The following is a 112,219-nucleotide window of genomic DNA, read 5'->3' as shown; positions in this document are numbered from 1 at the left end:
AATGGCCTCTACTTCGACCCGGCGAAGCTCCATGTTCTCGATCACAAGGGCAAGTACCTGAAGGTGCGCGGGCCATTGAACATCGCGCGGCCGGTGCAGGGCTGGCCGGTCATCGTGCAGGCCGGCGCCTCGGATGCCGGCCGCCAGCTCGCGGCAGAGACGGCAGAGATGGTGTTCGCCGCCGGCGGCCCGATCGACGGCGCCCGCGCCTTCTATGCCGACGTGAAGGGCCGCGCGGCGAAGATCGGCCGCAATCCCGATCACATCAAGATCCTGCCCGGTGCCTTCGTGGTGGTGGGCGATTCGCTCGACGAGGCGCAGGAGAAGCGCGCGCGGCTCGACAGTCTGGTGAACTACGACAGCTCGATCGCCGCCGTGTCGATGGCGCTGGGCGTCGATGCCCGCCAGTTCGATCCCGACAAGCCGCTGCCCGACAATATTCCGGAGACCGAGGCCAGCAAGAGCGGCCGCGACCGCGTGATCGAGCTGGGCAAGCGCGAGAACCTGACCGTGCGCCAGATCGCCGGCCGCCTGGGCGGCTATGGCGGGCTGGGCATGCTGGGCACGCCGGCGATGATCGCCGACCAGATGGAGGAGTGGCTGATGACGGAAGCCTGCGACGGCTTCAATGTCATGTTCCCCTACCTGCCGGGCGGGCTCGACGATTTCGTCGACAAGGTCGTGCCCGAGCTGCAGCGCCGCGGCCTCTTCCGCACCGAGTATGAAGGCACGACCCTGCGCGAGAATCTCGGCCTGCCGCGGCCCGAGAACCGTTTTTTCGCGGCAACGGCCAAGGCGGCGGAGTAAGCTCCGCGCCCATGAGCTTCGAGATCGCGGTCGGCAGCGCCGACGACGTGCAGCGCATGGCCTCGTGGGCCAACGATGAAGGCTGGAACCCCGGCAATACGGATGCCGACGCCTTCTTCGCCGCGGACCCCGGCGCATTCCTGATCGGCCGCCTCCACGGCGAGCCGCAGGCCTGTATCTCCGTGGTGAAATACGGCACGGGCTTCGGCTTCCTGGGCTTCTACATCGCCCGGCCGGCGGTGCGCGGGAAGGGCTATGGCATCCAGGTCTGGCGCGCCGGCATGGAACGGCTCGCGGGGCGCAATGTCGGTCTCGACGGCGTCGTGGCGCAGCAGGGCAATTACAAGAAATCGGGCTTTCGGCTCGCCTGGAACAACATCCGCCATGAAGGCGCGCCGCCGTCTGCCAAGCCACCGGCCGGCGTCACGCTCGTCGATGCGCGCAGCATCGGTTACGACCGGCTGGCCGCCTACGATCGCCGCTTCTTTCCCGAGGCGCGGGATGCTTTCCTGGCGACGTGGATCTCATTGCCCGAGCGTGCCGCGCTCGTCGCCCTGCGGGACGGCGAGATCGTGGGCTTTGGCGTGATGCGCGCCTGTGCGGCGGCCTCGCGCGTCGGTCCGCTCTATGGCGCCACGCCGGAGATCGCCTCGGCGCTGGTGGGCGCGCTCGCAACGACGCTGGGCGCGACCGCCGTCGCGATCGACGTGCCCGACCGCAACAAGCCGGCGGTGAAGCTGGCCGAACAGATCGGCCTCAAGCCCTCGTTCGAGACCGCGCGCATGTACACGGGCGCGGATCCCGACGTCGACTATGCCGGCCTGTTCGGCGTGACCAGCCTGGAACTCGGCTGATTCCTTGGAGCGCGCAACTCCAGTTGCGCTCATGTCTTGCTGATCGACAAAGCATGAGCGCCACTGGAGTGGCGCGCTCCGTTGTATTCGTCGCGTCCTGGATCACTGCGCCTTCTTGATGTTCCAGAAGACCGGCGCCGGCGAGGACAGGCTGCCGGTGACGGTCTTGCGGATCGCCATCGGGATGTTGAACTGGCCGAGCTGGGCCATGGTCGGATACTCCGATTCGCGCACCTGCACGGCCGTCGCCAGTTCCTTGCGCTTGGCGGGATCGGTCGTCTTGGCGAAGGCGTCGCGCAACTCTTCGATCCTGGCGTCGCACGGCCAGCCGATCGCGGCCTTGTCGCAGGCGGCGCCGACGAACGCGGAGACGATGGGATTGAGCAGGTCGGCGGAGACCCAGGAGGTCATGAAGCCGCTCCAGCCGCCGGCGTTCAGCGGCTCCTTGCGCGAGCGGCGCGACAGCACGGTCTGCCAATCCATCGCCTGCATGTCGACGACGAAGCCGCCGCGCTCCAGCAGCGATTTCGCGATCGGCGTCAGGCGGCCGGTGTTGGTGTCGGTCGCGAACAGCAGCACGACCGGCGTGCCGTCATAGCCTTCCTGCTTCAGGATCTCCTTCGACTTGGCGAAGTTCGATTCGAGCTTGTCCTCGAAGCCCGCATCGGTGGCGTAGGGCGTGCCGCAGATGAAGAGCGCCTTGCACTCCTTGAAGTATTTCGGGTCGTTGATGGCGGCCAGCAGGAAATCTTTCTGGTTCAGCGCATAGAGCGCGGCCTGCCGGATCTTCGCATTGTCGAACGGCTTGTGCAGCACGTTGAAGCGCAGGCTGTACTGGCTGCCCAGCGGGTTGAGATCCTTGACCTCGATGTTCTTGTCCTTCTCGATCAGCGGCAGCATCTCGATCAGCGGCTGTTCGAGGATGTCGATCTCGCCGGTCATCAACGCGTTGGCGGCGGTCTGCGGATCGGGGATGTTCACCCATTCGACCCGGTCGACGTAGACGGTCTTGCCGCCCGACAGCGCCGACGGCGGCTCGGCGCGCGGCTTGTAGTCCTTGAACTTGTCGTAGATCGCCTTTTCGCCCGGCCGCCACAGGTCGGCGCGGAACACGAACGGGCCGGAGCCGATGAACTCCTTGATCTGGGTGTTGCCCGGCGTCTCGGCGATGCGCCTGGGCATGATGAACGGCACGTTGGAACTGGGCTTGCCCAGCGATTCGATGACGAGGCCGTAGGGTTCGGTGAGGGTGAGCGTGAAGGTCTTGTCGTCGACCGCGGTCATGCCCTTGGTGAAGGTCATGAGTTTCTGGCCCATCGCGTCGCGCGAGGCCCAGCGCTTGATCGAGGCGATGCAGTCCTCGGCCGTCACCGGGGCGCCGTCATGGAACTTGAGCCCGTCGCGCAGGGTGAAGGTGTAGGTGAGCTTGTCGTCGCTCACCTTCCAGCCTTCCAGCATCTGCGGCTTGACGTCGAGCTTGTCGTCGACCGCCAGCAGCGTGTCGTAGACCATGTAGCCGTGATTGCGGACGATGTAGGCGGTGGTCCAGATCGGGTCGACGATCTTGACGTCCGAATGCATGACGACCTTCAGCGTCTGTGCCTCGGCCGTGAGAGAGAACAGCGCCGTCGTTGCCGCAGCGAGTGCTGCCCATTTCATCTTCCGCATGACCTGCCTCCTTGTTCTCTCGTTTGACCGATTCTATCGTCCCGTTGCGGTGCCTATGCAACAGGCATGCCTTTGCAGGAGCGGAATTCATGTCGATGCGGCCCGATTCGATCCGAAACGTTTCCTGGGCCGTGGTCCGGGATGGCAGCGAGCGACGCCACATTTATCGCCGCGAGGTCGACCTGCATCTGAAGGAGGGGCGCATCGTCGAGATCACCCCGGCCGGCGCGCGCCCGACCGGACCGGGCGAGACGGTGATCGATGGACGCGGAATGCTGGCGCTGCCGGGCCTGATCAACATCCATTCCCATCCCTCGACCGAGCCCGGCTATCGCGGCGTGCGCGAGGACCATGGCGTGCCCGAACAGCAGATGACCGGCCTGATGGAGCGGCTGCAGGCCTTTCGGCTGGGCGACGACGGCCGCCAGGGCGCGGCGACCATGGCCTATTCCGAGATGCTGCGCGCCGGCACCACGACTGCCTGCGACGTCACCGTGCCGTTCGACGGCTGGCTGGAGACGATGGCGCAGAGCGGCATGCGCTTCTACGCGGCGCCGACCTTCGCTTCGGCGCGCTGGGGCATGGCGGCGCCGCAGACCGTGACCTGGAAATGGGACGAGGCCGCCGGTCTCGCCCAGTTCGAGAAGGCCAAGCGGGTGATGGACGACGCCGAGTCGCACAATTCAGGTCGCCTGGGCGCCGTCGTCTTCCCGGCGCAGATCGACACGGTGACGCCCGAGCTGTTCGCCGCGGGACGCAAGCATGCCGACGACACGGGCCGCCGCTTCTCGACCCATGTCGGCCAGTCGGTCGTCGAGGTGCGCGAGATGATCCGCCGCCACAACGTGACGCCCATCCAGTGGGCCGCGCAGAACGGACTGATGAAGTCCGACACGATCATGGCGCACTGCATCCTGCTCGACGACCATCCGCAGATTAACTGGCACACGCGCAAGGACCTCGACCTGATCGCCGAGGCGGGCGCGTCGGTGGCGCACTGTCCGCAACCCTTCGCGCGCTACGGCCTCGCCATGGATCATGTCGGCCGCTATCGCGCGCGCGGCGTGAATGTCGGTCTCGGCACCGACTGCGCGCCGCACAATCTGATCGAGGAGATGCGGCTGGCCATCGTCGCCGGCCGCCTGATGAGCGAGGACATCCGCAGCCTCGACACGGCCGGCGCCTTCGAGGCCGCGACCTTCGGCGGCGCGGCAGCGCTCGGCCGCGACGATATCGGTGCGCTGGCACCGGGCATGAGGGCCGACATCGTGCTGGTCGACCTCAACCATCCGCTGATGCAGCCGGCACGCGACCCGCTGCGCTCCTTCGTCTTCCACGCCGCCGACCGCGCGGTGGAGACGGTGCTGGTCGATGGCGAGATCGTGCTGAAAGATGGCGACCCCGTGCATCTCGATCCGAAGGCCGCCATGGAACGCCTGGCCGAAGCGCAGGCCCGCATGCTGCGCGATTCGGTCAAGCTCGACTACGCCAACCGCCCGGGCGACGAGATCTCGCCGCTGTCGCTGCCGATTGCGTAATCCTCCATCGAGCTCCTCTCCCCCGATAGGGGGAGAGGTTGGGTGAGGGGGCGACGCACTCCCTGTAACCCCCTCACCTAGCCTCTCCCCCTATCGGGGGAGAGGAACATGAAGGCAATGAGGTCTACCCGTCGTTGCTTTCGTCCGGCGCGTCGGGCGTCAGCGCCTGGGCGACGGCGTCGTCGACCTTCTCGAGCCAGATGAACTCGAGCGTGTTGCGGACCTCCTCGGGGATGTCGTCGTAGTCGCGCTTGTTGCGCGCCGGCAGCATCACGCGGGTGATGCCCGCCGCCGCCGCGGCCACGACCTTCTCCTTGATGCCGCCGACCGGCAGGACAAGCCCGCGCAGGCTGATCTCGCCCGTCATCGCCGTGTCGCTGCGGATGGTGCGGCCCGTCATCAGCGACGCCAGCGCCATGAACATCGCCACACCGGCGCTCGGCCCGTCCTTGGGCGTGGCGCCGGCCGGTACGTGGACATGGATGTCGTTCTTCTCGAACAGAACGGCATCGAGACCGATCGACTTGGCCTTGTTCTTGAGCACGCTCAACGCCGCCTGCGCACTCTCCTTCATCACGTCGCCGAGCTGGCCGGTGAGGATCAGCCGTCCGTTGCCGGGCGAGCGCGTGGCCTCGATGAACAGGATGTCGCCGCCCACCGGCGTCCAGGCGAGGCCGGTGGCCACGCCGGGAACGCTGGTGCGCATCGCCACGTCGTTCTCGAAGCGGACCGGCCCCAGCAGCTCCTCGATGTCGGCCTTGCCGATCTGCACCCGGGTGGCCGAGCCTTCGGCCACCTGCACCGCGACATGGCGCAGGGCGCGGCCGATCTCGCGCTCCAGCCAGCGCACGCCGGCCTCGCGCGTATAGCCGCCGATGATCAGCTCCAGCGCCTCGTCGTCGATGCCGGCCTGTTCGGCCGTGAGGCCGTTGGCTTCGAGCTGGCGGCGCACGAGATAGCGCTTGGCGATCTGCAGCTTCTCGCCCGCCGTGTAGCCGCTGAGCTGGATGATCTCCATGCGGTCGCGCAGCGGGCCGGGGATCGTGTCCAGCATGTTGGCGGTCGCGATGAAGACGACGCGGCTGAGGTCGAACGGCACGTCGAGATAGTTGTCGCGGAACGTGCCGTTCTGCTCGGGGTCGAGCACTTCGAGCATCGCCGCCGACGGGTCGCCGTGCACGCCGCTGCCCATCTTGTCGATTTCGTCGAGCATCATCACGCAGTCGCGCGAGCCCGCCTTGCGGATCGCCTGGATGATCGTGCCCGGCAGCGCGCCGATATAGGTGCGCCGATGGCCGCGGATCTCGGCCTCGTCATGGACGCCGCCCAGGCTCACGCGCGCGAACTTGCGACCCATCGCCTTGGCGATCGACTGGCCGAGCGAGGTCTTGCCGACGCCGGGCGGTCCGGCGAAGCACAGGATCGGCGCCTTGCCTTCGGGCGCCAGCTTGCGCACGGCGAGATACTCGACGATGCGCTTCTTGATCTTCTCCAGGCCGAAATGATCGGCGTCGAGCACCTTGCGCGCCTCGGCGATGTCGATCGGCTGCGTCTCGGGCAGCGCCCAGGGCAGCTCGACCAGCGTGTCGAGATAGGTGCGGATCATGCCGTGCTCGGCCGACGCCTCGGGCGTGCGCTGCAGGCGGCGCAGTTCCTTGCGCGCGGCGGTCTCGGCCTCCGGCGGCATCCTGGCCTCGGTGATCGCCTTGTCGAGATCGGCGATCGCCTGCTTGTTGGAATCGTCCTCGCCCAGCTCGCGCTGGATGGCGGCCATCTGCTCGCGCAGCACCATCTCGCGCTGGCGGGCGTCGAGCGAGTTCTTGGTCTTGCTGCCGATCTCGCTGCTGATGCGCAGCACTTCGAGTCGCTTCGACAGCAGCTGGGTCACCTTGTCGAGGCGCGGCACGAGGTCGAGCGCCTCCAGGATCTCCTGCTTCTCGGCGGGCTTGGAATCGAGATAGGAAGCGGCGAGGTCGGCGAGCGCGCCGGCCGACGTGGTGTTCTCGACCGTCTGCCGCAGCTCCTGCGGGACCTGCGGCAGCAGTTCCAGCGTGTCGCGGATCTGCTGCTTCAGCACGAGGAAGCGCGCTTCGATCTCCGGTCCGCTCGTGGTCGGCTCGACCTGGTGCAGGCCGCGCGCCAGCAGGAACGGGTATCCCTCGACGAAGTCGGTGATGCGGAAGCGCTGCACGCCCTGGCAGACGATGTGATGATTGCCGTCGGGCGTCGTCACATAGCGCAGGATGTTCACGACCGTGCCGACCGGATGGAGATCGGCCGGCACCAGCTCTTCCTTCGTGGGGTCGCGCTGCAGCACCAGCAGGATCTGGCGCTGCTCGCGCACGGCCTGCTGGATGGCGGCGACCGACGAAGGCCGGCCGACGCTCACCGGGAACACCATCTCGGGGAACAGGACGAGGTCGCGCACCGGCACGACGATCAGCGCGTCGGACGGCAGGGGCTTCGTCTCGGGCTTGGTTTCGGCTTTCGCGCTCACGGGCTGCATCACGTCATCCTGCGGGCTCATGGCTGCCTCCGCACAGTCGCCTTGGCCAGGGTCACGACGAGGCAACCGTTCGCCTCGAAGCGCCGCACCTCGCCATACACACCGGGTGGCAGCGCCACCCGCCGCTCGAAGCGGCCCTGCGGCAGCTCCATGCGATGAATCTTGGCCGTGCGCAGCTCGGCCGGAACCGTGCGCTCGCCGGAAAGCACGAGCGTGCCGTTCTCGATGACGGCCTCGACCTGCTGCACGTCGACGCCCGGCAGCGCCGCCAGGATCAGCACCTCACGCTCGGTCTCCAGCACGTCGACCGGCGGCTCCCAGTTGGCGCGCAGGCGGCCCGCCGTCTGGGGCCGGAATACCTGGCCATGCAGTCGTTCGGCCTGCGCCAGCATCTGCAGCGCTTCCGACCACATCCAGTCTCTGGGATCGCCTCTTTTCATGAACCCGGGCCTCCAATACCCGCCCCAATGTGGGAATTGAGATCGGCGGCGGCAACTACCGTATCCGGCCGGGCACCAGGGCGAGCCAGAGCGAGATCACGGTCGAGCCGATGGCGACCGCCTGCAGCAGCGAAAGCGGCTCGTGCAGGATCAGGATGCCGCTCACGATCGCCACGATGGGAATGGCGATCGAGGAGAGCGCCGCCACCTGCGCCGGCAGGAGCTTCACGAGCGTGAACCAGACCATGGTGCCCAGCGCCATCGGGATGGCGCCGGTATAGATCGTGGCGATCAGGACCTTGGTGGACGGCCAGTGCGTCGGCAGCCCGTCGAAGATCAGCGCGCCCAGCGCGATCGGCGGCAGGGTGATCACGATCTGCCAGAAGGTGAGCGACGGGCCCATGCCCGACCAGTCCGTCCGCTTCACCACGAAGGTGCCGACCGCCCAGCAGAATCCGGCCAGCAGGCCCCAGAACAGGCCGAGCGGGGCGGTGGCGTAGCTCTGGAAGTTGGGGATCATCAGGGCCGCGACCGCGGCGGCACCGATTGCGAGGGCAGCCAGCAGGCGGCCCGTCAGCTTCTGGCCGAACACCAGGAAGCCCAGCAGCGCCACCCAGAGCGGCATCGTATAGGCCAGCACCGAGGCATGACCCGAGGGGACGTAGAGCACGGCCAGCGAGGTCGCGATGTTCCAGATGCCGATGTTCATCGCCGAGGCGAGAATGAGCGCCGGCCACTTGCCGCGCGGAACGGCGAAGTTCTCGCGACGGACCAAAAGGATCGCCGTCAGCACGAGGGCGCCCGTCGACAGGACCATGGTGCGGAACGTCAGCACCGGCAGCTCGTCGAGCGCGATCCGGAACAGCGGCCAGTTGGTCCCCCAGACGAGGGTGAGGGCGCCGAGCAGCGCCAGCACCTTGGGCGAAACGCGTGTCATCGACAGGGGACGATCAGGCCTGCGGCTCTTCCGGCGCCTGCAGGATGCAGCCCTCGATGCGCCAGCTGCCGTCGGCCTGCTGCGACATCGGATAGAGGGCGGTGACCGGCCGCCCGTCGGGACCGACCAGGTGGACCTTCTGCGTCGGCATCCCCTGCAGGGTGACGATCTCGCCGAACTCGACGGCGCGCGGCCGGTAGACCGGGCGGTAGCCCTGCCGCACCATGTCCATGAAAGTGTCGGGGGAGCCGAACATCCCCTGGATGCTGGGCGAGGCATAGCCGAAGGCCGCCGGACCGTCGTCGCGGCGGAAGGCCTCGATCTGGCGCTCGATCACGTCGCGAATGGCGCTCCGGTCGGGCTCGGAAACCGGCGCCTGCGCCTGCGCCGGCAGAGCCAGGGCGAAGATCGCGCCGAGAAGGGCGAGGAAACGCAGGACCATCGCGGCAGTCTACGCCCGCGACGGTGGTGGCGCGACAGAAGGGTGCGCGCCCGGGATGTGAAATTCGCGCCATCCGGCCGCCGGGCGCGCCCGATGGCCATTTGGGGCCCGGAATCGGCTCCGAAGCGGCGCCCGGTCGCAGTCGCAAAAGTCGTGCGACTCGGCTTGCATCGCCGGGGCAGTTTCACTAGGGTGCGCCCCTCTTCGCCGGACCTCTCGGGGATCGGCCGTGCGCCCGTAGCTCAACTGGATAGAGCATCTGACTACGAATCAGAAGGCTGGAGGTTCGACTCCTTCCGGGCGCGCCATTTCTCCTCAATGACTTAGCAGCCGAAGTCCCCCTCGCCGGGGAGCGTTAGTCGCTCCATGGCCGCAGGATGGGTGTCATGCACGCCTGTAGTTGCGGAGCTTGTGGCTCCGTTTGATGAGTTCCTCTGCTACTGACCTGTGGAAGCTCTTGCAGCTGCGTTCGAGCATAGAGCCAAGCGATCAAGGCGCCCCCCCCAAGGCGGAGGCAGTTGTTAACATTGTGAGAGCGAACCGTGGCGCGCGCCTTTAGGTCGGCCACAAACTCCTTCAACTCCGCCTCGGTGTAGTAGTCGCGAAGTCTTAGTGGCGGAGCCTCTTGGTCGGCCTGCTTCTGGGTGCTTACCGCCGACCATGATTGATTTGATCCTTATTCTACCACGGACTCTTGCTGCAACGGTCGTCACTCTGACTGACTCTCAACGTGCCGGTTGATGTCTCGGCACGTCTTGCAGTTGCGTTGATCGTTCATTGCTATCCAATTAGTCTAGCGCGATGGCGCTACCCAAAGGACACGAGACGCCTGAAGTGAGGGCGCTGCAAGATATCGTTGAAGCGGCACATGAGACGGAACTGATGCAACAGTGGCCGCTTGTGACGGCGGCTGACTATGCCCTGTTCGGTCAGTACATCGTGCTCTTCAGCTACATCGACTTGAACCTTCGGTGCATCATTGAAGCTGCTGCTGCAACGGGTATCGTAAAGGAGGCGAAGTCGAAGGCGAGTGACCTGAGCATCGAGAAGGTGGAAAGCGCTATCCAAGCGCTCCCTGGCTTCCCCAAAGAGAACAAGCGGGGCATCGCGCGCATTGCGACCATGAGAACCATGCGGAATCTCTTGGCCCACTTCGCAGTGAGGCGATTCCCTAAACACGATGCCTACTGCTTTCTTACCAAGAGTGCTGAGGATTTTCGGCGAGCCCTGAAGGCAGAGTCGGAGCCGAACGTTCTGATGACGGCAGTGATCCAGAAAAAGTCGCTGGACGCGGCTCTAAGCGAAGTGGTCGGCTTGGAAAAATGGATCTCGTATGCCGCCGCTGAAATGGTCAAGGCGTATGCCAAAGGCGTCAACATTGCGGACCTGAAATAGGCCGAATATCGACCTCAATGCGCGGTCGCTGCTTGTCGTGCGCACGGTGGAGATGGCGAGCGCTGATCTGGCTGTCGTCCTGGATCGGCTCGCCTTCCCACTGCGCTTCCGCATTGCGCCGGTATTGCTCCTTCAGTGCTTTGCCCTCTGGCGTCATGTAGGTGCTGGGAAGGCCGCTACGGCGCGAGTCACGGTAGATGTGTTCGGTGCTCGGTTCGCCTGATAGGACAGTCACCTATCCTGCAATGGCAACACGGTGCGCCTTCTGCGCTCTGAACACGCGCTCTACGAATGCCGGGCGGGCACGTCCATAGACCCGCTCCAAAGCGCGGGAAATGATCGAGACGTTGAGCTTTTCTGCGATCAAACCCTCTCGCTCATGCGTAATAGCCCTATTGAGCTTCCCGTTCCTAGACGCGACGAACAGTACACGTGGCGACAGCGGCAGCACCATCGCGAACTCTTTGTGTGTCGGGTTCTCCATATACCAAAGCGGCCGGTCGCACGTCAGAAGCTCGTTGTTGGATGCCGGGACAGAGTGGGCAGACCACTCCATTCCCATAACCTCTTTTAGCCGATCCTCGTTCGTGAGGTGCCTCAGCATCATGTCGAGGCCAAAGTTCTCTACCAGGCCGGGGCGGCGCTTCTCAGTAAACTCCAACAGCGACATGGTGGGCCGGTGCCCCAAGATGCGCTCAACCTCCGCGGGGTTCTCGTTCAGCTTCTCCTTGAGCGTCCGGGTCGCGTCGTCTTTGACTAGGCGCACGATGTCAGGCGTCCGCAGGTTGGCGGCCATAAGGAACATCGCCCAGGCCAAGCGCTCGTCTACTGAGAAATCGAACTTCTCCAGATTGATAAGGCGGCGGTAGATCAATGCGGCTTCGGTGTCGAGCTTCTGAAAGAATGCTTCTACGTTGTGGCGCTCCTCGACCGGCACCTTGTCCCGCGCATACAGGTTCGTCTCGTAGGCGGTGTACTTGGGCGTCACTCGGCTCTGAATGATCCGCTGGGGAAGCCACTGGAAGTAGGGTACCCGTCCATCGCTCTCAGCCCACTGCTTGAGATAGAAAACAGGCACATAGTGGTGGTCTTGGTCTATCAAGTACGCCGCCGTGAAACGCACGAACCTCGCTCCGGGCGGGGCGTGCGAAGTGGATGCACTGCCGGCCTTCAGGCTGACTACCCTATCGTACCACGAAAGGAAAATGCCCCGTTTTCACGAGGGCTTGGCCAGGGTGTCCGGCCAGTTGAGCGGTAGATCGGGCTCCTGGTGAGCGCAACTCCGGGCCTGGCTGACGTACATGAGCATGAACACTGCCAGACCGCTGGTGCGGCACGCGACAAGTTCGCGTGAGCAACGAGTAGTAGGCCGGGCAAGCCGTTGATGCGTCCGAGTCCTGCTGCACAAACGAAATAAACGAAATAAACGCAACAAACGAAGCGGAGGTCGCACCTCCTGAAGCGGGGTGTCCTGGCACTCGATATTGTGCGCTTCCCGATCCGCGCCTCAGGATCTGGTTGATTTCGTGGGGCGTGCCTCCGCTGACGGGAGGGTTTTCGGGGCTTCCGGCGCGGTCGCGTTTCCCGGGCGGTTCGTCTCCTTACGGGCGCGCCATTTCTCCCTTGTCCGGTGGCTGAGGCGGGATACGTTCGAGCGCGCGCCGGCGGAGAGGGCGCTGATCGATGCAACAAACCTTCGTCAATCTGATGCGCGGCGATCCCGCGCCCCGGTTCACGGCCGCGACGGCGAGCAATCCACGCTACATCTTCGACACGGTGGCGGGGCGCTACGTCGTGCTGTGCTTCTTCGTGTCGGGCGGCACGCCGGGCGGCGCCGCGGCGCTGACGGCGGTGGCGGCCAACCGGCGCCGGTTCGACGACGAGCGGCTGTGCTTTTTCGGCGTGACCGTCGATCCGAGCGACAAGGAGAGCGGCCGCGTTCAGCAGAGCCTGCCGGGCGTGCGTCACTTCTGGGATTTCGACGGCAGCGTCTGTCGCCTCTATGGCGCGGTGCCGCGCGAAGCCGGGCCCGAGGGGCAAGTCGGTGCGCGGCAGTTCTGGGTCGTGCTCGATCCGACCTTGCGCGTGCTCGCGGTCATTCCCTTCAAGCCGGGCGGGGCGGAGCACGCCGAGCTGTTCGCCTGTCTCGACGCGCTGCCGCCCGCGCACCTGCACGCCGGCCAGCCCCTGCAGGCGCCGGTGCTGGTCCTGCCCAACGTCTTCGAGCCCGACTTCTGCCGCAGCCTGATCGACCTGCACGAGGCGGATGGCGGCCGCGACACCGGCTTCATGAACGACGTCGCCGGCAAGACCGTCGAGCTGAAGGATCCCGCCCGCAAGCGTCGGCGCGACTTCATCGTCGAGGACGAGAGCGTCATCCTCGCGGTGCAGCGGCGCATCCGGCGACGGATCGTGCCGGAGATCGCCCGCCTGTACTTCTTCGAGGCCACGCGCATCGAGCGCTATCTCGTCGGTTGCTACACGGCGGAGGAGGGCGGCCACTTCGCGGCCCATCGCGACAACACGACCCGGGGCACGGCGCACCGGCGCTTCGCGGTGTCGATCAACCTCAACGACGATTTCGACGGTGGCGAGGTGAGCTTCCCCGAATACGGGCCGCGCGGTTTCAAGCCGCCGGTGGGCGGTGCCGTCGTCTTCTCCTGCTCGCTGATGCATGCGGTCTCGGCTGTGTCGCGCGGCCGGCGCTACGCCTTCCTGCCGTTCCTCTACGACGAGGCCGCGGCGAAGCTCCGGGTGGCCAACAACCAGTTCCTCGATCCCTCGGTCGGCGCGTACAAAGGGGCCTGACCTCAGAGACCTGTTGGGGACCGTGTCGAAATTCCTGCGCTATGTCGGCCTCCTGGGCCTCCTCGTCCTGGCCGGCGTCGCGGCCTGGCTGTTCGGCCGGGACGAGCTGGCCGTCTCCGGGCCGCGAACCGACTATTTCCTCTACCTCGCGGCGCTGTTCGCGCTCGTCCTCGTCCTCGCGCGCTGGCCGCGTCTGTCGGCCACGCTGCTGGTGCTGGCCTGTGTCGAATTCGGCTGGGGTCTCGGCTCCTGGGCGCTGGCGCCGCCGGGCTCGCCGTCGCTGCTGCCGCCGGCCCGTGCCGAGCCGGCGCGCTTCCAGTGGCATCCGCTCTTGCAGGCGGTGCCGGCGCCGGGCCTCGCCTTCACCAGCGCGACCGGGCTCGCCATCCGGCACTCGTCCCAGGGCACGCGCGGCCGCGATCCCGATCCGGCGCGCCTGGCGGCGAGCGGCGTCGTGGCCACCTTCGGCGGCTCGGCGACCTACGATATCGGCAATGGCGAGGGCGACACCTGGCCCGAGCGGCTGGACGCGGCGCTGCGCGACGACGGGCTGGTCGTCGTCAATCATGGCGTGCCGGGCTACACGACGGCCGAGCATGTGCTGCAGACGGCCTTCTATCCCGACAAGTTCGGCAAGGCGCCACGCTGCGCGGTCTACTTCGTGGGCTGGAACGATCTGCGCAATTCGCACATTCCCAAGCTCGATGCCGGCTATGCCGACTTCCACATGCCCAGCCAGGTCGATTCGCTGAAGGTGCGCCGCGTCGGAGGCTCCAACGTCACGATCTCACCGTTGCTCACCGTGCTGACGCGTCTCGTCTCCGCCGAAGTCGACACGGTGCGTTACGCCAAGGATCCCTATGCGCTGCCGCCGGTCGCCGGTCCCGATGCGGCGGCCGCCACGATCTTCGAGCGCAACCTCCGCTCGATCTCGGCTCTCAACCGGGCGCGCGGCACGCCGACGATCTGGGTCGGGCAGGTCGTCAATCCCGATCGCCTGCAGAGCGAGAGCCTGTACGGCTGGCTGCCGCGCGTGCGCGACCGCGATCTGCCGCGGCTGCTGAAGGAATCCAACGCCCTGCTTCAGCGGACGGCCAAGGCGCTGGGCGACACCTACGTCGTGCTGCCGGACGATGCGTTCGGCCCGGCCGACTTCGTGGACCAGGGACATTTCTCGGCGGCCGGCGCCCGCCGCTTCGCGGCGCTGCTGGCGCCCGCCGTGCGCGAGGCTTGCCGCTAGGCGCTCGGGATTCTACTCCTGTCGCATGGCTTCTCCGTCCCGCGTCATCCTCATCACCGGTGCCTCCTCGGGCATCGGCGCCGCCACCGCCCGCGCCCTGGCCGCGCCCGATACGGCGATCGCCCTGCATGCGCGGCGCAACCGCGCCGGTCTCGAACGGGTGGCAGGTTTCGCGGCCGGTGCGGGCGCGCAGACGCTGATCCTCGAGGGCGACCTCGCCCAGTCCGGCACGGCGGCGCGTCTGGTCGACGAAACCGTCCAGGCGTTCGGTCACCTCGACATCATCGTCAGCAATGCCGGCTTCGCCAACCGCACGCCGGTCGGCGAACTCGATCGCGTGGCCTGGGATGCCAGCCAGAATGCGATGACCGCCGCCTTCTTCGAATTGGCGACCGCCGCCAAGCCGTGGCTCGTCAAGGCCGGCGCGGCGGGACGGTTGGTCGGCGTCTCCTCCTTCGTGGCGCATGCCTTCGCCCGCGGCCTCATCACCTTTCCGGCGTCGGCCGCGGCCAAGGCGGGCATGGAGGCTTTCTCGAAGGCCTTTGCGGTCGATATCGCGGGCTCGGGCGCGACGGTGAACTGCGTGGCGCCGGGCTTCATCGAGAAGGACCCGGATGCCCATGTCGCCGTGCCGCGCGCCGGGATGGAGACCGTGGCGCAATCGATTCCGATGCGCCGCTACGGCAAGCCGGCGGAGGTGGCGGCCCTGATCGCCTTCCTGTGCTCTCCCGCCGCGAGCTACATCACCGGCCAGACGGTCCACGTGAACGGCGGCGTCACGCTGTAGGCCGAGCGCAGCTCGGCCTGATAGCGTCAGGACATCGCTGAGCGATGTCCGGGAGCGTCGAAGACAGAACGGCCACGCACGACCCCTCGGTCGGCGTAAGACGCCGCTGCCTCCCCATTTGGATGCGGAGGAAAGATCTACCCGATCGAGCGCACCAGGCGGATGATGTCGATGCCCCTGGTGTCGATGCCGAACCAGTCGAGGTAGAGCGGCACCTGGTGGTCGAGCATGTGGCGGCCGTGATGGATGCGCCGCCCGTGGGTGCGCGCGCGCCGGAGCAATGGCGTCTCGACCGGGCTCATGATCACGTCGGCCACGACGACGTCCGCATCGAGCGTCATCGGATCGAAGGCCTGCGGATCGTCGGGGCGCAGGCCGAGCGCGGTCGCGTTGATCGCGATGTGGATGCCCTTGGGCGGCATGTCGACTTCCGCGACCGGCACCTCGGGATAGTGGCTGAGCAACCGGTCGATCGCCTTGCCGGCGCGTGCTTCCTGGAGTTCGGTGACCAGCAGGCGGCCGACGCCGGCTTCGCACAGCGCGGCGGCGATGGCGCCGCCGGCACCACCGAGGCCCACCAGCCAGACGCTGGCGCCCTTCACGCGATGGCCCTGCGCTTCCAGTCCGCGCACGAAGCCCAGCCCGTCGACATTGTCGCCGGACAGCACCCCGTCGGGGTCCCGCCGCACCAGATTGACGCTGCCGGCCGCCAGCGCGCGCGGCGTGGCGCGGCCCATCAGCTCGAGCATGGCGGTCTTGTGCGGGATGGTGACGGTGAAGCCGCCCAGGTTGCGCATCCGGGCCAGCGCCTCGAGCATCAGCGGCAGCAGGTCGGGGCCGCCTTCGAAGGGCAACCAGACGGCGTTGACGCCGGTGGCGGCGAAGACCTGGGGCATCACGCCGGTCATGCGCAGCTGGCGGATGGGATCGCCGATCGTGCCGTAGAGGCGCGTGGCGCCGTTGACCTGGAACAGGCCGTTGAAGAGGGTCGGGTCTGTCGGGTTCATGGGCCCCCAAAAGAAAACGGCGGAGCCTGCGCTCCGCCGTCGATCTTGGTCGCGCAGAATGCCCGACGCTAGAGATTCTTCAGCACGTACTCGGCCGAGGAAACCTCGAAGGCACCCGGCTTCTCGACGAACAGGTGCTTGATGACGCCGTCCTCGACGACCATCGCGTAGCGCTGGCTGCGCGTGCCGAGGCCGAACTTCGAGCCGTCCATGGTGAGGCCCATCGCCTGGGTGAACTCGCCGTTGCCGTCGCCCAGCATCATCACCTTGTCTTCGGCCTTCTGGTCCTTGCCCCAGGCGCCCATCACGAACGCGTCGTTGACCGAGATGCAGGCGATCGTGTCGACGCCCTTGGCCTTCAGCTTGTCGAACTCCGTGACGAAGCCCGGGACATGCTTGGCCGAGCAGGTCGGGGTGAACGCGCCCGGCAGGGCGAAGGCCACGACCTTCTTGCCCGGTGCGAAAAGCTCTTCGGTGGTCACGGCCTTGGGGCCTTCGGGACCCATGGTGCGCAGCGTGGCGCTGGGGACCTTGTCGCCGACTTTCGCCATTATTAGCTCCTTAATAGACGCCGCCGAACCGCGGCCTTTGCAAACCGGCGGACCCTAGGCCGGGGTTGGGTTTTTGTCCATGGAAGGCCCGTTATCGGGAAGAGGGGGCCCTGGCAGCTTGAACTTTAGCCGGACAATCCCCATGGATATAGGAGATCATTGCACATGCCCGGGTCCAGCTCTCCTGCCGCCACATTCGTGGGCCGCTTCCTGGTCGCCGCGCCGTCCATGCCGGACGAGCGCTTCCAGAAGAGTGTCGTGTTCATCTGCAAGCACGACGACGATGGCGCGCTGGGAATCATCGTGAACAACAAGGTCGAGGACCTGCCGCTCGGCCAGGTCTACAAGCAGCTCGGGATCGAGGTCCCGAAGACGGCTGCGGATTGGCCGGTCCTGTTCGGCGGCCCGGTCGAGACCTCGCGCGGCCTGGTGCTGCACTCGGCCGACTACAAGCGCGACGAGACCCTGTTGATCGATGGCGGCCTGGCCCTCACCGCTTCGCTCGAGATCCTGAAGGACATGGCGGGCGGCACCGGACCGAAGAATGCCTGGCTGGCCCTCGGCCATTCCGGCTGGGCGCCCGGCCAGCTCGACCGCGAAATGCAGGACAATGCCTGGCTGGTGGTCGACGGCGATGCGGAGCTGGTGTTCGACGCCGATCTCGCCGCCAAGTGGCAGCGGGCGCTCGACCGGCTGGGCGGCGGCGGGCCCGGCGCCAAGTTCGATCTCGCTTCCTTCTCTCCGCAATCTGGACGCGCCTGAACTCTTAGGGTTCGGCCGCTTCTATGCATTGCGGTGCGCGAGGTGTGCGGGCTCGCCTTCTGATTGCACTTACCTTCCCCAGGCGAACGGGCCTATAGGCGCAAGATGTCGACCGCTTGCCTCCCTTCGCGGTCGGCGTGCGTACCCGGGACGTCCGCGTTCCTTCCCCAACCCCTTATAGGGAGTGCGGGCGTCCCGTCCTCGCTGCGAGCGCCTTACTCAGGGGCGCCTCACTCAGCGGCGCCCTACTCCGCGGCGATCGACTGGCGGGCGGGGTTGTTGTAAGCCGCGAGCAGCGACGCTTCGCGTTCCTTGGCGGCCTTCACGTTCTTCTCCTTCACGTGACCGAAGCCGCGCATCGTTTCCGGCACCGACGCGATCTGTACGGCGAGGGCATGGTTGTCCTGACCGAGCGTCGCCAGCAGCGTCTCGACCGTCGCCTCGAACTCGCCGATCAGGCGCCGCTCCATGCGACGCTCCTCGCTGTAGCCGAAGATGTCGAACCGGCCGCCGCGCAGGCGCTTCAGCGAGGCGAGCAGGCGGAACGCCGGCATCACCCAGGCGCCGAACTCGCTCTTCTTGAGTTCGCCCGTCACCGGGTCGCGGTCGGCGAACAGCGGCGGCGCGAGATGGAAGGTGAGCGTGTAGTCGCCCTCGAACTGCTGGCGCAGCTTCTTGTGGAACTCGCCGTCGCTGTAGAGGCGGGCAACTTCGTATTCGTCCTTGTAGGCCATCAGCTTGTAGAGCGACTTGGCGACCGCTTCGGCGAGACCGCGGCGGCCCGGCGCCTTGTCCTTCTCGACCCTGGCCACCTTGTCGACCAGCGCGCGATAGCGTTCGGCATAGGCCGCGTCCTGATAGGCGGTGAGCAGCGCGACCCGCTTTGAGACGATCTCCGGGAGCGTGCGGGCGACCGGCTTCTCGATCCTCAGCGCGGGCTTGGCGGCGGCCTGCACGGCGGCGAGATTGTGCGCGGCGAGGCGGCCCCAGTCGAAGGTGCGCTTGCTGCTCTCGACGGCGACGCCGTTCAGCTCGATGGCGCGCATCAGCGCCTCGAACGAGAGCGGCACCAGGCCCTTCTGCCAGGCATGGCCCAGCATGAAGAGATTGGTCGCGATCGAATCGCCCAGGATCGCGGTGGCGAGGCCGGTACCGTCGACGAACGAGGTGGCCTCGTCGCCGGCGGCGTCGCGGATCGCCTTCATCATCGACTCGGCGCCGAGGTCCATGTCGCCGTTCATGACGAAGGCGGCGACCGGCTGGACATGGCCGTTGATCACGGCCTTGGTCACGCCCTGCTCGATGCGCGACAGCGCGGCCGGCGAGGCGGCCACGACCATGTCGCAGCCCAGCACCAGGTTGGCGCCGCCGGCGGCGATGCGCACGGCGTGGAGATCCTCCGGCTTGGGCGCCAGCCGGACATGGCTCATCACCGCGCCGTTCTTCTGCGCAAGTCCGGTGAAGTCGAGCACGGTGCAGCCCTTGCCCTCGAGATGGGCCGCCATGCCGATCAGCGCGCCGACGGTGATGACGCCGGTGCCGCCGATGCCGGTGACTAGGATGCCGTAGGCTTCACTGAGCGGCCGCAGGGTCGGCATGGGCAGCGAGGCGAAGGGATCCTCGGCCACGACCTCGAGCTTGCGGCGGCGGGCCTTGGCGGGAGCGCCGCCATGCACCGACACGAAGCTCGGGCAGAAGCCGTTCACGCAGGAGAAGTCCTTGTTGCAATTGCTCTGGTCGATCTGGCGCTTGCGGCCGAGCTCGGTCTCGAGCGGCTTCACCGACACGCAGTTGCTCTTCTCGGAGCAGTCGCCGCAGCCCTCGCAGACCGCGTCGTTGATGAAGACGCGCTTGTTGGGATCGGGGAAGGTGCCGCGCTTGCGGCGGCGGCGCTTCTCGGCGGCGCAGGTCTGGTCGTAGACCAGGACGGTGAGGCCGGGGATCTCGCGCAGCTCGCGCTGCACGGCGTCGAGCTCGTCGCGATGGCGGATGGTGACGCCATGCGCGAAGCCGGCATTCATCGGATACTTGTCCGGCTCGTCGGTGACGACGATCACCTTCTTGGCGCCCTCGGCCTCGACCTGGCGCGTGATCTCGGGAACCGTGAGCGGTCCGTCGTGCGGCTGGCCGCCGGTCATCGCGACCGCGTCGTTGAACAGGATCTTGTAGGTGATGTTGACGCCGGCGGCGGCCGACTGGCGGATCGCCATCAGGCCGGAATGGTAATAGGTGCCGTCCCCCAGGTTCTGGAAGATGTGCTTGTCGGAATGGAACGGCGCCTGGCCAACCCAGCCCACGCCTTCGCCGCCCATGTGGGAGATCAGCGAGGTGCGGCGCTCGGGCATCCAGATCGCCATGCCATGGCAGCCGATGCCGGCCATGGCGCGGCTGCCCTCGGGCACCTTGGTCGAAGTGTTGTGCGGGCAGCCCGAACAGAAGAACGGCGTGCGCGCCACCTTGGGCGGCGGCGCCGACAGCAGCTTCTCCTTGGCTTCGAGACGCGCGAGGCGCTGGCGCAGTTCGGGCGACTCGCCCTCGTGCTTCATCAGGCGGCCGGCGATCACCATGGCGACGCCGGTCGGCGTCAGTTCGCCCTCGCTCGGCAGGATGATGCGGCCGCTCTCGTCGGCCTTGCCGATCACCGTCGGGCGGCGGTCGGCCGGCAGGTGATAGAGGATGCGCAGCAGCTGGTCCTCGAGGTTCGAGCGCTTCTCCTCGACGACGATCACCTCCTGCAGGCCTTCGGCGAAGCGGCGCGCGCCTTCGGCCTCGAGCGGCCAGGTCACGCCCACCTTGTAGAGGCGGATGCCGAGCGCCCGGGCGCGCGCGTCGTCGATCCCGAGATCCTCCAGCGCCTGGCGTGTGTCGAGATAGGCCTTGCCGGTCGTCATGATGCCGATGCGGGCCCTGGTGCCGGTCTGGGTCGGCTCGATCACCGTGCGGTCGAAGCCGTTGGCGCGCACGAAGGCGGCGACCGCCGCCATCTTCGGTCCGTGCAGGCGCTTCTCGGCCTCCAGCGGCGGATCGGGATTGCGGATGCCCAGCCCGCCCGGCGGCAGCTGGAAGTCGGTCGGCATCACGATCTGGATGCGCTCGGGATCGACCCACACCGAGGCGCCGCTCTCGACCGTCTCGGAGATCGCCTTGAAGCCGACCCAGCAGCCCGAGTAGCGCGACAGCGCGAAGCCCAGGATGCCGTAGTCGAGATATTCCTGGACGGTCGCCGGATTGACGACCGGGATCATCGCCGCGGCAAAGACCTGCTCGCTCTGGTGCGGCAGGGTCGAGGACTGGCAGCCATGGTCGTCGCCGGCCAGTGCGATCACGCCGCCATGCGGCGAGGTACCGGCCGCGTTGCCGTGCTTCAGCACGTCCATCGAGCGGTCGACGCCGGGGCCCTTGCCGTACCAGATCGAGAAGACGCCATCGACGGTCGCGCCGGGGAACAGGTTGGTCTGCTGGCTGCCCCACACCGACGTCGCCGCGAGATCCTCGTTGAGGCCGGGCTGGAAGTGGATGTTGTTCTCTTTCAGGTAGCGCTTCGCGCCCCACAGCGCGTTGTCGTACATGCCGAGCGGCGAGCCGCGATAGCCGGAGATGAAGCCGCCGGTATTCAGGCCGGCCGCGAGGTCGCGCTGGCGCTGCATCATCGGCAGGCGCACCAGCGCCTGGATGCCGGTCATGTAGACGCGGCCTTTGCCCAGCCGGTAGCGATCCTCGAGGGCGTAGTCGCCGAATACGAGCGGAACTGGGGTGACGGTGCTCATGGCGGAGCCCTCCGATGCGGCGGCGTGAACGGGCGTTTATCCGCCGCAGCATAGCGGGACCGGCCGCCGGCGGAAAAGCCTATCGAGGCCTTCCGCCGCTCCGAATTTCGCGCTGTCCCGGTTGGTCGTCTAGTTCGTGGCCGGCCGCTTGCCGGCCTTGTAGTCGGCGATGGCGGCCTTGAGCTGGCGGTATTCGGCGCAGCCGAAGGTGCAGAGCGAGTCGAGGCGGGCGAGCTGCTGCTCGGCTTCCGGCAGGCGACCCAGCATCAGGTAGGCCTCGCCGAGATACTCGTAGGCGCCGATGTGGCGGCCATCGATCGAAAGCGCCTGCTGGTAGTATTGCAGCGAAGCGTTGGGATCGCCCGACTTGCGCGTGGCGAAGCCCATCAGGTTGTAGGCGTCGGCATTCTTGGGATCCTTGGCCACCACCTGCTGCAGCAGCGGCAGGGCGCCCTTGTAGTCCTTCGCTTCGATCATCGCCTTGGCGCGGGTGTAGTTGGCGTCGACCGGCTTGGCCGGTTCCGCAGTTCCGCCGGCCGCCTGCGCCGGCAGGGAGGGGCCAAGGGTCGCCACGGCCAGAGCGGCGGCGAGGAAAAGAGCGCGCATGGGATTGCCTCCTGAAGGTCGGGGGATTGTCGCCCGGTCGGCGCCTTGGACAACGAACATCTTATGACATTGCCGTGAGATCGGTCGTCTTCGCGATCGCGCGAACGGAAAGCCGGCCCTGCCGGCCGCGGATCTCGACTTCGTGGCGGGGCACCTCGCCGAGATCGATGCCGGCGCGGTCGAGCAACTCCTGCGACACGACCAGCTCGACCGCCAGTTCCTTGGTCAGCGATTCGAGCCGGCTTGCGGTGTTCACCGTGTCGCCGATCGCGGTGATCTGGGCGGCGCGCGCATAGCCCATCTCGCCCACGATCGCGGGTCCGGCGTGAAGCCCGATGCCGATGCGCAGCGGCTGGTCGAGATCGCCGGACATCGCTTCGTTGAGATCGGCAAGGGCCAGCGCCATGCGCCGCGCCGCATCGAGCGCCTGCCGGCACGCGACCTGCGGTTCCTGATTGAGGCCGAAGATCGCCATGACCCCGTCGCCGATGAACTTGTCGAGACGCCCGCCCGCGGCTTCGACGGCCTGGCCCGTGGCGCGGAAGTAGCGGTTGAGCAGGAACACCACGTCGTAGGGGAGCTTGCCTTCCGAGATCGTCGTGAAGCCGCGGATGTCGGCGAAGAGCACGGCGATGTAGCGCTCGCCGCCATGGGCCTGGGGCTGCCGGCGATAGGCTTCGACCGGGCCGGCGGCGGCCGGCAGCAATAGTGCCACCCGGTAGTGACCGGGCGGCGGGCGCAGCTGGCAGGCCAGGCGGACATTGGCCGGGGCACCGATGCGCGCCAGCACCTTCGCTTCCTCCGGCGAGGCCGGCGGCAGCCGGTGGCGGTCGTCGCCGGTGATGCGGACCCGGCAGGTCGAGCAGCGGCCGCGACCGCCGCAGACCGAGGCGTGGGGAATGCCGGCGACCCGGCTCATCTCGAGGATCGAGAGGCCGGCCGGCCGGGTCACGCTGCGGCGCTCGCCGTAGTCGAGACGCACCACGCCGGCGCGGCGCTCCCAGAGATCGCGCAAGGGGCGGGCGGCGATCGCGACCGCCAGCAGGGCGAGCGCCGTGTATTCGAGTCCGGCGGCCATCGTATAGAGGTGGGCGATCTGATCGGGGGCGGGAATATGGGCGCGCTCGAACAGCGCTTCGAGAAAGCCGGGACGCTGCGCCAGCTCGGCGACGTCACGCAGCGCGACGGCTGCCCCCGCAAGGCTGGCAGCGGGGATCAGGAGGGCCAGGGCGTAGAGCAGCGGCAGCCAGTCGCGGTACCAGGGCTTCAGGCGCAGCGCGAAGTGCAGGCCGATGCAGCCATGGACCCAGACGACGAGCGGCAAGGAGAACTGTCGCAGGATGCCGGTCCAACTGCCGGCGACGAGCGTTCCCAGCACCCACGGATATCCCGACTGGACGCCGTAGAGATCCGCCGCGAGGCGCGTGCCCGCGACATGGATCGCGGCCAGCGGGATGGTCGCTCCGCCCAGGATCCATTGCGCCCACTCCCAGCGCGACAGTTTCAGCGCGCGCCGCCGGTACAGCGACCACACGGCGAGGAGGAAATGACCCAGCAGCGATCCGTAGAGGAGGATCTGGCCGGCCGGATTGCTCCAGACGAGGGTGAACCAGTGGCGTCCTTCTTCGAGGACGCGCAGCGAGATCAGGCCGAGCGCGTGATTGAGGAGATGGGTGACGACGTAGAAGAAGAGGACGTAGCCCGACCAGAGGCGCAGCCGTCCGGTCATGGCGTCATTTCAGGAGAGGCAGGACGGACTCGGGCGGGCGGCCGATCGCGGCGCGAGCGCCCTTCACGACGATCGGGCGTTGCAGCAGGACCGGGTGGGCGGCGATCGCGTCCACGATCTGGGCCTTGGTGAGGTCCGCCTTCCTGAGCTTCAGCGCCTTGAATTCGGCCTCTCCGTCGCGGATCAGCTCGCGCGGGTCGCCGCCGACCAGGGCCACGAGCTTCTCCACCTCGGCCTTGCCGGGCGGTTCCTTGAGATATTCGCGGATGGCCGGTTCCACGCCGTTGCTCCGGAGCAGGTCGAGAGTCTGCCGCGACTTGCTGCAGCGCGGATTGTGCCAGATCGTGACGGTCATGGGGTCCTCGTTCGCCGAACCATGGCGAGCCGTTCAGATTTCGTCCAGAGATTCGGGATCGCGCGCTTCGATGACCTTGCGGGCAAGCTCATAGGCGAAGCCGGCACGGGCCATCGACGCGAGGTCGCGCGGCTTGTTGGCTTCGCGGTCCTTCATGCGCCAGGGGCCAAGCCGGCGTCGGCGCGCAAAGGCCAGGGCGGCCTGCAGCTCGCGTTCGGCGGGGGCGGTGCCGAGTTCGTCGTCGAGCGCTTCCATGGCCTTGTCCACGTCTTCGCGGCCCACGCCCGCGACCTGCAGGCGCTGGCGCGTCAGGCGGCCCGACAGGCCGCGGCGGTGCAGCGACCGCGCCTTGGTCTGGGCGAAGGCCCTGTCGTCGAGCAGGCCGGCCGACACGAATTTCTGGACGACGGCTTCGATGGCCTCGTCGACATTGTCCATCACCGGCGCGTCGAGCAGCCGGGCCTTGGAGACCCGCCGCCGCAACACCCGCCGCAGTCCCTCGGCCGAACTGGCGTACCGCTCCAGATAGAACACGGCGGCGTTCTGCAGGTATTTCGCCGTGATCGGGGAGGCGGTGCGCTTCATGGCGTCAGCCCCGGAGCGGGATTCCCACCATCGCCTGCAGCTCGTCGATCGCCACGTCCGGATCCACGACCTTGATGGTGCGCATGCCGAGCGCCCGCGCCGGCTTCAGGTTGATGCCGAGGTCGTCGAGGTAGATGCAGCGCTCGGGCGGCACGCCCAGCAGGTCGCAGGCATGCTGATAAATGCGCGGGTCGGGCTTGCGCAGGCCGACTTTGCTCGATTCGACGACATGCTCGAAAAGAGACAGAATCTCGGCCACGGCTTGGGCCTTCTCCGGGCTGCGGGCCATGCCCGGCCCTTCGCCGGCCTTCATGTTGTTGGTGATGCAGGCCACTCGGAACGTCGCCTTGCAGCGCCGCAGCGCCTCGACCATCTGCGGCCGAATGTCGCCGCTTAGTGCCTGCAGAATCTTCCAGCCCTCGACTCGGTGGCCCTGGAGGCGGGCTTCCTCCTCGAACAGGTCGACGAAGCCCTGCAGGGAAACCTCGCTTCGTTCCATTTTTGCCCAGGCATTGGTGTCGGGATTGCGCGCGTTGAGGCCTCGGAGGAAATCTTTGGGAAGGCCGGCTTCCGCTTCGTAGCGATTGAAGGCATCGAAGGGGCTGGAAAGGATCACGCCGCCGAAGTCCCACAGGACGGCGAGCGGGGTTTTTGCATGGCTCGTATTCATGGTGGTGCGACCGTCTTTACCTTGTTGCTGCCGCAGTCGGCCCTTATCTCACGCCCTCCATAGGCGACCGGTCGAACGTTGACCATCCAAGCCTGAACTCCGGATTAGGAATTTACACATGAGCGAAGCAGCGGTGATGCCGCGCGGCAACGCAGTGGCGGTAGTGGCAGCAGGAACGGACACGAATGGGACGGCTCGTCCCGATGGCCGCAATCGTCGCGCCGCGGAGACCCGTCGCAAGATCATCGAAGCCGCCAAGATCATGATCACAGAGACCAGCACGGCGCCGACCGTGGTGGCCGTCGCCCGCCGGGCCGACGTGTCGGTTCGCTCGGTTTTCCAGCATTTCGGCGACGTGGAGTCACTTTTTGTGACCGTCATGGATGCCATCGGGCAGGACATCGTGGTCCCCCATCAGGAATCCAATTCGCGGCCGCTGGCCGAGCGCGTCGCCTCGGTGGTCCAGGGTCTGGCCGAAGTTTTCGACAAGATCGTGCCGCTGCGGGTTGCCGCCGGCCAGTTCGTCGACCATCCGGCGCTGATCGAGCGCGGTCAGGCCTTCAAACTCGAGCTGCGCAAGTCGACTTTCGAGGCTTTTGCCCCGGAATTCGCCAATCTGGGAGACCAGGCCCGCGAGGAACTGGCGGACGCCATCGGTGCGGCCCTGTCCCTGGACGCCTGGATCGTGCTGCGGCGCCGAGACAATCTGAGCTTCGAGCGGGCGGCCGCCGTCTGGCGGATGACCCTGACGGCGCTCCTGGCGCATCGTTTCGCCTCGGTTGCGGCGGAATAGCCACTCCCTGCTGGTCGCCGATTGACTTGGCGTTTGGGATCAGAGAGTTAAGGGCCCCATTCAAATTGACGAACGCTCGGTAAATGGCGACCAGCCAGCTTCATGAAGACTATTCGCGAGAAGAGCACGTCAAGGCGGGCTCCGATCGCAGTTTCGGGTTCGTTTTCGCGGGTTTCTTCGGAATCCTGAGCGCGATCAACCTGTGGCACCACGGCACCGAACAGGGCGCCGCCTGGAAGTGGATGCTGCCGCTTGCGGCAGCCTTCCTGCTGGTGGCCCTCGTCTATCCCAAGCTGCTCGGACCGCTGAACCGGCTGTGGCTGAAGTTCGGATTGCTCCTCTACAAGGTGATGAACCCGCTGGTCCTCGGCCTGCTGTTCTTCGTCACCATCATGCCGATCGGCCTGGTGATGCGCGCGTTCGGCAAGGATTTCCTGCGGCTGAAGCTCGACCGCAATGCCAAGAGCTACTGGATCGACCGCAGCCCGCCGGGGCCGCCGCCGCAATCGATGAAAAACCAGTTCTGATTCCGAAAGGACCGATCCATGGGCTCCATTATTGTCGAACTCTGGGCTTTCATGCGCGAGCGCAAGAAGTTCTGGCTGCTGCCGATCATGATCATGATGGTGATCTTCGGTGGCCTGATCGTGCTGACCAAGGGCTCGGCGATCGCGCCGTTCATCTACACGCTCTTCTAAAAGGGTAGGGACCTTCCATGCGGGTGCTCGGCATCTCGGCCTTCTATCACGACAGCGCAGCCGCGCTGATCGAGGACGGCCATCTGGTGAGCGCCGCTCAGGAAGAGCGCTTCACCCGCAAGAAGCACGATGCGGGCTTCCCGCAGAATGCGGTCCAGTTCTGCCTGGACCGCGCCGGCATCAAGCTTCAGGACGTCGACTATGTCGCCTTCTACGACAAGCCGTTCCTGAAGTTCGAGCGCCTGCTCGAGACCTACCTCGCCTACGCGCCGCGCGGCTTCAATTCCTTCCGGATGGCCATGCCGCTGTGGCTGAAGGAAAAGCTATTCCAGAAGACGCTGCTGCGCGACGAGATGAAGAAGTGGGAGCCCGACTTCGACTGGCAGAAGCGCCTGCTGTTCGGCGAGCATCACCAGAGCCACGCCGCCTCGGCCTTCTTCCCGTCGCCCTACGAAGAGGCCGCCGTGCTCTGCATGGACGGCGTCGGCGAATGGGCCACGACATCGCTCGCGATGGGCCGCGGCAACAAGCTCGAAATGCTGCGCGAGATCCACTTCCCGCACTCGATCGGCCTGCTCTATTCGGCCTTCACCTATTACACCGGCTTCAAGGTCAACTCGGGCGAATACAAGGTCATGGGCCTCGCGCCCTACGGCGAGCCCAAGTTCAAGAACCTGATCCTCGACAAGATCGTCGATCTCAAGGAAGACGGCACCTTCCGTCTCGACCAGACCTACTTCGACTATTGCACCGGCCTGCGCATGACGAACGACAAGTTCGGCGCGCTGTTCGGCGGTGCGCGTCGCAACCCCGAAGAGACGCTGACGCAGCATCACATGGATCTCGCGGCCTCGATCCAGGCCGTCACCGAGGAGATCGTGATTCGCCTCGGCCGGTCGGTGAAGAAGGAAACCGGCGTCAAGAACATCTGCCTCGCGGGCGGCGTCGCGCTGAACTGCGTCGCCAACGGCAAGCTGCTGCGCGAGAACATCTTCGACGGCATCTGGGTGCAGCCGGCGGCCGGCGATGCCGGCGGCGCGGTCGGCGCGGCCTATGCCGCCTACCACGGCTTCCTCGGCCAGCCGCGCAAGCTGAACGGCCACATGGACGGCATGGCCGGCTCCTATCTCGGCCCGGATTTCACCGACGACGAGATCGCCGAGCGCCTGACGGCCGTCGGCGCCAAGTTCTCGCGCCTAACGCGTGACGAGATGATCGACCAGACCGCGCAGGCCCTGGCCGACGACAAGGCGGTGGGCTGGATGCAGGGCCGCATGGAATTCGGTCCGCGTTCGCTGGGCGCCCGCTCGATCCTGGGCGACGCGCGTTCGCCCTCGATGCAGAAGACGCTGAACCTCAAGGTCAAGTACCGCGAGTCGTTCCGTCCGTTCGCGCCGGCGGTGCTGCGCGAGGACGTCGACAAGTATTTCGAGTTCCACACCGACAGCCCCTACATGCTGATGGTCGCGCCGGTCGTCGAGGCGCGCCGCCGCAAGATGACGGAAGAGGAAGACAAGCTGTTCGGCATCGACAAGCTGAACGTGCCGCGCTCCGACATTCCGGCGGTCACGCATGTCGACTATTCGGGCCGCATCCAGACGGTGCACGCGGAAACCAACAAGCCGTTCTACGACCTGATCTCGTCCTTCAAGGCGAAGACGGGCAGCTCGGTGGTGGTGAACACCTCGTTCAACGTGCGCGGCGAGCCGATCGTCTGCACGCCCGAGGATGCGTGGCGCTGCTTCATGGGCAGCGAGATCGAGGTGCTGGTGGTCGGCAATTGCTTCCTGCGCAAGGAAGACCAGGATCCGGCGCTGAAGCTCGACTACAAGAACGCCTTCGAACTCGACTAGGGCGATGGGCGCTTCGTCGATGCGCGCCCCCGTCATGCGAGCCGTCGTCTGCGATCGACTGGGCGATCCTTCCGTTCTCCATATCGAGGAACGCCCGATTCCCCAGGCCGGGCCGGGCGAGATCGTCGTCAGGGTCGGAGCCGCCTCCGTCAATTTCCCAGACGTGCTGACGGTGGCCGGCGGCTACCAGCACAAGCCCGAACTGCCCTTCGTGCCTGGCATGGAAGGCGCAGGGACGATCCATGAACGCGGCGACGGTGTCACCGACTGGAAGGTCGGCGATCGCGTGATCTTCGGCGTTCGTCCCGGGGCCTTCGCCGAGTACGTGAAGCTGAAGGCCAGCGGCAATCTCATGCGACTGCCCGACGACTGGTCGTTTGCCGAGGGCTCGGGCTTCCGCGTTGCCGCGCAGACGGCCTATCACTCGCTGGTTCATCGCGCGGCGCTGAAGAAGGGCGAGGTTCTGCTCGTCCATGGCGCGTCCGGCGGCGTCGGCCTGGCGGCTGTGCAGCTCGGCAAGCATCTCGGTGCGCGCGTGATCGCCACCGGCAGCGACGATGCGAGGCTCTCGGCCGTTCGCGCGAACGGCGCCGATGAGGTCGTGAACTATCGCACCGGCGACTTCGTCGCATTGGTGAAGGAGATGACGAACGGCAAGGGCGCCGATGTGATCTACGATCCGGTGGGCGGCGAGGTGCTCGAGAAGTCGGTGCGGGCCGCCGCCTATGGTGCGCGACTGCTGGTGGTCGGGTTCACCTCGGGCGGTCCGAGCAAGCTCATGTCCAACCACATCCTGATCAAGGGCCTGTCGGTCCTGGGCGTGCGCGCCGGCGAGACGATCCTGCGCCTGTCGCCCGAACTCGGCCGCGACTATGTCGAGGAACTGCCGCGGCTCGCGGCGCTGGGCGTCATGCGCCCCAACATATCGCATCGCTTCCCGATGGAACGGGTTGCCGACGCCTTCCGCGTCCTGATCGACCGCAAGGTCGTCGGCAAGGTCGCGATCGAGATGAGATCCGGGTCGTAACCCGTCAACGGAGCGCGCCACTCCAGTGGCGCCTCATAAAGATATGAGCGCCACTGGAGTGGCGCGCTCCAATGAGACTATCGCGCGTAGAAGATCGTCACCTTGCGGTCGATCTCCGAGGCGTTGTCGTTGCCGAAGCTCATGTTCCCGAAGGCTTCCGGGTCGGCCACGATGGTGATGTCCTTGGCCGGATAGCCGTCGCGGATCAACTCGGCGGCGACCGCCTGGGCGCGGGCCCGCGCGAGCTTCTGGTTGTAGGCCTTGTCGCCCAGCTTGTCGGTATGGCCGATCAGGCAGATGGCGGAGACCTGGCGATCCTTCGCGATCTTTACCGCCTGCGCGATCATCGGCTTCTCGCCCGGCGGCACCACCGAACTGTTGAGGGCGAACAGGATGCGGACCGGCTGCGGCTGGCTGCTGCCACCGCCGCGCGGGCAGGTGCCGACCGTCTGCGCGAAAGACGGCGCCGCGGCAAACAACGTACCGACGGCGATGAGCACACCGATTCTCTTCATTTGAGCTCTTCCTTGAGGGCCATTTCGACGAAGGGGAGGCGATCGTTGCCGAAGAACATCATCTTGTCCACGAAGCAGGTCGGCGCCCCGAACACGCCGCGCGCGACCGCCTCGTCGGTGGTGGCCTTGAGCCGGTCCTTCACGTCCTGATCCTGCAGTCGGGCGCCGAACTTTTCCGGATCGAGACCTGCGGCGGACAGCACGGCCACCACTTCCTTCATGTCGTTCAGGTTGCGGCCGTCGACCCACATCGCCTTGAAGACCGCCGGGTGATAGCGCTCGAACAGGCCGTCGATCTGCGCGGCCGCGGCGCCGCGCATCAGCGCCAGCGTGTTGACGGGAAAGAAGGGATTGCGCTGGAACGGCACACCGTAGTGGCGAGCCCATAGCGGCATGTCGAAGGCGCTCCAGGCGGATTTCTGCGGCAGCTCGGCCGGCGAATGATTGCCCGTGGCCTTGAACACGCCGCCCAGCAGCATCGGCTTGCGCACCAGCGTGGCGCCGGCGCGCTGCGCGATCGCCTCGACCTGGGTGTCGGCCAGATAGCTGTAGGGGCTGCCATAGTCGAAGTAGAATTCCAGCGTACGCGGCATGTGCGTTCCTCCGTTGCTTGCGGCAAGCCTGCGCCGCCGCCCGCCTTGCGACAAGAGCGTTTGGCGGCAGAGCGCGATGCCCAACGAAAAAGCACGCCGGAGGCTGTTGCCCGCGGCGTGCTTCGGGTGGTTGCGTCCGCGAAGAGGCTTACTTGATGTTCACCTGGTGGGTGAACTTGTCGCCGTCGCTGATCGTGACCTGCTGGAAGCCGAGCAGCTTCAGCAGGTCGAAGAAGTTCGCGTCTTCGGCGATCGTGCGCTCCTGGAAGAACGGCGACAGGCGCGACATGGTGGTCATGTTGGCGAGGATCGCGCGCGCGCGGTAGATCGTGCTCATCTCCCCGGGCTGCAGGCCGACGATGATCATCTTGTCGGCCTTCTCGCCCTTCACGAAGACCGAGTAGGGAACGCGATAGGCCGACTGGATCGTACCCTGCGAGACCACCGTGGCGAACTGCACGCGCTGGGCGCGCTCGGCGCCGGCGATCGTCTGCATCGGCGAGACGTAGTTCTCCGTCGCGGTCGGCTTCGGATAGTAGTAGCCGACATATTTGTCCTCGTCGGCCTTCGGGGTGGCCGCGGCGGCCGCCGGCTTGGGCTGCTGTTGCTGCGCGAGCGCCGGCAGGGCGCCGAAAGCGACAAGGACGGCCAGGCTGGCTGCGAACCGATTGATCATGAGTGTTTCCCCAAAGCTGATGCGGGAGTGGCGACGGGCTAGAACAACGTATAGCCGCCATCGATAACGAAGTCGCGCCCCGTCGTATAGCCGGTCGCGCCGCTCGCCAGGTAGACGGCGAGCGGGCCGAAATCCGCGCCGGTGCCCCAGCGGCGGGCCGGGATGCGCGGCAGGACGTTGCCCGCGAACTTCGGGTTGGCGACCGCATTGGCCGTCATCTCGGTCTCGATCCAGCCCGGCAGGATCGAGTTCACCGTGATCTTGTAGCGCGCGAGTTCGACGGCCAGCGCGCGCACCATGGCCGTGACGCCGCCCTTGCTGGCGCCGTAGTGGCTGGAGCGCGCAGCCCCTTCGATGGCCGCCGTGCTGGCCATCGCCACCAGCGAACCACCCTGGCCGCGCTCGACCATGTGCTTGGCGGCTGCACGGAATGTGAAGAAAACGCCGTCGAGATTGATCTGCAGCACGCGCCGCCATTCGGCGTAGTCCATCTCGAGGATCGAGCCCTTGCCGCGTCCCGAGACGCCGGCATTGGCGACGCAGTTGTCGACATGGCCCATCACCTTCACCGTCTCGGCGAAGGCCGCCTCGACCTGCTTCTCGTCGCCGACATCGACGATCTGGGCGTGGACCTTGCCGCCATGCTTCTTGAGCTGCTCGACGGCCGCGTCGTTCTTCTCCTTGCGCGTGCCCCAGATGCAGACGCCAGCGCCCGCCTGGGCCATCGCGTCGGCCATGCCGAGGCCGATGCCGCCGTTGCCGCCGGTCACCAGCGCCACCTTGCCCGTCAGATCGAAGCCCTTGTAGGCCATGCGTCTCTCCCAAACGAAAACCGGGCGGGATCAAACCCCGCCCGGCCCATAGCGTCAATCTGACGAGAGGTCAGTTCAGCCGGTCCGTTTCGACCAGCACAATCTCGGCATCCTCCAGCGCGACGATTTCGATCTCGTCCTGGTCGACCACGGCCACGCCGTCGCGGGCATTCGCGGTCACGACCTTGCCGTCGCTGCTGCGGACCTCGATCTTTCCCTTGGCGGGCACGAGATAGGTCGGCTTGCCGTTCAGCTTCTGGCGGATCGACTGGCCCGCCTTCACCGTGCCGGCCATCAGCGAGCCGTCGGCATAGAGCGGGATCGCTCCGTCGTCGCCGCGGCCCGAGGCCAGCGGTACCAGCCTGCCGTCGCGCGCGTCGGCGGGGAACTGCACCGTCTCCCAACGCGCGGGCACGCCCTGCTTGTTGGGAATGATCCAGATCTGGAACAGCTCGGTCTCGGCCTGCTCCATGTTGTACTCGGCGTGCTGGATGCCGTTGCCCGCGCTCATCACCTGGATCTGGCCTGCCTCGGTCCGCCCCTCGTTGCCGAGATGGTCCTTGTGCGTGATCGCGCCCTTGATGACGTAGGTCACGATTTCCATGTCGCGGTGAGGATGCGGCGGGAAGCCCGACTGCGGCGCGATGCGGTCGTTGTTCCAGACGCGCAGCGCTCCCCAGTGGACGCGGTCCTGGTTGCGGTAGTCGGCGAAGCTGAAATGGAAGTTCGCCTTGAGCCAGCCGTGGTCCGACTTGCCCAATTTATCGAAGGGTCTGAGCTCGATCATGGTGTTCTCCTTGCTGCTCCCCAAAATGGCGCAACAAGGAGGGGGATCAAGTTTCTGGTTGGTAACGGGGCCGAGCTACGCTCGGCCCTACGGACGGCGAATCGGATCGGTGCCGTCCCAGTCCTGGGCGCGCTTGCGGATGTACTCGAAGAAGCGGCCCTTGTTGCCGCTGATGTCGGAAATCTCGATGACGGTGCCGGCATGGGGATCGGCCGGTGCGCCGGTGTCGAAGTAGGCGAAGCGCCCGCGCTCGCCGCCGATCTGGCCCTCATGGCCGAGCTTGTAGCCCTGGCCGAGCGCACGGTCGTACAGCGCCTGGTAATCGGTCGACCAGAAGGCCACGTGCTGCAGGCCCTCGCGGCCGGAGTCGAGGAACTCCTTGTACATCGACGGCCCGTCGTTGCGCTGCTGGATCAGCTCGATCTGCAGGTCGCCCGCATTGGCCAGCGCGATGCTCAGCTCGACGGCGGAGTCCTGGCCGCGATGGCGGAACCAGTCGGTCTGTACGCGCTCGATGTAGAACCACGGCCCGACCTGCAGCACCTCGATCCAGTGCTTCATCGCCGCCTCGATGTCGCGCACGACATAGCCGTTCTGGCGGATCGGTCCGAACAGGCGGCTCATTCGGCGGCCACTCGTTCGTGTCCGGCCGCTTTGCCGAATACGAATCCTCTGTAGCCGTCGGCCACGATCTCCTTGCAGGTCGTGCGGTAGCCCTCGCCGATATACGGCATGAACACGCGCGGCTTGCCGGGAATGTTGACGCCCAGGTACCAGGAGTTGGCCTTGGGAAAGAGCGTGCGGTCGGCGACTTCGGCGACATGCCGGCCCCAGGCGGTCTGCGCCTCGCTGTCGGGCTCGATCGTGCCGAGATTGTGCTGACGCATATGCGTCAGGCACTCGGCGATCCAGTCGACGTGGTACTCGCAATTGGTGATGACGTTGCCGATCACCGAGGGGCTGCCCGGGCCGGTGATGGTGAACAGGTTCGGGAACCCCGCCACGGTCAGGCCGAGATAGGTCTTGGGTCCTTCCGACCAGGCGTCCTTGAGCGTGGCGCCCGCGCGACCCTGGATGTCGACCGCGAGCAGGGCGCCGGTCACCGCGTCGAAGCCGGTGGCGAAGACCAGCGCGTCGAGTTCGAAGTGTCGCGCCGCCGTGTCGACGGCATGGGCCGTGATCTTCTCGATCGGCTCGTCGCGCAGGTTCACGAGCTCGACGTTCGAGCGGTTGTAGGTGTCGAAGTAATCGGTATCGACGCACAGGCGCTTCACACCGAACGGATAGCCCGAGGGCGACAGAGCCGCGGCGGTCTTCGGATCCTTCACCGTCTCGCGGATCTTCTGACGCACGAAGTCGGCGCAGACCTCGTTGACGTCGGGATGAACCAGGATGTTGGGGAAAGCCTTCAGGAAGCCGCCGCTGCCGCCTTCCTGCCAGAGCTGTTCGTAGCGCGCCCACTGCACGTCGCGCGGCGGCACCTCCGCCGTGAAGGCCGTCGGCGGCACGCGGCCGAAGTCGGATTGCTCGAGGCTGGCGAGATAGGTTTCCAACCCCTCGTCGAAGCTCTTGTGGTCCGCGTCGGTCAGGGGCCGGTTGCGCGCCGGCACCGAGAAGTTGGGCGTGCGCTGGAACACGACGAGCTGTTCGGCGTCCTGCGCGATCATCGGGATCGCCTGAACGCCGGATGATCCCGTGCCGATGATGCCGACCTTCTTGCCCGCGAAATCGACCGGTTCCTGCGGCCAGCGCGCGGTGTGGTAGATCGCGCCCTGGAAGTCGGCGACGCCGGGAATGTCGGGCGTGTTGGGCACCGACAGGCCGCCGGTCGCCATGACGACGAAGCGAGCCCGCAGCCGGTCGCCGCGGTCGGTCTCGACGGTCCAGCGCTCGGTCTTCTCGTCGAAAGTGGCACCGGCGACCTTGGTGTCGAACTGAATCAGTTTGCGCAGGTCGAGCCGGTCGGCGGCGAACCGGGCGTAGCTCAGGATCTCCTCCTGGCCGGCATACCGGTTGGTCCAGCGCCATTCGCGGCGCAGCTCCGGCGACCAGCTGTAGGAGTAGAACAGGCTCGGCACGTCGCAGCGCGCGCCGGGATAGCGGTTCCAGTACCAGGTGCCGCCGACATCCGGCGCCGCCTCGAGGCCACGCACGGAAAATCCGCAGTCGCGCAATTTGTGCAGGGCGTAGAGGCCGCCGAAACCGGCGCCCACCACGACGACATCGCACTCGATGTCGGCCTCGTTCGTACTCGCCCGCTCCGCGATGGAAGCCCCCATGGTCGCCATACTCCGCAAAATGGAAACGTTTCCAATTTAACCTTGCAAGAGGCTGTATGGATGTCAAATATGCGCGCTCGTATGGCAGAAATCGTTTCCAAAACGACGATCCGAGATGTCGCCCGCACGGCCGGCGTGTCGGTTGGGTCGGTGTCGCGGGCGCTGAACGGCGGCAAGAACGTCAGCGCCAGGGTGGCGCGTGACGTGGCCGCCGCGGCGGAGAAGCTCGGCTATCAGCCGGATTTCCTGGCGCGCAGCCTGCGCACGCGCACCACCGGCATGGTTGGCTGCCTGGTGTCCGATCTGGCCAACCCGCTCTACGCCAGCATCGTGCAGGCCGCGGAGTCGCGGCTGCGCGACGCCGGCCTGCTGATGATCGTGGGCAACACGGCCAACGACCCCGCGCGCGAGCGCGCGATGGTCGCCGCCTTCCGCAGCCGGCGTCTCGACGGCATGCTGGTCGCGCCGGGCAGCGACGAGAACGACCGGGCGTGGCGCGAGCTCGCGGCCGGCGGCGCGCCGATCGTCATCCTCGACCGCGACGTGCCTCATCTGGACCGGCCGCAGGAAGAGACCACGCCGTGGCCCGCCGTGCTGGTCGACCATCGCGAGGGCGCGCGGACGGCGACACGCTATCTGATCGGCCTCGGCCATCGCCGTATCGCGCTGCTGACGCCGGGGGCGCGCATGCGGCCGGGCCGTGAGCGCATCGCGGGCTTCAAGGCGGCGTTCGCCGAAGCCGATATCGATCCGGCGGGCGCCGAGGTCTGCCTTCAGGAATCGTCGATGGACTTCGCGCAGGGCGACGCGCTCGCCTTGTTGCGCCGTGAGCAACGCCCGACCGCAATCATCGCGCTCGGCACCCGCATCCTGGCCGGCGCGCTGCGCGCCGCCCGCGACCTCGGGCTTTCCATCCCCGCAGACTTGTCGGTGATTGCCGTCGGCGACACCGATCTCGCCGCCGTGCACACGCCGGCGATCACAGCGTTGCGCTGGAGCCTGGAAGATGTCGGCCGGGCGGCGGCCGAACTGCTGCTGCAACGGTTGCGGGGCACGGGAGAGGGCCAGTCGCGGGCGTTGCTGCCGGTCGATCTCGTGCTGCGCGAATCGTGCGGGCCGCCGACGTCGAAGTAATCAAGAATTACGTGGAGGAAAGAATGAAGATGTTCCGGAGGGCATTCGCCCTGGCTTTGGCCCTGGGCGTGACGACGCCCGCATTCGCGCAGACGGGCGACGCCAAGTGGCCGACCAAGCCGATCCGCATGATCGTGCCGTTCGCCGCGGGCGGCGGCACCGACCTGGTGGCGCGCGCCCTGGCCGAGAAGCTCGGCACCGCGCTCGGCCAGACCGTGATCGTCGACAACAAGCCCGGTGCTTCGGGCGTCATCGCCATGGAAGCCGCCCAGAAGGCGCCGCCGGACGGCTACACGCTGGTCCTCGGCTCGGCCAGCACCGTCGTCGTCAATCCGGCGGTCATGCCCGACCTGCCGTACGATCCGGTCAAGGATTTCGAGCATCTGGCCGACATCGGTTCGGCGACCGTCGTCATGGTGGCCAGTCCGGACTATCCGGTGAAGGACCTGCGCGATGTGATCGCTCTCGCCAAGGCCAAGCCCGGCGAAGTGAACTACGGGACCTGGGGCAACGGCTCGACCGGCCATCTCTGCGCCGAGATCATCCGCGCCGGCACCGGCATCAACATGACCCACGTGCCCTACAAGGGCGCAGCGCCGGTACTGAACGACGTGGCGGCGGGCCACATCAAACTCGGCTTCTCCGACGTCCAGTCGGCGGTGCCGATGGTCAAGTCGGGCAAGGTCAAGGTGGTCGTCTCGTGCACGCGCCGCTCGATCAACTTCCCCGACGTGCCAGGCTTCGTCGAGCAGGGCGTCGATTTCGACTTCGTCTGGCGCTACGACCTGATGGCACCGATCAACACGCCCAAGCCGATCGTCGATCGCTTGCACACCGAGCTGATGAAGATCCTGGCGATGCCCGACATCAAGGAGCGCTGGGCCGAGTTCGGCATGACCGCCTCGACCATCAGCCCCGACGATCTCAAGGCGCAGACGGCCAAGGACATCGCGACCCTGCGCAAGATCGCGCAGCAGGCCAACGTCAAGCCATGAGCCCCGTCACGCAGGCCGCCGTCGTCACCGGCGCGGCGAGCGGCCTCGGCCGCGCCATCGCGCAACGCTTCGCGCGCGAGGGCATCCGGGTCGCGTTGTGGGACGTGGATCTCGGCGGCGCAAAGCGTGTCGCCGAGGAGATCGGCGCGCTCGCCACGCCGTTCGCCATCGACATCACCGACACCGCGGCGGTGAGAGCCGCCTGGTCGGCGACCAGGGCGGCGCTCGGGACGCCGTCGATCCTGGTGAACAGCGCCGGCATCCTCGGCCCGTCAGCCGGCATCGCTTCGTATCCCGAGGAACAGTGGCACCGGGTGCTCGACATCAATCTCAACGGCACGTTCCGCTGCTGTCAGGCCGCCGTGCCCGACATGGTCGCGAGCGGCTACGGCCGCATCGTCAACATCGCCTCGATCGCCGGCAAGGACGGCAACCCGAACGTCGCGGCCTATGTCGCCTCCAAGGCCGCCGTCATCGCGCTGACCAAGTCGATGGGTAAGGAACTCGCGACGTCGGGCGTGCTGGTCAACGCGATCACGCCCTCGGCCTCGGAGACGGCGATCTTCGGCGCACTCACGGACGAGCGGCGCGCCAAGCTTCTGGCCAACGTGCCGATGGCCCGCATGGTTCGTCCTGAAGAGGTCGCGGAGCTGGCCTACTGGCTGGCCTCGCCGGGCTGTTCCTTCTCGACCGGCGCGGTCTTCGACATTTCCGGCGGCCGGGCGACGTATTGAGGAAACTTTTGGTCGTTCGTTCTTAGGCGCTCTCGGACATTGCCGAGGGCTTGGCGGCTTGTAACCAAGCCGCGGCCTGACGCTTAACAGCTAAGCAGAGCGTCGCTCAGCTTAGCGACCCTCGCGCCACCAGGCGCTGGCGATGGCCATCAGGAAGGCGAGCGCCACCAGGATGCCGGGCAGCAGCGGGAGCTGGTTGATGCCGGCGACGGTGTAGCCTTCGTTGCGGCGCAGGCCGATCCAGTCCGAGCCGCCGGCGGCGCGGCCGGGGCGGACGGTGCGGATGTCGGGGTCCGATTGGTCGGCCAGCCACATCAGGGCGCCACCCGTGCCGTCGACCAGCGGCTTCAGCTTCGCGTCGGTGGCGCGCACGTCGGAGAATTCCAGCGGGTCGGGGCTGCCGACGGCGGCGACGGTGCGGAGCGTGCCGTCATCGAAGCGATAGAGGCCCGGCTTGTCGACGTCGACCACGGCGAGGCCGAGGCCCGGCGCGGTCTGGCGCAGGTCGAGGGTGCGCGTGGCGCCGCCCGGCGAGGTCATGGTGACCTGCGGGAAGGTGGCGGCCAGCGTGCGGCGCGTGATCTCGATGCGGCCGCCGACGGCGGTGGCGCGCAGCGCTTCTTCTTCGAGATCCGGCTCCTTCATCAGCCAGTGCGCGACGCGGCGCACCAGCTCGGGCTGTGGCCCGCCGCCGTCGATACCGCGATTCCACAGCCACAGGTGATCGGACAGGAGCTGCGCCACGCGGCCTTCGCCGACGCGGTCGAGGATCACCAGCGGCTTCTCCTCGGCGCCGGCCAGCACGGCGTTGCCGCGTTCGGTGCGCGAGGTGACCAGGCGGAACCAGCGGCCCCATTCGGGTTCTTTGTTCGGGTCGCCGGCCTGCGGCAGGTTCGCCGTCACCGGATGACGCTGACCGATCTCGGTGACCTTGGGCTTGAAGCCGGTCTCGACCACGTCGCCGGTCGGCGCGCCGGGCAGGATGGCGCCGAGCGGCGTGCGATAGAGCGAGCGCTGCGTCGCGAACACCGGGCCGACCGAAACGAGCAGCGCGCCGCCGCCCTTCACGTATTCGGTGATGTTGCGGAAATAATCGCGCGTGATCAGGTTTCCCGACTCGTAGCGGTCGAAGATGATCAGGTCGAATTCCTTCAGCTTCTGCTCGAACAGCTCGCGCATCGGGAAGACGATCAGCGAGAGTTCGCGCACCGGGGTGAAGTCGTCCTTCTGCGGCGTGCGCAGGATGGTGAAGTGCACGAGGTCGACCGCGGGATCGCTCTTCAGCAGGTTCCGCCACGCCCGCTCGCCCTGATAGGGCTCGCCCGAGACCAGCAGCACGCGCAGACGGTCGCGCACGCCGTTGATGGTGAAGAGCGCACGGTTGTTGTCGAGCGTGAGCTCGCTGGTGCCGGGGCCGACTTCCAGTTCGACGACGTTGGCGCCCGGATTGCCGACGGTGATCGGCAGCTCGACCGAGCGGCCGACGGGGACATCGATGCGCTTCACGACCTCGCCGCCCACCGACAGCGTGACCGGCGCGGTACCGCCCGCGGGATCCTCGATCCGGAACTTGGCGGTCACCTCGCGGCCGACGACGCCGAAGCGCGGCGACTGCTCGAGGACGATCAGCCGGTCGCGCTCGTTCTTCTTGCCGGCGATCAGCGCATGCACGGGCGCGCCACCCAGCTCCGGCGGCACGCCGGCCGGCACGTCATGGACCTGGCCGTCGCTCAGCAGGACCACGCCGGCGAGCCGTTCCTGCGGGATCTCGATCAGCGCCGAGCGCATCGCGTCGATCAGGCGCGTGCCGCCCGGACGTTCGCTGCCCAGCTGGATCTGCGACGGCGGCAGCACCACCTCGCGCACTTCGAGCCCGTCCTGCTGGCCGAGCTTGCGCTTCAGTGTCTCGCGCGCGGTCTGGACCTGCTGGCGCCGCTCGCCGATCGCCATGGAATCGCTGTCGTCGACGACCACCAGCGCCACGTCGGCGATGGGCTTGCGCTGCTCCTCGATCAGCGAGGGATTGGCCAGCGCCGCCAGCACGACGACGAGCGAACCCATCCGCCAGATCGTGCCGCGCGCGCGCGCGCGCAGGCCGAGCAGGACCAGCACGAGGCCGATGGCGCCCAGCACGGCCAGTACCGTCCAGGGCAGCAGCGGATCGAAGGCGACCGAGACGGCCGATGTCATGTTCATCGCCTCAACCTCTGCATGATGTCCTGCAGGTGAACCTGGTCGTCCTTGTAGTTGCCGGTCAGCGCGTACATCACGAGGTTGACGCCGAAACGATAGGACATCTCGCGCTGGGTCTCGCCGCCCGGCGTCACCGGCAGCAGGCCGCGGCCGCGCTGGTCGGCGGCCCAGGCACCGGCATAGTCGTTGGACCCGATCAGGATGGTCGTCACGCCGTCATTGACGCGACCGTTCCCCGACTCGATCCAGAGCTTTCCGCCCTGCCAGCGGCCCGGCATGTCCGAGAGGAGATAGAAGGCCTTGCCGAGCACGTGGTTCGGCGGCATGGCGACCAGCGGCGGCGTCTCGACCCCGGCCAGCAGGCGCTTGAGGTCGGGGTTTCCGCCGGCCGGCCGGTCGAAGCTCATCTGCTGGTCGCGCGTGTCGATGAAGATGATGCCGCCGGTCCGCAGGTAACGGTCGAGCGCGGCCTGGGCGCGTGGCGACAAAGCCGGCTGCGTCGAGGTCACGGGCCAGTAGATCAGCGGATAGAGCCGCGGCTCGTCGCGCTCGAGGTCGAGGCCGACCGGATCGGCGGGCTCGACCGAGGTGCGGCTGCGCAGGATCTCGCTCAGCCCTTCGAGGCCGGCCTTGCTGATATCGTCGACTTCCTTGTCGCCGGTGATGATGTAGGCGAGGCGGATATCGAGCGAGCCCTTGAGCGCCTGCTCGTCGGTGAGTGGCGGCGGGCCGGGCTTGGCCGGCGGCGTTGCCGCGGTGCCGGGGCGCTGGGGCGCTGCCGGCGGCTGCTGCGCCTGGGCGTCGGGCGATCCCGTGAAGACGAGAGCGGCGAGGAACAGCGCCGCCGGAGCCGCGCGTCCCAAGCGGATCGCCTTCGGCAGCAGGCCGCGCAGCCACAGCGAGATCAGCAGGTCGGCCAGCAGCAGCACGAGGGCGGCCAGCAGGAACCATTTCGACAGGTCGGTCTCGCCGGCCTCGGAGAGCCGGTCCGACGCCACGCCGCTCGGCAGCACCAGCGGCTTGGGCGCGGCGATCCGACCGCCGATGTTGAAGGCCACCTGGGCATTCTCGTCGCCGTAGAGGCCCGGCGGCGAGGCGGGCCTGGGCTGGAAGGTCTCGGCGGCATCGGCCGGCAGGATCTGGATGCCGGCGGGTGGCGCGCCGAGGCGGCCGAAGCCGTCGAGCGTGCGCCACGGCTTCAGCGCCTTGTTGACGCCGTCGCCGGCGACTCCGCGCGAGAGGGTGACCAGGCGTTGCAGCATGTTCACGAAGAGACCCGACAGCGACAGGTTGCTCCAGCCGGTGTTCGCGGTGGTGTGGATCAGCACGAGATAACCCTGCCCGCGCTTCTCGGCGGTGACCAGCGGCGTGCCGTCGGCGAGACGGGCCCAGGTCTTGTCGGCGAGATCGGGCGTCGGCTCGGCCAGCACCTGCTGGGAGATACGCACGTCCTTCGGGATCGGGATTCCAAGGAAGGGGCTGTTGGGCGGGAACTCGGCCAGCGCGCTGGGCTGGCCCCAGCTCATGATGCCGCCCAGCGCGCGGTCGCCCAGGCGCAGCTTGGTCGGCACGAGCGTGTCGGCGCCGGCGGCGAGGTTGGGACCGGCAAAGCGCACGGCAATGCCGCCGCGCTCGATCCACTTCGAGATCTCCTCGCGGTCGTTGGCCGACGGGGCGGAGCCGTCGGGGATCAGCAGCACGGCGGTGTTGCGCGTCAGCACCGATTCGCGATCGCCGATGCTCAGGCTCACATAGGGATCGAGCGCGCGCTCGAGGAAGTAAATCTCCTGCAGCAGCGGCTGGTTGCCGGCCGTGGCGCGCTCGCCCAGGATCGCCACGGGACGGCGGCGATGGCGCTCGTCGAGCAGGATCGTGCTGCCGGCGCCGCCCTGCGCCTCGATGTCGAGGCGGGCCATGCGGTTGCGCAGTTCGGCCGGGATGGACAGCATGCCTTCGCCCTGGGTGGCGGTCGCGGCGAAGTCGAGATCGATGCGGGCGACCACGCGGCCCTGTTCGTCCGAGGCCTGGACCGCGGCCTTGCGCGGACCGTCGGCGACGGGACGCAGCGCCCGCACCTTGAGGTCGCGGCCCTCGGCGGCCGGCGGCAGAAGCAGCAACGGCGTCGTCGCCTGATCGGGCAGCAGCACCTGCAGCCCGTCGAAGCGGCGCAGGCGCTCGGCGAGGCGGGTCGCGCCCTCGTCTTCGAGCCCGTCGCTCAGCCAGACGGCATAGGCGCCGGCGTCGACCTGCATCTGGTCGATGGCGGTCGCCGCCGCGGCGCGATCGGTCGGCCAGGGCTTGGGGCGGAAGGCGCGGAGCAGGGTGCGCGCCTCGTCGGGACGCATGGCGCCGCGGCGCACGGCGGGCGCATCGAGCGGCGCCGGCGCGGTGCCCAGCAGCACGACCGGGCGATTGGCACGTTCGGCGCGCTGGATCAGGCGCTCGGCATGGGCGGTCCGCGTCGCCCAGCCCGGGGCGCTCGACCAGCCATCGTCGATCACCAGCAGAAGCGGGCCGCGACCCGGCAGGTCCGCCTGCGGGTTCAGCAGCGGCCGGGCGACCGCCAGGATCAGCGCCGTCGCCAGCAGCAGCCGCAGCAGCAGCAGCCACCACGGCATCTTCATCGGCGTCTGCTCGGGCGGCTCCAGCCCGACCAGCAGCCGGATCGCCGGGAAGCGCACGAGCTTGGGCAGCGGCGGGATCAGCCGCAGCAGGAAATAGATCGCCGGCAGGGCCACCAGCAGGGCCAGCATGCCGGGGGCCGCGAAGGCGAACGCGCCGAGACTCAGCATGTCATCAGGCCGCGTTCAGCCGGCCGAGATTGGCCATGGCGAGATAGAGCGACAGAAGCACGGTCTGCGGCGAGCGATCGGTGCGATGCAGATGCACCGTCCAGTTGGCCGGCCGCGTCAGGCGCTGCAGGCCTTCCTTCTGCGCGGCGAGGCGGGCGCCATAGGCGGCCCGCACGGCTTCGACGCGACGCACCGTGTGCTGGCCTTCGGATTCGAGGCCCTCGAACTTCACATGGCCGTCGAACGGCAGCTCTTCCTCGGCGGGATCGAGCACCTGCACGAGATGGCCGCGCACGCCGACGCTGGCATAGTAGCGGATGATTTCCTCGATCTTCTCCAGCGGATCGAGCCAGTCGGACACGAGAACGACCGTGCCGTGAGCCGGCAGCGGCACCATCGGCGGCAGGCTGGCGGGCGTACGGTTCGTGTCGCGGCTCTCGTCCAGCAGCGTCTCGGCAACGCGCCGGACGGCCACGCGGCCGGAAGCGGGCCGCATGCCGCCGCCCAAGACGGCGACGCGCTCCCCGGCATCGGCCAGCAGGCTGGCCACCGCGAGGGTGATCAGCTCGGCGCGCAGCGCCTTGGTGTCGGCGTTCTTGAGCGAGGCGTATTGCATGGAAGGGGAGGCGTCGCGCCACAGCCAGATGCTGGCCGCCGCCTCCCACTCGGTCTCGCGTACGAACAGGTGGCGGCTGCGCGCGCTCTGGCGCCAGTCGATCTGGCTCGCACTGTCGCCGTCGCGATAGGGCCGGTACTGCCAGAACGCATCGCCCTGGCCGACGCGGCGCCGGCCGTGCACACCCTGGATGACGGTCGCGGCCACGCGATCGGCGGCCACCATCAGGGCGGGCAGCGTGCCGGCGAGTTCGAGCGATCGATGAAGGGTTGAAGGCGCAGCCATGAACACCCGCAGTGCAATGCCTAGGCCAGACGATTACCCAAGGCGGGCGCACATCTGGGCGATGACGGACTCGACGGTTACGCCTTCGGCGCGGGCAGAGAAGTTGACGGCCATGCGGTGACGCAGGATCGGACCGGCCAGCGCCACGACATCGTCAACCGACGGCGCGAGGCGGCCCTGGATGATCGCCCGGGCGCGGCAGGCCAGCATGAAGGCCTGGCTGGCGCGCGGGCCGGGGCCCCAGGCGACGCGCTGGCGCACGACGTCGAGGTCGGTGTGCTCGGGGCGGCCGGCGCGGACCAGCTTCAGGATGGCGTCGACCACGCTCTCGCCGATCGGCAGGCGGCGAACCAGCCCCTGAGCGGCGATCAGGTCGCCCGGCGACAGGGCCTGGGCGGCCGTCGCCTGCTCGGCGCCGGTGGTGCCGATCATGATCTGGCGCTCGGCCTCCTCATCGGGATAGCCGACGTCGATCTGCAACAGAAAGCGGTCGAGCTGCGCTTCGGGCAGTGGATAGGTGCCTTCCTGCTCCAGCGGGTTCTGCGTCGCCAGCACATGGAACGGCGTCGGCAGGTCGTAGCGCTTGCCGGCCACCGTCACATGCCGCTCCTGCATCGACTGCAGCAGCGCCGACTGGGTGCGCGGGCTGGCGCGGTTGATTTCGTCGGCCATCAGCAGCTGGGCGAAGACCGGACCCTGCAGGAAGCGGAAGGAGCGGCGGCCGCCTTCGCCTTCCTCGAGGATCTCCGAGCCCAGGATGTCGGCCGGCATCAGGTCGGGCGTGAACTGGATTCGCTTGGATTCCATGCCGAGCACAACGCCCAGCGTGTCGACCAGCTTGGTCTTGGCGAGACCCGGAACGCCGATCAGCAGAAGATGGCCGCCCGACAGGAGAGCAACCAGCGTTTGATCGATCACGTCCTGCTGGCCATATATGACCTTGCCGATGGAGGTACGGGCGGCGCGAAGTTGCCCGCCCAGCCTCTCGATGTCGGCGAGGGCGGCCTGCGCGTCGGCGTCGGTAGCAGTCGATGTATCGGGGGCCACCAGGGCGCTCCTGTCGTCGAGGGAATATGTTTGAGGGAAGCCCAGAATTGAGGCCGGAACAAGGGCATGAGGGTTGACGAAATTGTGCGGCGGGTGGCCGAGCGCAGCAGGCGTTTGGCATCCGGATTGCCCGTGGCGTCGCCGCCGATCGGCAGCGACTTCTCACTGAACGGTGTCGGGGCGATGCCCGAAGTGTGGCGTCCTGCGTCCGTGCTCATCCCTTTGATCAAGCGCGAGACGGGAATCACGGTCCTGCTGACCCAGCGGACCGAGGATATGCCCAGTCACGCGGGCCAGATCGCCTTTCCCGGCGGTCGCCGGCAGGTCGAGGACATAGACGCGACGGCAACGGCGCTGCGCGAAACCGAGGAAGAGGTCGGCCTCACCCGCGACTTCATCGACGTCGTCGGGACGATCGACCTCTACCGGACGGGCACGGGCTATCAGATCACGCCGATCGTCGGCATCGTCACACCCGGCTTCACGATGCGTGCAGATCCGCGCGAGGTCGCCGATGTCTTCGAGGTGCCGCTCGACCATTTCCTCGACGAACGCAATCACCGCATCGACAGCCGGGTCTGGCAGGGCCGCGAACGGCGCTACTACGCCATGCCCTACGGAGAGCGCTACATCTGGGGCGCCACGGCGGGTATGCTGAAAAACCTCCACTTCATCCTGACCACAAGCGCCTGACGCAGGCCGGGAGTTTTCATGCGGGTCGTCCTCCTCATCCTCGTCCTCGTCCTGGCGCCGTTCGGCGCCTTCTTCCTCTGGGCGTGGGCGGTGAAGATCAAACAGGAGCGCAAGATCGCGGGCACGTTGCCGTCGTGGCAGGACATGCCGATGACGTGGCTCGGTATTGCTGGTTTCGCCTGCGCCATCGCGGGCTTCTTCGTGATGTTCTTCACCCAGGATCAGGGCTACGGCGGCCTCTTCGCATCATGAAGCCTGCCGGCCGTCTCGACGTGGTGCCGTGGTCGAACGACACGGCGGTCCGCACCCTGTTCGACGTGCTGGGCGGGTCCGGCATCGCTGCGCGCTTCGTCGGCGGCTGGGTGCGCGATGCCGTGCGCGGGGCACCGCTCAGCAACGAACCCGATCTCGCCGTCGACAAGCCGCCCGAGACCGTGATGCTCGCCCTCAAGGCGGCCCGCATCAAGGTCGTGCCGACCGGCTTGAAGCACGGCACCGTGACGGCGGTGATCGCCGGCGCGCCCTACGAACTCACGACCCTGCGCCGCGACGTCGAGACGGATGGCCGGCATGCCGTGGTGGCCTTCACCGACGACTGGCTGGAGGATGCCAGCCGCCGCGACTTCACCTTCAACGCGCTCTACGCCGATCTCGACGGAACGATCTATGACCCGTTCGACGGCCGGACCGACCTCGCCGACGGGCGCGTGCGCTTCATCGGCGATCCTGACCTGCGCATTGCCGAGGACCGGCTGCGCATCCTGCGCTTCTTCCGTTTCCATACCTGGTATGGCCGTCCGCCCTTCGATTCGGTGGGCTTCGAAGCCTGCCGCCGCAATGCCGGCAGCCTGCGCGGCCTGTCGGGCGAGCGCGTGCGCAAGGAACTGCTGCGCCTGCTGCAGGCACCGGCGCCGGCCGACACGGTGGCCGCGATGCGCGAAGCCGCCATCCTCGATCACTGGCTGCCCGAATGCGACGGCGCGGCGCGGCTGCGCGCGTTGATTGCGCGCGAAGACAGGCCCGACCCGCTTCGTCGCCTGGCGTCGATCCTCGGGGCGGAGGCCGATGCCACGGTGATCGGCAAGCGCCTGAAGCTCTCGACCCAGGAATCGCTGCGGCTCGATGTCATGCTGGCGGCCGATCCCGTCATCGACGTGGCGGGCGGCGCGACGGCGTGGCGTGCGCAGATCTATGCGCTGGGCGGCAATCTCTACGCCGACCGGCTGCTGCTGGCGGTCGATGCGCCGGGCGACTGGCGGGCGGCGCTCGCCATGGCGCGCGACTGGACGCCGCCCGAGCTGCCGGTGAGCGGCGGCGATGCCCTGAAGCTCGGCCTCAAGCCGGGGCCGAAGGTCGGCGCGTTGATCGAGGCGGTCGAACGCTGGTGGATCGACGGCGACTTCACCGCCGATCGTGCGGGCTGCCTCGCCGAACTGGAGCGACTCGTGAGAGCGCAGCCATGATCCGTCCCGGCGTCACCTTCGCGCTGTGGCTGGCGATCGCGACCCTCGTCGTGCTGAACGATTTCGTGGGCGACACCTGGATCGCGGCCACACTCTCGGTGCGGGCGGTCGAATGGTACAAGGCGCTGGTGCCGATGCCCTACGTCGTGATGATGGCGATCTTCCACGCGCGGCGCACGATCGGCCGCCAGTGGTTCGAAGCGGCCCTGCTGGCGGCGCTGCTGTGGCCGAGTTCGACGGCGCTCGTCGACTTCCTCTATGCGCGCGTGGCCTATGAGGACGGAGCCGAAGCCTTCCTCGACCGGTTCGGAATCTGGTGGGGCGCGCCCTATCCGCTGCTGGTGCTGGTCCTGTTCGCATCGCCCTTGCTGGCGGGTTGGGCGCTGGCCCGGCATCGATGAGCCCAGGATGAGCCCACGATGAGTATCGTCTCGCGGCTGTGCATCTCCGGCTACCGCTCGCTGCGGGACGTCCGGCTGGAGATCGAGCCGCTCACGGTCGTCACCGGCGCCAACGGCAGCGGCAAGTCGAGCCTCTATCGCGCCCTGCGGCTGCTGGCCGATGTCGCGCAGGGGCGGATCATCCAGTCGCTGGCGCTCGAAGGCGGTATCTCCTCGGTGCTGTGGGCGGGGCCGGAGCAGTTCTCGCGCGGCATGAAGCGCGGCGAGCAGCCGGTCCAGGGCACGGTGCGCAAGTCGACGATCAGCCTGAAGCTGGGCTTTGCCTCGGAGTCCTACGGCTACGCGATCGATCTCGGCCTGCCGGTTCCCGGCGGCCTGTTCGGCCGCGATCCGGTGATCAAGACCGAGACTTTGTGGACCGGGCTCGTCCTGCAGCGCGCCAACGCCTTCGCCGAACGGCACGGCCCCTCGGTCACGCTGCGCGATCTCAACGGCGAGCGCCGACAGGCCTATACGCGGCTGCAGCCGTTCGACAGCATGCTGACCCATTGCGCCAACCCCGAGGATGGCGCGGAGCTTCTGGCGATGCGCGAGCAATTGCGCGACTGGCGGTTCTACGATCACTTCCGCACGGATAGCGACGCGCCGGCGCGCCGGCGCCAGGTCGGCACGCGCACGCCAGTCCTTGCAGGCGATGGCGCCGATCTGGCGGCGGCCATCGCCACGATCCAGGAGATCGGCAGCGAGGGGCAGCTCGAGGCGGCGGTCGCCGACGCCTTTCCGGGCGCGGCGGTCGATGTCGCCGTGAGCGACGGCTATTTCGAGGTCGAGATGCGCCAGCGCGGGCTGCTGCGGCCGCTGAAAGCCACCGAACTGTCGGATGGAACGCTGCGTTACCTGCTGCTGGCGGCGGCGCTGCTGTCGCCGCGGCCGCCGTCGCTGATGATCCTGAACGAGCCCGAAACCAGCCTCCATCCCGACCTGCTGGCGCCGCTCGCCCGGCTGATCGCCGACGCGGCCAAGCGATCGCAGATCATCGTAGTCTCGCACGCCGAGCGCCTCGTCTCAGCGCTCACCCAGGCGGGCGGGCGCCGGATCACGCTGGCGAAGGAACTGGGCGAGACTGTTGCCCAGGACGAAGACCGGCCGATGTGGAACTGGCCGGCGCGCTAAGAAATCCCGGCGTCCCGACCGAAGCGTCCCCTCGGAAGCCCTCGGGGCTGGCTCCGTCGCATCCTCGATATGGGTTTTTCAAAAGGACTGGCGAGTAGCCAGGCCGTCAAGGGGCGCCGCGGCACCGGATTCAGGGGGTGCGACTCTCATTTCGAATGTTTCATTTATTTCGTTTATTTCGTTTATTTGCCCCGCCACCCGCTCGATTCGACGGCCTGTCAGGGCCAGCGCACCTCGGGGGGTAGGGACATCAGGATCGCCTCGACATTGCCGCCGGTCATCAGGCCGAAGCGCGTGCCGCGATCGTGCAGCAGGTTGAACTCGACGTAGCGGCCGCGCCGCGCGAGCTGATGGGCGCGCTCGGCCTCGGTCCACGGCTCGTTCATGTGACGCCGCACCAGCTTGGGATAGATGTCGAGGAAGGTCTCGCCGACGGCGCGCGTGAAGGCGAAGTCGCGGGCATGGTCGCCGCTGTCGAGATAGTCGTAGAAGATGCCGCCGATGCCGCGCGGTTCGCCGCGATGGGGCAGGTAGAAGTATTCGTCGCACCATTCCTTGAAGTTCGGATGGTAGGCGGGATCGTGCGCGTCGCAGGTCGCGCGGAAGGCGGCGTGGAAATCCTGTGTATCGGGCTCGTGCGGCACCATCGGCGTCAGGTCGGCGCCGCCGCCGAACCAGCTGCGCGTCGTCACGATGTAGCGCGTGTTCATGTGCACCGCCGGCACCTTGGGCGACTGCATGTGCGCCACCAGCGAGATGCCGGCCGCGAAGAAGCGCGGGTCCTGCTGGGCGCCGGGAATCTGGCTGCGGAACTCGGGGCTGAACTCGCCGAACACCGTCGAGATGTTGACGCCGACCTTCTCGAACACGCGGCCGCGCATCAACGACATGGTGCCGCCGCCGTGATCCTCGCCGTTGGGACCTTTCTCGCGTTCCCAGCTCTTGCGCTCGAAGCGGCCGGGCGCCTTGTCGCGATGCGTTCCCTGCAGCTCGTCCTCGAGGCTTTCGAAGGCGGCGCAGATCCGGTCGCGGAGGCCCGCGAACCAGGTCGCGGCCTCTGCTTTCTGGCGGACGATGGTCGCCTCGTCGGGCAGGGGCGAGGGGCCGTTGGGGCCGGTGGCGGTGCGGGCGGGCTTGGCGGTCATGCGAGCTTTTCGAATCCCGAAGTCTGGCGAAGGGCCTCGCTCAATACCATCGCCGCGGCCAGGGCGACATTGAGCGACCTTGCCCCGGGCTGGAGCGGGATGCGGACCCGGGCGTCGGCCGCCTCGTGGACATCGGGCGGGACGCCCGCACTCTCCCGGCCCAGCAGCAGGATGTCGTCCGCCTGAAACCTGGCGTCCGGCAGGCGCTCGGCCCCCGCCGTGGTCAGCAGAACCAGCCGTCCGGGCGGCCGGTCCCGGCAGAAGGCGGCCCAGGAAGCGTGCCGGACGAGGGTGGCGAGGTCGTAGTAGTCCATGGCCGCCCGGCGGATTCGCTTGTCGTCCACCGGAAAACCGCAGGGCTCGATGACGTCCAGGGGCACGCCGAGGCCGGCCGACAGGCGGATGAAAGCCCCAAGATTTTGAGGGATATCGGGCTGAAACAGCGCCAGGCGCATGAACTCTCCATTCCGGTCCGCGTCGCGGAAGGCTCTTTATGCGGCACGCTGTCACAGAATGCCGCGCATCGGGCCTGCGACCAACAGAGCCTTGAAACAAAAGGGGCTTTCCCGGCTATATACCCGCCAATCTCCTCGGGGGGACGGAAGAGAGTAATCATGGCTGCTTCAAGCACATCGGCACACGGACACGGCGACCCGACTCGGCGCGACTTCCTGATGGTCGCGACGGGCGCTCTTGGCGCCGTCGGCGCCGCGGCCGTCGCGTGGCCCTTCATCAACAATCTCAACCCCGCCGCGGACACGCTGGCTTTGTCGACCGTCGAGGTGAACGTCACGCCGATCGCGGTCGGCCAGGCGGTCACCGTGAAGTGGCGCGGCAAGCCGGTGTTCATCCGGCACCGTACCGAGGCCGAGATCAAGGAAGCCGAGGCGGTGCCGATGGCGCAGCTCCCGGATCCGCAGACCGACAATGCGCGTGTCACCGACACCGCCAAGAAGGTCCGGCCCGAGTGGCTGATCATGATCGGCGTCTGCACCCATCTGGGCTGCGTGCCGCTCGGCAACAAGCCGGGCGACCCCAAGGGTGAGTTCGGCGGCTGGTTCTGCCCCTGCCACGGCTCGAGCTACGACACGTCGGGCCGCATCCGCAAAGGACCGGCGCCGAAGAACCTCGTGGTTCCGGACTACCTGTTCACTTCCGACTCGCTCGTTCGCATCGGCTGATCGACCCAGGTCGTCCGCCTCAGATCTCGCTGGAGTTCCAGAATGGCCTCGTCACACGGCACGCCGCCGGTCTTCAATAACAAGGTGATCGCCTGGGTCGATCACCGCCTGCCGATCTTCTCGTATATCGAGAAGGAATATCACACGTTCCCGACGCCACGGAATTTCAACTATTTCTGGAACTTCGGCGCGATCGCCACGGTGATGCTGGTCCTCATGATCGCCACCGGCATCGTGCTCGCGACCAACTACACGCCGCACGTGCTGATGGCCTTCGACGCCGTCGAGCGCATCGACCGTGACGTGCCGCAGGGCTGGCTGATCCGCGACCTGCACATGAACGGCGCGTCGTTCTTCTTCATCGCCGTCTATATCCACATCTTCCGCGGCATGTATTACGGCTCCTACAAGGCGCCGCGCGAACTGCTGTGGATCCTGGGCGTGGTCATCTTCCTGCTGATGATGGCGACGGCCTTCATGGGCTACGTGCTGCCGTGGGGCCAGATGAGCTTTTGGGGCGCCACCGTCATCACCAACCTGTTCTCGGCCATCCCCATCGTCGGCGAATCGATCGTCACCTGGCTGTGGGGCGGCTTCGCCGTCGACAACCCGACGCTCAACCGCTTCTTCGCGCTGCACTACCTGCTGCCGTTCATCATCGTGGCGGTCGTGGCGCTGCATGTGGTGGCGCTGCACATCCACGGCTCGAACAACCCGACCGGCATCGACCCGAAGGGCCCACAGGACACCGTCCCGTTCCATCCGTACTACACGATGAAGGACGGCTTCGGCGTGGTCTGCTTCCTGATCGTCTTCTCGGTGTTCGTCTTCTTCGCGCCGGACTACATGGGCCATCCCGACAACTACATCCCGGCCAATCCGATGGTCACGCCCGCGCACATCGTGCCGGAATGGTACTTCCTGCCGTTCTACGCGATCCTGCGCGCCATCCCCGACAAGCTGGGCGGCGTGCTGGCGATGTTCGGCGCCATCGCGGTGCTGTTCATCCTGCCGTGGCTCGACACCTCGCGCGTCCGGTCCTGCACGTTCCGGCCGATCTACAAGTGGTTCATGCTGTTCCTGGTGGTCGATGTGATCGTCCTGGGCATCTGCGGTTCCAAGCCGCCGGAAGGCTTCTGGGTGCCGCTGTCGCAGCTCGCGACCCTGTACTACTTCGCTCACTTCCTCGTCCTGCTGCCGATCCTGGGCAAGATCGAACGGCCGTTGCCATTGCCTGCCAGCATCGCCGACTCGGTGCTCAAGAAGAAGGCGGTCTAAGAGCCATGCGCAAGCCTTTCGCCCGCAATCTCCTGGTCTCCGGCGCCATCGCGCTGGCGGCCCTCGCCACCGGCACCGTCGCCATCGCGGCCGGCGGGACCGAGCATCCGCCGCACCGGCACTGGCACTTCCAGGGCCCGTTCGGCACCTACGATCGTGCCGCCGCCCAGCGTGGCTTCCAGGTCTACCAGGAAGTCTGCGCGGCCTGCCATTCGCTGTCGCTGATGTCCTATCGCAACCTGACCGACCTCGGCCTGACCGAGAACCAGGTGAAGGGTCTGATCAAGGACATCTCCGTCTCCGATCTGAACGACGAAGGCGCGCCGGCCGACCGTCCGGCCCGCCCGTCCGACCGCTTCAAGAAGCCGTTCCCCAATGAGGCCGCCGCGGCCGCCGCCAACAACGGCAAGGCCCCGCCCGACCTCAGCGTCATCGTCAAGGCGCGCGAGTTCGGTCCCGACTACATCTACGGAATCCTCACGGGTTACGTGCCGTACGACAAGCTGACGCCCGAGCAGATCAAGGAGTTCGACGTCAAGAAGGACGACAACTTCAACAAGTACTTCCCGGGCCACAAGATCGCCATGGCGCCGCCGCTGGCGGATGACAAGGTGACCTTCGCCGACGGCACCAAGGCCACGCTCGACCAGGAAGCCGCCGACGTGACCGAGTTCCTCGCCTGGGCTTCCGAGCCGCACATGGAAGACCGCAAGCGCACCGGCGTTCGCGTCATCCTGTTCCTGATCGCTCTTGCGGGCCTGATGTACGCCGTGAAGCGCATGGTGTGGGCCGACAAGCACTGACGCTTAGGGCGTTAGTGCCGCTTGGCGCTAACGCCTGAGGCGACGTTCGATCGCTTCGGCGCGCTCGATCAGCCGGCGGGCGCGAACGATCACCGGGATGTCGATCATCTTGCCGTCCACCGAGAACGAGCCGCGGCCCTCAGCCGCGGCTTTTTCGTCGGCCGCGATCAGCTTCCGCGCGTAGGCCACTTCATCGGCCGTCGGCGTGAAGGCCTCGTTCAGCGTTGCGACAAGGCCGGGATGGATGCAGGTCCCGCCCGAGAAGCCGAAGCGGCGCGCCCGCTCGGCGCTCTTCCTGTAGGCGGTCGGATCGGAATAGTCCGCGACCGTCCCCAGAATGCCGATCACCGGCACGCCCTGCGCCTGGGCCGCGAAGGCGACCATGCGCTTGGGCAGTTCGAGCGTCTCGTCGCCCGGCACCGAGCCGGTCTCCAGCGCGAAATCCTCGCCGCCCAGCATCATGGCGATGACGCGGGGCCCGCGCTCGGCGATGTCGTTCAGCTCGGTCAGTGCGCGCGGATGCTCGATCATGGCGGCGAAGCCGACGCTGCCCACGGGCATGCCGCGCTCGCGCTCGAGCTCGCTCACCACCTCGTCGAGCAGGCGCAGGTGTTGCACGCCCTCGGTCTTGGTGACGAACAGCGCCGAGAGGCCGGGCCGGACCGCCGCCTCGATGTCGGGGATCGCCAGCCGCAGAGGGCGGTTGATGCGCACCGCGACGTCGGCGCCGCCGCGCGCCACCTTCTTCATCGTTTCCGGCAGCATCGCCCGCGCTTCCGGTTTCTGCGCCGGCTGCACGCTGTCCTCGAGATCGACCAGCACGCAATCGGCGCCGCGCTCGTGCGCCTTGTCGATGAACTTCGGGACGTTGCCGGGAACGTAGAGGATCGAGCGCCAGACGGGCGGAACGGGCCGGTTCACTTCTTTTTCTTCCCCACGGTCTTGCCGTCCGAGATCGCGCCCGACGCGCAGAGCCTGTCGTACTCCTCCGCGCCCAGCATCGGCTTCAGCAGCGCCTCGTTGTGCTCACCCACCGTGGGCGCCGCGCTCTTCAGCGCGCCCGGCGTGCCGGACATGCGCGGCACGATCGGATGGGTCGGCAGCTCGCCCATGTCCGCATCCTCGATCTCGATCAGCGATTCGCGCTCCAGCACATAGTCGTCCTGCACGATCTGCGAGATGTCGTAGACCGGGCCGATGGTGACGCCGGCCTCGTCGAAATAGCGCAGGTTCTCGTCGAGATCGCGGGCACCCACGAACTCGCCGATGATGCGGTCGAGTTCGAGCCCGTTGCGCACCCGCTCGATGTTGGTCGCGAAGCGCGGATCCTCCTTCAGTTCCGGCCGGCCGATCTTGTCCAGTACGCGCATCGCCATGCCCTGCGTCGAGGCCGACAGGCACACCCAACTGCCGTCCTTGGTCTGGTAGACGTTGCGCGGCGCCGCGTTGGTCGAGCGGCTGCCGGTGCGCACCTTCACCTCGCCGGTCAGCCTGTGGTTGGCCGCCTGCGGTCCCAGCATCGAGAACAACGGATCGAACAGCGGCAGGTCGAGGACCTGGCCCTTGCCGCCGTTCATCTCGACCTCGCGCAGCGCCACCATCACGGCGCCGTAGCCGTTGAGGGCGGCCATGCAGTCGGCGAGATACATCGGCGGCAGGACCGGCTCGCGATCGGCGAAGCCGTTCATCGAGGCGAAACCGCTATAGCCCTCGATCAGCGTGCCGAAGCCCGGCTTGTGGCGATAGCGTCCGTCCTGGCCCCAGCCGGAGATGCGCAGGATCACCAGCTTCGGATTGATCGCGTGCAGCTCGGCCGGCGAGAGGCCCATGTCCTCCATGACGCCCGGCCGGAAGCTCTCGACCAGGATGGCGGCGGTCTTCGCCAGTTCGCGCACAATGGTGCGGCCGGCGTCGGAGCGCAGGTCGAGGGCGACACTCTTCTTGTTGCGGCTGTAGACCTTCCAGGCGGTTTCGACGCCCTTCACCCGCCACGAGCGCAACGTGTCGCCCTCGGGCGGCTCGATCTTGATGACCTCGGCGCCGAAGTCGGCAAGCTGAAGCGTCAGGACGTTGCCGGCGACGAGTCGCGACAGGTCGACGACGCGGACCCCGTTCAGGGGGCCGCGGGCGCCGGGAGTGAAGGATTTCTTGGCGGGACGTTTGGCGGGCATTTTTCAACGAAAATCCTGTCATCCCGAGCGCCGCGAGCGATCCCTGGCAGCGCCTCGAAAGGTCCCTCGCTCACGCTCGGGATGACAATGGTGGTGGGAACGGCGTCGTGCGTCAGCCGACGTGCTTGGCCATGAATTCCAGCGTGCGCTCCATCGCCTTCTTCGAGGCGGCCGCGTCGTAGCTGCCGCGCTCGTCGCAATGGAAGCCGTGGTCGGCGGGATAGTCGTAGATCGTGACGCCCGGATGCAGCTCGCGCAGCTCGTTCACGTGCGCCATCGGGATGTGCATGTCCTTGTCACCGAAATGCATGATCGTCGGCACGCCGGGCTTCTCGTCCCGGGCGCCGTAGATGCCGCCGCCATAATAGGCGATGGCGGCGTCGGGCTTGAGGCGCGTCGCCGCCAGCCAGGTGATGGTGCCGCCCCAGCAGAAGCCGGTCACGCCGACCTTCTTCGCGCCGCGCTTCTTCAGCTCCGCGATGGCGGCCTCGACGTCCTGCACGGCCTTTTCGGTGAAGCCGGGCGTCATGACGTAGCCCCGGCCCTCGGCAATCGTGTCCGGTGTATAGCCGAGCTCGATGCCGGGCTTGATGTGGTCGAAGAAGCACGGCGCGAGGGCCAGGTAGCCAACGGCTGCGAACTTGTCGGTCACGGCGCGGATGTGGTGGTTCACCCCGAAAATCTCCTGGATGACCACGATGGCGCCCTTCGGCGTGCCCGCCGGGGTGGCCAGGTAAGCGCCGATCTCGCCGGCGGCAGACTTAAGACGGATATCTTCGCCCATGAATAATCCTCCCTGTGTGGCAGGCATTGGACCATGGTAAGCCCGCGCCGTTCAAGGAATCCAAGCCATGTATCTTCCGAAGCATTTCGCAGGCGATGAAGCGGTCGGCCGTGAGGTCATGACGGCTCATAGCTGGGCTCTCCTGATGACGACCGACGAGACCGGTGCGCCCTTTGCCACCCATTTGTCGCTGCTCTGGCAGGACGACGGCAGCGAACACGGTTCGCTGATCGGCCACATCGCGCGCGCCAATCCGCACTGGAAGCTGTTTGAGCGGCCGGCCGAGTCGCTGGCCCTGTTCTGGGGGCCGCACGCCTATGTCTCGCCGACCTGGTACACGCCCGGCCCCAAGGTGCCGACCTGGAACTACGTCACCGTCCATGCCTATGGCCGGCCGGAGGTCGTCGAGGATACGCAGGGTGCGCTCGACGTGCTCGCGAAGCTCGCGGCCGCGTATGAAGGCGCCGATGCTTCGTCGTGGGGGCTGGATCGCCTGCCGCCGGGAAATGCCGAAGCGCAGGCGCGAGGCATCGTCGCCTTCCGCATGCCGCTCGCGCGCCTGCAGACCAAGCTCAAGCTCAGCCAGAACCGCGACCTGGAGGACGGGCAGCGCGTGATGCAGAAGCTCGCGGAAAGCGACAACCAGGACGCGCAGGCGACGGCCCACTGGATGAAGCGCGTCCTGCCGTAGCGATCAGCGGCGAGGACGCAAACAGGCGGTCGATACGACTTGCAGCCTCTCGCCTGCCACTTCCAGATCCTTGAAGCGCGGCTGTAGTGGCTGCACGTCGCCCGCTTTGAGGGCCTGACGCACCTCGGGGCAGAAGAGCTTCTGAAGGATCTGTCCGGCTGCGACCCACTGGCCTTCCGCGTCCTGCGCGAAGATCGTCACGCCGATGGGGTCTATGGTCACGATTTCGGGCCGGCCATCATCGACGAGATCCACCAGAAACGCGTCGCATGTATAGGTGGACTGGGTGAGGCAGGCCGGCAGGGCTGGGCCGCTTGGCGCACTTTTCCAGTCCTTCTCGAGGAAGGCTGCCGGCAGAGCCGTGCCAGCCGGCTTGGTGACCGTGATGTTCTTCGCGCGGGTTTCGGCGCTGGCCGGCGAGTTCGCCACGGCTCCAGGCTTCGGTGCCCTGGCGAGTTGCTCGATCCGCGCCGAGATCCTGGCGGCATTCGGTCCCTGCGGGTTGGTCTTCAGGCGTTCGTAGGCATCCTTCCCGTAACGGCCGCTGCTCCTTTCGAGGAAGGCTAAGTCGAACTTCTCCGGGGCGACGCGTCCCGATTCGAGGCGGGCGATCTGATCGTCCACCGATATGCGCGCCGGATCCGCGAGAGGCGTCAGCAGGGCCAGTAGGCCCGCGGCCGTCACGAACGCCGATGCGATGTTGGTCATCGGCAGGTACCGCAAGGCGGGGCCGGAGCGGAGAGCCGCCAGCGCATAGCCGATCGCATGCGAGGCCAGCATGACGATACAGGCCACGCCAATGACCCGCGGGGGAGTCCAGCCGTGTTGCTCGATGCGCAGGCCCAGCCCGATCGCGGCCAGGACCACCAGCGGCGCCAGCATGAGAGCGGCGAGGAACCGGGCGTAGCGCAGGACAGGAAATCTCTCCTCCTGCGAAATGCCGTCCTGGAAATGCGCGTTGATCAGGAGGATCAGCAGGCCCGAGGCAATGATGAGGCTCAGCGTGGCGCGCTTGGTGTTCCAGAGCGGGTCGAGGCCGGTGAAGAACAAGGCGACGAGGAAGCCGCCACCGATCAGGACCATGACGGGCAACAGCCACGCGAGCAGGTTCAACAGCAGCGAGCGTGCGCCCCGGACGAGGCCGGCCTGCGCATCGGTCAGGTGCAGCGCGGCGCTGCTGACGATGCAGGTCACCGGTATCCAGAACCAGCTTTTCGATATGGTCGTGGAGACGACATCGACATGGATCGCGTTGAACAGGGTGCCGGCGAGCCACAACAGGCCCCAGAACAGGCCGATGAACAGCGAGGCAAGCACGTATTGCGTGACGTGCTTCCAGGTGACCTCGAAGTAGGTCCGGAAAGTTGCGATAAGCCGCCGGTCGGAGTCTGCGCCGGTCACCAGCGCGTTCACGATGAACAGAAAGACCGGAATCGATGTGCTGAGGATCGTTGCCAGCGAGAACCAGCCCAGGCGATCCATCTCCTGATGGCCGGCATGGAATCCCAGGCCCGCGCTCACCAGGCCGATGACGACCGACCAGATGGCGAAAGTCGGCCAGCGAAGGTTGCCGATGCCGAGGACCATGAAGAAAGGTGTCATGCCGGCAGCCGTGGACAGTGCACGCAGGACGTCGGGTTGGTCGGCCGGCCAGCTCTTCTTGAGACCGGCCTCGTGAAGGAGATAGAGCGCGAGGCCCTGGACGATGCCGATGAGGAGGCGGGCCGCGGCGATCCGGTTGGCGTAAAAGAACTGCATTCTCTGATCCATGGGCGATTCACTACTGTCGCGTGTGCAATTCACCCTAGCACGTGCGGCGTGAAATCGGCGTCGCCTGGTCGACATATCCCGGCAAAGGCTCAACGCCAGCTTGCATGCAGGCGACGGCCCACTGGATGAAGCGCGTCCTGCCGTAACACAGGCTCTGCATTCTCTTTACATCGACCGGACCATCGGCCACTTTCCTGACCAACAAAAGGGAGGGAATGAATGACGGTGCGTCGTCGTGGTCTCATGAAGCGTGGTCTGGGAACCGTAGTCGCCGCCGGTGTCGGCATGCCGCTGTATCTGCCGGCCGCCCGCGCCCAGGCCTATCCCAGCAAGCCGATCACCTTCATCGTCCCGTGGCCCGCCGGCGGATCGAGCGACATCACGCTCCGCGCCATGTGCGAGCGCGCGAGCAAGGTGCTGGGCCAGCCCTTCCAGATCGACAACAAGGGCGGCGCTTCCGGCACGCTGGGACCGGCTACCATGGCCGCCACCGCACGGCCCGACGGCTACACCGTCTCGCAGCTTCCAATTTCCGTGTTCCGGCTGCCGGTGATGCAGAAGACGGCGTTCGATCCGTTGAAGGACTTCACCTACGTCTCGCATCTCAGCGGCTATACGTTCGGCGTCACGACGGCGGCCGACCAGCCCTACAAGACCTTCAAGGACGTGATCGAGTACGCCAAAGCCAATCCGGGCAAGGTGACCTACGGTACACCGGGCGCCGGCACCTCGCTTCACATCGGCATGGAGCGCATCGCGGCCGCCGCCGGCATCAAGTGGACCATGGTGCCGTTCAAGGGCGGTGCGGAAACCAACGCCGCCGTGCTCGGCAAGCACACGACCCTGCAGGCCGATTCGACCGGCTGGAAGCCGCTGGTCGATGCGGGCCAACTCCGCCTGCTCTGCGTCTGGACCGAGAAGCGCACCAAGAACTGGCCCGATGTGCCGACCCTCAAGGATCTCGGCTTCGACATGGTGTTCGATTCGCCGTTCGGCATGGGCGGCCCCAAGGGCATGGACCCGCTCGCCGTCAAGAAGCTCGACGAGGCCTTCAAGGTCGCGCTCGAGGACAAGGACGTCATCGCGACCCTGGAAAAGTACGACATGTCGCCGCGCTACATGCCGACGGCGGCCTACGACAAGTTCGCCCGCCAGCTCTATGCCGAAGAGAAGGCGGCGCTGGAGAAGCTCGGACTGGCCGCCAAGAGCTAGTCCGCCCGGAGAGAGCGGGGAAGAAACAACAAGGGAGGAGTTCATGCGTCGTCGTTCGTTCATCGCGGCGTCGGGTGCGGTCGCGTCCGCAGCCCTTGCGCCCGCCATTGGCCAGGCCCAGGGGGCCAAGGATTTTCCCAACAAGCCGATCACGCTGATCATGCCGTGGCCGGCCGGCAGCGGCGTCGACGTCTGGCATCGCGCGCTGGGCGACGCCGCGGCCAAGATCCTCGGCCAGCCGGTGGTGATCGACAACCGCACCGGCGGCTCGGGCACCAGCGGCCCGGCCAGCATGGCCGCGACCGCCAAGCCCGACGGCTACACGATCGCGCAGATGCCGGTGACGATCTTCCGCCTGCCGCACATGCAGAAGACGCCGTACGATCCGATGAAGGATTTCACCTGGATCCTCCACACCTCGGCCTACACGTTCGGCGTGGTCGTGCGGGCGGACTCGCAATTCAAGACCTTCCAGGACGTCATCGCCTTCGCCAAGGCCAACCCGGGCAAGTTCACCTACGCGACACCGGGCGCCGGCAGCTCGCTGCACATCGGCATGGAGCAGATCGCCCACAAGGCCGGCGTGAAGTTCACCCACGTGCCCTTCAAGGGCGGCCCTGAGGGATGGGCCGCGCTCGAGGGCGGCCACGTCATGGCCGATGCGGACGCAACCGGCTGGGCGCCGCTGGTCGATGCCGGCAAGTTCCGCCTGCTCTGCATCTGGACCGAGGAGCGCAGCCCGCGCTGGCCCGACGCGCCGACCTTGAAGGAGCTGGGCTACAACCTCACTCTCGACTCGCCGTTCGGGCTGGCCGGGCCGAAGGGCATGGATCCTGCCGTGGTGCAGAAGCTGCACGATGCCTTCAAGGCCGCGCTCGAAGATCCCAAGGTGGTCGAGCTGATGGCCAAGTACGACTATCCCAAGCGCTACATGAACACGGCGGACTACGCCAGGTTCGCCAAGCAGCAGTATGACGAGCAGCGCGAGGTCGTGGACCAGCTCGGGCTCGCCAAGAAGAGCTGAGCATGTTGCGTCGCGCTGAATTCTGGGGAGGCCTGTTCTGGCTGGGTGTCGGCGTGTTCGTCACCTGGCAGGGCTGGCTGCTCGAACTGGGCACCCTGCACGAGCCGGGCTCGGGCTTCGTCTTCTTCTGGCTCGGCCTCTTCATGTGCGCCCTGTCGCTGTCGATCACCCTGGCCGGCGCGCGCGGCGAGGGGCCCTTGCTGGCGGATCTCTGGCAGGGCGCGCGGTGGCGCAACGTCGTGATGGTGATCGCCGCCCTGATCGTCTTCGGTGTCCTGTTCCAGAAGCTGGGCTTCGTGCTCTGCAGCCTGGCGCTGCTGCTCTTCCTGATGACCTTCGTCGATCCGGTCGCGCCCCGGCTCTCGATCCCGATCTCCTTGGTCGCTTCGGTCGGGGTCTGGTACGTGCTGGAAAAGGTCCTGCTGGTGCAGCTTCCCAAGGGAAGCTGGCTCGAGGGCGTTCCCTACCTCTCCTGGCTGGCGGGCTGACGCGATGGACGTGCTTTCCGGTCTCTACCAGGGATTCGCGGTCGCCTTCGACCCGGTCAATCTCCTCTATTGTTTCATCGGCGTGTTCATCGGCACGCTGGTCGGCGTGCTGCCGGGCATCGGCCCGATCTCGGCCATGTCGCTGCTGCTGCCGGTCACGCTCTCGGGCTCGCCCGAGTCCGGCATCATCATGATGGCCGGCATCTACTACGGCTCGATGTATGGCGGTTCGACCACCGCCGTTCTCGTGAACATCCCGGGCGAGGCCGCTTCGGTCGTCACCTGCATCGACGGCCACGAGATGGCCAAGCGCGGCCGTGCCGGCCCGGCGCTCGGCATCTCCGCGCTGGGATCGTTCGTCGCCGGCACCTTCGCGATCGTGGCCCTCATGCTCGTGGCGCCGATGCTGGCGCAGGTCGCCGTGGCCTTCGGCCCGCCGGAATATTTCAGCCTGATGGTTCTCGGCCTCACCATCCTGTCGTTCCTGACGCAGGGCTCGATGGCGAAGGCGCTGCTGATGGCGGCGGTCGGCGTCGTGGTCGGCCTGATCGGCCTGGATCAGATCAACGCCATGCCGCGCCTTACCTTCGACCGCCTCGAACTGGTCGACGGCATCGGCCTCGTGCCGGTCGTGATGGGCCTGTTCGGCGTGGCCGAGATCCTGGCGAACATCGAGCAGCAGATTCGCCGCGACATCGTGCAATCGCGGATCGGCAGCCTGTGGCCCTCGCGCGAGGACCTGAAGGCGAGCGCCGGCCCCATCGGGCGCGGCACGCTGCTGGGCTTCCTGCTGGGCGTGCTGCCGGGTGGCGGCGCGGTGATCGCTTCCTTTGCGTCCTATGCGATGGAGAAGAAGCTGTCGCGCACGCCCGAGCGGTTCGGCAAGGGCGCCATCGAGGGAGTCGCGGGGCCCGAGGCCGCGAACAATGCGGCGGCCGGCGGCGCCTTCATTCCGCTGATGACGCTGGGCATTCCGCCCAACGTCATCATGGCGCTGCTGCTGGGTGCGTTCGTCATCCACGGGCTGCAGCCCGGGCCGCTGATGATGAGCCAGAACCCCAAGGTCTTCTGGGGCATCGTCGCCAGCATGTATGTCGGCAACATCATGCTGCTGGTGCTCAACATGCCGTTGATCGGCATGTGGGTTCAGGTGCTGAAGGCGCCCTACAGGATCCTGTTCCCGCTGATCCTGATGTTCTGCATCGTCGGCGTCTTCGCCTCGGGCAACGCCGTGTTCGATGTGTTCGTGATGATCGGCACCGGCCTGCTGGGCTATCTCATGCGCAAGTTCGGCTACGAGGCGGCGCCGTTGGTGCTGGCCTTCGTGCTGGGGCCGATGCTGGAGAACAACCTGCGCAAATCGCTGATCCTGAGCCAGGGGTCGTTCGAGATCTTCGTCGCGCGGCCGATCTCGGTCGCCTGCCTGGCGCTCGCGGCCTTCCTGCTGATCGCACCACTCCTTCCCGCGCTCCGCAAGAAGCGCGAGAAGGTGGCGCTCGACGTGACCGAGTAGCTACTTCGCCTTCAGGAGGTCGGTGACCTTCAGGAGGATCAGCTCGTTGTCGTCGGACTTGCCCAGCGCGCGGCCCGACGAGAAGGGCAGGTTGTTGTCGTTGCCGACGATGATGTGGTCGGCATCGACCAGGTCGACGTTCTCGATGGTGAAGAACGGGAAGGTGAGCTTGCCGTCCCTGGCGCCGGCGCGCGCGACCTTGTTCGGGTCCTGGATGTCCATCAGGTCGATATAGCCCACCTTCTTCACGAAGCCGTCGGCGTCGGCCTGACCCATGTCGATCTTGTAGATGCGCTTGAACTTGGCCGGCACGTTGAAGCAGTCGGCCTTCACCGCACCGTCCTTGCAGGCCTGGGCCGCATCGCCCTCGGTGTCGTCACGCTCGATGATCAGGCCGGTGCTGGCGTCGATCATGTTGAAGTCGCCGATGGCGTTGGCCGGCGCCTCGAGCGGGTACTTGAAGCTCTTGCCCGTGTACTCGCCCTTGGCCACGTCGAATTCGAGGATGCGCAGGAAGCGCTTGCCGTCCCTGGCTTCCATCTCGCCCGACTCGGTCACCAGCGGGCCTTCGAGCAGCGGGTAGAGGAATTTGCCGTCGGGCGACTGCGCCATGCCCTCGAAGCCCTTGCTGCGCCGGACCTCGAACTTCACCGGACCGGGCGCACCCGGCATCGTGACCGCCGGATGGTCGGGCGAGCGCACGACCTTGCCGTCGACCTTGGTCTCGAAGACCTGCACGACCTTGCCGCTCTTGTCGGTCTTGATCAGGTAGGGGCCGAACTCCTCGCCGAAGTACAGGAAGTCGCCGACCGGCTGCACCGATTCGAGATCGAAGTCGCCGCCGGTGAGATAGCGCTTGGGCGTGTTCTCGTTGACGATGCGGAACGGCACCTTGCGATCCGGGTCGCTGAGGAAGGTGGTCGAGACGCGCTCGACCGCGCCGCTCTTCCAGTCGGGCTTCACCACATGGAACATCAGCATCGAGTCGGGCGAGTTGGCCTTCGAGCCGAAGCCATTGTCGGTGATGGTGAGGAAGGTGCCGTCCTTCAGGTTCTTGATGCCGGACAGGCCCTGCACGGCCTGGCCCTTGAGCGGCAGGCTGAGGCCGGTCGGACGCGGCGCGGCCTTGTCGGAGAGGGCCGAGAAGGCCTGCACGCTCTCGGGCGTATCGACCCGCTGGCCGGTCGGGCCGGCATAGCGGCCGGAAATCTGCAGCTCCTGCGGCGCGTCGGCCGGGGCGGGCACGAGGGTCATGGCCGGCAGGATCGCATGGCCTTCCAGGGTGGCCGGGAACTTGGTCTGGGCAGAGGCGGGGAAAGCCGCGAGCAGAAGGGCAGTCGCGGACGCTGCAAACAGCAGATGTGTTTTCATGTTCATCTCTTCATGAGGTGTGACAGCTGCCTGCTACAGGCTTCGCGCTACGGTTTACTGACGGTCCTTGTGGAACGCGGTGCGGGGCGCGCAGAATCGTAACGGAAACGCCACTATTGCCCGCTACGCCAGACGTGCGTTTCCAGGAGTTCAAGATGGCCGCCGCACGAGATGACGACTACAGCGATCCCGACGATATCGGCGTGAATGCCAGCACCGAGCCGTCGATCGGCGAACTGATCGAGCGGCGCCTCAGCCGGCGCGACGCGCTGCGCGGCCTCGCCGGCGCCGGCCTCGCGGCCACGCTCGCGGGTCCGTTCGCCACGACGGATGCGCAGGCCCAGGCGAACGGTCCCTCGTCTCTCACCTTCAAGGAACTGGCCCATACGCTCGACGGCACGCAGCACGTCGCCGAGGGCTATGAGATGCAGGTGCTGATCCGCTGGGGCGATCCGATCATCGGCGGCGCCACGGGCTTCGACCCCGCCACCCTCACCGCGGCCGAACAGGAGAAGCGGTTCGGCTACAACAACGACTATCTCGGCCTCTATCCGCTGCCGGCCGGCAGCCGCAGCGGCGACCGCTTCCTGATGGTCGCCAACCACGAATACACCAACCCCAACCTGATGTTCGCCGGCCTGGGCAGCGGCCGCGATGCGGCGCTGAAGGCGACGAAGGATCAGGTCGCGGTCGAGATGGCATCGGTCGGCGGGGCGGTCATCGAGATCGCCCGCGACGGCGCCGGCTGGAAGGTCGTGCGCGACAGCAAGTTCGCGCGCCGCCTCACCGCCACGACGCCGATGGAGATTTCAGGGCCCGCCGCCGGGAACGACCGGCTCAAGACCTCGGCCGATCCTACGGGAACGCGCGTGCTGGGCACCTTCGGCAACTGCGCCGGCGGCAGCACGCCGTGGGGAACCTGGCTGACCTGCGAGGAGAATTTCCACTTCTACTTCGACGGCGACGCAGCGAGGCTGGCCGACACCGAACTCGGCAAGCGCTACGGCGTGGCGCGGGCGACCAACGCCTGGGGCCAGCACGTCGAGCGCTTCAACTTCGACAAGGAGCCGAACGAGCCCAACCGGTTCGGCTGGGTGGTCGAGATCGATCCCTACGAACCCGCCTCGCCGCCGGTCAAGCGCACCGCGCTGGGCCGCTTCAAGCACGAGGGTTGCACCTACGCGCTGGCCAAGGATGGCAGGGTGGTGCTGTACAGCGGCGACGACGAGCGTTTCGAATATGTCTACCGCTTCGTCACCGCGAAGCCGTGGAACCCCAACGATCGGGCCGCCAACAAGAACCTGCTGGACGAGGGCACGCTGTCCGTCGCGCGCTTCGAAGCCGACGGCAAGGTCGTGTGGCTGCCGCTGGTGCAGGGGCAGGGACCGCTCACGCCTGAGAACGGCTTCGCGACCCAAGGCGACGTTCTCGTGAAGACCCGCCTCGCCGCCGATCTCCTGAAGCCGACGCCGATGGACCGGCCGGAAGACATCGAGACCAATCCGGTCAACGGGCGGGTCTATGTCGTGCTGACCAACAACGGCCTGCGCAAGCCCGACCGGGTCGACAAGGCCAATCCGCGGGCGCCCAACGATCACGGCCACATAATCGAGATCGCACCGAAGGACGGCGACCATGCCGCACCGGAGGGCACGTGGTCGATCTTCCTGCTGGCCGGCAAGCCCGGCCAGGATGCCGGCGCCCGCTATCATCGCGCGACCTCGGAGAACGGCTGGCTGAGCTGCCCCGACAACATCGCCTTCGACAGCAAGGGGCGCATCTGGATCGCGACCGACGGCGGCCCTTCGGCCGCGGGCATTGCCGACGGGGTCTATGCCGCCGACACGGTGGGCTTCGGCCGGGCGCTGACGCGCTGCTTCTATCAGGCGCCCACGGGGGCCGAAGTCTGCGGGCCGATCTTCGCGCCGGACGACGGCACGCTGTTCCTCGCCATCCAGCATCCCGGCGAGGACCGCGGGTCGACTTACGAGAAGCCGTCGACGCGCTGGCCCGACTTCAAGGACGGCATGCCGCCGCGACCGTCGGTGATCGCGATCACGAAGAAGGGCGGGGGTGTCATCGGGAGTTGAGACTCATTGGAGCGCGCCACTCCAGTGGCGCTTATGCACCGTCAGTCCAATGAGATATGAGCGCCACTGGAGTGGCGCGCTCCGTTGAGAAGCTTCGCGCCTCTGTTCTTGTCTATTCTGCGCGGCGCGAGCTCTCGCGCTTGATGGCGAGCGCTGCCGCTCACCGGTTCAATGTGTGAAGCGCTGTAAGCGCTTCACACATTGAACCTGAAGTGAAACACATCGCCGTCCTTGACGGCGTATTCCTTGCCTTCGAGGCGGAGCTTGCCGGCGTCGCGGGCGCCGGCCTCGCCGTTCACCGTTACATAGTCGTCGAAGGCGATGGTCTCGGCGCGGATGAAGCCCTTCTCGAAATCCGTATGGATCACGCCGGCGGCCTGCGGCGCCGTGGCCGCGCGGCGCACGGTCCAGGCGCGGGCTTCCTTGGGGCCGACGGTGAAGAAGGTCACGAGGTCGAGCAGGGCGTAGCCCGCGCGCACGACGCGGGCGAGGCCGGTTTCCTCGAGGCCGAGCGACGAGAGGTAGTCGGCCTGGTCCTCGGCCGGAAGCTGCGCCACCTCGGCCTCGATCGCGGCCGAGATCACGACCGACGGCATGCCGCGCGACTTGGCGAAGGCCTCGGCCTTGGCGCTGTGCGCGTTGCCGGTCGCGGCCGAGCTTTCCTCGACGTTGAGCACGTACATCATCGGCTTGGCGGTGATGAGCTGGAGCCGCGCGAAGACGGCGCGCTCGTCATCCGTCAGCTTGGCTTCGCGGGCCGGTTTGCCGTCGCGCAGCGCGTCGAGCGCCTTCTTCACGACGGGAGCCTCGGCCGCGGCCTCCTTGTCGCCGCCCTTGGCCTTCTTCTCGAGATTGGGCAGGCGCTTTTCGAGACTGTCCATGTCGGCCAGCATCAGCTCGGTCTCGACGACCTCGGCGTCGCTCACCGGATCGACCTTGCCGCTCACGTGCGTGACGTCGCCATCCTCGAAGCAGCGCAGCACGTGGACGATCGCATCGACCTCGCGGATGTTGCCGAGGAACTGGTTGCCCAGCCCCTCGCCGCGCGACGCGCCCTTCACCAGGCCGGCAATGTCGACGAATTCGAGCTGGGTGTTGATGATCTTGGCCGAGCCGGCGATGGCCGCGAGCTTGTCGAGCCGCGGATCGGGCACGGCGACGCGGCCGACATTGGGCTCGATGGTGCAGAACGGATAGTTGGCCGCCTGCGCCGCCTGGGTGGCGGTCAGCGCATTGAACAGGGTCGACTTGCCGACGTTCGGCAGGCCGACGATTCCGCAATTGAAACCCATGGTCTACTCTTTGCTGTCCTTGGCGCCCCTGATGTCGAGGCGAGCCGGAAGGTCGGGAGGCGGCGCGAGATGCGCCACCCGGCTCATGTATTTCTCGTCGGCCTTGGCGCCGCCTTCGACCAGCAGCGCCGCTTCCTCGGCCAGCGCGTGCAGGACCTTAGGTAGCCAGCCGTCCTTCGGATCGCGCTCGTCGCGTTCGAAGTCGCGCAGCACCCAGTGCAGCACCAGGTCCTTGTGGCCGGGATGGCCGATGCCGATGCGGACGCGGCGATAGTCCTTGCCGACATGGGCGTCGATGTCGCGCAGGCCGTTGTGCCCGCCGGCGCCGCCGCCCTTCTTCATGCGCACCCGTCCCGGCGCGATGTCGAGTTCGTCGTGGAAGACGACCAGCCGGTCGAGCGGAACCTTGAGGAAGCGCACCGCCTCGCCCACGGCCTTGCTCGATTCGTTCATGAACGTCATGGGTTTCAGGGCGATGACACGCTCGCCGCCGAGATGGCCTTCGGCCACTTCGCCGTTGAAGCGCGCACGCCAGGGGGAGAAGACACGGCGGCGGACGATCTCGTCCACCGCCATGAATCCCACATTGTGCCGGTGCCCCGCATAGCGCGGCCCGGGATTGCCGAGCCCGACCAGCAGAAGCATCGACGGAGCCGAGCCTTCGCCCGCCCGTTACTTCTTCGCCGGGGCGGGAGCGGCCTTGCCGCCCGCCGCAGCACCCGCCGCCGGAGCGGCGCCTGCCGCCGGCGCAGCGCCGTCGGCCGGGGCCCCTTCCGTCGCGGCCGCTTCGCGCGCCACGGTCGGCGCGGCGATCGACGCCACGGTGGCGTTCTTGTCGCGGGTCACCACACGCGCGCTCTCGGGAATGTTGAGCGCCGACATGTGGATCGAGTGGCCGATCTCGAGGCCGGTCAGGTCGACCTCGAAGAGTTCCGGAATCGAATCGGCGCGGGTGCGGAGCGTGATCTCGTGCAGCACGACGTTCAGCACGCCGCCGCGCTTGATGCCGGGCGAGGCCAGCTCGTTGCGGAAGCGCACGGGCACCTGCACGGTGATGATCGAGTCCGGTCCGATGCGCAGGAAGTCGAGATGCAGAGGCTTGTCCGTCACCGGATCGACCTGCACGTCACGCGGCAGGACGTCGTAGTCCGTGCCATCGACGGCGATCTTCATGCGGTGATTGAAGTAGCCTTCCTTGTGAATCTCGCGCTCGATCGTCTTCGGCTCGACGGCGATCATCACGGGCGGCTGCTTGTCGCCGTAGATCACGGCGGGAATCAGTCCTTCGCGACGACTGGAACGGGCGCCCCCTTTGCCGGCCCGGTCCCTCATCTTCGCGACGACTTTGGTCGTCTCTGCCATCTGATATCTCCTTGGGTTGCTCTCTTATCGCGGCGTGGCCTCCAGGGGTGCCCATCGCCGGATCTCTTGAAATTCGGGGTCGAACAGGCCTCAGTCGAACAAACTCGAAACCGAGGCTTCGTCGGTGATGCGCTTCATCGCCTCGGCCATCAGCGTCGCGATGCTGAGCGGCTTGATGTTGGGCGACACGCGCACCGCCTCGGTGGGCATGATCGAATCGGTGATCACCATCTTCTCGATCGGCGAGGCCGCGACGCGGGCGACCGCGCCGCCCGACAGCACGCCGTGGGTGATATAGGCCGAGACCGAGGTGGCGCCCTGGTCCATCAAGGCGACCGCGGCATTGCACAGCGTGCCGCCCGAATCGACGATGTCGTCGATCAGGATGCAGTCGCGGTTCTTCACGTCGCCGATCACGTTCATGACTTCGCTGATCCCGGCGGCCTCGCGGCGCTTGTCGATGATCGCGAGGTCGGCGTCGATACGCTTGGCGATGGCGCGGGCACGGGCCACGCCGCCGGTGTCGGGCGACACGACGGTCAGGTTGCGGTTGCTCAGCGTCTCCTTGATGTCCTTGGAGAAGACCGGGCCGGCGTAGAGATTGTCGAGCGGGATGTCGAAGAAGCCCTGGATCTGGCCGGCATGCAGGTCGAGCGTCAGCACGCGATTGGCGCCGGCATGGGTGATCAGGTTGGCGACCAGCTTGGCCGAGATCGGCGTGCGCGAGCCGACCCTGCGGTCTTGGCGGGCATAGCCGTAATAGGGGATCACCGCGGTGATGCGGCGGGCCGAGCTGCGCCGCAGGGCATCGATGGTGATCAGCAGTTCCATCAGATGGTCGTTGGCCGGGAAGCTCGTCGACTGGATGACGAAAACGTCCTCGCCGCGCACATTCTCCAGGATCTCGACGAAGATCTCGTTGTCGGAGAAACGGCGTATGTTGGCCTTTACCAGCGGCAAGGCCAGTTTGGCGGAAATGGCTTCGGCCAGCGGTCTGTTGCTGTTGCCGGTGAGAATTTTCATGAATCGCTGCCCTCGCGCCGGGGCGGGACATGGTTAAGCCGTTGATCTAAAACGACAAAACGGCCATCCCGGGCCGCGACGGGGCGGAACATACCAATGAGTCGAAGCCCTGTAAACGCCCTGAAATACGGGACTCTTCGTCGCTTCAGTAGGGCGCCCTGTCGTCGATCGTGATGATGCGGTGCAGGCGTCGCACCTGCGTCGCCTCGTCCCATTCGCTGGCGCGGTGAAGGCTGCAGCGATTGTCCGACATCAGCACGTCGCCGGCCTGCCAGCGATGCTGGTAGGAAAAGCGGTCCTGGATCATGTGCTGCAGCAGCTCGTCATAGAGCGCCTGCGCCTCGTCCGCCGGCATTCCGTCGATGCACGATCCCCATTCGCCGCCGAGGTAGAGGCCGCGCTTGCCGATCTCGGGATGGGTGCGGACCAGCGGATGAACGACGTCGGGGATCTTGCGGCGCTCGGCTTCCGCCTCTTCCTCGGTGGCTTCGGGGAAGAGGTTGCGGAACAGGCGGGCCCGGCTGTGCAGCACCTTCAGCCCGTCGATCTCGGCGCGCTTGGCCTCGGGCAGGGCCTCGTAGGCGGCGATGCCGTTGGCATAGCGCGTGTCGCCCTGGCCCTCCGGCACCTGGATGGCGTGCAGGTAGGTGAACAGGCCGGGCTCGGGAAGGTGATAGTGGTCGGTGTGCCAGTTGAGGCCGACCATGGGTGAGCCGACCCGGGTCTGATCCTCGTACACGTTGCCGACGACGAAGATCTCGTGGTGATCGGGCAGGCAATAGTGCCGGAGCGAGTGCAGGTCGGGGCGGCCGCCGAAACGGCTGGCGAAGGCAAGATAGCCGGCCGGAGAGAGTTTCTCCTGGCCGCGGAACAGCAGCAGGGTCCGCGCCACGCAGGCGGCGCGGATGATCGCCACCATCTCCTTGTCGTGGTCGTCGCCGAGGTCGATCCCTTCGATCGCCGTGGCGACATTCTCGGCGAGGTCGGTGACGACGAGTCCGCGCGCCGCGGCGGCGCGGCGCCAATCGAACGGCTGATCGAGCTGTGCGGCCATGGCGGACTCCTTCAGTGGCACCGTTATTGCTGTTTCCCAGGCACGGACCTGGACCGGCCTCTGGGCCAACACCACTGCAAGCGCTGTGCCGCGGACCCTCGTGGCGGCAGGCCTATCGAGGATGGACGTCATGCGTGTTCCACTGATCTCCGCTGTGCTTCTGCCGCTCTGCATCGCCGCCCTCCCGGCCACGGCGCAAACCTGCAAGCCGGCCATCGCCGACAGCGACCTGGTCGCGGCCGGCAAGCTGCAGATGTCGATCAACCCGACGCTGCCGCCGCAGCAGTTCGTCGACGAGAAGGGCGAGCTGCAGGGTCTGAACGTCGAGCTGATGCGCGAGATCGCCAAGAAGCTCTGCATCCCGCTCGACCTGATCCGCATGGACTTCCCGCCGATGATCCCGGCGATGCAGGGCGGCCGCTTCGACGGCATCAACACCGGCATGTTCTGGACCGAGGAGCGCTCGAAGATCGCCTACACGGTGCCCTATGCGCAGCAGACCATCGCGCTCACGGTCATGGCCAATTCGCCGCTCAAGCTGACCGATGCCGAGTCCCTGGCCGGCCGCAAGGCGGGGGTCGAGGTGAATTCCTACCAGGAGCGCTGGCTGCGCGGCGTCGACAAAGAGCAGGTCGCCAAGGGCGCCAAGCCGATCGAGGTCCTGACCTTCAAGACCGCCACCGACGTGCTGGCGGCGCTGCGGGCCGGCCAGGTCGAGACGGCGATCCTGATCGACGTGACGGCGGTCGAGATCAAGCGCCGCGGCCTGATCGAGATCACCGCGACAGGCCTCGGCAGCGCCCCGACGACGCAGATGTACCGCAACAAGAACGTCGCGGAGAAGGTCGTGGGCGCGCTCAACGAGCTCAAGAAGGACGGCTACTACGACAAGCTGTTCGACAAATACGGTCTCACCAAGCTGCCGGTCGAGACCTTCGCCATCCGCGGCCCCGGTCCGCAGTAAAGGGCCTCGATAGATGCGGGGCTTCGACCTCGGCGACTTCTATGCGGCGCTGACCAACCAGTTCCTGCTGGTCGGCGTGCTGGTGACCGCCGGCCTCACCGTGGCGGGGCTGGCTGGCGGGCTGATCCTCGGTCTCGCCATCGCGCTGATGCGGGCCTCGCGCAACGGCGCCGTCAGCAAGGTCGCGCAGGGCTACATCTGGTTCTTCCGCGGCACGCCGCTGTTGATCCAGATGGTGATGATCTATTCCGGCCTGCCGCAGCTCGGCATCAAGTTCGGCGTGCTGACCTCGGTGATCGTGACGCTGGTGCTGAACGAGGCGGCCTACATGGCCGAGATCATCCGCGGCGGCTTCCTGGCCATCCCGGCCGGTCAGCACGATGCCGCCAAGGCGCTCGGCCTCTCGCGCATGCAGGCTTTGCGCATGGTGCTGCTGCCCCAGGCCACGCGGATAATCATGCCGGCGCTGGGCAACTCGGTGAACGGCCTGTTGAAGGCCACCTCGATCGCCTCGGTGATCTCGATGGAGGAGCTGATGCGGCGCGCCGAGATGATCATGCAGATCAAGTTCGACGTGCTCGAAGTCTTCGCCGCCGCCGCCGTCTACTACCTCGTGCTGACGACGCTCTGGGATCGCGCCCAGCGCTGGCTCGAACGCCGCTACGATCCGACCCGGACGCTGCAGGCCGCGGAGAAGAAGTCCAAAGGCGTGCCCGCTGTCATGCCCGCCGTGGAGCAGGCCGCGCTGCCGCGCTGATAATCGCCCCGTCGTCTCGACCGGAGACGACGGGATTGCTTTGCGATGGATCGCCCGCCCTACGCGTGAGGGTTGGCGACGAACGGCCACTGCGTCTTGTCGGCCTTGGTGTAGGGCAGCAGCGACCAGTCCGGCACCAGCGCGCCCGGCGCGGCGACATAGACCACTTCGCTGGCGATCGGGGCGTAGGCGGCGTGGAAGTGCTGCATCGACTTCACCACCACGACCTTCTTGGTCGAAGGATCGATGCCGAGCTTGGTGAAGCAGTCGAGGCTGTGGCACTGCGAGCGCGTGGAGTTGACGATCACCGTCACGCCCTCGATCTGCAGGGCCGCGGCGTCGCCGATCGGGCTGGTGCCCTTGCGGGCGCCGCCGAACTGGATGAACACGTTCTTCTCGAGCTTCAGCACCTTGGCGCGGGCATCGACCGGCGCGCCCGATTGCGGGCCGAGCTTGCCGCCGAGCCGGATGTCGAGTTCGGCGCCCTCGCCGACCTCGAAGGCGAGCTTCACCGCGCCGGGATCCCAGAACATGGCGATCGCCGCATCCTTCACCTTGCCGTCCAGCAGCGCCTTCAGAATGAAAGTCGAATCCGAAGCCGCGCCGCCGCCGGCATTGTCCGAGACGTCGGCCAGCACCATGGGCTTTGGCAGATTGTGCGAGCTGACCCGCGCCATGGCGGCGTCCAGCGTCACATAGGGCGGCTGCGTGGCCTCGCGCATGGCGAAGAACTCCTGGCCGAGTTCCTTCGCGATCTTCTCGGCCTTCGCCTTGTCGCCGTCGGTGATGGCGATGATGCGGCTGCTCATCTCCTTGATGTCGGACCACGGGAAGCCGTGGGCGACGGAGAGCGAGAGCACGCCGTCCTTGCCTTCCATGGCCATCAGCTTGTCGACGAAGCCGCGCATCGGCTGGCGCGTGGTGTGGAACACGCCGATCATGCGGCAGTCCCAGGTGGCCATCACGGGCTTCGTGCGACCCTCGATGGCGCCTTCCATGACGTTGAACAGGTCGTCGGCGCGGTCCGACACGTCGACATGCGGATATTCCTTGAACAGGACCAGCGCCGTGGCATCGCGCATCGTGCCTTCGCCGATATTGCAGTGGAGATCGAGCTCGACGCCGACCGGCACGTCCGGTCCGACGACCTTGCGCACATGGGCGAGCAGGTCGCTTTCGCAGTCGTCGTAGCCCTCGGCCACCATGGCGCCGTGCATGGAGAGGAACACCGCATCGACCGGCATCGCGGCCTTGAGGTCCGAGACGATCTCGTCGCGGAACGCCTCGTAGACCTTCTTCACGGTCTTGCCGGCCGGCTGGGCAAAGGCGCAGAGGCTCTCCACCACCTGCCAGCCCTTGGCCTCGGAGCGCTTGCGCCAGACGTCGAGCGGCGCACCGAACATCGGCACCTTGTCGCCGTAGCTGCCCTTGCGGAACAGGCAGGTCTCCTCGAACAGGCCGAGGCCGGTCGGGATCGAGGCAAAGGTATTGGTCTCCGTGCCGAGGCACGCCGTGAAGATTTTTTTCATTGTAAGGAGTTACTCGCTGAACATTGGCTGGAACGCTGGGGCGGAGTGTACCGGCGCGGCATCGGCGGGCAAAGGGAACAGGTTGTCGTAAGCTGACGGCGAGGCCATAGTGCCGGCTGTTCTGGAGACTCCGCACATGAGTTCGCGACTTTAACGATCCTTAGCTGCCCGTTCCGCCAGGGGCCGGGTGTGTCGTTGTCGCGCTGTCGCTCCTGCCGGTGTCTCCCGTGTCCCATCCTCTCCTCGTCGCGCCCATCGGGCGTTCCCTGCTGCGCCTCGCCGGTCCCACGACCGCGTTCATGGTGGTGCAGATCGCCGTCGTGTTGGCCGAGATCTGGCTGATCGGTCGGCTGGGCAGTTCCGCGCTGGCGGCCTTCGCGCTGGTCTATCCCTTCGTCGTCATGGTGATGAACGTCTCCTCGGGCGGGCTGGGTGGTGCCGTCGCGGCCTCCATGGCACGCGCGCTGGGCGGCGGCCGGCGCGAGGATGCCCAGGCACTGGTGATCCATGCGATGGTGCTGGCGTTCGTCTTCGCCGCGCTCTGCGCCCTGTTCGCGTGGACGGCGGCGCCGCTCCTCTACCGCATGATGGGCGGGGAGGGCGCGGTGCTGCGTCAGGCCCGCGCCTACAGCGACCTCTGGTTCAGCTTCGGGGTGCTGGTGTGGGCGACCAATTTCGCCTCCGCCATCCTGCGCGGTGTGGGCAGCGCGGCCTTGGCGGCCCGCTTCGGCGTCGTGGGCTCGGCGGTCTACGTGCCGATGGCGGCACTGCTGGGGCTCGGGATCGGCGGCTGGCCGGGCTGGGGCGTAGCGGGTCTGGCGGTGGCCGGCGTGGCGGCATCCGGCCTGTCGCTTGCCTTGACGGCGCGCGCGATCTGGGGCGGGCGGCTGGGCTTCGTCCCCTCGCTCGGCGGACGCGGGCTGCAGCGGCGACTATTCGCGGAGATCATGGGCGTCGGCCTTGCGTCCTCGGCCGTCACCGTGGTCGGCGGCATCGGCACGATGGTGCTGACCGGACTGGTCGGCCGCTTCGGCACGTCGGCGCTGGCGGGTTACGCGATCGGATCGCGGCTCGAAAACCTGATGGGCGCGATTTCCTACGGCATCGGCACCGGCATGCTGACGCTGATCGGCGTTGCCGCCGGTGCGGACGGATGGGCGCGGGCGCGCCGTGTCGCCTGGACGGGCAGTCTCTTTGCCGCGGCCGTGATCGGCGCGATCGGCGGTGCGATCGCCCTCCTGCCGGAGCAATGGTCGCTTCTGTTCACGAGCGATCAAGCGACGATCGCCGCCTGCGTCGGCTATCTCACGCGGGCAGCGCCGTTCTACATCCTCTACGGCCTCGGCCTGACGCTGCACTTCGGCAGCCAGGGCGCCGGCCGCATGGGCGTGCCGGTCGCCGCCGTGCTGGTGCGGCTGGTCATCACCGTCGGCGGCGGCTGGCTCGCGATCGAGCTGGGGCAGGGGCTCGATGCGGTGTTCTGGGCGATGGGGATCGGGCTCGCCGTCTACGGCGTCGTGATGGGCGGCATGCTGCTGTTGCGGCCCTGGCAGGCGCGCCTTCCCGTGAAGCGCTAGGCCGCCTCAGCGCCTGCCGTCCAAGGCCAGGCGCAACGCGAGGCCTGCGAACACGGTGCCCAGCAGGATCTGCGGAACGCGCCGGAAGCGGCCGCCCCCACTGAAGGCACGGCCAAGCCGGCTCGCCGCCAGGATGACCGCACCGTTGACCGCGATGCCGATCAGGTTGAGCACGGTCGCCAGCAGCATGATCTGCAACGCGACCGAGCCCGCTTCCGGTCGCACGAATTGCGGGAAAAGCGCCAGCACGAACAACGCCATCTTCGGATTGAGCAGGTTGGTCAGCAGCCCCTGGCGGAACACCACCGCGATCGAGAAGCCACGCGCGCTGTCGGTCGGCGCGAGCGCCGTTCCCGTGGCGCGCAACGTCTTCCAGGCGAGGTAGAGCAGATAGGCCGCTCCCGCGTAGCGCACGACGTCGTAAGCGAGCGGCACGACCAGGAAGAGCTGCGACAGGCCGAACGCCGCCGCGGCAGCATGGCAATAGGTGCCGAGCTGGATGCCGGCCAGCGTGGCGAAGCCCGAGGCCTTGCCCTGGCTCGCGCTGCGCGAGGCAATCAGCAGCATGTCGGGGCCCGGCGTCGCGGTGAGCGCCAGGCAGGCGAGGGCGAAGAGGGCGAGCGTGGAGAGATCGATCATGTCGTCAATCTTCTATGCCGCCAGCGCGCGGTCCATCAGCGCCGTCTCGCTGTCGCCGAGATCTGCCGAGCCGAACTGCGCGAAGGGCGAACCGCCCAGCCGCGTCTCGGCATAGAGCGTGGCGAAGGGCGAGCCCGCTTCGACCAGCGCCGCCACGGCGGCGATCTTGGCCAGGCTCTCGCACAGGAAACGCGCGCGGCGTTCGGCGGCGCCCGACTTCAGGATCTGCTCCAGCGCCTGCGCCAGCGGACCGGTCTTGAAGGCCCGGTCGGCGGTGCGCACGAGGCGTGACAGCGTGTCCGTCGCGGCTTCGGGGTGACGGCCGGCGGCGCGCAGCACGTCGAGCGCCATGACGTTGCCCGAGCCTTCCCAGATGGCGTTGAGCGGCGATTCGCGGAAGTAGCGCGCCATCGGCAGGTCCTCGGTGTAGCCATTGCCGCCCAGGCACTCGAGCGATTCGTAGACGAGCTGCGGCGTGCTCTTGCACACCAGGAACTTCACGGCCGGCGTCAGCAGCCGGGCATAGGCCGCTTCGCGCGGATCCTGTGTCGCATGCTCGGCGGCGCGGATCAGGCGGAAAACCAGCGCCACCTGCGCCTCGAGCTCCAGCGCCATGTCGGCGGCGACGGCGCGCATGGCCGGCTGGTCCGCCAGCCGTCGCTGGAAGACCGAGCGGTTGCGGATGTGGTGGATCGCCTGGTTGAGCGCGATGCGCGACTGGCCGGCCGAGGCGATGGCGCAATCGAGACGGGTGAGGTTCACCATCTCGATGATGGTACGAATTCCGGCGCCTTCGGGTCCGACCCGCTCGGCCCAGGCGCCGTGGAACTCGACCTCGGACGAGGCATTGGACTTGTTGCCGAGCTTGTCCTTCAGCCGCTGGAAGCGGATGGCGTTCTGCGAACCGTCGGGCCGGTAACGCGGCATCAGGTAACAGGTGAGGCCGCCTTCTGACTGGGCAAGGACAAGGAAGGCGTCGCACATCGGCGCCGACATGAACCATTTGTGGCCGGTGATCTCGACATGGTCGCCGTGCGCGATGGCGCTCGTGATGTTGGCGCGCACGTCGGTGCCGCCCTGGCGCTCGGTCATGCCCATGCCCAGCGTGACGCCGTTCTTCTCCCACCACGGCAGCGGGCGCGGATCGTAGGTGCGGGTCTGGAGTTTCGGCCGCCATTTTTCGAGCAGTGCCGGCTCGGAGCGCAGCGCGCCCACACAGGCATGCGTCATGGTGATCGGGCACATGTGGCCGCTCTCGGCCTGGGTCGCGAGATAGAGCCGGACGGCCCGTGCCGACATCGGCGCCGGCCGGTCGCTGCCGTCATGCGCCGAGGCGTGGATGCCGTGGCCGATGCTCTTGCGCATCAGCGCGTGATAGGCGGGATGGAACTCGACCAGGTCGAGGCGATTGCCCTTGCCGTCCATGGTGCGGAGCCGGGGCGGGTTCTCGTTGGCCAGCCGTCCGAGATCGAGCGTCTCGGCCGCGCCATAGTCCCGGCCGCAGGCGGAGAGCGCCGCGAGGTCGAGACCCGCGCGGGCCGCGGCATCGGCCAGCGGCCGGTCGGCGGTGAACAGGTCGATGTCGCCGAAGGCGGGCGACTGATTGAACGAAGCGTCTTCGAGGAAGCCGGAGGTGCTCATGAGGCCATAGTCCCTCATGCTCCTCTCCCCCGCCAGGGGGAGAGGTTGGGTCAGGGGACGGCGCACCGTAACCCCCTCTCCTGGCCTCTCCCCCTGGCGGGGGAGAGGAATATGAGCGGTGCCTTAAGCGGCGAACTTGCCGAACTGCCACTCGCGGCCGGGGGCGGCGGCGAACAGGGCCTTGGTGTATTCGGCCTTGGGCGACCCGAAGACCTGCTCGGCCGAGCCGTATTCGACGACGCGGCCCTTGCTCATCACGGCCACGTAATCGCAGATCTGCGCCGCGACGCGCAGATCGTGGGTGATGAAGAGGACGGCGAGGTTCAGCCGGACGCGGATCTCGTCCAGCAGTTCCAGCACCTGCTTCTGCACCGACACGTCGAGCGCCGACACGGCCTCGTCGGCGATCAGCAGCTCGGGCTCCATGGCCAGCGCGCGCGCAATACAGATGCGCTGGCGCTGGCCGCCGGAGAACTGGTGGGGAAAGCGGTCGAGCGCGTTGGGATCGAGCCGCACCGTCTCCATCAGCTTGCGCGCGCGGGCCATCGCTTCGTCGCGGCCCAGCCCGAAGTTCATCGGCCCCTCGATGATGAAGTCGCCCACGGTGATGCGCGGGTTCATCGAACGGTAGGGATCCTGGAAGACGATCTGCACGCGGCGGCGATGCGGCCGCAGCTTGCGCGCCGACATGGTCGCGATCTCGGTGTCGCCGATATAGACCTTGCCCTCGCTCGGATCGATCAGGCGGGCGATGCAGCGCGCCACGGTCGACTTGCCCGAGCCGGATTCGCCCACGATGCCCAGCGTCTCGCCGCGGCGGATGTCGAGGTCGACGTCCACGGCGGCTTTCACCACGCGCGCCTTCTGGAAGAAGGCGTTGCTCGTATAGACCTTGCCGAGCTTCTCGGTGCGCAGGATGGTGGTGCCGTCCCGCCGCACGCCGCGATGGACCGGCGTGATCGACGGCACCGACGAGATCAGCATCTTGGTGTAGGCCTGCGTGGGCCGCGACAGGATCTGCTCCGTCGGGCCCATCTCCACCAGCTCGCCCCAGCGCAGGACGGCGACGCGATGGGCGATCTCGGCCACCACGCCGAAATCGTGGGTGATGAACAGGACGCCGGTGCCCTGGCCCGCCTGCAGCTCGGCCACGAGCTTCAGGATCTCGGCCTGGGTGGTGACGTCGAGCGCGGTGGTGGGCTCGTCGGCGATCAGCAGGACGGGATCGAGCACCAGCGCCATGGCGATCATGATGCGCTGGCGCTGGCCGCCCGAGAGCTGGTGCGGGAACGAGGCGTAGATGCGCTCCGGCTCCGGCAGCTTCACGCGGTCCAGGATGGCGATGATCTTGGCCTTGCGCGTGGCGGCGTCGAGCTTGGTGTGGGTGTTCAGAACCTCGTCGATCTGCTCGCCGCAGGTCATGACGGGATTGAGCGCCGTCATCGGCTCCTGGAAGATCATCGACATGCGCGTGCAGCGCAGCTCGCGCAGCCTGTCTTCGCTCGCCGTCAGGATGTTCTCGCCCTCGAGCAGGATCTCGCCGGAGGTCGGCTTCAGCGCCTTGGCGAGAAGACCCATCACGGTAAAGGCGATCACCGACTTGCCCGAGCCCGATTCGCCCACGAGGCAGACGATCTCGCCGGGATTGACCGTGAAGCTCACCTTTTCGACGGCATGGACCCGGTCGCCGCCCTTGGGCAGGGCGACGCTCAGGTTGCGGACTTCGAGGACTGGTTTCTTGGTTTCGGTCGACATCAGACTTTCTTGCTCATCTTCGGGTCGAGCGTGTCGCGCAGACCGTCGCCCATGATGTTGATGGCCAGCACCGTCAAGGCAAGGAAGATGCCGGGATACAGGATGTTGTGCGGGAACACGCGGAACAGCGTGCGGCCCTCGGCCATGATGTTGCCCCAGCTCGGGATTTCCGGCGGGATGCCGATGCCCAGGAAGGACAGCGCAGCTTCGGTCAGGATCGCGGCGGCGGCCAGGAAGGTGCCCTGCACGATCAGCGGTGCCACGGTATTGGGCAGGATGTGGCGGAACATCAGGATCCAGGTCGGCGTACCGACCGAGATCGCGCCTTCGACATAGGGTTCTTCACGCACCGTCAGCACGATCGAGCGCACGAGACGCACCACGCGCGGCACGTCGGGGACGACGATGGCGAAGACCACGGTGATCAGGCCGGCGCGCCAGATCGAGACGAGGGCGATCGCGAGCAGGATGCCCGGGATCGCCATCAACCCATCCATGACGCGCATGATGATCCCGTCGGCCCAGCGGATGTAGCCGGACACCAGGCCGATCACCATGCCGATGACGACGGCGATGATCGAGACGGCGACACCCACGGCCAGCGACACGCGCGCGCCGTAGAGCACGCGGCTGTAGACGTCGCGCCCCAGGCTGTCGGTGCCCATGATGGCGATGCGCTTGGCGGTCGTCCCGTCGTCGAGGCGATAGGTGATCTCGGTGCCCGGCTTCTTGTTGCGGGCCGCCGGATCGATACGGGTCGGGTCCACGGTGCCGAGGAACGGCGCGAGGATGGCGATGACCAGCATCGTCAGCAGGATCACGCCGCCGATGATCACGTTCGGGTTGCGGAGAGCAACGAGCCACAGGCTCTTGCGCTTGGTCGACGCCGCCGCAATGGAGGCGGAGTCGACGACTTCTTCGGTGATCGCGCTCAATACCGGATCCTCGGATCGAAAAGGGTGTAGCTGATGTCGATGAGCAGGTTGATCACGACATAGACGACGGAGAAGAGAAGAATGACGGTCTGGATGGTCGGGAAGTCGCGGCTCAACACCGCCTCGACCGTCAGACGGCCGAGACCGGGCAGGCCGAAGACGCTTTCCGTCACCACCGCGCCGCCGATCAGGATCGCGATGCCGAGGCCGATCACGGTGAGGATCGGCACGGCGGCATTGCGCAGGGCATGGCGCATCAGCACCACGCGGTTCGACAGGCCCTTGGCACGGGCGGTGCGGATATAGTCCTCGTTCAGCACCTCGAGCACCGAGGCGCGCGTGATGCGCGAGATCAGCGCCACGAAGCCGACCGAGAGGGTGAGCGACGGCAGCACCATGCGCTCGAGGAACTGCCAGAAATTGACGCCGATGCGGACATAGCCCTGCACCGGCAGCCAGCCGAGCTCGATGGCGAAGACATAGATCAGGCAGTAGCCGATCACGAAGCCCGGCACCGAGAAGCCCAGCACCGAGAAGCCCATCACGGCGCGATCGAGCAGCGAGCCCTGGCGATAGGCGGCCATGACGCCGATCGGCACGGAGACGGTGACGGCGAAGAGCAGGGTGCAGATTGCAAGAGCAAGCGTCGGCTCGACGCGCTGGGCGATCAGCTCGGCGACGGTCTTCTTGAAGAAGAAGCTCTCGCCGAAATTGCCCTGCAGCACGTTGCCGATCCAGATGGCGAACTGCGCCCAGATCGGCTCGTCGAGCCCGAGCTTGTTGCGAATGTCGGCGATCTGGTCGGACGTCGCGTTGTCGCCCGCGATGACCGCGGCGGGATCGCCCGGCGTCAATCGCAGCATGAGGAAGACGAAGATGGCCACCACCGCCAGCACGGGGATGATGGCTATGAGACGACGAGCGATGAAATCGATCATTGTATGCGGTTTACCTTATCTGACTGCCTCCATCCCGGCCCTCCGCCGGTTGCCGGCAGAGGGTCGGGATGAAGATCAGTTTCACTTCTTCTCGATGTTCCACATCACCGGGACCGGCGCCTTGAGCCAGCCCGAGATGTTGGAGCGCATGGCGCCGGGACCGTACCACTGGCCGATCCAGCCATACTGGGCGGTTTGCAAAGCCCGGGCCTGAACGGCGGCGGCGAGCGCCTTGTTCTTCGCGGGGTCGGTTTCCTTGGCGTAGGCGTCGCGCAGCTTCTCCATTTCCGGATCGTTCGGCCAGCCGAACCACGCCTTGTCGCCGTTCGCGACCATGTAGGAGGTCGAGATCGGGTTCAGGATGTCCGCAGCCACCGAGAAGGTGTGGAAGATGTTCCAGCCGCCCTGGCTCACGGGACCCTTGTTGGTTCGACGCGTGACGACGGTTTGCCAGTCCATCGACTGCATGTCGACCTTGAAGCCGCCTTGTTCGAGCAGCGCCTTTGTCACAGGGGCGACGTTGGTGAGAACCGGCAGCGTCGTCGACTGCAGCAGCACGATCGGCGTGCCGTCGTAGCCCGCTTCCTTGAGCAGCGCCTTCGACTTCTCGAAGTTCGGCTTGACGAGCAGGTCGCCCGGCGCGTCGACGGCATTGGGCGTGCCGCAGATGAAGGCGGCCGTGCAGACCTTGTAGAACTCCGGCTCGCCGACGGTCGCCTTGAGATAATCCTCCTGGCGGATGGTCAGCAGCGCGGCTTCGCGGATCTTCGGATTGTCGAACGGCGGCTGCAGCCAGTTCATGCGGTAGATGAACTGGTGACCGAGCGGGTTCCAGTTATAGAGCGTGACCCCCTTTTCCTTCTTGAGGATCGGGATCAGGTCGTGCGGCGGCTGCTCGATCACGTCGATCTCGCCCGCGGCGAGCGCGTTCACCTGCTGCTGCGGGTCGGGCATCTCGATGATCTCGACGCGATCGACCTTGACCACCTTGCCGCCGGCCAGGCCCGAAGCGGGCTCGGCGCGGGGCTTGTACTTCTGGTTCTTGGTGTAGACGTGCTTCTCGCCGGGCTTGGACTCGGCGTTCACGTAGATGAACGGGCCCGAGCCGATCTGGCTGTCGATCTGCTTGAACGGGTCGGTGTCGGCCACCCGCTTCGGCATCATGAACGGAACCTGCGAGGACGGCTTGCCCAGCGAATCGAGGACCAGGCCGTAGGGCTCCTTCAGGACCATCTGGAAGGTCTTGGGATCGACCTCCTTGAACTCCTTCACGAAGTCCATGAGCTTCTGGCCCATCGCGTCGCGGGCGCCCCAGCGCTTGATCGAGGCGATGCAGTCCTCGGAGGTCACCGGCTTGCCGTCATGCCATTCCAGGCCGTCGCGCAGGGTGAAGGTCCACACCGTCTTGTCGGCGGAGACGTCGTACTTGTCGACCATCTGCGGCTTGACGACGTTGTTCTCGTCGGACGCAAACAGCGTGTCGTAGATGAAGTAACCGTGGTTGCGCGTGACGTAGGCCGTGGTCCAGATCGGATCCAGGATCGTCAGGTTGCCGTTCTGGACGAACTTGACGACCTTGCCCTGGGCCAGCACCGGCCCCGCACTCGATAGAATCGCCCCGGCAACCATTGCCGCGAGCGTACGCTTCATCACTTTTTTCATAGAGCCCCCTCCGGGTTTCTTCCCCATCGAAGAAGGCAGGATCGCCCGCCTTCATCGATGGGCGCGCGGGGAAGAGCCCCGCGCGCGGATCGAGCTACTTCTTGCTGACGTTCCAGAACACCGGCGCCGGCGCCGTCAGGTTACCCTCGACGTTCTTGCGGCGCGCCAGCGGGGCGTACCACTGGCCGACATTGATATGCGTCGGATGGTCGACCCAGTACTTCTGCAGATCCTCGACGATCTGCTTCTGCTTCACCGGGTCGGTCTCCTTGGCGAACTGGTCGCGATACTTCTCGATCGTGGCATCGCACGGCCAGCCGAACATGGCCTTGTCGCACGCTGCGTTGAAGTATCCGGCCATCACCGGGTTGAGGATGTCGGCCGCCACCCACGAGGTGAGGAAGGCGTGCCAGCCGCCCTGGCTCGGCGGGTCCTTCTTGACGCGGCGCGCGACCAGCGTCTGCCAGTCCATCGAAATCATGTCGACCTTGAAGCCGGCGCGCTCCATCTGCGCCTTGGCGACCGGGGCGAGGTTGGTGAGAACCTGCAGGTCGGTCGACTGCATCAGCACGATCGGGGTGCCGTCGTAGCCGGCTTCCGTCAGGATCTGCTTGGCCTTGGCGGCATTGCCGTTCAGCACGTCGGCCATGCCGGCGTCGGTCGCCAGCGGCGTGCCGCACACGAACGGCGCCTTGCAGACCTTGTACCATTGCGGATCGCCGATCGTGGCCTTGAGGAAGTCCTCCTGGCCGAAGGCAACGAACACCGCATGCCGGATCTTCGCGTTGTCGAAGGGCTTGGCGATGCTGTTGAAGCGGAAGGCGTACTGGTTGCCGGTCGGGTTGAAGTTGAGCAGCTCGATGTTCTTGTCCTTGGCGAGCAGCGGCAGCAGGTCGTGGCCCGGCGCCTCGAGGATGTCGATCTCGCCGTTCTGCAGCGCCGCCACCTGCGTCTGGATGTCCGGCATGGCGATCCATTCGACGCGGTCGACCTTGACGACCTTGCCGCCGGCGAGGCCGTTGGCCGGCTCGGCCCGCGGCTTGTACTTGGTGTTCTTGACGTAGACGATCTTCTCGCCCGGCTTCCATTCGTCGGCCTTGAAGATGAACGGTCCCGAGCCGATCACGTCCTCGACCTTGATCTGCTGCATCGGGTCGGTTTCGGCCGACTTCTTCGGCATCATGAAGGGCACGTTCGACGACGGCTTGCCGAGCGACTCGAGCACCAGGCCGTACGGCTCCTTCATCTTCATCTTGAAGGTCTTGGCATCGACGACCTCGAAGCCGTCGACCGAGCCCATCATCTTCTGGCCCATCGAATCGCGGGCGGCCCAGCGCTTGATGGAGGCGATGCAATCCTCGGCGGTGACCGGCGTGCCGTTGTGCCACTCGAGGCCGTCGCGCAGCGTGAAGGTCCAGGTCAGCTTGTCGGCAGAGTTCTCATACTTGTCGACCATCTGCGGCTTGACGTTGAACTTCTCGTCGACCGCGAACAGCGTGTCCCACACCATGTAGCCGTGGTTGCGCTGGATGTAGGCCGTGGTCCAGATCGGATCGAGGATCTTGACGTCCGAATGCATAACGACCTTGAGCGTCTGCGCCTGGACCGGCGCGGCGGCCATGAGGCCGCTGACGCTCGCCGCAGCGATGACGGCCAAGGCCGACTTCCTGAATGAGAACATGATTTTTTTGACTCCCTGTCTCGCGGTCGGTTCTTGCCTTGCGCAAAGCTTGCAAGAATCGCGCCGCCCCCCGGAACAGTAGCAGCCGAAAGCCCCCCTCTGACAAGCCGATTCACCTGCCGCGCAGGACTCAGCGGGGCTTGTTGAACGCCTTCTCGAGAAGTTCGAGTACCCCCTCGGAGGCGGCCGAGGCGACGATGTCGCCGAATCCCGCCCATGAGCCCTTCGCGGCGGCCAGCGGCACCGGGTTGGACTGCTCGATGTCACCGACATTCTTGCCGGCCGGATCCTTGACGACCCACTTGACGACCAGCTTGGCCATGCGGTCGTCGATCGGTGTCATGGTGACCGTGCCGACGACGGTGAAGGCGTCGGCTTCTGCCTGGTCCACGATCACGAGCTTGCTCGATCCCAGCGCACGCCGCATGCCGGAGGTCAGCTGGCGATTGCCGTCCGAGGGCGCACCGGTCACCTGCGCGACCAGCACCTTGACCTGCGGCTCGGCCGGCTTGGCCGCGATCGGCGTCGGCGTGGTCGTCGAGGTCGGGACCGCTCCGTCGGGCGGCGGGGTCGCGGCGGGGTCGGCCGGGAATTCGTAGGGGATCGTGATGCCCGCGGCGACCTGGCCGGGCGCGCGCGGAATGAAGTTCGGCGGCTTGCCGATCAGGGTCGCGACCCGGGGCGCGGCTTGTTGCGCGATGCGCGAAACCAGACGCTCGGCCTGCTCGGCATAATCCTCGGGCGGCGCGCGCGTCTTGACGGTCGCGGGCTCGTCGGTGCGTGGCTTGCCGCGGATGCGCCAGTCGATCTGGATCTCGATCGACATGTCGGCGTCGCGCGTGCTCATCACGCCGTCGACCTCGATCGGCGCCTCGGTCGGGGCGATCGCCGCCACGATGCCATAGGACTGGAGTTCGATGGCGAGGGCGGCGGCGACGCGCTCGCCCATTTCCGGCGGCATGTTGCGCGGCGGGCTGATCGCGACCTCGACCTTGTCGCGGAGCTGGCGCCCGTAGGAGATCTGCGAAGGATCGTGGGCGAAGGGCTTGGGGGATCCGCCGCACGCCGCGAGGGCGAGCAGGCAAAGCAACATCACAACATGGCGCATGTCGCGATAACCCCGAGCAGGCAACAGACCATCAGGATGATGAAGTAGGGCACGTCAGGCCGCGAGGGCGATCGCCGACAGGCCGCGCCCGTAGTCGCGCACGCCCTGAAGCGTGTTGCGCCGGTAGCTGAAGAAATCGTCCGTGCCGGTCAGCGTGTCGTGGCCGGTCGCGCTCACGGCGACGCCGTTGCGCGCAATGCGGTGCACGAGGTAGCCGGGCAGGTCGAACATGAAATGGCCGGCGCGGGTGGCCGCGCGGAAGAAGGCTGCGTTGGCCTCGTCCTGGGCGAGGAACGGCGCGGGGAATTCCGGTCCGACCTCGTAGGATGCCGGCCCGATGCAGGGTCCGACCACGACCCGGATGCGTTCGCGCCGGGCGCCCAGCTTCTCCATCGCCGCGATGGTGGCGTCGACGACACCGCCCAGCGCGCCCTTCCAGCCGGCATGCGCGGCGCCGATCACCGAGGCGTCGCCGTCGGCCAGCAGCACCGGCGCGCAATCGGCTGCCATCACCCCCAGCGCGACGCCCGGCCGGTCGGTCACGAGGCCGTCCGCCCTGGGCGCTCCGGGCGAAGTCCAGCGTTCCGCCGCCACCGTCAGCACGTCGGCCGAATGAATCTGGTGCACGGTCTGCAGGTCGGGTTCGTCGAGGCCGAACTGTTCGGCCGCACGGCGCCGGTTCTCGCGCACGTTCTCCGGCGCATCGGCCGAGCCATAGCCGCAGTTGAGCGACGAAAAGAGGCCCGTGCTCACGCCGCCGCGGCGGGTGAAGAATCGGTGCTGTACCCCGTCGAGGGCGGCGAGTGTCTGAGCCTGGATCATGAACCGTCCGCGGGGAAATCCGTAAAGCCGGCGGGCGGGGCGGTCTTGCCGTCGCCGAGGGCCAGCACGCGAAAGAGGGTGCCCATTTGGTCGGGCGCGATCAAGCGGGCCGATGCCGCATCGATGGCATCGGCCTGTGCTGCCTTTGCACTGCGCTTCAGCGCCTGCGCACGCTCTGGAAGCCCCAGACGCCGCAGGAACTCGCCCTGGCCCACCGGGCCAAACGCCGCGACGCCGGCGGACGCGGCGAGTGCAGCAAAATCGACATGGGCGCTGAGATCGGTCTCGCCGGGACGGTCGAGAATGGCTGCCCCCTGATGGCCGCGCACCGCCTGCAGCGAGGCCGCGCGGCCGGCACTCTCCAGCCCGTAGTCGATGATGAGCGCCCATCCGCCGTCGCGGGCGATGCGCATCCCGATCGCGCCGGCCAGAGTCCGGCCGGCTTCGCTGATCTCGGCCTCCGCGCCTTCCTCCAGGTCGGGCAGCAGTGAAGCGAAGGGTGTCGCGCCGGGCGCCAGGCCCAGCCGCAGTCCTCCCGCTTCGTCGAGGCCCACCATGCGCTCGCGCCAGCCTCTGGCCGTGCGATGAAACTGGCGCACCGGCAGCGCGTCGAAGAATTCGTTGGCCACCAGCAGCAGCGGCCCCGCCGGCACCTCGTCGAAGCGCTCGTGCCAGGCGGGCCTGTAGGCCTGCAGCGTAGAGCGCTGGGCCTCGCGCAGCGGCGCGTTGATGTCGACGAGATGGAGGTCGATCGCGGCATGGAAGCCCGGCACGCCGCGTGTCGCGCGCAGCGCATCGGCCATCAGGGTGCCGCGGCCGGGACCCAGCTCGACCAGCCCCACGGGGGACGGCCGGCCCATCGCCAGCCAGCGCTCGGCCAGCCAGGCGCCAATCAGCTCGCCGAACATCTGCGAGATTTCGGGGGCGGTGGTGAAGTCGCCGGCGGCGCCGACGGGGGTGGCATGGCGATAGTAGCCGAGCCGCGGATGCCCCATCGCCTCCGCCATGAAGTCGGCGAGCGAGATCGGACCGGTGAGCGCGATGCGGCGCGCGATCAGCCCGCCCAGTTCAGTCATGAGGGTTCGGTCACGGCGCCCGGGTCACGGCAGGGAGGGCTTGCGATAGGCGCGTCCGATCAGCCAGAGGCCGAACAGCAGCACCGGCAGCGACAGCAGCATGCCCATGGTGATCGGCCCCCACAGGTAGCCGAGATGGGCGTCGGGCTCGCGGAAGATCTCGCCCACGATGCGGGCCAGGCCGTAGCCCGCGCAGAACACGCCGGTCAGCAGGCCGGGCCGGCGGCGGCCCTCGGTGAGCTTCCACACCGCGACCACGATGAGGGTCAGCAGCACGCCCTCGAAGAAGGCCTGGTAGAGCTGGCTGGGATGGCGCGGGAGGGGGCCGCCGCGCGGGAAGACCATGGCCCATGGCACGTCGCTCACGCGGCCCCAAAGCTCGCCGTTGATGAAGTTGGCGAGGCGGCCGAAGAACAGGCCGAGCGGCGCCACGATCGCCACCAGGTCCGAGAGCATGAACGGATCGGTCTGGTTGCGCTTAGCAAAGAGCAGGATGGCGACGATGACGCCCAGCAACCCGCCGTGGAACGACATGCCGCCCTCCCACAGGGTGAGCGCCGACAGCGGATGTTCCAGATAGAAGCCCGGCTTGTAGAACAGCACGTAGCCCAGCCGCCCGCCCAGGATGACGCCGAGCGCGGCCCACAGCAGGAAATCGTCGATCTTGAGGGGCGACAGCACCTTGGGCGGCTGTTCGCAGACACGGCGCATGACCTGCCAGCCGATCACCAGGCCCGCGATATAGGCCAGGGCATACCAGCGGATGGCGAAGGGTCCGAGCTGGACCAGGACGGGGTCGATCTCGGGATACGGGATCGCCAGGGGAAGCGCGGCCAGGAGAAACGCTGAAAGGGTGCTCATGAAGGCGACCCTTATAGCCGGGGAATCGCGTTCCCAAAATCGTCGCGGCGCCGATCCGGGGGGATCGGCGCCGCTGGGGACTATCCGAACGAGAGTGTTTTTGAGTTTTTAGCGAGAGGGGGCGTCGGAAGGTCCTTGTCGGTTCAGGCTTCGCCGACCGTCTCCAGGATGGAGGCGGTCAACGCGTCGGCGGGGCTCTTGCCGGCCCAGACGACGTACTGAAAGGCGGGGTAGAAGCGCTCGCTCTCGGTGATTGCCACCTCGACGAGGTCGTTCAGCTGTTCGGCCATCAAGCCCTTGGTCCCGCGCAGCGGGATGGCGTGGCGGAACATCGGCAGGCCTTCTTCGGTCCACAGATCGAAGTGACCCAGCCACATCTTTTCGTTGATCAGGGCCAGCAGCCCATGGATGTCGGAATGCCGCTCGGTGGGAATGCGAACGTCGTAGGCGCAGGTGAAGTGCAGCGCCTCGACATCGTCGCGCCAGCTGAAGAACATGCGGTAGTCGCACCAGCGGCCTGCGACCTCGACGGCGATTTCGCGGTCCGAGGTGCGGTCGAACGGCCAGTCGTTGGCGGACACGACCTTCTCGATCATTTCGAGCGGATTCAGGTCAGACTTCAATCGTGTCCGCTCATGTCGAGATAACGCCATCGAGCTACTCCCCAACCATTCCGCCGTGCGGCTCCACTGAGCCATTCTTGAGGCGGGTGGTCGACATATCGTGGTGGGCACCCAACAACCCACTAACGCTAGCCTGCCAAAGGATGCCCCCCTGCGCAATAAGAAAGGGCCGTGTAAAACGGGGAAAGAGTCAGGGATTCCATGAATTTAATCCCCAACGTTAAGATTCGAATCCGTCGATTCCGCAGAACGAGTCGGGAGATTCTGCCGATTATTTGAGCAAATGTTGAGGCCGGAGCCTTGCTCCTTCAGGGTTTCTGCACGTCCTGAGCGATTGGCACAGGCCTTGCCTTTCTGCCTCCAAGCACGCCGCGCACCGCATGCCGGCACCAAGACTGGAGGAGGCATCGATGTTCAAGGACCCGTTCGATCCGAAGGCGCTGCTCGGCCGCGGCGGCTGCAGCTGCGGCGGCAACCACAGCCAGACCGACCATGCCCGCCTGACGGCGGCGGCCGTGCCGGCGGGGGAGGAGGATCGCTGGAACCGGGTGGTCGATGCCGCCGTCCTGCGTGCCGTGTTCCCGGTCGACGCCCAGCGCCGCCAGTTCCTGAAGACGGTCGGGGCGGCCACCGCGATGGCTGCCATTTCCTCGGTCCTGCCGCTCGGCGCCGCCCGTGAGGCCTTCGCCCAGGGTGGGACGCCGGAGAAGAAGGACCTCAAGGTCGGCTTCATCCCCATCACCTGCGCCACGCCCATCATCATGGCCCATCCGATGGGCTTCTATTCCAAGCAGGGGCTGAACGTCGAAGTCGTGAAGACGGCCGGCTGGGCGGTGATCCGCGACAAGTCGCTGGCCAAGGAATACGACGCCTCGCACATGCTCTCGCCGATGCCGATCGCCATCTCGCTGGGCGTCGGCTCGAACCCGGTGCCGTGGACGATGCCGGCGATCGAGAACATCAACGGCCAGGCGATCACCCTCGCGAACAAGCACAAGGACAAGCGCAACCCGAAGGACTGGAAGGGCTTCCGCTTCGCCGTGCCGTTCGACTATTCGATGCACAACTACCTGCTGCGCTACTACGTGGCGGAGCACGGGCTCGACCCCGACAAGGACATCTCGATCCGCTCGGTGCCGCCGCCGGAAATGGTCGCCAACCTGCGCGCCGACAATATCGACGGCTATCTCGGCCCCGATCCGTTCAACCAGCGCGCGGTGTTCGACGGCATCGGCTTCATCCACCTGCTGACCAAGGAGCTTTGGGACGGCCATCCCTGCTGCGCCTTCACCGTCAGCAAGGAATTCGCGACCCAGAATCCCAACTCCTATCGCGCGCTGCTCAAGTCGATCATCGATGCGACCGCCTATGCCCACAAGCAGGAGAACCGCAAGGAGATCGCCAAGGCGATCGCGCCGGCCAACTACCTGAACCAGCCCGAGACGGTGCTGGAGCAGATCCTGACCGGCACCTATGCCGACGGGCTGGGGGGCGTGAAGAAGGACCCGGAGCGCATCGACTTCGATCCCTTCCCGTGGAACCAGTTCGCGATCTGGATCATGACCCAGATGAAGCGCTGGGGTCAGCTCAAGGGCGACGTCGACTACGCCAAGGTCGCGTCAGAGGTCTATCTCGCCACCGACACGGCCAACATGATGAAGGAGATGGGCCTCACCCCGCCCGATCCGTCGAAGAAGACGATCGTGGTGATGGGCAAGCCCTTCGATTCGTCCAAGCCCGACGACTACGTCAACAGCTTCGCCATCAAGCGGACCTGAGCTCGTGACTTTGTCGGCGGGACCAAAACCCGACCTCATCCTGAGGAGGCTGCGCAGTAGCCGTCTCGAAGGATGGGCTGCAGGCGAGGTGTCCTTGGCCCATCCTTCGAGACGCTCGCTGCGCTCGCTCCTCAGGATGAGGGCTGTGCGTTTGGAGCATGAGGAGCAGGCATGCTGAAAGCCTCGCTCGGCCTGCGGGCGGGCCTGCTGTCGCTCCTGATCTTCGTGGCGATCGTCGGCATCTGGCAGGCCGCCACGATGCCGACGGCGGGCAGCGGCCCGGCCATGGACCCGGAATATGCCAAGCTGGTCGGCGCCGCGGCGGCGACAGGCTCGAAGTCGGCGATGCCGACGCCGGCCGATATCGGCGCCACGATCTGGAAGCACCTCGCCGATCCCTTCTATATCCGCGGCAGCAACGACAAGGGCATCGGCATCCAGCTCGCCTATTCGCTGGGCCGCGTGCTGCTGGGCTTCGGGCTCGCCGCCCTCGTGGCTATTCCGCTGGGCTTCCTGATCGGCATGTCGCCGCTGGTCTATCGCGCGCTCGATCCCTTCATACAGATCCTGAAGCCGGTTTCGCCGCTCGCCTGGATGCCGCTCGCGCTCTACACGATCAAGGATAGCGCCATCTCCTCGATCTTCGTGATCTTCATCTGCTCGATCTGGCCGATGCTGATCAACACCGCGTTTGGCGTGGGCAGCGTGCGCAAGGAATGGCTGAACGTGGCGCGCACGCTCGAGGTCGGGCCGTTCCGCACCGCCTTCAAGGTGATCCTGCCGGCCGCCGCGCCGACCATCATGACCGGCATGCGCATCTCCGTCGGCATCGCCTGGCTGGTGATCGTGGCGGCCGAGATGCTCGTGGGCGGCACCGGCATCGGCTACTTCGTGTGGAACGAGTGGAACAACCTCTCGATCGCCAACATCGTGACGGCGATCCTGCTGATCGGCCTGGTCGGTCTCCTGCTCGACCAGGGCCTGGCCTGGCTCGCCAAGCTCGTCACCTATCCGGAATAGGCGCGCCATGGAAAACCGTCCGCTCATCAGCGTCGAAGGACTGGCGCGCCGCTTCGGCGAGACCGGCCAGCCCGCCGTGTTCGAAGACATCTGGTTCGGCGTCGACAAGGGGGAGTTCTGCTGCCTGATCGGCCATTCCGGCTGCGGCAAGACCACGATCCTGAACGTGCTGGCCGGCCTCGATAGCCCGAGCGGCGGCGCCGTCATCGTCGACAATCGCGAGATCGACGGGCCGAGCCTCGACCGCGCCGTGATCTTCCAGGGCCATGCTTTGCTGCCGTGGATGACGGTGATGGGCAACATCGCCTTCGCCGTCTCCTCGCGCTGGCCGAGCTGGGATCGCGCCAAGGTGCGCGATCATGCGATGCGCTTCATCGAGCTGGTCGGCCTCGCCGGCGCGGAGAACAAGAGGCCGGCGCAGCTTTCGGGGGGCATGAAGCAGCGGGTCGGCATCGCCCGCGCGCTCTCCATTCAGCCCAAGATGCTGCTAATGGACGAGCCGTTCAGCGCCCTCGACGCGCTGACGCGCGGCATGCTGCAGGACGAGGTGCTGCGCATCTGCGCCGACACGCAGCAGACCGTGTTCATGATCACCCACGATGTCGACGAGGCGATCCTGCTCGCCGACAAGATCGTGCTGATGACCAACGGCCCGGGCGCGCGCATCGCCGAGATCGTGGTCAACACCATGCCGAAGAACGAGCGGCACCGGAACGACCTGCATCGCCATCCGCAGTACTACGCGATCCGCAACCACCTGGTGGAGTTCCTCGTGAACCGCTCGAAGGCGTTCGATCGCGAGGTTGCGGAGCACGGCTTCGATCCGCGTCGGCCGAAGCTGGTGAAACCTGGCCTCATGTCCATGAAATTGTCGGCGGTCAATCCGCCGGCCGAGATCGTGCCTTTAACAACCGGGAGACGGCAATGAAGCGGGCTGAAGTCACAGAGAAGATCCTGACGGCCAAGCGCATGAAGGAACTGACCTGGGAAGAGATCGCCAAGAAGATCGGCGGCGCCTCGAAGATCATCGTCACCGCGGCCTGCATGGGCCAGATGAAGATGACCAAGGAGCAGGCCACCAAGGCCGGCAAGCTGTTCGGCCTGGGCAAGGAAGAAGTGCTGCTGCTGCAGGAAGTGCCCTATCGCGGCTCGCTGCCCCAGATCCCGCCGACCGACCCGCTGATCTACCGCTTCTACGAGCTGGTGCAGGTCTACGGCACGACCTGGAAGGAGCTGATCCAGGAGGAATTCGGCGACGGCATCATGAGCGCCATCGACTTCGACATGACCATGGAGCGCCAGCCCGACCAGAAGGGCGACCGGGTGAAGATCGCCATGTCGGGCAAGTTCCTGGGCTACAAGAGCTACTGACCTCACGACCTCGAACGCCTCCCCATTCAGATGGGGAGGTGCCCGCGTCTTCGTCGGATATTCGTGCCTACAGGCAGCCCTGCAGGTATCGGCTGATACCTGCTTTGTGCAGGGTGCAACCGGAGCGCTAGCTCTTCCCACGGTAAAAGCAACCATGTCATAACTGTGCGTCTCGTGGGAGGGGCGCGTGGGGGAACAACAAACCGGAGTCGACGGAGGCGATAGCCCCGTCCAAGCATCTGCTGTGACTATTCTGGCGGAAACAGCGGCGAAGCTGAATTTCGCCGCCCATCAGAGTTCTTTCGCTTTTCTGCGAGACCTGCGGATCATCAACAACGATCCGGCGGCAGCACTGTCAGATGTCGTTGTAACGCTGTCGGCCAGCCCTGCATTTCTCAAGCCGAAATCGTGGCATCTGGATCGTCTTTCGCCAGCGAGCACGATGATGGTCAAGAACCGAGATATCGATCTCGATGGCGGCTTCCTGCTCGACTTGGCCGAATCGATCAAAGGCACAGTGACGATCGTCGCGAAATCAGGCGATCGAGTCCTTGGGCAGGAACAGCAAATTGTTGAGTTGCTCGCCTACAATGAGTGGGGCGGTGGCGGATATATGCCCGAACTGCTTGCGGCGTTCGCGATGCCGAACGATCCGGCGATCGACCGCGTTCTTCGCGATGCCAGCACGTGCCTGCGCAAGGCTGGAAAGCACGATGGCATCGATGGATACAAATCGGGCAGCCGCCAGAGAGTCTGGGAGATCGCGTCTGCCGTCTACACGGCAATCGCAAATCTGGGTATTGCGTATGCCCTTCCGCCCGCAAGCTTCGAGAAAAATGGCCAGAAGATCCGGCTCCCTGGGCAGATCCTGGAGGGGCGACTCGCTACCTGCCTCGATACGACGATGCTTTTTGCGTCTGCCTTGGAGCAAGCGGGGCTTAATCCGATCATAGCGCTTCCCCAAGGTCATGCGTTCGTCGGGGTATGGCTCCAGCCCGAGGAATTGGCCTCGATTGTCGTGGATGAAGCCGAGACGTTGAGGAAACGCGTTCAGCTCAATGAACTCGTCCTGATCGAAACGACCTTTGCGACTTCGCGCCCGGCACCCCCGTTCTCCAAGGCGGTTACCGCGGCCAACGACTGCATTTCGCCCGACAAGGACGAGACGTTCGTCGCCGGTGTAGATATCCGTCGCGCCCGTGCTCATCGAATAACGCCGTTGGGGCGCAAGCTCGGGGGAGGAGCCCTCTCCAGCGACGGTGAGCAGCAAGCGGAGGCTGAACAGGCATTGGAGGACTCGCCACCGTTGCCCGATTTTGATGGGCGGGTTGAGGATGACGGCCTGCCCGAGACGCCAGCGAGCCGACTGGAGCGCTGGCAACGCAAGTTGCTGGATCTTTCGGCGCGGAATCCGCTGCTCAATCATAAATCGTCAAAGACCAGTCTTCGTTTGATCTGCCCCAATCCGGCGCTGCTAGAAGACGGGCTTGCGGCGGGTGCTCGATTTGCCATTCACGCGGTCCCGAAGCCGTCCAGTGTTGGACAAGACGAAGAAGTTCATCGGCAGCGCACCGGCGAAATCATCACCGAGGAGTATGCGCGCGCGGCTCTCGATAAGAAGCAAGTACTTGTCGACCTCCCTGAAGAGGAACTGAATCGCCGGGCGGTCGAGATTTACCGAAAGGCGCAAACAGCGCTACAGGAGGGTGGAGCGAATACCCTGTATCTCGCCATCGGCTTTCTTCTGTGGAAGCAGGACGCCAAAAGCGACCGGCGCTTTCGTGCCCCGTTGATCTTGCTGCCGGTAACGCTGGAGCGAAAGTCGGTTCGTAGCGGCGTTCGTATGCTGGCACATGATGACGAACCGCGCTTCAATACGACCCTGCTTGAAATGCTCCGAAAGGATTTCCGTATCGACATACGGGATTTCGATGGTTCACTCCCCTCAGACCGGAACGGGATCGACGTCTCCTCCATTTGGGCGCGGATGCGCCGAGCCGTAAAGGATGCGCCAGGATTCGAAGTTGTCGAGGAGGTGGTGCTCGGACACTTCTCCTTTGCGAAGTATCTCATGTGGAAGGACCTCGTGGATCGCACGGATGCGCTCCGCAAGAATCCGGTGGTCAAGCACCTGCTCGATACGCCTCGAGATCGCTACGGAAGTGAAATTGAGTTCGTCGATACCCGCGATATCGACCGCAAGTACCATCCATCGGAGCTACTGACGCCGCTGCCGGCAGATGCATCTCAGATGGCGGCGATCGCGACGGCAGATCGTGGCAAGGATTTCATTGTTATTGGCCCGCCTGGTACCGGCAAGAGCCAGACGATCAGCAATCTGATCGCTCATATTCTCGGCCAGGGCAAAACCGTCCTGTTTGTCTCTGAAAAGACGGCTGCGCTGGACGTCGTCCAAAGGCGTCTGAAGGCTGTGGGACTCGGGCGATTTTGCCTGGAACTTCACTCCAACAAAGCCAGCAAGGCCGATGTGCTGAACCAGCTGCGAGATGCTTGGAGCTATGCACAAAACGTTGCGTCTGGGGATTGGGAGGGAGAGGGCAAAAGGCTCCGAGATTTGCGAGACCGGTTGAACCGGATCGTGGATCGGCTCCATTTGCGACGTCGGAATGGCCTGACAGCGCACCACGCCATTGGCTTGAAGGTCCGTGACGCCTCACTGGCGTCGCGCGTTTCGCTGGTGTGGCCATCGGCTGATCATCATAACGAAGCTGGGTTGCGCGAGATGCGTGACGCGGTGGAGAAGCTGCGCATTCAGGTCACGGCCGTTGGCAATACTTCTGAGAGTCCCTTCCAACTAGTCACCCATGATGACTGGTCGCCCCAGTGGGAAGCCAACATTGTGGAGCGTGCCGGGCGGCTTTCCGCATCCATGCTTGCGCTGGAGCGGTCATGTGAAGGCTTCCAGCGTGTTGTGGGAATCGGTGGGACTTACAGGAATATGTCCGGCCTGCAGGCGCTGGCCGACCTGGCTTCCTTATTGGGCGAATGTTGGCAGAAGCAGGCCGGATACGCCCTCGACCCGAACGGCGGAGAGAAGATCGATGGACTGACGGAAGCGGCATCGCGTCTGCGGTCATTCGTTGAGGCTGTGGCCTCGTTGAGTTGCCCTTACGATGCTTTGGCTTGGCGCAAGCTCGATGGTGATGAGGTGGGGCGGCGCTGGAAGGCGGCGACTTCCACGTGGTGGCCTAAGAGCTTCTTTTCGCGCCGACGCGTGCTTGGAGAGCTGAAGGAAGGCGGCGCGAAGGGAATACCGGTTCCGGCGACCGATGCTCCATTGCTTGCGCGTTTGCGGCAGGAAGGCGACGCCATAGACCGGCTCGGCGATCTCCTGTCTGAAATCAAGGGGTGGCGAGGCTACGCGACAGATCCCGATGCGATGTTGGCGTTGAAGGAACTGGGAGTGCGGGTCCGCGCTGTGATTGGCCGCCTGGCCAGTGACTCGGCAATTCTAGTTGAGGTTCGCACCAAAGTACGGAGCCTTCTGCAAGAGGGTGACGATTTGCTCGCGCCTGGAGCTGTAGTGGGGCGGGCGGCGGCTGACCTGACGAATGCCTATGCGAGCTTCCTGTCAGCTCATGACGCCTTCGCCGCCTCTGCGGGTGAGGCCGCCCGGGAATGCCTGGCAGAGGCAGAAGATATGTTTTCGACGGCGAGGCAGGCGACACTGGCTATTGAAACGCGTCATGCTGAATTGCGTGACTGGTGCCATTGGCGCCGGAGGAGGACGGAAGCGATCAGTCTCGGACTTGAACCGCTGGTGCGAAGCATCGAGCGTGGCTCGATTCTGGCCGAGGAGATCGAGGCGACGTTTTATGCAGCCTACTGCGCCTGGTGGTCGGCTGCGGTTATCGGTGAAGACGACGTCTTGCGGACTTTCTCTACCGATGAACACGTCGATGCGATTGAGAAGTTCCGGCAGGTTGATGCCGAATATCAGAAACTGACAGCCGCTGAGATTGCCACGCGTTTGGCCGGAAAAGTGCCGGGGGTGAATCAGCAGAGGCCAACTAGTTCATGGGGAACCCTGCGAAGGGAAATGGAGAAGAAGACCAGGCACAAACCTGTGCGCCAACTCATTCAGGAGGCGCCCGATGCCCTTACGGCACTGAAGCCTTGTCTGATGATGTCTCCGCTGTCGGTCGCGCAATATCTGCCGGCCGATCATTCGCCGTTCGATGTCGTCATCTTCGATGAGGCGTCGCAAATCACTGTGTGGGATGCGGTCGGGGCGCTGGCGCGAGGGAAGCAGGTAATCGTGGCCGGAGACCCCAAGCAGATGCCGCCGTCGAATTTCTTTGCGCGAAGTGAGGATGACCCGGACGGTGACATCGACGTCGAAGGAGATCTTGAAAGCATTCTGGACGAAATGCTGGGGGCTAGCATTCCGCAGCGAACTCTCAATCTGCACTACCGGTCTCGCCGGGAAAGCCTGATCGCATTCTCGAACAGCCGGTACTACGACAGTTCGCTGGTCACCTTTCCGGCGCCCGTCAATCCCGACCAGGGCATCCGTCTGATCAGGCCAGCAGGATTTTATGCGCGAGGAGGAGCGCGGCATAACGAAGGCGAAGCCAAGGCGGTTGTCGCGGAAATCGTGCGGCGCCTTACGCACCACGACCCATCGGTCTCCAAGGCGTCGATTGGTGTCGTGACCTTCAATTCGGAGCAACAGACGCTTATCGAGAACCTTCTTGACGATGCTCGCGTCAAGCGGCCGGATATCGAGTGGGCCTTCTCTCAGGATGCAATGCTCGAGCCAGTCTTCGTTAAGAATCTGGAGACTGTCCAGGGAGACGAGCGCGACATCATCCTGTTCAGCGTGACTTACGGGCCGGACCAGAGCGGCCATGTAACGATGAACTTCGGACCTCTCAACCGATCCGGTGGTGAGCGCCGGCTTAACGTCGCCTTGACGCGTGCCCGCTCCGAGCTGGTGGTGTTCTCGACATTGGACCCGAAGAGGATCGACCTGTCTCGCACGCAGGCCCGCGCTGTAGCGGACCTGAAACACTTCCTGGAATACGCGGAGCGGGGGGCAACTGCTTTGGGGGCGGCAGTGTATGGCTCCAAAGGAGGTTTCGATTCGCCGTTCGAGATGGCGGTTGCAGAGGCACTGCGCGGCAAGGGATGGACCGTTCACACCCAGATCGGCGTCTCTGCCTATCGTGTTGATCTGGGCATTGTGCATCCGGATTTTCCAGGGGTGTATCTGGCGGGCGTCGAGTGTGATGGCGCCATGTATCACAGCTCGGGATTTGCCCGGGAACGCGACAAGATTCGGCAATCGGTTCTGGAAGGGCTCGGTTGGACATTGTTTCGCGTCTGGTCGACGGATTGGTGGACGCATTCCGCCAGGGCCGCCGACAAGCTCCATCAGGCACTTACCACCCAGCTCGAAGCGGCACGCGCAAAGAGTGCGCAGCAAAGTGCGGTGGTTGATGTATCGGCGTCTCCCGTGGCTGACGTCACGCCAATTGAAGACATGGTCGATGATCACTCTCGTGATGAGAGCACGCGGGCAGAAGCTTCCCAGCCGGCAACGCGATCTCTGGAAGCGGGAAGCTTTCATGATCGCGTGATGCCTCCTTCGCAGATTTCACGGTCGGCTGGTCTTGTTGAGCTGGGCGTTCCGTCGGCAGCCGATGGGCACTATGTCTTCGCGAATCTCGATCAAGAACGCTATCGCCCTGATTTCGATCAGTTCTATTCCGAAGGTTATGAGAAGCGCCTTGCTGCCATGATTGATCATGTGATCGATACGGAAGGCCCGGTGCACGAAGACGTGCTCGTCAGGCGGATTGCTCGACATCACGGAGTCCAGCGTATCAGCAGTCAGTTTCGAGGGGCTGTCGTGGAATTGGCGCAGCGCCGGCGAGGGCGGACGCTAGAAGATGTCGGCCGGTTCTTCTGGAGAAAAGGCACCGTCAAAGAAAGGCTTGCGCCAGCGCGCTACGAAGGGCGCGATGATGAACTCAAGGTCATCGATGTGATCTGCAAGGAAGAGCTTAGAACAATCCAAAAAACGTTAGAGCTTGGTGATGATCCATTCCTGCTGGCGCGTCGGCTTGGGGCGGGCCGCCCCAGTCCGGCGGTGAAGAGCCGTCTTGAGAGGCTTTTGTCGCGGCGTGATTCCGCCAGCTAATTTGGCGCACGGCCAGGGAGAGTAAGGCGTCCCTCTTCGAATTTCGAAATTTCCTTGCGCCTGCACTGAGCAGTCGCCAGATTGTCAACAATCGACGATCAGGCCTGAAGAGGACGGTTCTTGGCTTTTTCCGATCTCTCATCACGAGACCCCGGCGCGCTCTTCGAGCGGGTGCCGAAGGCGACCTTGCGGGCGCATATCGTCGAGCGGCTGCGGCATGCGATCCTGGCGGGCGACATTCCGCCGGGGGCGCCGCTGGTCGAGACGGCGCTGTCGGAGCGCTTCGAGGTGAGTCGCGGTCCGCTGCGCGAGGCGCTGCGCCAGCTGATCGAGGAGGGGCTGGTGGTGACCGTGCCCTACACCGGCACGCGCGTCGCCGAGCTCTCGGTCGAGGACATCCACGAGATCTACTCGCTGCGCACCGTGCTGGAGACCTTCGCCTTCGAGCAGGTCTGGCCGCGCCGCGACGACCGGTTCCGCGCCGAGCTCCGGCGGCGCAACGACGTGCTGATCGTCTCGATCGATGCCGGCGACGACCGCGCCAGCATTCTCAACGAACTCGACTTCCACGGCCTCGTCTACGAGGCGAGCGGCCACAAGCTCCTGCAGCGCGCCTGGCACGGGCTGCGCGGCCGGCTGCAGCTCTATTGGGCGGCGCATCATCGCGCGCATGGCCGGCGCGGCCCGAAGCGCGACAGCCACGACAGCTACATCGAGGCGGCCTTCGGCACTGACTTCGACGCGATGAAGGCCGAGATCGCCGATCACATGCGTCGCGGCGTCGAGACCACGGAGAAATTCCTGCGCTCGATGCCGGATCTGCCGGGGAAGCCAAAAAGGGGAGTCCATTCATGAGCATCAATCGACGTTCGTTGTTCGCCGTCGCGGCCGCGAGTGCCGCCGCGCTGGCCATTCCGTTCGCCGCGCGCGCCGAGGGCACGCTCGACGAGGTGAAGAAGCGCGGCGTGCTGCGCGTCGGCGTCACCCAGGCGCCGCCCTGGTACTCCAAGGATCCCAAGACCGGCCAATGGGCGTCGGGTCTCGGCATCGAGATGGGCAAGGCGATGGCCCAGAAGCTCGGCGTCAAGTTCGAGCCGGTCGAGGTGAGCTGGGGCAATGCGATCGCCGCGCTGCAGGGCGACAAGATCGACATCATGTTCATGCTCGACGCCACGGCCGAGCGCAAACAGGCCGCCAACTTCCCCGAATCGCCGCTCCTCTGGTACTCGCTCGCCGTGCTGGCGCGCGACGACCTGAACGCCAAGACCTGGGAGGACCTCAACAAGCAGGGCGTGCGCATCGCCGTGCCGCAGGCCTCGACCATGGACCGCTGGGCGACCCAGCACACGCCCAAGGCCGACATCCAGCGCTTCCCCGGCAATGCCGAGGCGATCGCCGCCTTCCAGTCGGGCCGGGTCGATGCCGTGCTGCTGTTCCATCCCCCGCTGCTCGCCGCCCGCCAGCGGCTCGGCAAGGGCAAGATCGTGGTGCCGCTACCCGCCGAATCGCAGCCCTCGAGCGCGGCGCTGCGCAAGGGCGACACCGCCTTCACCGAATGGGTCGATAAGCAGTTCGCCGACTACTACAAGAGCGGCCAGACCCAGAAGTGGTACGAGCAGGCGATCGCGGACTTCGGCCTCGATCCCAAGGCCGCGCCGCCGGTCATGAAAGAGATGATCAAGTAGGCGGCCGCGCTACTTGGCCTATCAGTGGGACTTCTCGCCGGTCCTCGCCAACGCACCGTTGTTGGTCGAGGGTCTGGTGAACACGCTCCGGATCACGGGCACGGCGCTGGTCTGCGGCGTCGCGCTCGGCCTGGGCTTGGCGCTGCTGCGCCTGTCGCCGCGACGCCTCCTGTCCTGGCCTGCCGGCTTCGTCATCGAGGTGTTCCGCACGACGCCGCCGCTGGTCCAGCTCTTCTGGTTCTTCTTCGCGCTGCCCATCCTGGTCGGCATCGAGATGACGCCGTTCGTGGCCGGCGCCGTCACCTTCTCGATCCAGTCGGCTGCGTTCTTCGCCGAGGTGTTCCGGGCCGGCATCCAGTCGATCGAGCGCGGCCAGTGGGACGGGGCGCGCGCGATCGGCATGCGCCATGACCAGGCGCTACGCCGCATCATCCTGCCGCAGGCGGTGAAGCGCATGATCCCGGCCTTCATGGAGCGCGCCATCGAGCTCATGAAGACGACGACCCTGATCGCCACCATCTCCTATGCCGACCTGCTGTTCGCCGCCAACGAGGTCTCGCAGAAGACATTCCGGCCGCTCGAAACCTACACCGTCGTGGCGCTGATCTACTTCGTCGTGATCTTCCTCGCGAGCCAGGTCGCGCGCCTGGTCGAGCTGCGGCTGGCGCGCAGTGGGGAATCGACGGTGCACTGATGCGCTGGGATTTTGCCTCCGTCCTCGACAATACCGACGCGCTGCTGGTCGGCGCGGTCGGCACGCTGCGCATCTTCGCGATCTGCCTGGTGCTGGGGCTCAGCCTCGGCCTGATCGTCGGGTTTGGCCGCTACTCGCGCAATCGCTGGCTCCACATCCCGGCCACGATCTTCGTCGAGTTCTTCCGCAACACGCCGGTGCTCGTGCAGATCCTGTGGTTCTACTTCGCCCTGCCGATCCTGCTGCCGTTCCAGATCTCGCCGCTGGCCGCCGCCTCGCTCGGCATCTCGCTCAATTCGGCGGCCTTCTCGGCCGAGATCTATCGCGGCGGCATCCAGTCGATCGAGACCGGCCAGTGGGACGGCGCGCGGGCGCTCGGCATGCGCTGGGGGCAGGCGATGCGGCGCATCATCCTGCCCCAGGCGCTGAAGCGCATGCTGCCGGCGCTGACCAACCGCGCCATCGAGATCTTCAAGATGTCGACGCTGGCCTCGGCGGTCGCCTATGTCGAGTTGCTGCAGCAGGGCAAGCTGATCGCCTCGCTCAACTACAATCCGATCGAGGCCTATACTGCCGTTGCGGTGATCTTCTTCGTCTTCCTGTGGCCGCTGGTGCAGTTCAGCTATTTCCTCGAACGCCGGCTGAAGAGGGACGAATGACGATCCTGAAGGTCGCCGGCCTCACCAAGCGATTCGGCGCCACCGACGTGCTGCGCGGCATCGATCTCGACGTGGCGCGCGGCGAGCGCATCGCCATCCTGGGCGCGTCGGGTTCGGGCAAGAGCACCTTGCTGCGTTGCCTCAACTTTATGGAACGGCCCGGCGGCGGCACGATCGCGCTCGACGGCCAGCTGCTGGGGCGCGAGAGCCGGACGGCTGAGCGGATCTATCGCGAAAGCGAGCTGATCCAGGTGCGCCAGCGGGTCGGCATGGTGTTCCAGCAGTTCAATCTGTTCCCGCACATGACGGCGATCGGCAACGTGATGGAAGGGCTGCGCACCGTGCGCGGCATGCCGAAGCCCGAGGCCGAGGCACGGGCGCGCAAAGAGCTGGCGCGGGTCGGGCTCGCCGAGAAGGCGGACACTTATCCGGCCCATCTCTCGGGCGGCCAGAAGCAGCGGGTCGCCATTGCCCGCGCGCTCGCGATGGATCCCGAGATGCTGCTGTTCGACGAGCCGACCTCGGCGCTCGATCCGGAGCTGGTGGGCGAAGTGTTGGCCGTGATCCTCGCGCTCGCCGAGGAGGGCCGGACCATGATGCTGGTGACGCACGAGCTGGGCTTCGCCTACCACGTCGCGACGCGAATCATCTTCCTGGCCGACGGCGCCATCCACGAGCAGGGCACGCCGGACGAGGTCCTCAAGAACCCGAAGAAGGAGCGCACCCGCGCCTTCCTCGCCAGCCACAAGCAATTCAGCTTCTAGGGAAACTGCCATGACGACGGAACAGGCGAGCGCCCAGGCCTATCTGGCCGATGCGCGCAACGACCAGGTGCTGGTCTATGTGAACGGCACCTTCGCGCCCCGCAACGAGGCCAGCGTCTCGGTGTTCGATTCAGGCTTCGTGCTGGGCGACGGCGTGTGGGAGGGGCTGCGTCTCGTGAAGGGCAAGCTGATCAGCCTCGACGCCCATCTCGATCGCCTGTTCGAAGGCGCGCGCTCGATCGATCTCGACATCGGGCTTGACCGCGCCGGTGTCACCAAGGTCGTGACCGATACGCTGGCGAAGAACGGCATGATCGACGGCGCGCACATCCGCCTCATGATCACGCGCGGCCTCAAGAAGACGCCCAACCAGGATCCGCGCTTCGTGATCGGCAAGGCCACGATCGTCTGCGTCGCCGAGTACAAGACGCCGATCCCCGAGGCCAAGGCCAAAGGCTACGCGCTCTTCACCTCGACCTTCCGCACGACAAACCCCGACCAGTTCGACCTGCGTCTCAACTCGCACTCGCGGCTCAATCTCATCCAGGCGCTGATCCAGGCGATCAAGGCCGGCGCCGACGAGGCGCTGATGCTCGACCCGCGCGGCTTCGTGGCCTCCTGCAATTCGACCAACTTCTTCATCGTGCGTGGCCGCGAGCTGTGGACCTCGACCGGTCTCTACAGTTTCAAGGGCATCACCCAGCAGAACGTCATCGACGCCTGGCGCGCCGCCGGCAACGTCGCGAAGGAATGCGATTTCACCCTGGCGCAGGTCTACTCCGCCGACGAGGCCTTCGTGACGGGAACGCTCGGCGGCGTGACCCCAGCGACCAAGGTCGACGGCCGGCTCATCGGCGACGGCAAGGCCGGAAAGGTCACGAAGGAAGCGAGCGACCTCTATCTGAAGTCGGTCGGGGCGCTGTAAGCGAAAGGTCCCTCGCTGCGCTCGGGATGACAATTTCTCTTTGGCGCATGGTGTGCGCCTCAAAAAAAGCTGTCATCCGGAGCGCAGCGAGGGACCTTTAGTTACCGCCAGTTCTCGTGTCCTACGCTTCGGGGCCTTGGGAGCCACCAAGCTTCGCCTGCAGTTCGGCGATCTGCTTCTTCAGCTCCTCGTTCTCCTCGCGCGCCTTGGCGGCCATCGCCTTGACGGCGTCGAACTCGTCGCGGCGCGGGATGTCCATGCCGTCCAGGATCTTGGCGATCTGGTCGCGCACGCGGGCCTCGACCTCGTCCTTCATGCCGGTCAGCGCGCCCATGGCGCCGTTGGCCACCTTGGTGAGGTCGTCGATGAAGGGATTGCGGGTTTGCATGACAGGTCTCCTGATGCGGCGAGTATGGGCGGCTGGTAGCATCCGGCGCAAGAAGCACTGGAGGACGCCGTGAGTCTGGTCAAAGTCGAGTCGAGCGAAGGTATCACCACCATCACCATGATGCGCCCGGAGAAGCGCAACGCTCTGACGCAGGAGCTGTGCGACGGGCTCTATGAGGCCTATCGCGCTTTCGAGGAAGGCGACGACCAGGTCGCCGTTCTCCAGGCCGATGGACCGGCCTTCTGCGTCGGTGCCGACCTGCACAATCCGCCTGCCGCGATGTGGAAGGCGGTGCCGCATGTCAGCCACGCGCTGACCAAGCCCGTCATCGCCGCCACCCAGGGCTGGGTGATCGGCGGCGGTATCTGTCTCGTGATGACATGTGACCTCATGGTGTCTGCCGATACCACCAAGTTCATGTACCCTGAGGCCAAGGTCGGCGTGTTCGGCGGGCTGATGCCCGGCATCGTCTCGCGCATGCCGCACAAGGTCGCGATGGAGTTGCTGCTGCTCGGCGAGGAGATTTCGGTGAAGCGGGCCTACGACGTGGGCTTCGTGAACAAGGTCGTGCCGCTCGGCCAGGAGCGCGCCGAGGCGCGCCGCATGGCTTCGGTCATCGCCCAGTCCGCGCCGCTGGTGATCCGCACCCTGCGCGACTTCGCCAACCAGACGCTGCCGCGCGGCCCGGCCGAGGTCTTCGTGCCGGAGCGCTACAAGCTCGAGACCATCGCCAATTCCCAGGACCGCAAGGAGGGCGCCGCCGCCTTCCGCGAGAAGCGGTCGCCCAGGTTCCAGGGACGCTGACGCGATGGGCAAGCTGCTGCTGGTCGGTTGCGGCAAGATGGGCGGCGCCATGCTCGACGGCTGGCTGGCGCGCGGCCTGCCCGCCGCCGACATCGTCGTCGCCGAGCCGGTCGAGGCGATCCGTCCCCGTCACGCCGGTGTCCGCGTCGTTTCCTCCTCGGCCGAGATGGTGGAGACGCCGGAAACCGTCGTGCTGGCGGTCAAGCCGCAATCGATGGACGAGACGCTGGTCGATCTCCGGCGCTTTGCCGGACAGGGTTCGGTGTTCCTCTCGATCGCGGCCGGCAAGACGCTGGGCTATTTCGCCGCCCGCCTCGGTCATGCGGCGAGGATCGTGCGCGCCATGCCCAACACGCCGGCGGCGGTGCGGCAGGGCATCACCGTCGCAACGGCGGCGGCGAGCGTGACGGCCGCGGAAAAGAAGCGCTGCCACGCGCTGCTGGAGGCGGTGGGCCAGGTCCTGTGGGCCGACGACGAGGCGCTGATGGATCCCGTCACGGCTTTGTCCGGCAGCGGCCCCGCCTATGTCTTCCTGCTGGTCGAGGCGATGGCGGCGGCGGGCGTGAAGGCCGGGCTGCCGCCCGAGATGGCCATGCAGCTCGCCCGCGCCACGGTGATCGGAAGCGGGGAACTGCTGAAGCAGTCTCCGGAGCCGGCGTCGCAACTGCGCGTCAACGTGACCAGTCCCGGCGGCACGACCGCCGCAGCCCTGCAGGTCCTGATGGCAACCGACGGCATCCAACCCATATTCGACAAGGCCCTCGCGGCCGCCTCGCATCGGTCCAAGGAGCTGGCAGGGTGAACGACGTTCGCGACAAGGCCCTCGATGCCTTTCTCGGCCTGATCGCCGAGAAGGGCTATGCCGACGTGGCGCTGCGCGACGTGGCGCAGGCGGCCGGGCTGGGCTTTGCCGATCTCTACCGGGTCTATTCCGACAAGACCTCTCTGGCCGCGGCCTTCATGGCGCGCATCGATGCGGAAGTCATCGCGGGGACGCCCTCGGCGCTCGACCTCGAGGAGACACCGCGCGACCGGCTGTTCGACGTGATGATGCGCCGCTACGACGCGCTGAGGCCGTACCGTGCGGCGCTGCGGGCACTGCGGCGCGCCGGGACACGCGACCCGATTCTGGCGATTGCGATGGGTCCGGGACTGCGGCGCTCGATGGCGGCAATGCTGGAGGCCGCGTCGGTGGCCAGCGACGGGGTGCCCGGTGCGCTGCGACAGAACGGGCTGCTGGCCATCCATTACGCCGTCTCGCGAGTATTCGACCGCGATGATACCCAGGACCTCTCCAAGACGATGGCGGCCCTGGACAATCGTCTGAAGACGGCCGAGCGCTGGGCGCAACTCTTTGACAAATATGCGAAATTGCCCGAGGGCGGCCCGCCGGCCGCGCCGCCCGTTTCGCCCGAGGCGTGAAGATTTTGTGCAGTGCACAAAAACGGCTCTTGACTCGCTGCAATGCATCCCTAAATTGAGCTTCATTGTGCACCGCAGCAAAGCGGGGCACCCGAGCTCAGCCTTTGCTTCGTTTCACGAGGAGATTTCCATGTACGCCAACGGTGCCTTCAAGAACCCCTTCGCCGACTTCGACTTCAGCAAGATTTCCGGTGAGTTCAAGCTCCCGACCGTGAACGTCGAGACGTTCGTCGAGACCGCGCGCAAGAACTTCGCCACGATGACCTCGCTCAACACCGCCGCCGTCGAGCAGATGAAGACGATCGCGCAGCGCCAGGGCGACATGGTCCGCGCCGCGATGGAAGACTTCTCCAAGCACGGCAGCGAAGTGCTCGCCGCCGCCACCGTCGAGGAGAAGGCCGCCAAGCAGATCGACTTCATCAAGAAGTCCTACGACTCGGCCATCACCAACACCAAGGAACTGGCCGACCTCTACACCAAGGGCCAGGCCGACGCCGTGACGGCGCTGAGCGCCCGCGTGGCCGAGCTGACCGAAGAGGTCAAGGCCGCCCTCGCCAAGAAGTAAGCGTTTTAGCGTAAGCGTCGATCAGCCAGTCGCTGATCGGGAAGGGGCCGCAGTCGCGGCCCCTTTTCTTTTGCCCGTCTTTGTCTTTTGATCCCGCGGCTCTAGTCTGCGGGCACATGACAGCCATCGCTTACGAAGATTTCGAACGGGTCGACATCCGTGTCGGCACCATCGTCGAGGCCGCTCCGCTGGAAGGCGCGCGCAAACCCGCCTATCGCCTGCTGATCGATTTCGGCGGCGAGATCGGCACGAAGAAATCCTCGGCCCAGATCACCGTCCATTACACGCCGCAGGAGCTGGTCGGCCGTCAGGTTGCCGCCGTGGTGAACTTCCCGCCGCGCCAGATCGGCCGGTTCATGTCGGAAGTCCTGACTCTCGGTTTCCCGGCCGCCGACGGCAGCGTGGTGCTGATCGCACCGACGAAGTCGGTGCCGAACGGCGGCAAGCTGTTTTAATCTTTCGCCGGAAAGAACTCCGTCGCTTTTACAAACAGCCACCTCATGCTGAGGAGCGCTCCGCAGGAGCGCGTCTCGAAGCATGGGCCCTAGCACCGCGTTTGTTGTCCATCCTTCGAGACGGCCCCTCGGGCCTCCTCAGGATGAGGTCGGTGGTGACCTAGAAAACCTTGTGGATCCAGCCGTGCGGATCGGCCGTGCGGCCGCGCTGGATGCCGACGAGGGCGGCCTTCAGCTCCTCGGTGCTGGCGCCCGAGCCGCCATTGCCGATGCGGAATTCGCCGTCCTTGCTGCGCACCGTTCCGATCGGCGTGACGACCGCGGCGGTGCCGCAGGCGAAGGCCTCGCGCAGACGGCCGCTCGCGGCGTCCTTGCGCCACTGCTCGATCGAATAGCGCTCCTCGCTCACCTTGATGCCCTTGTCCTTCGCCAGCGTGAGCAGCGAGCTGCGCGTGATGCCGGGCAGGATCGTGCCGCCGAGCGGCGGGGTGATCATCGAGCCGTCGTCGAACACGAAGAAGATGTTCATGCCGCCCAGCTCTTCGATCCAGCGCTGTTCGACGGCGTCGAGGAACACGACCTGGTCGCAGCCATGGCGCGTCGCTTCGGCCTGCGCCTGCAGGCTGGCGGCATAGTTGCCGCCGCACTTGGCGGCGCCGGTGCCGCCGGGGGCGGCGCGGGTGAAATCCTCGGACACCCAGACCGACACGGCCGGCGCATCGGTCTTGAAGTAGGCGCCGACCGACGAGGCGATGACGATGAACAGGTAATCCGACGACGGCTTCACGCCGAGGAAGATCTCGTTCGCGAACATGAAGGGCCGGATGTAGAGGCTGCCGTCGCCCTCCGGGATCCACGCCCGGTCGATCTTGACCAACTGGTCGACGGCCTCGAGGAACACCTCCTCCGGCAGGGCGGGCATGGCGAGGCGCTCGGCGGACTGCTGGAAGCGGCGGGCGTTCTCCAGCGGGCGGAACAGCGTCGCGCCGCCCTCGGCCGTGCGATAGGCCTTCAGCCCTTCGAAGATTTCCTGGGCGTAGTGCAGGACGGCCGCGGCCGGGTCCATCGGGATCGGCGCGCGCGGTTCGACCCGCGCATCGTGCCAGCCCTTGGACTCGTTGTACCGGATGGTCACCATGTGATCGGAGAAGACACGGCCGAAGCCCGGATTCTTGAGCAGCGCCGCGCGTTGATCGGCGGGAAGCGGCGACGGGTGCGGAACGTGCGTGAACTGAAGCGACGGTGTCTTGGACATTGCCTTGGACATTTCTCTCTTGAGTATTTCTTTCAATCTATCACAGGCGGCTCTGCCGCAAGTCCCCCGGACCGCTCAGAGCGGAATTCGCACGACCACGCGCAAACCGCCGAGCGGCGAGGCGGCCAGCGTGACCTCGCCGCCATGGCTGCGCGCCACGTCGCGGGCGATGCTGAGGCCCAGGCCCACCCCGCCCGTCTCGACATTGCGCGACTGGTCGAGGCGGAAAAACGGCCGGAACACGTCCTCGTAGTTCTCCGGGGGGATGCCGGGACCGTTGTCGTCGACCGTGATCTCGACTGCGGTCCGGCCGCGCACCGCCTCGATCCTGATCTCGCTGGCGTAGCGCCCGGCATTGGACACGATGTTGGTCAGGCAGCGCTTGATGGCGAGCGGCCGCAGTTCGACGTTCATGTCGCCCTTCCAGGAGACCTCGAGGGCGGCACTGCCGTGGCGCGCGCCGGCCGCGACGTCCTCCAGGATCTCCGACAGGTCCGACATCACCGGATCCTCGTCGCCCTCGCCGCGCGCGAAGGCGAGATAACCCTCGATCATGCGCTGCATGTCGTCCACATCGTCGGCCAGCTCGCGGGTCTCTGGCGACTCCGGCAGCAGCGCCAGCGAAAGCTTCATGCGGGTGAGCGGCGTGCGCAAATCGTGGCTGACGCCGGCCAGCATCTCGGTGCGCTGCTGGATCGAGCGGCGCAGTCGGATGCGCATCGTATGGAAGGCGGTGGCGGCGTTGCGCACCTCGCGCGTGCCGCCGGAGAAGGCGAAGTCGGGCACGTCGCGCCCCTTGCCGAGCGCGTCGGCCGCCACCCCCAGATGCTCGATGGGCACCAGCTCGCGCCGCATGAACCAGATGGCGAGGCCGAACAGGACCAAGGCGAGGCCGAGCTGGGCCAGGACATAGGCGAAACTCGAGCCGAAGGTCAGGCGCACGTGCGGCACCAGCACGTCCATCACGTCGCCGTCCGGCAGCTGGATTTCGATCAGGAGCTGGCCGCCGCCGATATTGTTGTCGAGGAAGAAGGGACGCTTGAGGTCGGCATTGAGCGCGCCCTGGACCTCGCGGGCGACGATGTCGAAATACTCCGGCTCCTTGAACGGCCGCACGATGCCCTTGCGGAAGGAGACGAACAGCAGCAGGTCCTGGGCGGAGCGGCGCAGGATCCACTGGCGGTGCTCGTCGTCGGGAAAGTCCGACCGCAGCGAGATCAGCAGGCGCAGGTCGCGGACCAGCAGGATGGCGAGCCGGTTGGTGACGTTGTCGCCGCGCTGGCTGTAGAACCACCAGGCCGACAGCGCCTGCAGCAACAGCATCGGCACCACGATGATGATGAGCGCGCGCGCGAACAGGGTCTGCGGCGAATGCTTGTCCGACCAGTGCGCGATGCGCTCGAAGATGTCGCTGACGACACTCCACTTCATGCGTCGACCAGACGGTAGCCCTGGCCGCGAACCGTGCGCAGATAGCGCGGAAACGACGGATCGGGCTCGATCTTGCGCCGCAGCCGCGTCACCTGCACGTCGATCGCGCGCTCGTTCACCGAGGCGCCGATGATCTTGCACAGCGTCTCGCGGCTCAGCACCTCGCCGATGCGGCCGGTGAAGGCGCGCATCAGGGCGATCTCGGCGTCCGTCAGCGCCACGCGCTTGCCCTTGTCGGTCAGCTCGCCCAGTTCGAGGTCGAACTGCATGGGGCCGAACGTCACCTGACGCGGCGCGTCGGGGGCCGCGACTGCGGCCGCCGGACGACCGCGGCGCAACACGCTCTGGATGCGCAGCAGGAGTTCACGCGGCTCGAAGGGCTTGCCGAGATAGTCGTCGACGCCTTTCTCCAGGCCGGCGATGCGATCCTTGGTCTCGACCATCGCCGTCAGCATCAGGATCGGCACGTCGTCGGTACGCCGCAGTTCCGTCGCGAATTCGAGGCCGGTCTCGCCCGGCATCATGACGTCGAGCACGATCAGGTCGAAGTCGAGCGAGCTCAGCCGTTGGCGCGCTTCTGCCGCGCTGGCCGCCGTCGAGACGCGGAAGTCGTTGCGCGAGAGGAACGACTTCAGGAGTTCGCGCAGGCGCGTATCGTCGTCGACGACCAGAATGTGCGGCTTGTCGGTCGACGCATCCATGGCGCGCTAGCGGCCGCCGCCGCGCAGCCGCTTGTCGACCACCTGGCGCTCGGGCGGATCGAGCAGCCCCAGCAGGACCTTGCGGAAACCCTCGACCGCCTCGGCGCCGGTCTCGCGATAGGCCCGGGCGAAGCGCTGGCTCTGGCGGTCCGTCAGGTCGCGCTCGAGTTCCTGGCCCTTGGGCGTGAGCCACAGGAGACGTTCGCGGCGGTCGCGTGCACCGCTCTTCTGCTCGACATAGCCCTGCTCGAGCAGGTCCTTCAGGACGCGGCTGATCGACTGCTTGGTCACCTTCAGGATCGA

The 112,219-nt window shown here is 66.5% G+C and carries 104 protein-coding genes and 1 tRNA gene (2 of these 105 only partly in view); 50 read left to right on the top strand and 55 right to left on the bottom strand.

From position 1 onward, the window contains the following. On the top strand, nt 1-807 hold the 3' portion of the coding sequence (locus ACP15H_RS22860) for an LLM class flavin-dependent oxidoreductase (RefSeq protein ID WP_425068432.1). It extends 540 nt beyond the left edge of the window; only the last 807 of its 1,347 coding nucleotides appear in the window; the start codon falls outside the window, past its left edge; it ends in the stop codon at nt 805-807. Between the two features lie 11 nt (nt 808-818). Next, nucleotides 819-1,661, top strand: a complete 843-nt coding sequence (locus tag ACP15H_RS22855; RefSeq protein WP_425068431.1) for a GNAT family N-acetyltransferase — start codon at nt 819-821, stop codon at nt 1,659-1,661. Between the two features lie 102 nt (nt 1,662-1,763). On the opposite strand, the gene ACP15H_RS22850 is transcribed toward ACP15H_RS22855, so the two are convergent. Further along, nucleotides 1,764-3,329, bottom strand: a complete 1,566-nt coding sequence (locus ACP15H_RS22850) for an ABC transporter substrate-binding protein (RefSeq protein ID WP_425068430.1) — start codon at nt 3,327-3,329, stop codon at nt 1,764-1,766. An 89-nt stretch (nt 3,330-3,418) separates the two neighbouring features. On the opposite strand from ACP15H_RS22850, the gene ACP15H_RS22845 reads away from it, so the two are divergent. Next, a complete protein-coding gene (locus tag ACP15H_RS22845) occupies nt 3,419-4,867 on the top strand; it encodes an amidohydrolase family protein (protein WP_425068429.1) in 1,449 nt (482 codons plus the stop codon). 124 nt (nt 4,868-4,991) lie between these two features. On the opposite strand, the gene lon is transcribed toward ACP15H_RS22845, so the two are convergent. From lon to ACP15H_RS22825, 4 genes are read right to left on the bottom strand one after another with little or no spacing between them, the layout of a single operon-like run. Next, nucleotides 4,992-7,373: an endopeptidase La gene (lon, locus tag ACP15H_RS22840; protein WP_425069955.1), complete on the bottom strand. Its 2,382-nt coding sequence runs from the start codon at nt 7,371-7,373 to the stop codon at nt 4,992-4,994. A 17-nt stretch (nt 7,374-7,390) separates the two neighbouring features. Then, nucleotides 7,391-7,813, bottom strand: coding sequence for an Hsp20/alpha crystallin family protein (locus ACP15H_RS22835; RefSeq protein WP_425068428.1), 423 nt, complete (start codon nt 7,811-7,813; stop codon nt 7,391-7,393). 55 nt (nt 7,814-7,868) lie between these two features. Beyond that, nucleotides 7,869-8,750 carry a DMT family transporter gene (locus tag ACP15H_RS22830; RefSeq protein WP_425068427.1) on the bottom strand — a complete coding sequence of 294 codons (882 nt, stop codon included), beginning with the start codon at nt 8,748-8,750 and terminating at the stop codon, nt 7,869-7,871. Between the two features lie 13 nt (nt 8,751-8,763). After that, nucleotides 8,764-9,192: a DUF4864 domain-containing protein gene (locus ACP15H_RS22825; RefSeq protein ID WP_425068426.1), complete on the bottom strand. Its 429-nt coding sequence runs from the start codon at nt 9,190-9,192 to the stop codon at nt 8,764-8,766. A gap of 231 nt (nt 9,193-9,423) precedes the next feature. On the opposite strand from ACP15H_RS22825, the gene ACP15H_RS22820 reads away from it, so the two are divergent. Together ACP15H_RS22820 and ACP15H_RS22815 are read left to right on the top strand one after the other, a co-directional pair. After that, nucleotides 9,424-9,500, top strand: a tRNA-Arg gene (locus ACP15H_RS22820). A 493-nt stretch (nt 9,501-9,993) separates the two neighbouring features. Then, nucleotides 9,994-10,587: a hypothetical protein gene (locus tag ACP15H_RS22815; RefSeq protein ID WP_425068425.1), complete on the top strand. Its 594-nt coding sequence runs from the start codon at nt 9,994-9,996 to the stop codon at nt 10,585-10,587. A 235-nt stretch (nt 10,588-10,822) separates the two neighbouring features. Here ACP15H_RS22815 and ACP15H_RS22810 read toward each other — a convergent pair whose 3' ends face one another. Further along, entirely contained in the window at nt 10,823-11,710 is an 888-nt protein-coding gene (locus tag ACP15H_RS22810; RefSeq protein ID WP_425068424.1) for a DUF4238 domain-containing protein, read from the bottom strand. A gap of 560 nt (nt 11,711-12,270) precedes the next feature. Here ACP15H_RS22810 and ACP15H_RS22805 point away from each other — a divergent pair. The 3 genes from ACP15H_RS22805 to ACP15H_RS22795 are packed head-to-tail and all read left to right on the top strand — an operon-like array spanning nt 12,271 to nt 15,422. Next, nucleotides 12,271-13,395 (top strand): 2OG-Fe(II) oxygenase, encoded by a 1,125-nt coding sequence (locus ACP15H_RS22805; protein WP_425068423.1) that lies wholly within the window; start codon nt 12,271-12,273, stop codon nt 13,393-13,395. A gap of 22 nt (nt 13,396-13,417) precedes the next feature. Beyond that, nucleotides 13,418-14,635 (top strand): SGNH/GDSL hydrolase family protein, encoded by a 1,218-nt coding sequence (locus tag ACP15H_RS22800; protein ID WP_425068422.1) that lies wholly within the window; start codon nt 13,418-13,420, stop codon nt 14,633-14,635. A gap of 25 nt (nt 14,636-14,660) precedes the next feature. Further along, nucleotides 14,661-15,422, top strand: a complete 762-nt coding sequence (locus ACP15H_RS22795) for an SDR family NAD(P)-dependent oxidoreductase (RefSeq protein WP_425068421.1) — start codon at nt 14,661-14,663, stop codon at nt 15,420-15,422. Between the two features lie 137 nt (nt 15,423-15,559). Here ACP15H_RS22795 and ACP15H_RS22790 read toward each other — a convergent pair whose 3' ends face one another. Continuing rightward, nucleotides 15,560-16,429: a shikimate dehydrogenase family protein gene (locus tag ACP15H_RS22790; protein WP_425068420.1), complete on the bottom strand. Its 870-nt coding sequence runs from the start codon at nt 16,427-16,429 to the stop codon at nt 15,560-15,562. 68 nt (nt 16,430-16,497) lie between these two features. After that, a complete protein-coding gene (locus ACP15H_RS22785; protein ID WP_425068419.1) occupies nt 16,498-16,980 on the bottom strand; it encodes a peroxiredoxin in 483 nt (160 codons plus the stop codon). A gap of 165 nt (nt 16,981-17,145) precedes the next feature. Between ACP15H_RS22785 and ACP15H_RS22780 the strand changes: the two genes are divergently transcribed. Beyond that, on the top strand, nt 17,146-17,742 hold the full coding sequence (locus ACP15H_RS22780) for a YqgE/AlgH family protein (protein WP_425068418.1): 597 nt from the start codon (nt 17,146-17,148) through the stop codon (nt 17,740-17,742). A gap of 245 nt (nt 17,743-17,987) precedes the next feature. Here the strand turns inward: ACP15H_RS22780 and ACP15H_RS22775 are convergent, their stop codons facing one another. From ACP15H_RS22775 to ACP15H_RS22750, 6 genes are all read right to left on the bottom strand, one after another. After that, a complete protein-coding gene (locus ACP15H_RS22775; RefSeq protein ID WP_425068417.1) occupies nt 17,988-21,509 on the bottom strand; it encodes an indolepyruvate ferredoxin oxidoreductase family protein in 3,522 nt (1,173 codons plus the stop codon). Between the two features lie 129 nt (nt 21,510-21,638). After that, on the bottom strand, nt 21,639-22,115 hold the full coding sequence (locus ACP15H_RS22770; protein WP_425068416.1) for a tetratricopeptide repeat protein: 477 nt from the start codon (nt 22,113-22,115) through the stop codon (nt 21,639-21,641). A gap of 61 nt (nt 22,116-22,176) precedes the next feature. Then, nucleotides 22,177-23,844: an adenylate/guanylate cyclase domain-containing protein gene (locus ACP15H_RS22765; protein WP_425068415.1), complete on the bottom strand. Its 1,668-nt coding sequence runs from the start codon at nt 23,842-23,844 to the stop codon at nt 22,177-22,179. Between the two features lie 4 nt (nt 23,845-23,848). Further along, nucleotides 23,849-24,199 (bottom strand): arsenate reductase (glutaredoxin), encoded by a 351-nt coding sequence (gene arsC / locus ACP15H_RS22760; protein ID WP_425068414.1) that lies wholly within the window; start codon nt 24,197-24,199, stop codon nt 23,849-23,851. Nucleotides 24,200-24,232: 33 nt separating this feature from the next. Then, complete coding sequence (locus ACP15H_RS22755; RefSeq protein WP_425068413.1) at nt 24,233-24,784, bottom strand: regulatory protein RecX; 552 nt, start codon at nt 24,782-24,784, stop codon at nt 24,233-24,235. 4 nt (nt 24,785-24,788) lie between these two features. Further along, entirely contained in the window at nt 24,789-25,454 is a 666-nt protein-coding gene (locus ACP15H_RS22750; RefSeq protein ID WP_425068412.1) for an HAD-IA family hydrolase, read from the bottom strand. A gap of 133 nt (nt 25,455-25,587) precedes the next feature. Between ACP15H_RS22750 and ACP15H_RS22745 the strand changes: the two genes are divergently transcribed. From ACP15H_RS22745 to ACP15H_RS22725, 5 genes are all read left to right on the top strand, one after another. Further along, complete coding sequence (locus ACP15H_RS22745; protein WP_425068411.1) at nt 25,588-26,247, top strand: TetR/AcrR family transcriptional regulator; 660 nt, start codon at nt 25,588-25,590, stop codon at nt 26,245-26,247. A gap of 83 nt (nt 26,248-26,330) precedes the next feature. Beyond that, the gene (locus ACP15H_RS22740; protein WP_425068410.1) at nt 26,331-26,774 is read left to right on the top strand and encodes an SxtJ family membrane protein; all 444 of its coding nucleotides are present in this window, start codon (nt 26,331-26,333) and stop codon (nt 26,772-26,774) included. Nucleotides 26,775-26,792: 18 nt separating this feature from the next. After that, nucleotides 26,793-26,945, top strand: coding sequence for a DUF5989 family protein (locus ACP15H_RS22735; RefSeq protein ID WP_296379768.1), 153 nt, complete (start codon nt 26,793-26,795; stop codon nt 26,943-26,945). A gap of 17 nt (nt 26,946-26,962) precedes the next feature. Continuing rightward, complete coding sequence (locus ACP15H_RS22730; RefSeq protein WP_425068409.1) at nt 26,963-28,798, top strand: carbamoyltransferase family protein; 1,836 nt, start codon at nt 26,963-26,965, stop codon at nt 28,796-28,798. A 4-nt stretch (nt 28,799-28,802) separates the two neighbouring features. Further along, nucleotides 28,803-29,825 carry an NADPH:quinone oxidoreductase family protein gene (locus tag ACP15H_RS22725; RefSeq protein WP_425068408.1) on the top strand — a complete coding sequence of 341 codons (1,023 nt, stop codon included), beginning with the start codon at nt 28,803-28,805 and terminating at the stop codon, nt 29,823-29,825. A gap of 77 nt (nt 29,826-29,902) precedes the next feature. On the opposite strand, the gene ACP15H_RS22720 is transcribed toward ACP15H_RS22725, so the two are convergent. The 7 genes from ACP15H_RS22720 to ACP15H_RS22690 all read right to left on the bottom strand — a co-directional run bounded on the left by ACP15H_RS22720 (nt 29,903) and on the right by ACP15H_RS22690 (nt 35,487). Beyond that, nucleotides 29,903-30,340 (bottom strand): OmpA family protein, encoded by a 438-nt coding sequence (locus tag ACP15H_RS22720; protein ID WP_425068407.1) that lies wholly within the window; start codon nt 30,338-30,340, stop codon nt 29,903-29,905. Then, complete coding sequence (locus tag ACP15H_RS22715; RefSeq protein ID WP_425068406.1) at nt 30,337-30,933, bottom strand: 2-hydroxychromene-2-carboxylate isomerase; 597 nt, start codon at nt 30,931-30,933, stop codon at nt 30,337-30,339. Before ACP15H_RS22715 ends, ACP15H_RS22720 begins: the two co-directional genes overlap by 4 nt. 148 nt (nt 30,934-31,081) lie before the next feature. Beyond that, nucleotides 31,082-31,609: a hypothetical protein gene (locus ACP15H_RS22710; RefSeq protein ID WP_425068405.1), complete on the bottom strand. Its 528-nt coding sequence runs from the start codon at nt 31,607-31,609 to the stop codon at nt 31,082-31,084. 38 nt (nt 31,610-31,647) lie between these two features. Continuing rightward, on the bottom strand, nt 31,648-32,421 hold the full coding sequence (locus ACP15H_RS22705) for an SDR family NAD(P)-dependent oxidoreductase (RefSeq protein ID WP_425068404.1): 774 nt from the start codon (nt 32,419-32,421) through the stop codon (nt 31,648-31,650). A gap of 70 nt (nt 32,422-32,491) precedes the next feature. Further along, on the bottom strand, nt 32,492-33,208 hold the full coding sequence (locus tag ACP15H_RS22700) for a pirin family protein (RefSeq protein WP_425068403.1): 717 nt from the start codon (nt 33,206-33,208) through the stop codon (nt 32,492-32,494). An 87-nt stretch (nt 33,209-33,295) separates the two neighbouring features. Beyond that, nucleotides 33,296-33,832, bottom strand: coding sequence for a VOC family protein (locus tag ACP15H_RS22695; RefSeq protein ID WP_425068402.1), 537 nt, complete (start codon nt 33,830-33,832; stop codon nt 33,296-33,298). Further along, nucleotides 33,829-35,487, bottom strand: coding sequence for a flavin-containing monooxygenase (locus ACP15H_RS22690; RefSeq protein ID WP_425068401.1), 1,659 nt, complete (start codon nt 35,485-35,487; stop codon nt 33,829-33,831). The genes ACP15H_RS22695 and ACP15H_RS22690 overlap by 4 nt, the downstream gene beginning before the upstream one ends. Before the next feature lie 81 nt (nt 35,488-35,568). Here ACP15H_RS22690 and ACP15H_RS22685 point away from each other — a divergent pair, with 81 nt between their 5' ends. The 3 genes from ACP15H_RS22685 to ACP15H_RS22675 are packed head-to-tail and all read left to right on the top strand — an operon-like array spanning nt 35,569 to nt 38,350. Further along, on the top strand, nt 35,569-36,621 hold the full coding sequence (locus ACP15H_RS22685) for a LacI family DNA-binding transcriptional regulator (RefSeq protein ID WP_425068400.1): 1,053 nt from the start codon (nt 35,569-35,571) through the stop codon (nt 36,619-36,621). 23 nt (nt 36,622-36,644) lie between these two features. Then, a complete protein-coding gene (locus ACP15H_RS22680; RefSeq protein ID WP_425068399.1) occupies nt 36,645-37,616 on the top strand; it encodes a Bug family tripartite tricarboxylate transporter substrate binding protein in 972 nt (323 codons plus the stop codon). Then, on the top strand, nt 37,613-38,350 hold the full coding sequence (locus tag ACP15H_RS22675; RefSeq protein ID WP_425068398.1) for an SDR family NAD(P)-dependent oxidoreductase: 738 nt from the start codon (nt 37,613-37,615) through the stop codon (nt 38,348-38,350). Before ACP15H_RS22680 ends, ACP15H_RS22675 begins: the two co-directional genes overlap by 4 nt. Nucleotides 38,351-38,461: 111 nt before the next feature. Here ACP15H_RS22675 and ACP15H_RS22670 read toward each other — a convergent pair whose 3' ends face one another. From ACP15H_RS22670 to ACP15H_RS22655, 4 genes are read right to left on the bottom strand one after another with little or no spacing between them, the layout of a single operon-like run. Next, nucleotides 38,462-40,540: a hypothetical protein gene (locus tag ACP15H_RS22670; protein ID WP_425068397.1), complete on the bottom strand. Its 2,079-nt coding sequence runs from the start codon at nt 40,538-40,540 to the stop codon at nt 38,462-38,464. Between the two features lie 2 nt (nt 40,541-40,542). After that, entirely contained in the window at nt 40,543-43,335 is a 2,793-nt protein-coding gene (locus tag ACP15H_RS22665) for a DUF4159 domain-containing protein (RefSeq protein ID WP_425068396.1), read from the bottom strand. Between the two features lie 4 nt (nt 43,336-43,339). Beyond that, nucleotides 43,340-44,236, bottom strand: coding sequence for a DUF58 domain-containing protein (locus ACP15H_RS22660; protein WP_425068395.1), 897 nt, complete (start codon nt 44,234-44,236; stop codon nt 43,340-43,342). A gap of 33 nt (nt 44,237-44,269) precedes the next feature. Further along, the gene (locus ACP15H_RS22655) at nt 44,270-45,283 is read right to left on the bottom strand and encodes an AAA family ATPase (protein ID WP_425068394.1); all 1,014 of its coding nucleotides are present in this window, start codon (nt 45,281-45,283) and stop codon (nt 44,270-44,272) included. 132 nt (nt 45,284-45,415) lie between these two features. Between ACP15H_RS22655 and ACP15H_RS22650 the strand changes: the two genes are divergently transcribed. The 5 genes from ACP15H_RS22650 to ACP15H_RS22630 are packed head-to-tail and all read left to right on the top strand — an operon-like array spanning nt 45,416 to nt 49,013. Then, entirely contained in the window at nt 45,416-45,976 is a 561-nt protein-coding gene (locus ACP15H_RS22650) for a CoA pyrophosphatase (protein ID WP_425068393.1), read from the top strand. An 18-nt stretch (nt 45,977-45,994) separates the two neighbouring features. Continuing rightward, nucleotides 45,995-46,228: a hypothetical protein gene (locus ACP15H_RS22645; protein WP_425068392.1), complete on the top strand. Its 234-nt coding sequence runs from the start codon at nt 45,995-45,997 to the stop codon at nt 46,226-46,228. After that, nucleotides 46,225-47,439, top strand: a complete 1,215-nt coding sequence (locus ACP15H_RS22640) for a CCA tRNA nucleotidyltransferase (RefSeq protein WP_425068391.1) — start codon at nt 46,225-46,227, stop codon at nt 47,437-47,439. The genes ACP15H_RS22645 and ACP15H_RS22640 overlap by 4 nt, the downstream gene beginning before the upstream one ends. Further along, nucleotides 47,436-47,840, top strand: coding sequence for a hypothetical protein (locus ACP15H_RS22635; RefSeq protein WP_425068390.1), 405 nt, complete (start codon nt 47,436-47,438; stop codon nt 47,838-47,840). The genes ACP15H_RS22640 and ACP15H_RS22635 overlap by 4 nt, the downstream gene beginning before the upstream one ends. Before the next feature lie 24 nt (nt 47,841-47,864). After that, a complete protein-coding gene (locus ACP15H_RS22630; protein ID WP_425069954.1) occupies nt 47,865-49,013 on the top strand; it encodes an AAA family ATPase in 1,149 nt (382 codons plus the stop codon). Between the two features lie 218 nt (nt 49,014-49,231). Here the strand turns inward: ACP15H_RS22630 and hemF are convergent, their stop codons facing one another. After that, nucleotides 49,232-50,158 (bottom strand): oxygen-dependent coproporphyrinogen oxidase, encoded by a 927-nt coding sequence (hemF, locus tag ACP15H_RS22625; RefSeq protein WP_425068389.1) that lies wholly within the window; start codon nt 50,156-50,158, stop codon nt 49,232-49,234. Further along, entirely contained in the window at nt 50,155-50,613 is a 459-nt protein-coding gene (locus ACP15H_RS22620) for a tRNA (cytidine(34)-2'-O)-methyltransferase (RefSeq protein WP_425068388.1), read from the bottom strand. Before ACP15H_RS22620 ends, hemF begins: the two co-directional genes overlap by 4 nt. A gap of 159 nt (nt 50,614-50,772) precedes the next feature. Between ACP15H_RS22620 and petA the strand changes: the two genes are divergently transcribed. Genes petA through ACP15H_RS22605 form a run of 3 tightly spaced genes read left to right on the top strand, consistent with a single transcriptional unit; the run spans nt 50,773 to nt 53,420 of the window. After that, nucleotides 50,773-51,339, top strand: coding sequence for a ubiquinol-cytochrome c reductase iron-sulfur subunit (gene petA, locus ACP15H_RS22615; RefSeq protein ID WP_425068387.1), 567 nt, complete (start codon nt 50,773-50,775; stop codon nt 51,337-51,339). A 42-nt stretch (nt 51,340-51,381) separates the two neighbouring features. After that, nucleotides 51,382-52,617: a cytochrome b gene (locus ACP15H_RS22610; protein ID WP_425068386.1), complete on the top strand. Its 1,236-nt coding sequence runs from the start codon at nt 51,382-51,384 to the stop codon at nt 52,615-52,617. Between the two features lie 5 nt (nt 52,618-52,622). Further along, the gene (locus ACP15H_RS22605; RefSeq protein ID WP_425068385.1) at nt 52,623-53,420 is read left to right on the top strand and encodes a cytochrome c1; all 798 of its coding nucleotides are present in this window, start codon (nt 52,623-52,625) and stop codon (nt 53,418-53,420) included. A 27-nt stretch (nt 53,421-53,447) separates the two neighbouring features. On the opposite strand, the gene ACP15H_RS22600 is transcribed toward ACP15H_RS22605, so the two are convergent. The 3 genes from ACP15H_RS22600 to ACP15H_RS22590 form a co-directional block, all read right to left on the bottom strand. Further along, the gene (locus ACP15H_RS22600) at nt 53,448-54,341 is read right to left on the bottom strand and encodes an HpcH/HpaI aldolase/citrate lyase family protein (protein WP_425068384.1); all 894 of its coding nucleotides are present in this window, start codon (nt 54,339-54,341) and stop codon (nt 53,448-53,450) included. Continuing rightward, nucleotides 54,338-55,591, bottom strand: a complete 1,254-nt coding sequence (locus ACP15H_RS22595) for a CaiB/BaiF CoA transferase family protein (protein WP_425068383.1) — start codon at nt 55,589-55,591, stop codon at nt 54,338-54,340. The genes ACP15H_RS22600 and ACP15H_RS22595 overlap by 4 nt, the downstream gene beginning before the upstream one ends. A 112-nt stretch (nt 55,592-55,703) precedes the next feature. Then, nucleotides 55,704-56,375: a dienelactone hydrolase family protein gene (locus ACP15H_RS22590; protein WP_425068382.1), complete on the bottom strand. Its 672-nt coding sequence runs from the start codon at nt 56,373-56,375 to the stop codon at nt 55,704-55,706. A 67-nt stretch (nt 56,376-56,442) separates the two neighbouring features. Here ACP15H_RS22590 and ACP15H_RS22585 point away from each other — a divergent pair, with 67 nt between their 5' ends. Next, nucleotides 56,443-57,066, top strand: a complete 624-nt coding sequence (locus ACP15H_RS22585) for an FMN-binding negative transcriptional regulator (RefSeq protein WP_425068381.1) — start codon at nt 56,443-56,445, stop codon at nt 57,064-57,066. A gap of 3 nt (nt 57,067-57,069) precedes the next feature. Here ACP15H_RS22585 and ACP15H_RS22580 read toward each other — a convergent pair whose 3' ends face one another. Then, nucleotides 57,070-58,836: a DUF4153 domain-containing protein gene (locus ACP15H_RS22580; RefSeq protein ID WP_425068380.1), complete on the bottom strand. Its 1,767-nt coding sequence runs from the start codon at nt 58,834-58,836 to the stop codon at nt 57,070-57,072. Nucleotides 58,837-59,055: 219 nt separating this feature from the next. On the opposite strand from ACP15H_RS22580, the gene ACP15H_RS22575 reads away from it, so the two are divergent. The 4 genes from ACP15H_RS22575 to ACP15H_RS22560 are packed head-to-tail and all read left to right on the top strand — an operon-like array spanning nt 59,056 to nt 63,073. Further along, on the top strand, nt 59,056-60,048 hold the full coding sequence (locus ACP15H_RS22575) for a Bug family tripartite tricarboxylate transporter substrate binding protein (protein WP_425068379.1): 993 nt from the start codon (nt 59,056-59,058) through the stop codon (nt 60,046-60,048). A 43-nt stretch (nt 60,049-60,091) separates the two neighbouring features. Beyond that, nucleotides 60,092-61,072 (top strand): tripartite tricarboxylate transporter substrate binding protein, encoded by a 981-nt coding sequence (locus ACP15H_RS22570; RefSeq protein ID WP_425068378.1) that lies wholly within the window; start codon nt 60,092-60,094, stop codon nt 61,070-61,072. 2 nt (nt 61,073-61,074) lie between these two features. Further along, nucleotides 61,075-61,560 (top strand): tripartite tricarboxylate transporter TctB family protein, encoded by a 486-nt coding sequence (locus tag ACP15H_RS22565; protein ID WP_425068377.1) that lies wholly within the window; start codon nt 61,075-61,077, stop codon nt 61,558-61,560. Between the two features lie 4 nt (nt 61,561-61,564). Further along, nucleotides 61,565-63,073: a tripartite tricarboxylate transporter permease gene (locus tag ACP15H_RS22560; protein ID WP_425068376.1), complete on the top strand. Its 1,509-nt coding sequence runs from the start codon at nt 61,565-61,567 to the stop codon at nt 63,071-63,073. On the opposite strand, the gene ACP15H_RS22555 is transcribed toward ACP15H_RS22560, so the two are convergent. Beyond that, nucleotides 63,074-64,444 (bottom strand): esterase-like activity of phytase family protein, encoded by a 1,371-nt coding sequence (locus ACP15H_RS22555; protein WP_425068375.1) that lies wholly within the window; start codon nt 64,442-64,444, stop codon nt 63,074-63,076. Nucleotides 64,445-64,599: 155 nt separating this feature from the next. Here ACP15H_RS22555 and ACP15H_RS22550 point away from each other — a divergent pair, with 155 nt between their 5' ends. Then, nucleotides 64,600-66,534 (top strand): PhoX family protein, encoded by a 1,935-nt coding sequence (locus tag ACP15H_RS22550; protein ID WP_425068374.1) that lies wholly within the window; start codon nt 64,600-64,602, stop codon nt 66,532-66,534. A 194-nt stretch (nt 66,535-66,728) separates the two neighbouring features. On the opposite strand, the gene ychF is transcribed toward ACP15H_RS22550, so the two are convergent. The 5 genes from ychF to ACP15H_RS22525 form a co-directional block, all read right to left on the bottom strand. Further along, nucleotides 66,729-67,826 (bottom strand): redox-regulated ATPase YchF, encoded by a 1,098-nt coding sequence (gene ychF, locus ACP15H_RS22545; protein WP_425068373.1) that lies wholly within the window; start codon nt 67,824-67,826, stop codon nt 66,729-66,731. Nucleotides 67,827-67,829: 3 nt separating this feature from the next. Continuing rightward, the gene (gene pth, locus ACP15H_RS22540) at nt 67,830-68,471 is read right to left on the bottom strand and encodes an aminoacyl-tRNA hydrolase (protein WP_425068372.1); all 642 of its coding nucleotides are present in this window, start codon (nt 68,469-68,471) and stop codon (nt 67,830-67,832) included. 27 nt (nt 68,472-68,498) lie between these two features. Then, nucleotides 68,499-69,188: a 50S ribosomal protein L25/general stress protein Ctc gene (locus ACP15H_RS22535; protein ID WP_425068371.1), complete on the bottom strand. Its 690-nt coding sequence runs from the start codon at nt 69,186-69,188 to the stop codon at nt 68,499-68,501. A gap of 90 nt (nt 69,189-69,278) precedes the next feature. Then, on the bottom strand, nt 69,279-70,211 hold the full coding sequence (locus tag ACP15H_RS22530) for a ribose-phosphate pyrophosphokinase (protein WP_425068370.1): 933 nt from the start codon (nt 70,209-70,211) through the stop codon (nt 69,279-69,281). A gap of 145 nt (nt 70,212-70,356) precedes the next feature. Next, nucleotides 70,357-71,265 carry a TauD/TfdA dioxygenase family protein gene (locus ACP15H_RS22525; RefSeq protein WP_425068369.1) on the bottom strand — a complete coding sequence of 303 codons (909 nt, stop codon included), beginning with the start codon at nt 71,263-71,265 and terminating at the stop codon, nt 70,357-70,359. Nucleotides 71,266-71,395: 130 nt separating this feature from the next. Between ACP15H_RS22525 and ACP15H_RS22520 the strand changes: the two genes are divergently transcribed. Beyond that, entirely contained in the window at nt 71,396-72,229 is an 834-nt protein-coding gene (locus ACP15H_RS22520) for an ABC transporter substrate-binding protein (RefSeq protein WP_425068368.1), read from the top strand. A 13-nt stretch (nt 72,230-72,242) separates the two neighbouring features. After that, complete coding sequence (locus ACP15H_RS22515; protein WP_425068367.1) at nt 72,243-72,986, top strand: amino acid ABC transporter permease; 744 nt, start codon at nt 72,243-72,245, stop codon at nt 72,984-72,986. A 59-nt stretch (nt 72,987-73,045) separates the two neighbouring features. Here ACP15H_RS22515 and ACP15H_RS22510 read toward each other — a convergent pair whose 3' ends face one another. Beyond that, nucleotides 73,046-74,515 (bottom strand): M81 family metallopeptidase, encoded by a 1,470-nt coding sequence (locus ACP15H_RS22510; protein ID WP_425068366.1) that lies wholly within the window; start codon nt 74,513-74,515, stop codon nt 73,046-73,048. Between the two features lie 227 nt (nt 74,516-74,742). On the opposite strand from ACP15H_RS22510, the gene ACP15H_RS22505 reads away from it, so the two are divergent. After that, nucleotides 74,743-76,092, top strand: a complete 1,350-nt coding sequence (locus ACP15H_RS22505; protein WP_425068365.1) for an MATE family efflux transporter — start codon at nt 74,743-74,745, stop codon at nt 76,090-76,092. A 6-nt stretch (nt 76,093-76,098) separates the two neighbouring features. Here ACP15H_RS22505 and ACP15H_RS22500 read toward each other — a convergent pair whose 3' ends face one another. The 12 genes from ACP15H_RS22500 to ACP15H_RS22445 form a co-directional block, all read right to left on the bottom strand. Continuing rightward, nucleotides 76,099-76,731, bottom strand: coding sequence for a LysE family translocator (locus ACP15H_RS22500; RefSeq protein WP_425068364.1), 633 nt, complete (start codon nt 76,729-76,731; stop codon nt 76,099-76,101). A gap of 12 nt (nt 76,732-76,743) precedes the next feature. Further along, on the bottom strand, nt 76,744-78,372 hold the full coding sequence (locus ACP15H_RS22495; RefSeq protein WP_425069953.1) for an acyl-CoA dehydrogenase family protein: 1,629 nt from the start codon (nt 78,370-78,372) through the stop codon (nt 76,744-76,746). 123 nt (nt 78,373-78,495) lie between these two features. Then, the gene (locus tag ACP15H_RS22490; RefSeq protein WP_425068363.1) at nt 78,496-80,127 is read right to left on the bottom strand and encodes an ABC transporter ATP-binding protein; all 1,632 of its coding nucleotides are present in this window, start codon (nt 80,125-80,127) and stop codon (nt 78,496-78,498) included. Further along, nucleotides 80,127-81,062: an ABC transporter permease gene (locus ACP15H_RS22485; protein WP_425068362.1), complete on the bottom strand. Its 936-nt coding sequence runs from the start codon at nt 81,060-81,062 to the stop codon at nt 80,127-80,129. Before ACP15H_RS22485 ends, ACP15H_RS22490 begins: the two co-directional genes overlap by 1 nt. Beyond that, nucleotides 81,059-82,000 carry an ABC transporter permease gene (locus ACP15H_RS22480; RefSeq protein WP_425068361.1) on the bottom strand — a complete coding sequence of 314 codons (942 nt, stop codon included), beginning with the start codon at nt 81,998-82,000 and terminating at the stop codon, nt 81,059-81,061. Before ACP15H_RS22480 ends, ACP15H_RS22485 begins: the two co-directional genes overlap by 4 nt. Before the next feature lie 81 nt (nt 82,001-82,081). Then, nucleotides 82,082-83,650, bottom strand: a complete 1,569-nt coding sequence (locus tag ACP15H_RS22475; RefSeq protein ID WP_425068360.1) for an ABC transporter substrate-binding protein — start codon at nt 83,648-83,650, stop codon at nt 82,082-82,084. Nucleotides 83,651-83,756: 106 nt separating this feature from the next. Beyond that, nucleotides 83,757-85,343 carry an ABC transporter substrate-binding protein gene (locus ACP15H_RS22470; protein ID WP_425068359.1) on the bottom strand — a complete coding sequence of 529 codons (1,587 nt, stop codon included), beginning with the start codon at nt 85,341-85,343 and terminating at the stop codon, nt 83,757-83,759. 130 nt (nt 85,344-85,473) lie between these two features. Continuing rightward, nucleotides 85,474-86,451 carry a hypothetical protein gene (locus tag ACP15H_RS22465; RefSeq protein ID WP_425068358.1) on the bottom strand — a complete coding sequence of 326 codons (978 nt, stop codon included), beginning with the start codon at nt 86,449-86,451 and terminating at the stop codon, nt 85,474-85,476. 54 nt (nt 86,452-86,505) lie between these two features. Then, nucleotides 86,506-87,273 (bottom strand): peptidoglycan editing factor PgeF, encoded by a 768-nt coding sequence (pgeF, locus tag ACP15H_RS22460; protein ID WP_425068357.1) that lies wholly within the window; start codon nt 87,271-87,273, stop codon nt 86,506-86,508. Continuing rightward, nucleotides 87,270-88,349 carry a class I SAM-dependent methyltransferase gene (locus tag ACP15H_RS22455; protein ID WP_425068356.1) on the bottom strand — a complete coding sequence of 360 codons (1,080 nt, stop codon included), beginning with the start codon at nt 88,347-88,349 and terminating at the stop codon, nt 87,270-87,272. The genes pgeF and ACP15H_RS22455 overlap by 4 nt, the downstream gene beginning before the upstream one ends. Nucleotides 88,350-88,373: 24 nt before the next feature. Next, nucleotides 88,374-89,210, bottom strand: a complete 837-nt coding sequence (gene lgt, locus ACP15H_RS22450) for a prolipoprotein diacylglyceryl transferase (RefSeq protein WP_425068355.1) — start codon at nt 89,208-89,210, stop codon at nt 88,374-88,376. Nucleotides 89,211-89,353: 143 nt separating this feature from the next. Next, the gene (locus ACP15H_RS22445; RefSeq protein ID WP_295144536.1) at nt 89,354-89,833 is read right to left on the bottom strand and encodes a YbjN domain-containing protein; all 480 of its coding nucleotides are present in this window, start codon (nt 89,831-89,833) and stop codon (nt 89,354-89,356) included. Between the two features lie 410 nt (nt 89,834-90,243). Here ACP15H_RS22445 and ACP15H_RS22440 point away from each other — a divergent pair, with 410 nt between their 5' ends. The 11 genes from ACP15H_RS22440 (at nt 90,244) to ACP15H_RS22390 (ending at nt 104,895) form a co-directional block, all read left to right on the top strand. After that, nucleotides 90,244-91,611 carry an ABC transporter substrate-binding protein gene (locus ACP15H_RS22440; protein ID WP_425068354.1) on the top strand — a complete coding sequence of 456 codons (1,368 nt, stop codon included), beginning with the start codon at nt 90,244-90,246 and terminating at the stop codon, nt 91,609-91,611. A gap of 171 nt (nt 91,612-91,782) precedes the next feature. Continuing rightward, entirely contained in the window at nt 91,783-92,631 is an 849-nt protein-coding gene (gene ntrB / locus ACP15H_RS22435) for a nitrate ABC transporter permease (protein ID WP_425068353.1), read from the top strand. 7 nt (nt 92,632-92,638) lie between these two features. Then, nucleotides 92,639-93,559, top strand: a complete 921-nt coding sequence (locus ACP15H_RS22430) for an ABC transporter ATP-binding protein (RefSeq protein WP_425068352.1) — start codon at nt 92,639-92,641, stop codon at nt 93,557-93,559. Beyond that, nucleotides 93,556-94,002 (top strand): cyanase, encoded by a 447-nt coding sequence (gene cynS, locus ACP15H_RS22425; protein ID WP_425068351.1) that lies wholly within the window; start codon nt 93,556-93,558, stop codon nt 94,000-94,002. The genes ACP15H_RS22430 and cynS overlap by 4 nt, the downstream gene beginning before the upstream one ends. Nucleotides 94,003-94,246: 244 nt before the next feature. After that, entirely contained in the window at nt 94,247-100,168 is a 5,922-nt protein-coding gene (locus tag ACP15H_RS22420) for a DUF3320 domain-containing protein (RefSeq protein WP_425068350.1), read from the top strand. Between the two features lie 120 nt (nt 100,169-100,288). Further along, on the top strand, nt 100,289-101,023 hold the full coding sequence (locus ACP15H_RS22415) for a GntR family transcriptional regulator (RefSeq protein WP_425068349.1): 735 nt from the start codon (nt 100,289-100,291) through the stop codon (nt 101,021-101,023). After that, nucleotides 101,020-101,853, top strand: a complete 834-nt coding sequence (locus ACP15H_RS22410; RefSeq protein WP_425068348.1) for a transporter substrate-binding domain-containing protein — start codon at nt 101,020-101,022, stop codon at nt 101,851-101,853. Before ACP15H_RS22415 ends, ACP15H_RS22410 begins: the two co-directional genes overlap by 4 nt. A 13-nt stretch (nt 101,854-101,866) precedes the next feature. Next, nucleotides 101,867-102,547, top strand: coding sequence for an amino acid ABC transporter permease (locus ACP15H_RS22405; protein ID WP_425068347.1), 681 nt, complete (start codon nt 101,867-101,869; stop codon nt 102,545-102,547). Beyond that, nucleotides 102,547-103,206, top strand: a complete 660-nt coding sequence (locus ACP15H_RS22400; RefSeq protein WP_425068346.1) for an amino acid ABC transporter permease — start codon at nt 102,547-102,549, stop codon at nt 103,204-103,206. The genes ACP15H_RS22405 and ACP15H_RS22400 overlap by 1 nt, the downstream gene beginning before the upstream one ends. After that, on the top strand, nt 103,203-103,970 hold the full coding sequence (locus ACP15H_RS22395; RefSeq protein WP_425068345.1) for an amino acid ABC transporter ATP-binding protein: 768 nt from the start codon (nt 103,203-103,205) through the stop codon (nt 103,968-103,970). Before ACP15H_RS22400 ends, ACP15H_RS22395 begins: the two co-directional genes overlap by 4 nt. A gap of 10 nt (nt 103,971-103,980) precedes the next feature. Further along, the gene (locus ACP15H_RS22390; protein ID WP_425068344.1) at nt 103,981-104,895 is read left to right on the top strand and encodes an aminotransferase class IV; all 915 of its coding nucleotides are present in this window, start codon (nt 103,981-103,983) and stop codon (nt 104,893-104,895) included. Nucleotides 104,896-105,016: 121 nt separating this feature from the next. Here the strand turns inward: ACP15H_RS22390 and ACP15H_RS22385 are convergent, their stop codons facing one another. Beyond that, nucleotides 105,017-105,283 carry an accessory factor UbiK family protein gene (locus ACP15H_RS22385; RefSeq protein ID WP_425068343.1) on the bottom strand — a complete coding sequence of 89 codons (267 nt, stop codon included), beginning with the start codon at nt 105,281-105,283 and terminating at the stop codon, nt 105,017-105,019. Between the two features lie 69 nt (nt 105,284-105,352). Between ACP15H_RS22385 and ACP15H_RS22380 the strand changes: the two genes are divergently transcribed. From ACP15H_RS22380 to ACP15H_RS22360, 5 genes are all read left to right on the top strand, one after another. Beyond that, nucleotides 105,353-106,087, top strand: a complete 735-nt coding sequence (locus ACP15H_RS22380; protein WP_425068342.1) for an enoyl-CoA hydratase/isomerase family protein — start codon at nt 105,353-105,355, stop codon at nt 106,085-106,087. A gap of 4 nt (nt 106,088-106,091) precedes the next feature. After that, the gene (gene proC, locus ACP15H_RS22375) at nt 106,092-106,889 is read left to right on the top strand and encodes a pyrroline-5-carboxylate reductase (protein ID WP_425068341.1); all 798 of its coding nucleotides are present in this window, start codon (nt 106,092-106,094) and stop codon (nt 106,887-106,889) included. Next, the gene (locus tag ACP15H_RS22370; RefSeq protein ID WP_425068340.1) at nt 106,886-107,509 is read left to right on the top strand and encodes a TetR/AcrR family transcriptional regulator; all 624 of its coding nucleotides are present in this window, start codon (nt 106,886-106,888) and stop codon (nt 107,507-107,509) included. Before proC ends, ACP15H_RS22370 begins: the two co-directional genes overlap by 4 nt. 130 nt (nt 107,510-107,639) lie before the next feature. Then, complete coding sequence (locus tag ACP15H_RS22365; RefSeq protein ID WP_425068339.1) at nt 107,640-108,074, top strand: phasin family protein; 435 nt, start codon at nt 107,640-107,642, stop codon at nt 108,072-108,074. A gap of 116 nt (nt 108,075-108,190) precedes the next feature. Then, nucleotides 108,191-108,529: a tRNA-binding protein gene (locus ACP15H_RS22360; protein ID WP_425068338.1), complete on the top strand. Its 339-nt coding sequence runs from the start codon at nt 108,191-108,193 to the stop codon at nt 108,527-108,529. A gap of 160 nt (nt 108,530-108,689) precedes the next feature. Here the strand turns inward: ACP15H_RS22360 and ACP15H_RS22355 are convergent, their stop codons facing one another. The 4 genes from ACP15H_RS22355 to ACP15H_RS22340 all read right to left on the bottom strand — a co-directional run. Further along, the gene (locus tag ACP15H_RS22355) at nt 108,690-109,784 is read right to left on the bottom strand and encodes a branched-chain amino acid aminotransferase (RefSeq protein ID WP_425068337.1); all 1,095 of its coding nucleotides are present in this window, start codon (nt 109,782-109,784) and stop codon (nt 108,690-108,692) included. Nucleotides 109,785-109,859: 75 nt separating this feature from the next. After that, nucleotides 109,860-111,215 (bottom strand): ATP-binding protein, encoded by a 1,356-nt coding sequence (locus tag ACP15H_RS22350; protein WP_425068336.1) that lies wholly within the window; start codon nt 111,213-111,215, stop codon nt 109,860-109,862. Beyond that, nucleotides 111,212-111,916: a response regulator gene (locus ACP15H_RS22345; protein ID WP_425068335.1), complete on the bottom strand. Its 705-nt coding sequence runs from the start codon at nt 111,914-111,916 to the stop codon at nt 111,212-111,214. Before ACP15H_RS22345 ends, ACP15H_RS22350 begins: the two co-directional genes overlap by 4 nt. Nucleotides 111,917-111,922: 6 nt before the next feature. After that, nucleotides 111,923-112,219: the 3' portion of a MarR family winged helix-turn-helix transcriptional regulator gene (locus tag ACP15H_RS22340; RefSeq protein ID WP_425068334.1), read on the bottom strand. 201 nt of this gene lie beyond the right edge of the window; the window shows 297 of its 498 coding nt (coding positions 202-498); the start codon falls outside the window, past its right edge; its stop codon occupies nt 111,923-111,925.

Source organism: Reyranella sp. (assembly GCF_965249915.1).
GTDB lineage: Bacteria > Pseudomonadota > Alphaproteobacteria > Reyranellales > Reyranellaceae > Reyranella.
The sequence above is the reverse complement of the archived record's forward strand: the minus strand, read 5'-3'. Positions and strand labels throughout refer to the sequence as shown.

Excerpts from the sequence above, each read along its gene's own strand:
- ACP15H_RS22855 (WP_425068431.1), top strand. The coding sequence starts at position 819 with ATGAGCTTCGAGATCGCGGTCGGCAGCGCCGACGACGTGCAGCGCATG.
- ACP15H_RS22850 (WP_425068430.1), bottom strand. The coding sequence starts at position 3,329 with ATGCGGAAGATGAAATGGGCAGCACTCGCTGCGGCAACGACGGCGCTG.
- ACP15H_RS22845 (WP_425068429.1), top strand. The coding sequence starts at position 3,419 with ATGTCGATGCGGCCCGATTCGATCCGAAACGTTTCCTGGGCCGTGGTC.
- lon (WP_425069955.1), bottom strand. The coding sequence starts at position 7,373 with ATGCAGCCCGTGAGCGCGAAAGCCGAAACCAAGCCCGAGACGAAGCCC.
- ACP15H_RS22835 (WP_425068428.1), bottom strand. The coding sequence starts at position 7,813 with ATGAAAAGAGGCGATCCCAGAGACTGGATGTGGTCGGAAGCGCTGCAG.
- ACP15H_RS22830 (WP_425068427.1), bottom strand. The coding sequence starts at position 8,750 with ATGACACGCGTTTCGCCCAAGGTGCTGGCGCTGCTCGGCGCCCTCACC.
- ACP15H_RS22825 (WP_425068426.1), bottom strand. The coding sequence starts at position 9,192 with ATGGTCCTGCGTTTCCTCGCCCTTCTCGGCGCGATCTTCGCCCTGGCT.
- ACP15H_RS22815 (WP_425068425.1), top strand. The coding sequence starts at position 9,994 with ATGGCGCTACCCAAAGGACACGAGACGCCTGAAGTGAGGGCGCTGCAA.
- ACP15H_RS22805 (WP_425068423.1), top strand. The coding sequence starts at position 12,271 with ATGCAACAAACCTTCGTCAATCTGATGCGCGGCGATCCCGCGCCCCGG.
- ACP15H_RS22795 (WP_425068421.1), top strand. The coding sequence starts at position 14,661 with ATGGCTTCTCCGTCCCGCGTCATCCTCATCACCGGTGCCTCCTCGGGC.
- ACP15H_RS22790 (WP_425068420.1), bottom strand. The coding sequence starts at position 16,429 with ATGAACCCGACAGACCCGACCCTCTTCAACGGCCTGTTCCAGGTCAAC.
- ACP15H_RS22785 (WP_425068419.1), bottom strand. The coding sequence starts at position 16,980 with ATGGCGAAAGTCGGCGACAAGGTCCCCAGCGCCACGCTGCGCACCATG.
- ACP15H_RS22780 (WP_425068418.1), top strand. The coding sequence starts at position 17,146 with ATGCCCGGGTCCAGCTCTCCTGCCGCCACATTCGTGGGCCGCTTCCTG.
- ACP15H_RS22775 (WP_425068417.1), bottom strand. The coding sequence starts at position 21,509 with ATGAGCACCGTCACCCCAGTTCCGCTCGTATTCGGCGACTACGCCCTC.
- ACP15H_RS22770 (WP_425068416.1), bottom strand. The coding sequence starts at position 22,115 with ATGCGCGCTCTTTTCCTCGCCGCCGCTCTGGCCGTGGCGACCCTTGGC.
- ACP15H_RS22765 (WP_425068415.1), bottom strand. The coding sequence starts at position 23,844 with ATGACCGGACGGCTGCGCCTCTGGTCGGGCTACGTCCTCTTCTTCTAC.
- arsC (WP_425068414.1), bottom strand. The coding sequence starts at position 24,199 with ATGACCGTCACGATCTGGCACAATCCGCGCTGCAGCAAGTCGCGGCAG.
- ACP15H_RS22755 (WP_425068413.1), bottom strand. The coding sequence starts at position 24,784 with ATGAAGCGCACCGCCTCCCCGATCACGGCGAAATACCTGCAGAACGCC.
- ACP15H_RS22750 (WP_425068412.1), bottom strand. The coding sequence starts at position 25,454 with ATGAATACGAGCCATGCAAAAACCCCGCTCGCCGTCCTGTGGGACTTC.
- ACP15H_RS22740 (WP_425068410.1), top strand. The coding sequence starts at position 26,331 with ATGGCGACCAGCCAGCTTCATGAAGACTATTCGCGAGAAGAGCACGTC.
- ACP15H_RS22735 (WP_296379768.1), top strand. The coding sequence starts at position 26,793 with ATGGGCTCCATTATTGTCGAACTCTGGGCTTTCATGCGCGAGCGCAAG.
- ACP15H_RS22730 (WP_425068409.1), top strand. The coding sequence starts at position 26,963 with ATGCGGGTGCTCGGCATCTCGGCCTTCTATCACGACAGCGCAGCCGCG.
- ACP15H_RS22725 (WP_425068408.1), top strand. The coding sequence starts at position 28,803 with ATGGGCGCTTCGTCGATGCGCGCCCCCGTCATGCGAGCCGTCGTCTGC.
- ACP15H_RS22720 (WP_425068407.1), bottom strand. The coding sequence starts at position 30,340 with ATGAAGAGAATCGGTGTGCTCATCGCCGTCGGTACGTTGTTTGCCGCG.
- ACP15H_RS22715 (WP_425068406.1), bottom strand. The coding sequence starts at position 30,933 with ATGCCGCGTACGCTGGAATTCTACTTCGACTATGGCAGCCCCTACAGC.
- ACP15H_RS22710 (WP_425068405.1), bottom strand. The coding sequence starts at position 31,609 with ATGATCAATCGGTTCGCAGCCAGCCTGGCCGTCCTTGTCGCTTTCGGC.
- ACP15H_RS22705 (WP_425068404.1), bottom strand. The coding sequence starts at position 32,421 with ATGGCCTACAAGGGCTTCGATCTGACGGGCAAGGTGGCGCTGGTGACC.
- ACP15H_RS22700 (WP_425068403.1), bottom strand. The coding sequence starts at position 33,208 with ATGATCGAGCTCAGACCCTTCGATAAATTGGGCAAGTCGGACCACGGC.
- ACP15H_RS22695 (WP_425068402.1), bottom strand. The coding sequence starts at position 33,832 with ATGAGCCGCCTGTTCGGACCGATCCGCCAGAACGGCTATGTCGTGCGC.
- ACP15H_RS22690 (WP_425068401.1), bottom strand. The coding sequence starts at position 35,487 with ATGGGGGCTTCCATCGCGGAGCGGGCGAGTACGAACGAGGCCGACATC.
- ACP15H_RS22685 (WP_425068400.1), top strand. The coding sequence starts at position 35,569 with ATGGCAGAAATCGTTTCCAAAACGACGATCCGAGATGTCGCCCGCACG.
- ACP15H_RS22680 (WP_425068399.1), top strand. The coding sequence starts at position 36,645 with ATGAAGATGTTCCGGAGGGCATTCGCCCTGGCTTTGGCCCTGGGCGTG.
- ACP15H_RS22675 (WP_425068398.1), top strand. The coding sequence starts at position 37,613 with ATGAGCCCCGTCACGCAGGCCGCCGTCGTCACCGGCGCGGCGAGCGGC.
- ACP15H_RS22670 (WP_425068397.1), bottom strand. The coding sequence starts at position 40,540 with ATGACATCGGCCGTCTCGGTCGCCTTCGATCCGCTGCTGCCCTGGACG.
- ACP15H_RS22665 (WP_425068396.1), bottom strand. The coding sequence starts at position 43,335 with ATGCTGAGTCTCGGCGCGTTCGCCTTCGCGGCCCCCGGCATGCTGGCC.
- ACP15H_RS22660 (WP_425068395.1), bottom strand. The coding sequence starts at position 44,236 with ATGGCTGCGCCTTCAACCCTTCATCGATCGCTCGAACTCGCCGGCACG.
- ACP15H_RS22645 (WP_425068392.1), top strand. The coding sequence starts at position 45,995 with ATGCGGGTCGTCCTCCTCATCCTCGTCCTCGTCCTGGCGCCGTTCGGC.
- ACP15H_RS22640 (WP_425068391.1), top strand. The coding sequence starts at position 46,225 with ATGAAGCCTGCCGGCCGTCTCGACGTGGTGCCGTGGTCGAACGACACG.
- ACP15H_RS22635 (WP_425068390.1), top strand. The coding sequence starts at position 47,436 with ATGATCCGTCCCGGCGTCACCTTCGCGCTGTGGCTGGCGATCGCGACC.
- hemF (WP_425068389.1), bottom strand. The coding sequence starts at position 50,158 with ATGACCGCCAAGCCCGCCCGCACCGCCACCGGCCCCAACGGCCCCTCG.
- ACP15H_RS22620 (WP_425068388.1), bottom strand. The coding sequence starts at position 50,613 with ATGCGCCTGGCGCTGTTTCAGCCCGATATCCCTCAAAATCTTGGGGCT.
- petA (WP_425068387.1), top strand. The coding sequence starts at position 50,773 with ATGGCTGCTTCAAGCACATCGGCACACGGACACGGCGACCCGACTCGG.
- ACP15H_RS22610 (WP_425068386.1), top strand. The coding sequence starts at position 51,382 with ATGGCCTCGTCACACGGCACGCCGCCGGTCTTCAATAACAAGGTGATC.
- ACP15H_RS22605 (WP_425068385.1), top strand. The coding sequence starts at position 52,623 with ATGCGCAAGCCTTTCGCCCGCAATCTCCTGGTCTCCGGCGCCATCGCG.
- ACP15H_RS22595 (WP_425068383.1), bottom strand. The coding sequence starts at position 55,591 with ATGCCCGCCAAACGTCCCGCCAAGAAATCCTTCACTCCCGGCGCCCGC.
- ACP15H_RS22590 (WP_425068382.1), bottom strand. The coding sequence starts at position 56,375 with ATGGGCGAAGATATCCGTCTTAAGTCTGCCGCCGGCGAGATCGGCGCT.
- ACP15H_RS22585 (WP_425068381.1), top strand. The coding sequence starts at position 56,443 with ATGTATCTTCCGAAGCATTTCGCAGGCGATGAAGCGGTCGGCCGTGAG.
- ACP15H_RS22580 (WP_425068380.1), bottom strand. The coding sequence starts at position 58,836 with ATGGATCAGAGAATGCAGTTCTTTTACGCCAACCGGATCGCCGCGGCC.
- ACP15H_RS22575 (WP_425068379.1), top strand. The coding sequence starts at position 59,056 with ATGACGGTGCGTCGTCGTGGTCTCATGAAGCGTGGTCTGGGAACCGTA.
- ACP15H_RS22570 (WP_425068378.1), top strand. The coding sequence starts at position 60,092 with ATGCGTCGTCGTTCGTTCATCGCGGCGTCGGGTGCGGTCGCGTCCGCA.
- ACP15H_RS22565 (WP_425068377.1), top strand. The coding sequence starts at position 61,075 with ATGTTGCGTCGCGCTGAATTCTGGGGAGGCCTGTTCTGGCTGGGTGTC.
- ACP15H_RS22560 (WP_425068376.1), top strand. The coding sequence starts at position 61,565 with ATGGACGTGCTTTCCGGTCTCTACCAGGGATTCGCGGTCGCCTTCGAC.
- ACP15H_RS22555 (WP_425068375.1), bottom strand. The coding sequence starts at position 64,444 with ATGAAAACACATCTGCTGTTTGCAGCGTCCGCGACTGCCCTTCTGCTC.
- ACP15H_RS22550 (WP_425068374.1), top strand. The coding sequence starts at position 64,600 with ATGGCCGCCGCACGAGATGACGACTACAGCGATCCCGACGATATCGGC.
- ychF (WP_425068373.1), bottom strand. The coding sequence starts at position 67,826 with ATGGGTTTCAATTGCGGAATCGTCGGCCTGCCGAACGTCGGCAAGTCG.
- pth (WP_425068372.1), bottom strand. The coding sequence starts at position 68,471 with ATGCTTCTGCTGGTCGGGCTCGGCAATCCCGGGCCGCGCTATGCGGGG.
- ACP15H_RS22535 (WP_425068371.1), bottom strand. The coding sequence starts at position 69,188 with ATGGCAGAGACGACCAAAGTCGTCGCGAAGATGAGGGACCGGGCCGGC.
- ACP15H_RS22530 (WP_425068370.1), bottom strand. The coding sequence starts at position 70,211 with ATGAAAATTCTCACCGGCAACAGCAACAGACCGCTGGCCGAAGCCATT.
- ACP15H_RS22525 (WP_425068369.1), bottom strand. The coding sequence starts at position 71,265 with ATGGCCGCACAGCTCGATCAGCCGTTCGATTGGCGCCGCGCCGCCGCG.
- ACP15H_RS22520 (WP_425068368.1), top strand. The coding sequence starts at position 71,396 with ATGCGTGTTCCACTGATCTCCGCTGTGCTTCTGCCGCTCTGCATCGCC.
- ACP15H_RS22515 (WP_425068367.1), top strand. The coding sequence starts at position 72,243 with ATGCGGGGCTTCGACCTCGGCGACTTCTATGCGGCGCTGACCAACCAG.
- ACP15H_RS22510 (WP_425068366.1), bottom strand. The coding sequence starts at position 74,515 with ATGAAAAAAATCTTCACGGCGTGCCTCGGCACGGAGACCAATACCTTT.
- ACP15H_RS22500 (WP_425068364.1), bottom strand. The coding sequence starts at position 76,731 with ATGATCGATCTCTCCACGCTCGCCCTCTTCGCCCTCGCCTGCCTGGCG.
- ACP15H_RS22495 (WP_425069953.1), bottom strand. The coding sequence starts at position 78,372 with ATGAGCACCTCCGGCTTCCTCGAAGACGCTTCGTTCAATCAGTCGCCC.
- ACP15H_RS22490 (WP_425068363.1), bottom strand. The coding sequence starts at position 80,127 with ATGTCGACCGAAACCAAGAAACCAGTCCTCGAAGTCCGCAACCTGAGC.
- ACP15H_RS22480 (WP_425068361.1), bottom strand. The coding sequence starts at position 82,000 with ATGATCGATTTCATCGCTCGTCGTCTCATAGCCATCATCCCCGTGCTG.
- ACP15H_RS22475 (WP_425068360.1), bottom strand. The coding sequence starts at position 83,650 with ATGAAGCGTACGCTCGCGGCAATGGTTGCCGGGGCGATTCTATCGAGT.
- ACP15H_RS22470 (WP_425068359.1), bottom strand. The coding sequence starts at position 85,343 with ATGTTCTCATTCAGGAAGTCGGCCTTGGCCGTCATCGCTGCGGCGAGC.
- ACP15H_RS22465 (WP_425068358.1), bottom strand. The coding sequence starts at position 86,451 with ATGCGCCATGTTGTGATGTTGCTTTGCCTGCTCGCCCTCGCGGCGTGC.
- pgeF (WP_425068357.1), bottom strand. The coding sequence starts at position 87,273 with ATGATCCAGGCTCAGACACTCGCCGCCCTCGACGGGGTACAGCACCGA.
- ACP15H_RS22455 (WP_425068356.1), bottom strand. The coding sequence starts at position 88,349 with ATGACTGAACTGGGCGGGCTGATCGCGCGCCGCATCGCGCTCACCGGT.
- lgt (WP_425068355.1), bottom strand. The coding sequence starts at position 89,210 with ATGAGCACCCTTTCAGCGTTTCTCCTGGCCGCGCTTCCCCTGGCGATC.
- ACP15H_RS22440 (WP_425068354.1), top strand. The coding sequence starts at position 90,244 with ATGTTCAAGGACCCGTTCGATCCGAAGGCGCTGCTCGGCCGCGGCGGC.
- ntrB (WP_425068353.1), top strand. The coding sequence starts at position 91,783 with ATGCTGAAAGCCTCGCTCGGCCTGCGGGCGGGCCTGCTGTCGCTCCTG.
- ACP15H_RS22430 (WP_425068352.1), top strand. The coding sequence starts at position 92,639 with ATGGAAAACCGTCCGCTCATCAGCGTCGAAGGACTGGCGCGCCGCTTC.
- cynS (WP_425068351.1), top strand. The coding sequence starts at position 93,556 with ATGAAGCGGGCTGAAGTCACAGAGAAGATCCTGACGGCCAAGCGCATG.
- ACP15H_RS22410 (WP_425068348.1), top strand. The coding sequence starts at position 101,020 with ATGAGCATCAATCGACGTTCGTTGTTCGCCGTCGCGGCCGCGAGTGCC.
- ACP15H_RS22400 (WP_425068346.1), top strand. The coding sequence starts at position 102,547 with ATGCGCTGGGATTTTGCCTCCGTCCTCGACAATACCGACGCGCTGCTG.
- ACP15H_RS22395 (WP_425068345.1), top strand. The coding sequence starts at position 103,203 with ATGACGATCCTGAAGGTCGCCGGCCTCACCAAGCGATTCGGCGCCACC.
- ACP15H_RS22390 (WP_425068344.1), top strand. The coding sequence starts at position 103,981 with ATGACGACGGAACAGGCGAGCGCCCAGGCCTATCTGGCCGATGCGCGC.
- ACP15H_RS22385 (WP_425068343.1), bottom strand. The coding sequence starts at position 105,283 with ATGCAAACCCGCAATCCCTTCATCGACGACCTCACCAAGGTGGCCAAC.
- proC (WP_425068341.1), top strand. The coding sequence starts at position 106,092 with ATGGGCAAGCTGCTGCTGGTCGGTTGCGGCAAGATGGGCGGCGCCATG.
- ACP15H_RS22365 (WP_425068339.1), top strand. The coding sequence starts at position 107,640 with ATGTACGCCAACGGTGCCTTCAAGAACCCCTTCGCCGACTTCGACTTC.
- ACP15H_RS22360 (WP_425068338.1), top strand. The coding sequence starts at position 108,191 with ATGACAGCCATCGCTTACGAAGATTTCGAACGGGTCGACATCCGTGTC.
- ACP15H_RS22355 (WP_425068337.1), bottom strand. The coding sequence starts at position 109,784 with ATGTCCAAGACACCGTCGCTTCAGTTCACGCACGTTCCGCACCCGTCG.
- ACP15H_RS22350 (WP_425068336.1), bottom strand. The coding sequence starts at position 111,215 with ATGAAGTGGAGTGTCGTCAGCGACATCTTCGAGCGCATCGCGCACTGG.
- ACP15H_RS22345 (WP_425068335.1), bottom strand. The coding sequence starts at position 111,916 with ATGGATGCGTCGACCGACAAGCCGCACATTCTGGTCGTCGACGACGAT.